This window comes from Pseudomonas sp. MWU12-2319, assembly GCF_023242525.1.
Classification (GTDB): domain Bacteria; phylum Pseudomonadota; class Gammaproteobacteria; order Pseudomonadales; family Pseudomonadaceae; genus Aquipseudomonas; species Aquipseudomonas gingeri_D.
This window is the reverse complement of record NZ_JALJES010000003.1, coordinates 1-113911: the sequence shown is the minus strand read 5'-3', so window position 1 is coordinate 113911 and position 113911 is coordinate 1. Positions and strand designations below refer to the sequence as shown.

104 protein-coding genes, 2 tRNA genes, 1 other RNA gene and 2 pseudogenes (1 of these 109 cut by a window edge) are annotated in these 113911 nt (G+C 60.9%); 60 read left to right on the top strand and 49 right to left on the bottom strand.

The window, feature by feature from the left end; translation table 11 throughout:
* From M5C01_RS06090 to ggt, 3 genes are all read right to left on the bottom strand, one after another.
* Window positions 1-535, bottom strand: partial view of a methyl-accepting chemotaxis protein gene (locus M5C01_RS06090; protein WP_103496145.1) — the 5' end (the start) only. The gene continues 1388 nt to the left of window position 1, outside the view; only the first 535 of its 1923 coding nucleotides appear in the window; the start codon lies at window positions 533-535; the stop codon falls past the left edge of the window.
* A 262-nt stretch (window positions 536-797) separates the two neighbouring features.
* Window positions 798-2264 (bottom strand): phospholipid carrier-dependent glycosyltransferase, encoded by a 1467-nt coding sequence (locus M5C01_RS06085; RefSeq protein ID WP_152737657.1) that lies wholly within the window; start codon window positions 2262-2264, stop codon window positions 798-800.
* Between the two features lie 117 nt (window positions 2265-2381).
* Window positions 2382-4214, bottom strand: coding sequence for a gamma-glutamyltransferase (gene ggt / locus M5C01_RS06080; RefSeq protein ID WP_178129782.1), 1833 nt, complete (start codon window positions 4212-4214; stop codon window positions 2382-2384).
* A gap of 74 nt (window positions 4215-4288) precedes the next feature.
* Between ggt and M5C01_RS06075 the strand changes: the two are divergent.
* A pseudogene (locus M5C01_RS06075) lies at window positions 4289-4978 on the top strand (PDDEXK nuclease domain-containing protein); the annotation flags it as partial.
* 8 nt (window positions 4979-4986) lie between these two features.
* On the opposite strand, the gene M5C01_RS06070 reads toward M5C01_RS06075, so the two are convergent.
* The 8 genes from M5C01_RS06070 to M5C01_RS06035 all read right to left on the bottom strand — a co-directional run bounded on the left by M5C01_RS06070 (window position 4987) and on the right by M5C01_RS06035 (window position 13407).
* A complete protein-coding gene (locus tag M5C01_RS06070; protein WP_152737656.1) occupies window positions 4987-7143 on the bottom strand; it encodes a hypothetical protein in 2157 nt (718 codons plus the stop codon).
* Window positions 7144-7154: 11 nt separating this feature from the next.
* Complete coding sequence (locus tag M5C01_RS06065) at window positions 7155-7892, bottom strand: hypothetical protein (protein WP_152737655.1); 738 nt, start codon at window positions 7890-7892, stop codon at window positions 7155-7157.
* Window positions 7889-8305: a hypothetical protein gene (locus M5C01_RS06060; protein ID WP_152737654.1), complete on the bottom strand. Its 417-nt coding sequence runs from the start codon at window positions 8303-8305 to the stop codon at window positions 7889-7891. The genes M5C01_RS06065 and M5C01_RS06060 overlap by 4 nt, the downstream gene beginning before the upstream one ends.
* Window positions 8289-8753 (bottom strand): prepilin-type N-terminal cleavage/methylation domain-containing protein, encoded by a 465-nt coding sequence (locus M5C01_RS06055; RefSeq protein ID WP_152737653.1) that lies wholly within the window; start codon window positions 8751-8753, stop codon window positions 8289-8291. Before M5C01_RS06055 ends, M5C01_RS06060 begins: the two co-directional genes overlap by 17 nt.
* Window positions 8753-9205 (bottom strand): type IV pilin protein, encoded by a 453-nt coding sequence (locus M5C01_RS06050; RefSeq protein ID WP_152737652.1) that lies wholly within the window; start codon window positions 9203-9205, stop codon window positions 8753-8755. The genes M5C01_RS06055 and M5C01_RS06050 overlap by 1 nt, the downstream gene beginning before the upstream one ends.
* Window positions 9206-9466: 261 nt before the next feature.
* On the bottom strand, window positions 9467-11107 hold the full coding sequence (locus M5C01_RS06045) for an Nramp family divalent metal transporter (RefSeq protein WP_152737651.1): 1641 nt from the start codon (window positions 11105-11107) through the stop codon (window positions 9467-9469).
* A 445-nt stretch (window positions 11108-11552) separates the two neighbouring features.
* Window positions 11553-12908: a Bd3614 family nucleic acid deaminase gene (locus M5C01_RS06040; RefSeq protein WP_152737650.1), complete on the bottom strand. Its 1356-nt coding sequence runs from the start codon at window positions 12906-12908 to the stop codon at window positions 11553-11555.
* An 88-nt stretch (window positions 12909-12996) separates the two neighbouring features.
* Complete coding sequence (locus M5C01_RS06035; protein ID WP_152737649.1) at window positions 12997-13407, bottom strand: VOC family protein; 411 nt, start codon at window positions 13405-13407, stop codon at window positions 12997-12999.
* A 284-nt stretch (window positions 13408-13691) separates the two neighbouring features.
* Here M5C01_RS06035 and M5C01_RS06030 point away from each other — a divergent pair, with 284 nt between their 5' ends.
* A complete protein-coding gene (locus tag M5C01_RS06030) occupies window positions 13692-13982 on the top strand; it encodes a LysR substrate-binding domain-containing protein (protein WP_248764287.1) in 291 nt (96 codons plus the stop codon).
* Window positions 13983-14064: 82 nt separating this feature from the next.
* Here the strand turns inward: M5C01_RS06030 and M5C01_RS06025 are convergent, their stop codons facing one another.
* From M5C01_RS06025 to M5C01_RS06015, 3 genes are all read right to left on the bottom strand, one after another.
* Window positions 14065-14472, bottom strand: a complete 408-nt coding sequence (locus tag M5C01_RS06025; RefSeq protein WP_152737648.1) for a hypothetical protein — start codon at window positions 14470-14472, stop codon at window positions 14065-14067.
* Window positions 14469-15056 carry a DUF433 domain-containing protein gene (locus M5C01_RS06020; RefSeq protein ID WP_178129797.1) on the bottom strand — a complete coding sequence of 196 codons (588 nt, stop codon included), beginning with the start codon at window positions 15054-15056 and terminating at the stop codon, window positions 14469-14471. Before M5C01_RS06020 ends, M5C01_RS06025 begins: the two co-directional genes overlap by 4 nt.
* Before the next feature lie 298 nt (window positions 15057-15354).
* Window positions 15355-15594: a hypothetical protein gene (locus M5C01_RS06015; RefSeq protein ID WP_152737646.1), complete on the bottom strand. Its 240-nt coding sequence runs from the start codon at window positions 15592-15594 to the stop codon at window positions 15355-15357.
* A 436-nt stretch (window positions 15595-16030) separates the two neighbouring features.
* Between M5C01_RS06015 and M5C01_RS06010 the strand changes: the two genes are divergently transcribed.
* The 3 genes from M5C01_RS06010 to M5C01_RS06000 all read left to right on the top strand — a co-directional run bounded on the left by M5C01_RS06010 (window position 16031) and on the right by M5C01_RS06000 (window position 18209).
* Complete coding sequence (locus M5C01_RS06010; protein WP_152737645.1) at window positions 16031-16777, top strand: SDR family oxidoreductase; 747 nt, start codon at window positions 16031-16033, stop codon at window positions 16775-16777.
* 13 nt (window positions 16778-16790) lie between these two features.
* Window positions 16791-17645, top strand: coding sequence for a DJ-1/PfpI family protein (locus M5C01_RS06005; protein ID WP_178129780.1), 855 nt, complete (start codon window positions 16791-16793; stop codon window positions 17643-17645).
* Between the two features lie 81 nt (window positions 17646-17726).
* Window positions 17727-18209 (top strand): nuclear transport factor 2 family protein, encoded by a 483-nt coding sequence (locus tag M5C01_RS06000; protein WP_103496161.1) that lies wholly within the window; start codon window positions 17727-17729, stop codon window positions 18207-18209.
* A 69-nt stretch (window positions 18210-18278) separates the two neighbouring features.
* Here the strand turns inward: M5C01_RS06000 and M5C01_RS05995 are convergent, their stop codons facing one another.
* Entirely contained in the window at window positions 18279-19289 is a 1011-nt protein-coding gene (locus M5C01_RS05995; RefSeq protein WP_248764286.1) for a helix-turn-helix domain-containing protein, read from the bottom strand.
* 174 nt (window positions 19290-19463) lie between these two features.
* On the opposite strand from M5C01_RS05995, the gene cydP reads away from it, so the two are divergent.
* The 6 genes from cydP to M5C01_RS05970 all read left to right on the top strand — a co-directional run bounded on the left by cydP (window position 19464) and on the right by M5C01_RS05970 (window position 24364).
* On the top strand, window positions 19464-19661 hold the full coding sequence (gene cydP, locus M5C01_RS32950) for a cytochrome oxidase putative small subunit CydP (protein ID WP_152737643.1): 198 nt from the start codon (window positions 19464-19466) through the stop codon (window positions 19659-19661).
* Window positions 19658-21244: a cytochrome ubiquinol oxidase subunit I gene (locus M5C01_RS05990; protein ID WP_103496162.1), complete on the top strand. Its 1587-nt coding sequence runs from the start codon at window positions 19658-19660 to the stop codon at window positions 21242-21244. Before cydP ends, M5C01_RS05990 begins: the two co-directional genes overlap by 4 nt.
* An 11-nt stretch (window positions 21245-21255) precedes the next feature.
* Window positions 21256-22398, top strand: a complete 1143-nt coding sequence (cydB, locus tag M5C01_RS05985; RefSeq protein ID WP_100939627.1) for a cytochrome d ubiquinol oxidase subunit II — start codon at window positions 21256-21258, stop codon at window positions 22396-22398.
* Window positions 22399-22410: 12 nt separating this feature from the next.
* Window positions 22411-22527 (top strand): cytochrome bd-I oxidase subunit CydX, encoded by a 117-nt coding sequence (cydX, locus tag M5C01_RS05980; protein ID WP_100939626.1) that lies wholly within the window; start codon window positions 22411-22413, stop codon window positions 22525-22527.
* Window positions 22517-22804: a cyd operon YbgE family protein gene (locus tag M5C01_RS05975; RefSeq protein WP_218274274.1), complete on the top strand. Its 288-nt coding sequence runs from the start codon at window positions 22517-22519 to the stop codon at window positions 22802-22804. Before cydX ends, M5C01_RS05975 begins: the two co-directional genes overlap by 11 nt.
* Window positions 22805-23095: 291 nt before the next feature.
* The gene (locus M5C01_RS05970; RefSeq protein WP_152737642.1) at window positions 23096-24364 is read left to right on the top strand and encodes a hypothetical protein; all 1269 of its coding nucleotides are present in this window, start codon (window positions 23096-23098) and stop codon (window positions 24362-24364) included.
* 532 nt (window positions 24365-24896) lie between these two features.
* Here M5C01_RS05970 and M5C01_RS05965 read toward each other — a convergent pair.
* Complete coding sequence (locus M5C01_RS05965) at window positions 24897-25193, bottom strand: helix-turn-helix transcriptional regulator (protein ID WP_178129779.1); 297 nt, start codon at window positions 25191-25193, stop codon at window positions 24897-24899.
* 520 nt (window positions 25194-25713) lie between these two features.
* Between M5C01_RS05965 and M5C01_RS05960 the strand changes: the two genes are divergently transcribed.
* Both M5C01_RS05960 and M5C01_RS05955 read left to right on the top strand, forming a co-directional pair.
* A complete protein-coding gene (locus M5C01_RS05960) occupies window positions 25714-28068 on the top strand; it encodes a sensor histidine kinase (protein WP_218586073.1) in 2355 nt (784 codons plus the stop codon).
* The gene (locus tag M5C01_RS05955) at window positions 28065-28988 is read left to right on the top strand and encodes a hypothetical protein (protein ID WP_152737639.1); all 924 of its coding nucleotides are present in this window, start codon (window positions 28065-28067) and stop codon (window positions 28986-28988) included. Before M5C01_RS05960 ends, M5C01_RS05955 begins: the two co-directional genes overlap by 4 nt.
* Here the strand turns inward: M5C01_RS05955 and M5C01_RS05950 are convergent.
* The 7 genes from M5C01_RS05950 to M5C01_RS05920 all read right to left on the bottom strand — a co-directional run bounded on the left by M5C01_RS05950 (window position 28938) and on the right by M5C01_RS05920 (window position 38059).
* Window positions 28938-30242, bottom strand: coding sequence for a DNA cytosine methyltransferase (locus M5C01_RS05950; RefSeq protein WP_152737638.1), 1305 nt, complete (start codon window positions 30240-30242; stop codon window positions 28938-28940). The genes M5C01_RS05955 and M5C01_RS05950 overlap by 51 nt on opposite strands.
* Before the next feature lie 264 nt (window positions 30243-30506).
* On the bottom strand, window positions 30507-30854 hold the full coding sequence (locus tag M5C01_RS05945; protein ID WP_152737637.1) for a hypothetical protein: 348 nt from the start codon (window positions 30852-30854) through the stop codon (window positions 30507-30509).
* Between the two features lie 521 nt (window positions 30855-31375).
* Window positions 31376-31767, bottom strand: a transfer-messenger RNA (tmRNA) gene (ssrA, locus tag M5C01_RS05940).
* A 79-nt stretch (window positions 31768-31846) separates the two neighbouring features.
* Window positions 31847-32125, bottom strand: coding sequence for a hypothetical protein (locus tag M5C01_RS05935; protein WP_152737636.1), 279 nt, complete (start codon window positions 32123-32125; stop codon window positions 31847-31849).
* 126 nt (window positions 32126-32251) lie between these two features.
* Window positions 32252-35068, bottom strand: a complete 2817-nt coding sequence (locus tag M5C01_RS05930; protein ID WP_152737635.1) for an FAD-binding and (Fe-S)-binding domain-containing protein — start codon at window positions 35066-35068, stop codon at window positions 32252-32254.
* An 80-nt stretch (window positions 35069-35148) separates the two neighbouring features.
* Complete coding sequence (gene lldD / locus M5C01_RS05925) at window positions 35149-36294, bottom strand: FMN-dependent L-lactate dehydrogenase LldD (protein ID WP_103494950.1); 1146 nt, start codon at window positions 36292-36294, stop codon at window positions 35149-35151.
* Between the two features lie 70 nt (window positions 36295-36364).
* Window positions 36365-38059, bottom strand: a complete 1695-nt coding sequence (locus M5C01_RS05920) for a lactate permease LctP family transporter (protein WP_152737634.1) — start codon at window positions 38057-38059, stop codon at window positions 36365-36367.
* Window positions 38060-38320: 261 nt separating this feature from the next.
* Here M5C01_RS05920 and M5C01_RS05915 point away from each other — a divergent pair, with 261 nt between their 5' ends.
* A complete protein-coding gene (locus tag M5C01_RS05915; protein ID WP_152737633.1) occupies window positions 38321-39088 on the top strand; it encodes a GntR family transcriptional regulator in 768 nt (255 codons plus the stop codon).
* A 138-nt stretch (window positions 39089-39226) separates the two neighbouring features.
* Here M5C01_RS05915 and smpB read toward each other — a convergent pair whose 3' ends face one another.
* Window positions 39227-39709 (bottom strand): SsrA-binding protein SmpB, encoded by a 483-nt coding sequence (smpB, locus tag M5C01_RS05910; RefSeq protein WP_100939616.1) that lies wholly within the window; start codon window positions 39707-39709, stop codon window positions 39227-39229.
* A 127-nt stretch (window positions 39710-39836) separates the two neighbouring features.
* On the opposite strand from smpB, the gene M5C01_RS05905 reads away from it, so the two are divergent.
* Together M5C01_RS05905 and M5C01_RS05900 are read left to right on the top strand one after the other, a co-directional pair.
* Window positions 39837-40271, top strand: a complete 435-nt coding sequence (locus M5C01_RS05905; protein ID WP_103494947.1) for a type II toxin-antitoxin system RatA family toxin — start codon at window positions 39837-39839, stop codon at window positions 40269-40271.
* Window positions 40264-40578, top strand: coding sequence for an RnfH family protein (locus M5C01_RS05900; RefSeq protein ID WP_152737632.1), 315 nt, complete (start codon window positions 40264-40266; stop codon window positions 40576-40578). The genes M5C01_RS05905 and M5C01_RS05900 overlap by 8 nt, the downstream gene beginning before the upstream one ends.
* Before the next feature lie 44 nt (window positions 40579-40622).
* On the opposite strand, the gene M5C01_RS05895 is transcribed toward M5C01_RS05900, so the two are convergent.
* Window positions 40623-41147, bottom strand: coding sequence for an outer membrane protein assembly factor BamE (locus M5C01_RS05895; protein WP_103494945.1), 525 nt, complete (start codon window positions 41145-41147; stop codon window positions 40623-40625).
* Window positions 41148-41244: 97 nt separating this feature from the next.
* On the opposite strand from M5C01_RS05895, the gene fur reads away from it, so the two are divergent.
* Complete coding sequence (gene fur / locus M5C01_RS05890; RefSeq protein ID WP_103494944.1) at window positions 41245-41652, top strand: ferric iron uptake transcriptional regulator; 408 nt, start codon at window positions 41245-41247, stop codon at window positions 41650-41652.
* 99 nt (window positions 41653-41751) lie between these two features.
* On the opposite strand, the gene recN is transcribed toward fur, so the two are convergent.
* Window positions 41752-43425, bottom strand: a complete 1674-nt coding sequence (gene recN / locus M5C01_RS05885) for a DNA repair protein RecN (protein ID WP_103494943.1) — start codon at window positions 43423-43425, stop codon at window positions 41752-41754.
* Between the two features lie 242 nt (window positions 43426-43667).
* Here recN and grpE point away from each other — a divergent pair, with 242 nt between their 5' ends.
* The 8 genes from grpE (at window position 43668) to M5C01_RS05845 (ending at window position 54020) form a co-directional block, all read left to right on the top strand.
* Window positions 43668-44234, top strand: a complete 567-nt coding sequence (gene grpE, locus M5C01_RS05880; RefSeq protein ID WP_103494942.1) for a nucleotide exchange factor GrpE — start codon at window positions 43668-43670, stop codon at window positions 44232-44234.
* Between the two features lie 102 nt (window positions 44235-44336).
* A complete protein-coding gene (gene dnaK, locus M5C01_RS05875; protein ID WP_103494941.1) occupies window positions 44337-46256 on the top strand; it encodes a molecular chaperone DnaK in 1920 nt (639 codons plus the stop codon).
* A gap of 193 nt (window positions 46257-46449) precedes the next feature.
* Window positions 46450-47574 (top strand): molecular chaperone DnaJ, encoded by a 1125-nt coding sequence (gene dnaJ / locus M5C01_RS05870; protein WP_103494940.1) that lies wholly within the window; start codon window positions 46450-46452, stop codon window positions 47572-47574.
* Window positions 47575-47584: 10 nt separating this feature from the next.
* Window positions 47585-48391 carry a 4-hydroxy-tetrahydrodipicolinate reductase gene (dapB, locus tag M5C01_RS05865; protein ID WP_152737631.1) on the top strand — a complete coding sequence of 269 codons (807 nt, stop codon included), beginning with the start codon at window positions 47585-47587 and terminating at the stop codon, window positions 48389-48391.
* A 259-nt stretch (window positions 48392-48650) separates the two neighbouring features.
* Window positions 48651-49787 carry a glutamine-hydrolyzing carbamoyl-phosphate synthase small subunit gene (gene carA, locus M5C01_RS05860; protein ID WP_152737630.1) on the top strand — a complete coding sequence of 379 codons (1137 nt, stop codon included), beginning with the start codon at window positions 48651-48653 and terminating at the stop codon, window positions 49785-49787.
* Between the two features lie 105 nt (window positions 49788-49892).
* Complete coding sequence (carB, locus tag M5C01_RS05855; RefSeq protein ID WP_152737629.1) at window positions 49893-53114, top strand: carbamoyl-phosphate synthase large subunit; 3222 nt, start codon at window positions 49893-49895, stop codon at window positions 53112-53114.
* Window positions 53111-53587, top strand: a complete 477-nt coding sequence (gene greA / locus M5C01_RS05850) for a transcription elongation factor GreA (protein WP_103494936.1) — start codon at window positions 53111-53113, stop codon at window positions 53585-53587. Before carB ends, greA begins: the two co-directional genes overlap by 4 nt.
* A 28-nt stretch (window positions 53588-53615) precedes the next feature.
* Complete coding sequence (locus tag M5C01_RS05845; RefSeq protein WP_152737628.1) at window positions 53616-54020, top strand: MFS transporter; 405 nt, start codon at window positions 53616-53618, stop codon at window positions 54018-54020.
* Between the two features lie 10 nt (window positions 54021-54030).
* On the opposite strand, the gene yhbY is transcribed toward M5C01_RS05845, so the two are convergent.
* Window positions 54031-54339 carry a ribosome assembly RNA-binding protein YhbY gene (gene yhbY / locus M5C01_RS05840; RefSeq protein WP_100939603.1) on the bottom strand — a complete coding sequence of 103 codons (309 nt, stop codon included), beginning with the start codon at window positions 54337-54339 and terminating at the stop codon, window positions 54031-54033.
* A 106-nt stretch (window positions 54340-54445) separates the two neighbouring features.
* Here yhbY and rlmE point away from each other — a divergent pair, with 106 nt between their 5' ends.
* The 16 genes from rlmE to M5C01_RS05760 all read left to right on the top strand — a co-directional run bounded on the left by rlmE (window position 54446) and on the right by M5C01_RS05760 (window position 70453).
* The gene (gene rlmE / locus M5C01_RS05835) at window positions 54446-55075 is read left to right on the top strand and encodes a 23S rRNA (uridine(2552)-2'-O)-methyltransferase RlmE (RefSeq protein WP_100939602.1); all 630 of its coding nucleotides are present in this window, start codon (window positions 54446-54448) and stop codon (window positions 55073-55075) included.
* Between the two features lie 203 nt (window positions 55076-55278).
* Window positions 55279-57189, top strand: a complete 1911-nt coding sequence (gene ftsH, locus M5C01_RS05830) for an ATP-dependent zinc metalloprotease FtsH (protein ID WP_152737626.1) — start codon at window positions 55279-55281, stop codon at window positions 57187-57189.
* Window positions 57190-57197: 8 nt separating this feature from the next.
* Complete coding sequence (folP, locus tag M5C01_RS05825; protein ID WP_152737625.1) at window positions 57198-58049, top strand: dihydropteroate synthase; 852 nt, start codon at window positions 57198-57200, stop codon at window positions 58047-58049.
* A gap of 16 nt (window positions 58050-58065) precedes the next feature.
* Complete coding sequence (glmM, locus tag M5C01_RS05820) at window positions 58066-59403, top strand: phosphoglucosamine mutase (protein WP_152737624.1); 1338 nt, start codon at window positions 58066-58068, stop codon at window positions 59401-59403.
* A gap of 66 nt (window positions 59404-59469) precedes the next feature.
* Window positions 59470-60225 (top strand): triose-phosphate isomerase, encoded by a 756-nt coding sequence (gene tpiA, locus M5C01_RS05815; RefSeq protein WP_152737623.1) that lies wholly within the window; start codon window positions 59470-59472, stop codon window positions 60223-60225.
* Window positions 60226-60229: 4 nt separating this feature from the next.
* Window positions 60230-60610: a preprotein translocase subunit SecG gene (secG, locus tag M5C01_RS05810; protein WP_100939598.1), complete on the top strand. Its 381-nt coding sequence runs from the start codon at window positions 60230-60232 to the stop codon at window positions 60608-60610.
* 29 nt (window positions 60611-60639) lie between these two features.
* Window positions 60640-60725: transfer RNA gene (locus tag M5C01_RS05805), tRNA-Leu, on the top strand.
* Window positions 60726-60821: 96 nt separating this feature from the next.
* Window positions 60822-60898: transfer RNA gene (locus M5C01_RS05800), tRNA-Met, on the top strand.
* A 143-nt stretch (window positions 60899-61041) separates the two neighbouring features.
* Window positions 61042-61500: a ribosome maturation factor RimP gene (rimP, locus tag M5C01_RS05795; RefSeq protein WP_177102043.1), complete on the top strand. Its 459-nt coding sequence runs from the start codon at window positions 61042-61044 to the stop codon at window positions 61498-61500.
* Between the two features lie 47 nt (window positions 61501-61547).
* The gene (gene nusA / locus M5C01_RS05790) at window positions 61548-63029 is read left to right on the top strand and encodes a transcription termination factor NusA (RefSeq protein ID WP_100939596.1); all 1482 of its coding nucleotides are present in this window, start codon (window positions 61548-61550) and stop codon (window positions 63027-63029) included.
* Between the two features lie 27 nt (window positions 63030-63056).
* Window positions 63057-65582, top strand: coding sequence for a translation initiation factor IF-2 (gene infB / locus M5C01_RS05785; protein ID WP_103495486.1), 2526 nt, complete (start codon window positions 63057-63059; stop codon window positions 65580-65582).
* Window positions 65583-65740: 158 nt separating this feature from the next.
* Entirely contained in the window at window positions 65741-66157 is a 417-nt protein-coding gene (rbfA, locus tag M5C01_RS05780; RefSeq protein ID WP_100939594.1) for a 30S ribosome-binding factor RbfA, read from the top strand.
* A gap of 3 nt (window positions 66158-66160) precedes the next feature.
* A complete protein-coding gene (gene truB, locus M5C01_RS05775) occupies window positions 66161-67078 on the top strand; it encodes a tRNA pseudouridine(55) synthase TruB (RefSeq protein ID WP_103495484.1) in 918 nt (305 codons plus the stop codon).
* A 143-nt stretch (window positions 67079-67221) separates the two neighbouring features.
* Window positions 67222-67491, top strand: coding sequence for a 30S ribosomal protein S15 (rpsO, locus tag M5C01_RS05770; RefSeq protein ID WP_002555121.1), 270 nt, complete (start codon window positions 67222-67224; stop codon window positions 67489-67491).
* 211 nt (window positions 67492-67702) lie between these two features.
* Window positions 67703-69808, top strand: coding sequence for a polyribonucleotide nucleotidyltransferase (gene pnp / locus M5C01_RS05765; RefSeq protein WP_103495483.1), 2106 nt, complete (start codon window positions 67703-67705; stop codon window positions 69806-69808).
* 291 nt (window positions 69809-70099) lie between these two features.
* Window positions 70100-70453 (top strand): BON domain-containing protein, encoded by a 354-nt coding sequence (locus M5C01_RS05760; protein ID WP_152737622.1) that lies wholly within the window; start codon window positions 70100-70102, stop codon window positions 70451-70453.
* Between the two features lie 151 nt (window positions 70454-70604).
* Here the strand turns inward: M5C01_RS05760 and M5C01_RS05755 are convergent, their stop codons facing one another.
* The 16 genes from M5C01_RS05755 to dksA all read right to left on the bottom strand — a co-directional run bounded on the left by M5C01_RS05755 (window position 70605) and on the right by dksA (window position 91147).
* The gene (locus M5C01_RS05755) at window positions 70605-70898 is read right to left on the bottom strand and encodes a DUF2845 domain-containing protein (RefSeq protein WP_152737621.1); all 294 of its coding nucleotides are present in this window, start codon (window positions 70896-70898) and stop codon (window positions 70605-70607) included.
* A gap of 2 nt (window positions 70899-70900) precedes the next feature.
* Window positions 70901-73828, bottom strand: coding sequence for a DUF748 domain-containing protein (locus M5C01_RS05750; protein ID WP_152737620.1), 2928 nt, complete (start codon window positions 73826-73828; stop codon window positions 70901-70903).
* Window positions 73829-73936: 108 nt separating this feature from the next.
* The gene (locus M5C01_RS05745; protein WP_152737619.1) at window positions 73937-74953 is read right to left on the bottom strand and encodes a class I SAM-dependent methyltransferase; all 1017 of its coding nucleotides are present in this window, start codon (window positions 74951-74953) and stop codon (window positions 73937-73939) included.
* Window positions 74954-74998: 45 nt separating this feature from the next.
* Window positions 74999-75871 (bottom strand): oxygenase MpaB family protein, encoded by an 873-nt coding sequence (locus M5C01_RS05740; RefSeq protein ID WP_152737618.1) that lies wholly within the window; start codon window positions 75869-75871, stop codon window positions 74999-75001.
* Window positions 75872-75917: 46 nt separating this feature from the next.
* Window positions 75918-77855, bottom strand: a complete 1938-nt coding sequence (acs, locus tag M5C01_RS05735; RefSeq protein ID WP_152737617.1) for an acetate--CoA ligase — start codon at window positions 77853-77855, stop codon at window positions 75918-75920.
* Window positions 77856-78116: 261 nt separating this feature from the next.
* Window positions 78117-79781 carry a glucose-6-phosphate isomerase gene (pgi, locus tag M5C01_RS05730; protein WP_103495476.1) on the bottom strand — a complete coding sequence of 555 codons (1665 nt, stop codon included), beginning with the start codon at window positions 79779-79781 and terminating at the stop codon, window positions 78117-78119.
* Window positions 79782-80029: 248 nt separating this feature from the next.
* Window positions 80030-80410: an aspartate 1-decarboxylase gene (gene panD, locus M5C01_RS05725; protein ID WP_040064140.1), complete on the bottom strand. Its 381-nt coding sequence runs from the start codon at window positions 80408-80410 to the stop codon at window positions 80030-80032.
* Window positions 80411-80515: 105 nt separating this feature from the next.
* Entirely contained in the window at window positions 80516-81376 is an 861-nt protein-coding gene (gene panC / locus M5C01_RS05720) for a pantoate--beta-alanine ligase (protein ID WP_152737615.1), read from the bottom strand.
* Window positions 81373-82173: a 3-methyl-2-oxobutanoate hydroxymethyltransferase gene (gene panB / locus M5C01_RS05715; protein WP_103495474.1), complete on the bottom strand. Its 801-nt coding sequence runs from the start codon at window positions 82171-82173 to the stop codon at window positions 81373-81375. Before panB ends, panC begins: the two co-directional genes overlap by 4 nt.
* Before the next feature lie 228 nt (window positions 82174-82401).
* The gene (folK, locus tag M5C01_RS05710; RefSeq protein WP_152737614.1) at window positions 82402-82893 is read right to left on the bottom strand and encodes a 2-amino-4-hydroxy-6-hydroxymethyldihydropteridine diphosphokinase; all 492 of its coding nucleotides are present in this window, start codon (window positions 82891-82893) and stop codon (window positions 82402-82404) included.
* A gap of 4 nt (window positions 82894-82897) precedes the next feature.
* The gene (locus M5C01_RS05705; protein ID WP_103495472.1) at window positions 82898-84286 is read right to left on the bottom strand and encodes a polynucleotide adenylyltransferase PcnB; all 1389 of its coding nucleotides are present in this window, start codon (window positions 84284-84286) and stop codon (window positions 82898-82900) included.
* 770 nt (window positions 84287-85056) lie between these two features.
* Window positions 85057-86493, bottom strand: a complete 1437-nt coding sequence (locus tag M5C01_RS05700; protein WP_103495471.1) for a sigma-54 dependent transcriptional regulator — start codon at window positions 86491-86493, stop codon at window positions 85057-85059.
* Window positions 86494-86515: 22 nt separating this feature from the next.
* Window positions 86516-89470, bottom strand: coding sequence for a sensor histidine kinase (locus tag M5C01_RS05695; RefSeq protein WP_178129778.1), 2955 nt, complete (start codon window positions 89468-89470; stop codon window positions 86516-86518).
* Window positions 89454-89630 (bottom strand): hypothetical protein, encoded by a 177-nt coding sequence (locus M5C01_RS05690; RefSeq protein ID WP_003176118.1) that lies wholly within the window; start codon window positions 89628-89630, stop codon window positions 89454-89456. The genes M5C01_RS05695 and M5C01_RS05690 overlap by 17 nt, the downstream gene beginning before the upstream one ends.
* Before the next feature lie 77 nt (window positions 89631-89707).
* Window positions 89708-90598: a tRNA glutamyl-Q(34) synthetase GluQRS gene (gene gluQRS, locus M5C01_RS05685; RefSeq protein WP_152737613.1), complete on the bottom strand. Its 891-nt coding sequence runs from the start codon at window positions 90596-90598 to the stop codon at window positions 89708-89710.
* Window positions 90599-90700: 102 nt separating this feature from the next.
* Window positions 90701-91147, bottom strand: a complete 447-nt coding sequence (gene dksA / locus M5C01_RS05680) for an RNA polymerase-binding protein DksA (protein WP_100939578.1) — start codon at window positions 91145-91147, stop codon at window positions 90701-90703.
* A 348-nt stretch (window positions 91148-91495) separates the two neighbouring features.
* Between dksA and M5C01_RS05675 the strand changes: the two genes are divergently transcribed.
* Together M5C01_RS05675 and sfsA are read left to right on the top strand one after the other, a co-directional pair.
* The gene (locus M5C01_RS05675) at window positions 91496-92668 is read left to right on the top strand and encodes a pyridoxal phosphate-dependent aminotransferase (protein ID WP_152737612.1); all 1173 of its coding nucleotides are present in this window, start codon (window positions 91496-91498) and stop codon (window positions 92666-92668) included.
* A complete protein-coding gene (gene sfsA / locus M5C01_RS05670) occupies window positions 92668-93375 on the top strand; it encodes a DNA/RNA nuclease SfsA (RefSeq protein ID WP_152737611.1) in 708 nt (235 codons plus the stop codon). Before M5C01_RS05675 ends, sfsA begins: the two co-directional genes overlap by 1 nt.
* Window positions 93376-93379: 4 nt before the next feature.
* Here the strand turns inward: sfsA and M5C01_RS05665 are convergent, their stop codons facing one another.
* Window positions 93380-93697 carry a Rieske (2Fe-2S) protein gene (locus M5C01_RS05665; protein WP_152737610.1) on the bottom strand — a complete coding sequence of 106 codons (318 nt, stop codon included), beginning with the start codon at window positions 93695-93697 and terminating at the stop codon, window positions 93380-93382.
* A 25-nt stretch (window positions 93698-93722) separates the two neighbouring features.
* Here M5C01_RS05665 and M5C01_RS05660 point away from each other — a divergent pair.
* Together M5C01_RS05660 and deoC are read left to right on the top strand one after the other, a co-directional pair.
* Window positions 93723-93917 (top strand): annotated as a pseudogene (locus M5C01_RS05660) (hemin ABC transporter substrate-binding protein); the annotation flags it as partial.
* 189 nt (window positions 93918-94106) lie between these two features.
* Window positions 94107-94889: a deoxyribose-phosphate aldolase gene (gene deoC / locus M5C01_RS05655; protein WP_152737609.1), complete on the top strand. Its 783-nt coding sequence runs from the start codon at window positions 94107-94109 to the stop codon at window positions 94887-94889.
* Window positions 94890-95146: 257 nt separating this feature from the next.
* Here the strand turns inward: deoC and M5C01_RS05650 are convergent, their stop codons facing one another.
* The 4 genes from M5C01_RS05650 to M5C01_RS05635 all read right to left on the bottom strand — a co-directional run bounded on the left by M5C01_RS05650 (window position 95147) and on the right by M5C01_RS05635 (window position 98480).
* A complete protein-coding gene (locus M5C01_RS05650) occupies window positions 95147-95947 on the bottom strand; it encodes a cyclic nucleotide-binding domain-containing protein (RefSeq protein WP_152737608.1) in 801 nt (266 codons plus the stop codon).
* Between the two features lie 15 nt (window positions 95948-95962).
* Window positions 95963-96235: a TfoX/Sxy family protein gene (locus tag M5C01_RS05645; RefSeq protein WP_100939569.1), complete on the bottom strand. Its 273-nt coding sequence runs from the start codon at window positions 96233-96235 to the stop codon at window positions 95963-95965.
* 260 nt (window positions 96236-96495) lie between these two features.
* A complete protein-coding gene (locus M5C01_RS05640; protein ID WP_103495463.1) occupies window positions 96496-96837 on the bottom strand; it encodes a pentapeptide repeat-containing protein in 342 nt (113 codons plus the stop codon).
* An 89-nt stretch (window positions 96838-96926) separates the two neighbouring features.
* Window positions 96927-98480, bottom strand: coding sequence for a bifunctional aminoglycoside phosphotransferase/ATP-binding protein (locus M5C01_RS05635; protein ID WP_178129777.1), 1554 nt, complete (start codon window positions 98478-98480; stop codon window positions 96927-96929).
* Between the two features lie 117 nt (window positions 98481-98597).
* On the opposite strand from M5C01_RS05635, the gene mrcB reads away from it, so the two are divergent.
* From mrcB to M5C01_RS05620, 3 genes are read left to right on the top strand one after another with little or no spacing between them, the layout of a single operon-like run.
* Complete coding sequence (mrcB, locus tag M5C01_RS05630; RefSeq protein ID WP_152737607.1) at window positions 98598-100928, top strand: penicillin-binding protein 1B; 2331 nt, start codon at window positions 98598-98600, stop codon at window positions 100926-100928.
* A 16-nt stretch (window positions 100929-100944) separates the two neighbouring features.
* Window positions 100945-101727: a tetratricopeptide repeat protein gene (locus M5C01_RS05625; protein ID WP_178129776.1), complete on the top strand. Its 783-nt coding sequence runs from the start codon at window positions 100945-100947 to the stop codon at window positions 101725-101727.
* Window positions 101727-102059, top strand: coding sequence for a YqcC family protein (locus M5C01_RS05620; RefSeq protein WP_152737606.1), 333 nt, complete (start codon window positions 101727-101729; stop codon window positions 102057-102059). Before M5C01_RS05625 ends, M5C01_RS05620 begins: the two co-directional genes overlap by 1 nt.
* A gap of 159 nt (window positions 102060-102218) precedes the next feature.
* Here the strand turns inward: M5C01_RS05620 and M5C01_RS05615 are convergent, their stop codons facing one another.
* Entirely contained in the window at window positions 102219-102650 is a 432-nt protein-coding gene (locus tag M5C01_RS05615) for a DUF4124 domain-containing protein (protein WP_152737605.1), read from the bottom strand.
* Window positions 102651-103054: 404 nt separating this feature from the next.
* Between M5C01_RS05615 and M5C01_RS05610 the strand changes: the two genes are divergently transcribed.
* The 12 genes from M5C01_RS05610 (at window position 103055) to msrQ (ending at window position 113720) form a co-directional block, all read left to right on the top strand.
* Complete coding sequence (locus M5C01_RS05610; protein ID WP_103495488.1) at window positions 103055-104779, top strand: acetolactate synthase 3 large subunit; 1725 nt, start codon at window positions 103055-103057, stop codon at window positions 104777-104779.
* A 1-nt stretch (window position 104780) separates the two neighbouring features.
* A complete protein-coding gene (gene ilvN, locus M5C01_RS05605; RefSeq protein WP_003176102.1) occupies window positions 104781-105272 on the top strand; it encodes an acetolactate synthase small subunit in 492 nt (163 codons plus the stop codon).
* 47 nt (window positions 105273-105319) lie between these two features.
* Entirely contained in the window at window positions 105320-106336 is a 1017-nt protein-coding gene (gene ilvC / locus M5C01_RS05600; protein ID WP_003212125.1) for a ketol-acid reductoisomerase, read from the top strand.
* A gap of 175 nt (window positions 106337-106511) precedes the next feature.
* Window positions 106512-107183, top strand: a complete 672-nt coding sequence (locus M5C01_RS05595) for a YjfI family protein (protein ID WP_152737603.1) — start codon at window positions 106512-106514, stop codon at window positions 107181-107183.
* Between the two features lie 22 nt (window positions 107184-107205).
* Window positions 107206-107910, top strand: coding sequence for a PspA/IM30 family protein (locus tag M5C01_RS05590; RefSeq protein WP_103495456.1), 705 nt, complete (start codon window positions 107206-107208; stop codon window positions 107908-107910).
* Window positions 107911-108003: 93 nt separating this feature from the next.
* A complete protein-coding gene (locus tag M5C01_RS05585; protein WP_152737602.1) occupies window positions 108004-108663 on the top strand; it encodes a DUF2491 family protein in 660 nt (219 codons plus the stop codon).
* A gap of 13 nt (window positions 108664-108676) precedes the next feature.
* Entirely contained in the window at window positions 108677-109102 is a 426-nt protein-coding gene (locus M5C01_RS05580) for a DUF350 domain-containing protein (RefSeq protein WP_103495454.1), read from the top strand.
* Window positions 109103-109129: 27 nt separating this feature from the next.
* Window positions 109130-109861, top strand: a complete 732-nt coding sequence (locus M5C01_RS05575) for a DUF1190 domain-containing protein (RefSeq protein WP_152737601.1) — start codon at window positions 109130-109132, stop codon at window positions 109859-109861.
* Window positions 109862-109875: 14 nt separating this feature from the next.
* Complete coding sequence (locus M5C01_RS05570; protein ID WP_178129775.1) at window positions 109876-111033, top strand: glutathionylspermidine synthase family protein; 1158 nt, start codon at window positions 109876-109878, stop codon at window positions 111031-111033.
* A 126-nt stretch (window positions 111034-111159) separates the two neighbouring features.
* Entirely contained in the window at window positions 111160-112017 is an 858-nt protein-coding gene (gene pssA, locus M5C01_RS05565) for a CDP-diacylglycerol--serine O-phosphatidyltransferase (protein WP_100939556.1), read from the top strand.
* A gap of 63 nt (window positions 112018-112080) precedes the next feature.
* Window positions 112081-113094: a protein-methionine-sulfoxide reductase catalytic subunit MsrP gene (gene msrP, locus M5C01_RS05560; protein WP_152737599.1), complete on the top strand. Its 1014-nt coding sequence runs from the start codon at window positions 112081-112083 to the stop codon at window positions 113092-113094.
* Window positions 113094-113720: a protein-methionine-sulfoxide reductase heme-binding subunit MsrQ gene (msrQ, locus tag M5C01_RS05555; protein ID WP_152737598.1), complete on the top strand. Its 627-nt coding sequence runs from the start codon at window positions 113094-113096 to the stop codon at window positions 113718-113720. Before msrP ends, msrQ begins: the two co-directional genes overlap by 1 nt.
* Window positions 113721-113911 lie beyond the last annotated feature (191 nt).

The following is a 113911-nucleotide window of genomic DNA, read 5'->3' as shown; positions in this document are numbered from 1 at the left end:
ACTGTTCCTTGGCCCGGGTGATGGCCTGGAAGCGTTCGAAGCGGCCTTCCTCGCCAGGTTGCATGCGCAGCACCTGATCGTTGATGGCGGTGATCAGCTTGCTGACGGTATCGGCGTTGTCGCCCATGGTCTGGCGGGCGCCGTTACCGGTGCGATAGGCATCGCGCATCTTGTTCAGCGATTGCTGGTATTGCGTGATGAGGTCCGCCTGCTCCTTGAGCAGCTTGAGGTTTTCCGGGCTCTTGAAACTGCCGATCAGCTTCTGCTGTTGATCGATGAACGCTTGCAGGTTGACCTGGACGTTCTGGGCGGCGGTTTCGTCGCCGTTGGTCAGCATGTATTGCAGGCGCGCCACGCGCAGTTTGGTCAGCGAGGCGTTGAGCTGGGTGATGTCGCTCATCCAGTTGCTGCGGTCGATCAGCCCACCCAGGCTGTTCCAGCCGGTCAGGGCCAGGATGGTGGTCAGAAGCAGCACCAAGCCGAAACCCAGGCCAAGTTTCAGGTTGACGCTGATATTGCCAAACCAGCTATTCATCGAATTCCTCCAGGAACGTTGTGTTGCGTGCTATCGGGTGGCTGGAAGGTGTTGTTTTTGGAGCCAGCTGAATTTGTTGGTAGAGCTTTTATCGGCGGTAACACAAATAGCTGAACGATATTTTGTCATACAGCATGTTTCTGCGTTGTGAGGACGAGGATAGCGTTGTTTGTCGTTTGCCTGTTCGTGAAGTCGATTTCAGGCAAAAAAAACCGGCGCTCCGAAGGCGCCGGTTCTTTACTGCTCGATCATGCGAGGCAATTTATTGGCCGTAGAAATTATACAGACGCTTGCCGCCGATGGTGATGGTGCTCAGGACCTTGATCGGCGCTGGCGGCGTCGGCACGTTCAGCCCCTGGTCGACGATGACCACGTTGTTCGGCGAGGCTGTGAGAAAGGCTGTCAACTCGGCTTCGGTCATCAGCACTTGCTGCTGGCGCTGGGTATAGAACACGGTGGAGGCCAGTCGCTCCTCCGGTTGGAACAGGGCGACCTGCTTGCCGTGAGCCTGCAGTTCGATGACCTGGTCGGTCAGCGGTTTGAAGGAGTTCTTGAGGTCGGAGCGCGACTCCAGCGACGCCACTACCAGGTAGCCGACGACCACCAGTGCCATCAGCCCCATCGCCAGCGGACGATGATGTTTCACCAGCTTGGCGCTGAACGGCGAGGTGGCCGAGCGCCGACGCAGCCATTCGAGAATCACCAGCGAGTATTCGGCGGCGATGATGGCGGCGGCTGGGGCCATGGACATCAGGTAGACCATGCGCTTGCTGGAAGCCAGGGTCAGCAGGGTGAACTGGGCCAGGATCCAGACGGTCGCGAACAACAGGTGACGATTGGCTACCAGGCGCTTGCGCAGGTTCCACAGGCCCAGGTACACCAGCAGGTTCCAGGGCAGGAAGGATTCCGGCAGCTTGGCCAGGTAGTAGTAGAACGGCTCGTAGTGCCCGGCGGCGGTGAAGGATCCGCTGAAGCGGCCCACGCTGTTGGCCCACAGCACTTCACCGACGGCTTGCATGCCGCCGCGCTGGTAGAGCAGCACCAGCCAGATCAGCAGGGGAATCAGCCCTAGCGCGGTGAACAGCGCCGGGCGCAGCCAGTCGCCGAAGCTGAAGCGTCTGTCGATCAGGCTTTGGCTCACCAGGTAGACGAAAATCACGATACCCGGCAGGGCTAGGCCCAGTACGCCCTTGCTCAGGGTCGAGATCACGATGCCCAGGGCGAAGACACACCACGCCGCCAGGGTTGGCTTGCCTTGTGTGCGTTGCTCGGTGGCGCGGAAGAAGGCCAGCAGGGCCAGGGTCACCCCGAGGCTGAGCAGTGCGTCTTCGCCGACCTGGCGTGCGTTGCCCAGGTAGCTGGCCATGGTGGCGAGCATGGCGGCGGCGGTCCAGGCCAGCACGCTCGGACGCCCGATCTTGCGCAGGAATGCAAACAGCGCGAGCACCGTGAACAGGCCGGCGAAGGCCGAGGCCAGGCGCACGGCCAGAGGCGTGCCGCCAAACAACTGGATGGCGCCGGCATCGAGCCAGAGGCTCAACGGTGGTTTTTCCAGGAAGGGCTCGCCCAGCAGGTGCGGGGTGACCCAATCCCGGGTCAGGTGCATTTCCATCGCGATCCCGGCTACCCGGGATTCGGTGGAGCCTTGCAGCTCATGGTTACCCAGTCCGAAAAAGAACAGTAGGCCGCTCATCAAGAGCAGGATCAGGAAGGGGCGTGTCATTCGCATAGTGATACCGAATAGAGAGGAAGCGGGCCGCAAGGCAATCTGTTGATTGAAAAAGTATACGGGGCGATTTCTCAACATATTGTGAAGAGCGGTCGCCTCAGGGTATGTCTGAATGTTTCAGTCACCCAAGGCTTCACCTTCGCGGCGAGGGTCGGCGCCACCGGCCCATGACGACAGACCCTTGGCATCACGCACGCGCATGATCGCCTGGGTGCCGCTGGTCATGTCCATCTCGCTGACGACGTGGCCCTTGTCCTGCAGTGCCTTCACCAATTGCGGCGAGAACAGGCCCTGCTCCAGTTCGGTGGGGCCGTTGCGGCTGCCGAAGTTGGGCAGGTTGATGGCCGACTGTGGGTCGAGTTTCCAGTCCAGCAGGCCGGCCAGGGTCTTGGAAACGTACTCGATGATCTGTGAGCCGCCGGGCGAGCCGACGGTGCCGAGGAACTCGCCGCTCTTGCGGTCGAACACCAGGGTCGGCGCCATCGACGAGCGTGGACGCTTGCCCGCTTCGACACGGTTGGCCACCGGCTTGCCGTCTTCGCTGGGCACGAAGGAAAAGTCGGTCAACTGGTTGTTGAGGATAAAACCCTCGACCATCAGGTGCGAGCCGAACGAGCTTTCCACCGTGGTGGTCATCGACACGGCGCTGCCCTGGTCGTCCACGGCGACGATCTGCGAGGTGGAAATGCGCATCGGCGAGCGGTCCGGCGCCAGGGCCACCTGGATGCCGGCCGGTACCCCGGGCTCGGCCTTGCCCAGGCTGCGTTCGCCGATCAGGCGCGCGCGGCTGGCGAGGTAGCCGGGGTCGATCAAGCCGGCAACCGGGACCGGGATGAAATCGCTGTCGGCGACATACAGGCCACGGTCGGCGTAGGCCAGGCGATCGGCTTCGGCGATCAGGTGCACGGCCTGCGGGCTCGGTTCGAGACCGGCGGGACTTGAGCTTTTCAGCGGGCCGAGTGCGGCCAGGGCCTGGCGTTTGTCCTGCGCTTCCAGGGCCTGCAAGGTGCCGAAGATCTGCGCGATGGCGATGCCGCCGGAGGACGGTGGCGGCATGCCGCAGAGCTGCCATTGTTTGTAGTCGGAGCACACCGGCGTGCGCTCCTTGGCTTGATAGCCTTGCAGGTCGGCCAGCGAGAGCGTTCCGGGGTTGGTGCTGCCATTGACCGCCGCGACGATCTCCTCGGCGATGACACCCTTGTAGAGTGCGTCGGTGCCTTCGTTGGCGATGCGTTTGAGCACGGCGGCCAGCTTCGGATTCTTCAGCGTCGTGCCGACGGCTTTCGGGCTGCCGTCGGCGTTGAGGAAGTAGGCGGCCATGGCGGGCGAGTGGGGCAGGAACGGACTGGCGACGATCTGCTTGTGCAGGCGTGGCGAAATCGGGAAGCCCTGTTCGGCCAGGCGGATGGCCGGCGCGAAGAGCTTCGCCCAGGGCAGGCGGCCCTGGGTGCGATGGGCCAGTTCGAGGGCGCGCATCACCCCGGGTGTACCGACCGAACGTCCGCCGATCTGTGCCTGGGTGAAGGCCATCGGTGTGCCGTCAGGGTTGAGGAAGAGTTTCTCGGTGGCGCCTGCCGGTGCGGTTTCACGTCCGTCGTAGGCATGCACCTTTTTGCCGTCCCAGACCATGATGAAGGCACCGCCGCCGATGCCGGTGGCTTGCGGTTCCACCAGGGTCAGTACGGCTTGCATGGCTATCGCCGCATCCACGGCGGAGCCGCCCTGGCGCAGGATCTCGCGCCCGGCTTCGGCCGCCAGGGGGTTGGCTGCCGCGGCCATGTGCCGGGTCGCGTGTTGCGTGAGCATGCCGTTGCGATAGCCCGTGCCGATTTCCGGCGCGTCGGGCAGGGTGGTGTCGGCGGAGGCAAACGGTGCGTTGCAGACGGTGAGCGCGAGGCTGATGGTCAGGGCGCAAAGGGAGAAACGACGTGATGGAAAACGTGAGTGCACTGTGTAGGCTCCTGCCTTGGACTTGCTCGGCACTATAGTCCGGGCGTGGCGGCGGGAACAATCGTTGAGCTGGCGGGGCCAGGCAGCAAGCCGTGCAAGCGGTGAATACCCAGCTGATCGAGTTGTATTGGCAGGTGGGTGCTTATATCAGCCATAAGCTGGAACAGGCCGAGTGGGGCGATGCAGTGGTCAGCCAGTTGGCCGAGCATCTGGCTCGGACGCAACCTGGGTTACGTGGATTTACTCGATCGAATTTGTTCCGCATGCGCCAGTTCTATGAGATTTATCGTGTAGAAGAAAAAGTCGCGCCGCTGGCGCGACAATTATCCTGGTCACATAATCTGATCATCTTCAGCCAGAGCAAATACCCGGAAGAACGAGAGTTTTATCTGCGTATGGCGGTTCAGGAGAAGTGGTCGAAACGTGAGTTGGAGCGCCAATTCAAGGCGGCGTTGTTCGAGCGTAACGTGACCCAACCGGCAAAAGCTTCGGCAGTGCTGAGACAATCTCACCCCGATGCGCTGGAGGTATTTCGTGATGCCTATATGGTTGAGTTTCTCGGCCTCTCCGGCAGCCATGCCGAGGTCGATCTGCATCAGGGATTGCTGGCGCGCCTTAAAGATTTCCTCATCGAGTTGGGCCGCGACTTCTGCTTTATCGGCTCCGAATACCCGCAGCCTGTCGCCAGCCTTGATTGCCTGCCGGACAAACAGTTGCTACAGGCCAAGCTGCATGAGTTCTATGCACTGAACACAGCGTCATGAAGGAATAATCAAAACGCCCGGATCCAGCGCACTTTCGTCGAGGCCTGGACCGCCCCGCCTCCGCTTCCCGTGGTGGGTTGGGTGGTGACGGTCTGGTCGGCGGTGACGCTCGACACGTCGATGGCGATGCCGCCCTGGGAAATAGTGGTTGGGCTGGTGCCATTGTTACCGGTGGACAGCGCGCCTTTGATATTGGTGGTGGCGCCCGAGGTGCTGACCAGGCCGCCGAGGATGACGTTACCGTACAGGGTCCAGCCGCTGGTGCTCAGCCCGCTGTTGGCTTCAATGGCAATGTTGCCGATGGGCAGGCCGCTGTGGCTGACGTTGGAGGCGTCGGTCCAGGTGGCCAGGGTCCCCGCTGTCTTGTTGCACAGGTTGGTCGGGTAGAACGACCCGCCGCACAGGTTCGTATAGCCGGAGAAGTTCGGCGAGTACAAGGGCACCATGCCGCTGCTGGTCAGGGTGACACTGGCGTTGGTGAGCACGGTATTGGTGAGTCGGGTCAGGCTCTGCACGCCATCGAGGGTGATATTGCCATTGAACCAGAGCACGCCCGGCGGCATGGCCTTGATACCGGTGAAGGTCCATCCGCTGCTGGGCGTCGCGCTGCTGCCGCAACTGGTGTTGCCATAGTTGCAGATCAGGAAGTTGGCCCCCAGCAGGGTACGCATATCGGTGGTCGCCAGGTTGTAGGGGCCCGCCGGCACCGCCGTACCGGCGGCGGTCTTGACGTTCTGGATGGTCAGCATCGGCGTGTTGCCGACAAAGTCGAACACATAGTTGGCCTGGCTTTTCAGGGGAGTGACATCCACCGCGACGGTGGTGATGTTGCAGTACGGCACGCCGGGCAGGCCGGGTGAGGCGGTGGCGACGTTCTGCGTCAGGTTCGCCAGGGCGGCGCCGGTGTAGGCCGTGCCGTTCTGGTTGAGCAGCTTGCCGGCGATCTGGCTGGCGGCAGTGAACGACGGCGTGTTGTATTGCGTCACGCTCAAATTGCCGCCGCCCTGGAACTGGCCCACCGTCGCGGTAAGGATAGACACGTCACTGTTGGCCTTGAGCGCGGTGTAGGTGGCGCTGTAGCCGGTCAACGCCATGGTGTTGCCCCAGAAGGTGCCGACGGTGCCGGTGAGGAAGTTGATATCGCCGCCGTACACCGAGTTGTAGGTCAGCGAAATATTCGCGGGCAGGCTGCTGGTCCCGGAGATCAGCACGGCGCCGGCCGTGGTGTTGATGACCCCGCTGGCTTGGGTGACCTTGCTCAGGTCCAGGGTATAGACCGTGCCGTCGGTGAGGGTGATCAGAGCCGTGCCGCTGCCGGCTGCGGTGATCGAGTTGTCGGTGTTTTTCGTGCCGCCGACCAGGGCGGTGCCGATCGTCGAGCCGCCCGATACCACGTTGGCCTTGAACGCTCCTGCCTGGATCGCCACGTAACTGCCACCGGACTGGGAAATCGCAATGGACTTGGCGCCCACGGTCAGGTTGACCGGCTGGCTGCTGGAACTCATGGCAAAGGTCCCTTCGGTATAGAGGGTCGCGTTGTTCGCGATGCCGCCACCACTGAGGTTGATGCCACCCTTGGCGCAGCCGGAAACATAGGCCGTCGAACCGTTGGAAATGGTCAGCACGCCGGTCACGGCGATGTTTGCCAGGGTGCTGCCGTTGGTGATCGACAGGCTGCCGCCGGTGTAGTTGAAGTTGCCGTTGAACTGCAAGGCTGGGGGCAGGTTGCCGCTGGCGACCGTGCTCGCGGCACTGGCCGGCGTCAGCAAATAAACCACTTGCACAGTGTGGGTCGCCAGGTTGTTGGTGGCGGTGATGGTGGCGGTGACCAGCGTGCTGCTACCGCTGGCGACCTTGGAAATGATCTGCGCACTGAGCCCGCTGGCGCTGATGGTCACGGGGCCTGGGGTCACATTGGCCAGGGTGCTGTCCTGCTGCAATTGCGCCTGCAAGTACAGGCGCACCCATTCCACGCCACTCCAGACCCGCGATTCCGCCGGCGAAGTGGCGTGTGCCGCCAGTTGCTGCTGCTGGGCGCCGCGTATGCCGTACATCATCCCCAGGGCGGTCACGGTCAGGGCCATGCCGACGAACAGGATCATCAGCGTTGCGGCCATGCCGCGTTGAGCGGCGCGCGGCGATTGGGAAAACGATCGGGCTGGCATCGGGGGCTCGGTCAGGAAGAGGGTTTTTCGAAATTGATCAGGCACGCCGTCGCCTTGCTTTGGACGTAGGCGGGCTGTGGGTTGGTGCTATTGGGGTCCAGTGTGCTGTTGTTGGCGCTCAGGGTGATTTGCAGGCGATAGGCGGTATTGGTGGTGTCGGTGTTACGGCCGTAAGGCCAGCAGGTGGCGAAGCCGACCGAGAACGGCGTGGTGCCCTGGCCGGCGGCGATCAGTGTGGTGCTGGTCCAGGTCGCGCTGCCCCATTGCGCCGAGGCCTGGGTACAAGTGGCCCCGCTATTGATGCTGATCAGGGCGCCGTTGCTGACCAGCAGCCCGGCACAACTGGCTACGGCCGCTGAGCTGGTCTGATAGGACCAGACAATCGCGTTGCCGGTGGTGCCGTTCGGCGCGGCGCTGGTCAGGGTCGGGAAGTTGGCCTGGGCGGTGGCGGTACCGGTCAGGGTGCCATTGGTCAGGGTGGCGCCGGACAGCAGCACGAAATTGTTGTCGATATCGGAGGTGGCGCGCGCGGTGGGGCTGCCACTCCAGAACCCGCCATTCATCAGTTCACGCTGGGCCGTCAGCAGGCCCGAGGCGACCTGGCCATCCTGGCTGGCGCTCTGGAGCGATGTCACCGTGCTATAGACCAGGTTTTTATACAGCGAGAGCATGGCCAGGATACTGAGCAGGGAAATGATCGTGCCGACCATCAGGCTGATCATCGTGAAGCCACGTTGCGCGCGGCTCATGGCTCGTCTCCGACGCGGATGATGCCGCCAAAAATACTGGTGTCCTGGGTGCGGGTGGTCAGCACCACCGAACTCTGCGGTGCGCCGCCGGTGAGGACGCTGGTGCCGACGGTGACGGCAGCGGGGCTGGTGCAGGTCGCGACGATCGGCTGGGTCGTGGTCTGGGTGGGGAGGGACACGACGAGCAGGGCGGCGTTGGTCGTGCACAACAGCGCGCCATTCTGCTCCAGCAGGCTGCGCATCTGGCTGACCACGATATTTTCCAGTTTCATGTCGCGCTGGCTCACCGCCGCCCTCGACGCGATATAGGTGATCCCCAGGCCGATGATTGCCATCAGCAGGATGCCGACCAGCGCCTCGATCAGAATATCGCCGCGTTGCGGCTTCGCGACCGACCTAGATGAGCGGGACATTGACTGCAATCTCGCTGCCTGCCGTGACTTGAATGGTAGCAGTGGTGCATGAGCCGCTGCTGACCGCGAAACCGCGGTTGTTGAAGGCGACACAGGCCAGGTTGACGCTGGCGACCTGAATAACGGCGGCGGCCGGGAGCGGGGCGCTCCAGAGGAGTGATGTGGTCGCGGTACAATCGATGGTCTGCCCGGGAGTGAGGCTCAATAACTTGAGGCTCTGGCCGGAGACGCACAGCACGGCGGCGGGTGCGGTGTCCTGCACCTTGCCCGGGTTGCGCAAGGCGATCGACTTGGCGCGGCTGATCCCTTGTCTCAAGAGACCGGCGGCATCGCGCTGATAGGCGCTGTTGGTCCACGACTGGGTCAAGGGCACCCCCACTACCAGCAAAAGCGCGAACACGGTAATCGTGATCATCAACTCGATCAGGGTGAAGCCACGGCTGTGCATTACAGCCAACTGCTATACGGACTGCAGGAGGAGAGGTTGCGATTGTTACCCTGGTCCAGGGTCAGGACGCAGCCGCTGACAGTGGCGCCGGTACCCGTGGCCGTCACGGTATAGGTCGTGGCGGTGGAGCTGAGGGAATAGCTGAAATTGCTGGACTGGCTGGGTTGCCAGCCTGACGTCGGGCTGGTGCAGGTCAATGGGCCGCCGAGCAGCACGCATTGGATTTGGGTGACACCGCTGGCGCTCGAAGCCGGGTACACCAATTGTTTCTGGTAATAGTTTTCCAGGTTGAGGCTCAATGCGACCAGATCCGCCTCGGCCGACTTGAGGTTGCTCTTGGTGATGTAGCTGTTGTAAGCCGGAAGGGCGATGGCGGCGAGGATCGCGACAATGGCGACCGTGATCATCATTTCGATCAGGGTAAAACCTGATTGTGTTCTGGCGTTGTTCATAGGCACTTCATCGGCAATTTTATTGGCGTTTACCCGGTGACCGACTGGTCGCGCGTCATTATGACATCATTGAATGACAGTTCGGGAATCGAGCCGACAGGAACGACCCGGCCTGAAGAATCTTTCATTATCGGTCTTATTCCAGGACCTTCTGCTGATCTCCATCACTCCGCAGGCCGATCGATCAACCGAGCGGAGCCTTGCTCAGGGCAGGGCTCCGTTCGGTCAGGTGCATCGGTCCATATTCCCGGTGCAAAGCCTTTACGCCATCGCCAACTGCACCACCTTGAAAATCACCATGCCCATGGCGACGACCAGATAGCCGCGCAGTACGCCCATCCAGATCCGATTGCGTTGTGACAGGATCATGGGCTTGAGCTGGCCCAGTGGCGGCATGCGCCAGGAGTTCATCATTTCCTGGGTGAAGGTGGTCGTTTTGTCGGTCAGACTGGCTTCGTCCACGGCTTTACGGGCATGCAGCACGTTGACAGCGATGGCGATGACCAGGCCCACGACACCACCACCAATCAGGATATCGGTGATGGTTTCACCGGACATGTCCGGGAAGGCCACGGCCGAGGTCAGGACCACGGACAACAGCACGAGTATCGCGACGATGACCGCGGTCACCAGATTGGTGAAGCGCTTGTTTACCCAGGGGCCGAGTACTTCCTTGTCATTACACAGCAGCAACAGGAACACCGTGGCGCTGGGCAGCAGGACGCCGGCCAGGGTCTGTACCGCGTTGGTCAGCAGGCCCAGCGGGACGCCGGGGATCAGCACCAGGGCGGCGGCGACGGCGATCAGGCCGCAGTACATCAGGTAGAAGCCCTTGGCATCGCCGGGTTTGCGGTGCAGCGAGTGCTTCAGGCTCAGGACATCACCCAGGGCGTAAGCGGTCGACAGCGACACGGCCATGGCACCGATGATACTGGCGTCGATCAGGGCGACCGCGAACAGCACGCCCGGCAGGCGCCCGTGGTACTTGGCGATACCGGCGGCGATGGCACCGGCATCGGTGAAGTTGCCGAACTCCGGGTTACCGACGAAGACCTGCGCGGTGAAGGCAATCATCGCCACCGCGCCGATCACCACCAGGGCGATGCCCAGCCACAGGTCGGCGCGTTCGTACTTGATGAAGCGTGGGGTGATGCGCTTGTCGATCACATAGCTTTGCTGGAAGAACAACTGCCAGGGCGCCACGGTGGTGCCGACGATTCCGATGATCAGCAGCAACACTTCCGACAGCTTGCCGTCAGCCGGCAGTTGCGGGGTGAAGAAGTCATGGGCCACCTGAGTCATGGGCGGGTGGATCATCAGGAAGATCGGCACCAGCAGCAGGCTGCCGAAGACCAGGACCAGGGCGAACCGTTCGAAGCGCCGGAAGTTGCCCGTGCACGCCGCCAGCATGATGAACACCGCTGCCAGGCACACGCCGGCCACCTTGGGCACCCCGAGGAAATCCATCCCCAGGCTGATGCCGATGAACTCGGTGACGATGGTCAGGGCGTTGAGGATAAACAGGTCGATGGCACTGAACGCGCCCCAGAACTTGCCGAAGCGGTCGAGGATCAGGCGGGCATGGCCGACACCGGTCACCACACCGAGGCGCAGGACCATCTCCTGGTTGACGTAGAGCACCGGGATCAGCAGGGCCAGGGTCCACAGCAGCAGCGTGCCGTAGTTCTGGCCGGCTTGGCCGTAGGTGCTGAAGGCGCCGGCGTCGTTGTCGCCGACCATGACGATCAGGCCTGGGCCGAGGATGGCCATCAGGGTCTTGAGGCGATGCATCCAGCCGTTGCGTGGGGCGACATCGTCATGGCGGATGGTGCCGAAGGCTCCGCGGATATCGCCGATATGGGCGCTGTCGAGGACAGCGGATTGGGCATTCAAGTTGGACATGGTGAGTTCCTCCAAAGCGTGGCATTGGCAGCCGCTTTCGATTCCCATCGGACAGGCGAGCACGGGTCTTCCTTCTCCTGGCCACAATCCGTGGGCTTTGTTGGAGACGAAATGACAGGCATTCCTGGCGTTACGGGAAGCGCAATAAATTGGGTTGTTCAACCGCTGACCGAGGTCGGTCCGGGTTGCTTGGAGGTCACACGGAAGGGAACTGCGTAAAGCGCGGGGCGTTCGAGCGGGGGGAGATCAACCAGGGTCAGTCCTACCTGCCAGGCGGCACCATTCCAGTCAGTGTGACCGGCCTACTAGAGCTGGGGTCCATAGGAGTTCTCCGTGGTTATTTCGGCGAATGTAACCAAATGTGAGAGAAAATGGCGAGTAAAAATTTATGAAATTTTTATCGGCGGGAGGCTGATAGGGAGATCCCTTGAGAGGGGCTGGCGCCTCAGAGAATCAAGCCTTTTTCCCGGATTTTTTCGATCAGGGCAATGCCGCGCTCCAGGATCTTGTTTTCGCCCGGATCGCCGACCAGCGAGGCCAGCAACTCCTTGAGACTGGTGAGGCTGTATTGGAATAGCAACGTGGGGCCGGGCGCCTGGCGCAAGAAAGTGGTCACGCCTACTTTCTTTCCTGAACGGGCATGTTGTGCGTCCAGCCAGTCGCCTGTGGTGGGGACCTTTCCGGTTTTGGCAACGATGCTTGCGACCCACATCGAGTGAGCGATTACTTCGGGCCGTTCCTGGGCCTCTTGGAACGTAGCAACAGGTTTGCGCACGATGGGCATCATGGTGGTCAGGCGTTGTATCGAGCCATTCTTTTTCAGGTCCAGGGCGCTATTTTTAATCCTGGGGTCAATGTGACCGACCACCACCGGCACATTGTTGCCCAACGTGGTGATCAGGCCGGCGCACATATGACAAGGCGCCAGCGTGGAGTAGATTCGCACTCCGTCAGGCAATGCGCTGGTATTGTTCTTGATCAGGTAGGCCAGCACCATGCTGGTTTCGGCATGGAAGCAGCCATTGAGGCCATTGATATTGACGCCCCAGCCGAGAATCACGTCTGTGTTGCTCACCATGACGGCGGCGACATTATGACCGCTGCTGAGCGTGCCGGCCCCCCTGTTGTGCGGCAGGGCGGCACCTGCCAGCGCATAGGCGATTTTCATCCAGAGCCGGTCCTTGTTGTTTTGCTCGGTGATGCAAGCATCTTCTTGTAGCGGCAAGCTGGAGGCGACGCGGGTGAGCATATCGAGTTCGGGTTGTTTATTGACCCGGGAGTCATAGACCGCATTGCAGCCATGCATCTGGGTATATATGGTATTGGCTGTGGGGGTGAGTTCCAGGGCATCGGAGTTGAACAATTCGATCCACTCGTTCAACAGCGGCGTGGAAGTGGGAAATGTATTGAGTTTCAGCTTCTTGGCTTGCCAGCCGGCGCCGGTTATCCGCTTTGGAATATCCAGTTCACCCTCGGCGTTCAGCGACAGTTCGTCACGGATAGCGCTATCGGTCGGTAAGACGATCTTTGCTGCAAAGTTCTTCGGATAGACAATGGCGCTCACGCGCGCTTGCCAGCACAGGCCGAGGCACATCTCTGTCGGAATGCAGCTTGAGTAAACGTCGAGTTTGCTGGTGTTCGGGTGATTGTGCAGCAGGTTGACCACCGCCGTTTCATGGGCTTTGTCGCTGGCCTCGCCAATGGCGATGACTTGGGTACCTGAAACCAGAAACGCCACATCCTTGCCCGTGAGGCTTTTTTTCCGCAGCACCAGGGTCAAGAGGTAGTGATGGCTATTCATACAAACGCTCCTTGTTCAAATCAGTCTTATTGCGATCAGGTCACAGCTCGCGTCGATGATCAGAAGGGCTTGGCGCATGCTGATGGTGTCACTCGGCTAAGTTCAAATCACCACGATGGGCGATATGGACCTTGTTGCCATCCGGGTCACGAAGGTAGGCGCCGTAGTAGCCGTCGCCATAGTGAGGCCGAGGCCCAGGCGCTCCTTCGTCAGCGCCTCCTACATGAAGGCCCGCTGCATAGGCTGCGTCCACGGCTTCTTGAGAGGGGGCAGAGAACGCCAGCATGCTGCCGTTGCCAGGGTTTGCCGGCATGCGGTCATAGGGCGAATAGACGTAGAACCGAGGCAAGGTGCGATCAGGCATGACCCAGCAAGCGGCAGGTGGGCCACCGTCAGGCGTGACCGTGCGCCGGCACAGGCCCAACGGAATCAGAACCGCATCGTAGAAAGCGGCGGCCTGGTCGAGATTGTTTGTTCCAACAGTCACGTGGCTGAACATTCCGGATCCGTCGAAAGTGTGGGTTTCAAGAGTATCGCAGCCCCAATCCATGACTGTATAGGGCGTCTCGATACCAAGAGGGACCTATATCCTCAGCGCGACTTGTCGTCGGTATTTCCTCCTGGCGTCAGTTCGATCAGATTCCTGCCTCAACGGCGCAGCACTCTTTGTGTTCACCCACGGAGTGCCGCGCCCCTCGGTAAGCGGAGCAAGGTTACCAATGGTATGGAGAAGCGCCTTGTGTTCTTCTTTGTAAGCAGCACCGACCATTTTTCGTTCAGGCTTTGCGGCAAACCTGGCTTCACCAGATTCGCCAGCATCGCCCCGTGGTGTTTTCAGCCAGCGATCTGATGTCCCAGCAAATGGCCGCCAGGTTTGGCGTAGGGGCTGTCGTGCTGCCGACCACGGTGGGCGACAATGGTCCTGCGCTTCAGCGGCTATCGGTAGACAGCGAGGCGCCGACTCGAGATCTCTGGTTGACGGTCTATCCCGATCTGCGTCGCTCGCCGTCGATCAAGGCGGTGATGGATTTTTTAGTTGAGTGTGTCCAGCAGGAGCCTCGGCTGTGTTGTTAGGCAAGAGCGCACAGTCGGTCCTGAAGACGTAGCAGGTGTGAGTGGTGAGTGACAGGAACGAAAAGCCCGGCGCTGTGCCGGGCTAAATCTTTAGCTGTTCAAATTTTCCTGGAGCGGTAAATCTCCATGAAACCCTGAAGGCTGCTCCACCACTGATTAGCTCTGATTGCTGAACTATTGCCGGCCACCATTTGACGAGATTTTGAGCCTTGCTCCAATAGGACTCCTGCCCCCATTGCTTTGCCAAGCAGAAAATAGGTAGGCCGCATTCGCGAAATACTTTTCTCTCCGCGTCGCCCTTGGTGAACTTGTCTTGAGATACAACTGTCCACCGGCCCTCAGCTTTTAGCTCAGAAATCCAATGGATATCGCTGGCACCTTGGTCGAATTTTTCTCGGAGCGGGAGCACCTGGTGCCCGTCGGCCTTGCACAACTCATGAAGTGCCCTGGCCATCGCGGGTGGAAGATTATTATCGATCAGAAAGTTCAAGCAGCAATCCTATGCTCAAAGGCTACTGCTGCATCCACTGCGGCAGTGGAAATTTCGAAAATGGTCGCAACCCGCTTAATGTCCTGCCCTTCGGCTTGATAGGACTGGTAGATCGCTGACGTATCAATCCCGACTTCAGAAAGGATTGGTTTTCCAAAGTTTCGAGCGGGGTCAAGAACGATAGTCTTGCTTCGCTTTAATGGATACCACCGCTGTGCAGCCCCTTCACCGGCGTAATCAATACCTTCATAGAGAGAGGGTTTGATGACTTGTTTGAACGCCCATTGCCTTTTAATCAAATCAAGCAACGCCTCATCGCCCGTTTCATCAAGGACTGTGGCGAAGATGCTCCGTCCGTCGGTCTGGAAGCGTTTGCAGGTGAACGGGTATGGCTGATCGAACATTTCCCGGGCTTGTCTTGAAGCGCTTCGGATCGCCTGAAGACTGACGCCATGCTGCCGAAAGGCATGGACAAATCGGATCTCTAAAAGGTCGTGGAAACCAAGGAGGTTCTCATCGAGGAAGGACAACTCGGACGTCCACAGTCCAGTGTGATCGACCCCATGAGCACTGTAGCCGAACATCCAGCGACGGATATCCTTTGCTGAAATACCTGTGTAGAGAGCTGCCTCCCCGGGAGTGTAGAGCCCAACCCCGATGAGGCGGCTCGGTAATTCGGTGTTTTTCATGTGCCCCCCTTGTCCTTGGGTCAAACCTAAAATCCAAGTTTGGGTGTCGACGACGATTCGATCAACACATCTCAGACAGACTGCTAACCAAACAGTAACAAAACACATCTGCAGACCCCCGGTGCACGATGCTGGCCGAACGGTAGCAGCGGGTTGGGTATGGGCGGAAACTGACTGCGACGTGGATTGAAACTCACGACAACTGCTTTAATTTCGCCTCCACCGCATCGTCAAAGATGATGTAAAGCGCTTCGATATCGGCTGGCCGCAAGCGCTTGGTGCTTTCCAAACCGCCGATAAACGTAATCTGAATGGCCCTTTCAGCCTCCAGGTCTGCGACGGTGCTGGCGGCATTGAGCGCTCGAACCAGGTCGCTGACAGGGTCTCGGATGGGTTTTGGAAGTCGTAACAGGTCGAGCCTTTCTTGTGGCATGTCTTCCTTAACCGATTGAATTTAATGGCTAATATTGATTTTTTATGTGGAATGAAAATTGGAATATCTTTCGAAATTACACTCCACTGTAACACCCATTTGAACTCGATCTGATAACCGATCGCCTGTCCGCACAAGGCGCTCGCCTCTGGGATGCAACTCCCCCTCACTCGGCCTCGACACTACAGCGTCTAAGCGTTGCAACAATACTTCACCGCCTTGGCTGAATAGGGGCTCAAAGGCTCCCGCAGCAAAGCGATTTCACACTCATTGCATGCCTCCGATGTGGCGTTTTTTGAGGGTTATACGACCTTTACGCCATCAAGGTGCTGTTTCCATAATTTGCCCGGGAAATCGAGCGCAGACATGCGCATAACCGTGATGACGCCATGACCTTTCGGCTTGGCCAATCACGAGGCAGAGAAGGGGACAGAAGATGAGGCTCAAGAACAAATCGGTTTTGATCACCGGCGGTACCAGTGGCATCGGTCTCGCCACCGCCAGGCTCTTCATTGCGGAAGGCGCGCGGGTCGCGGTGACCGGTCGCGATGTTGCCGTATTTGAGCGTGTGCAGGCCGAGCTGGGCGAGAACGCGCTGGTGCTCCAGGGCGACGTACGTTCGCTCAAGGATATGCGGGCGATTGCCGCCGAGGTGAAAGAGCGGTTCGGCGGCCTGGATGTCCTGTTTGCCAACGCCGGTCGAGCGTTCCCGTCGGCACTCAACGACATCGACGACGATCTCTATGAGGAGATCATGGACATCAACGTCAAGGGCGTGGTGGTCACGCTTCAGGCGGTGTTGCCTGACTTGCGGGAGGGCGCTTCGGTCATTCTCAACACCTCGTTCGTCGCGCAGACCGGCAAGCATGGCATCTCCCTGACCGCCGCGGCGAAGGCGGCCGTGCGATCACTGGCGCGCAGTTGGTCCTACGAGTTTCTCGACCGGAAAATCCGCTTCAACGCGATTGCGCCCGGTGCGATGGACACGCCCCTGATCAGCAAGTGGGGCATGTCCGATGAGTGGGTTCGCGAGCGTAAGGCCGAGTTCGCCCAGGCGGTTCCGGTGGGCCACATGGGCAAGGCCGAGGACATTGCGTACGCGGCGCTCTATCTCGCCAGCGACGAATCTTCCTATGTGGTCGGCACCGAACTGGTGGTCGATGGCGGTGCCTCGCAACTTTAAAGGAGAAGTTATCGTGACCGACCATAGCGAAAACAACGCCACCGGTGAGCGCCCGCTCAGCACGGGGAGTTCCCGCCGCGATGTGCTCAAGTTCAGCGGCATCGTCACCCTCGGCTCCCTCCTGGGCGGCGGAGCCCTGCTTGGCCGTGCCGCTCCCGCTCTTGCGCAGGCCGGCAGCGGGGGAGAGCTGGCCCCGAACGAACCCCTGAATATTCTGATCGTGAATTACGATGGCGGCACGCTGCTCGATTTCGCCGGCCCCAGCGAGATTTTTCACCGGCTACCGAATACCAAGGTTCGTTATGCAAGCCTCAATGGCGGCAATGTGACCCTCGAATTTGGGGTCGTGTATGGCAACACTGAACGACTGGCCGACATTGAGAGGACCGACCTGCTCCTGGTCCCAGGCGGCTCTGATTTGTCGGCACCGATGCGGCCGGAATACCAGGCACAGATCCTGCGCCTGGCGGAAAGCGCCAAGCATATTACGTCGGTCTGCAATGGATCACTTGTGCTCGCCGCGACGGGCATTCTCAAGGGCAAGCGCAGCGCCTGCCATTGGGCCTTCGTCAACAAGCTGACTGAATACGGAGCCATCGCTGTTCCTGATCGCTTCGTCGAGGACGACAACGGTCGATTCATGAGCGGTGGCGGCGTGACGGCGGGCATCGACTTCGCACTTCGCGTGGCCGCTAAGCTGCGCGGTCAACAGGCCGCCGAATTCACGCAGCTTGCGATCGAATATGACCCCGATCCGCCCTTCCATTCCGGTCATCCGAGAGAGGCTCGACCAGAAGTCATTGCGATGGTCGACAAGGTACTGCCCGGCGCATCCAAGGGGCTCGCGCGAATACCCGGCGTTCGCTGAAACGCTGGCAAGCAATATTGGCTGCATCTGCCCAATCGGGTGCAGCCCTCTTCCATTCAAGCCAATATCGGAAATCATCAGATGCGACAGATCCGTCCTTGTGCGGCTGCCCTTGCAGTCGGCTTCTCCTTTTTCGCCTTTATCCTGCCGGCCACCGCCGGTGAACCACAGCGTCCGCCCGAAGCGGCCATCAAGGCCGAGAACGCCCGATGGGCGCAGGCCTTCGCGCGAGGTGACTATGAGGCGATAGGTCGCCTCTATACGGAAGATGGCGCCCTCTTGCCGCCCGGGGGCGACCGAGTTATCGGCGCCCGCGCGATCACCGAATACTTCGCCAAGGGCTATGCCGGATCCCAGCCTGGCAGCGTATCTTTCAGCAATTACGAGTTCTACGGTGACGATCAGGCGGTTACCGAAGTTTCGGAGGCCGATGTCCGTGATCACAGTGGCGCGCTCAAGTTTCGCGGTAAACAGATCCTGGTCTTCCTGAAGCAGGGTGGCGTCTGGAAGCTGCACCGTGACATGTGGAGTGATTACGGCCCCCTGAAACCCGACGCGCGTTGAGCGCCCGGTTCTGACAACAGTGGCCCTGGTGGCCACTGACTAGGCTACGCGCGCGGATAGGGCGTCGATCTATCCGCGCTCACCGCTCAATCGGCTCTCGCGACGGACCGATTGCGGCGGATGTCCATGCAGTTTGACGAAGGCCCTGCGCATCCGTTCCGGATCGCTGAAGCCCACCGCCAGGGCAATCTGTTCGATCGGTTCGCTGCCATCGCGCAGGCGCAGGCACGCCGCTTCAACGCGCAAGCGCTCGACCGCCTTGGCCGGCGTTTCACCGGTTTCCCGGCGAAAGGCCCGTCCGAATTGTCGCAGGCTCAATCTGGCCGCATCGGCGAGCCGCTCGACAGGTAGCGCTTCAGCCAGATGTTCCCTGGCGAAATTCAGCGCAATGCGGATGCGATCCGACTCCGGCTCCATTTGTGACATGGCGGAGAATTGCGACTGGCCTCCCGGTCGACGATAGGGCACGACCAGCAGCCTGGCGGTGGCACGCGCCACTTCCGCGCCCATATCCCGTTCGATCATGGCAAGCGCCAGGTCGATGCCGGCGGCGATGCCCGCGGATGTCCAGATATGTCCGTCCGCTATATAGATACTGTTCCCCCCGACCTTGATGCCAGGGAAGCGCGACTGCAATTGAGCGGCGTACAGCCAGTGCGTCGTGGCCCGGCGTCCGTCCAGCAGGCCGGTTTCCGCCAGTAGAAACGCTCCCGTACACACGCTTCCCACCCGCGAGGCCTTGGCCCCCAGTTTCTTGGCGGCGGCGATGTTTTCCGCTGTCCGCATCGGCTCGATATCGCCACCAATGAACAGGATGGTGTCAAACCTGCGCCTGCCTGCCGGCTGGGTCTCGATCGGAAGGCCAGTATTGCCAGGCACTGACCCTCCTGCCTGCGAGATGACCTGGAGATCATAGGGGGTATGGCCGGCGGCGGTGACCACCTGATTGAACGCCGAAAGGGGGCCGGCAAGATCAAGAGCATCATGGCCATGGCAAACGAAGAATCCGACTCGATGCATGATGAGGTCACTCAAGATCCGGGAGGGCGTATTTTGCTGGAAACCCTCGGATAGCGCCATGGCAGATCATTGCCTTCCACTGATGCAGAAGTCCTCGCGCCTGGCATGAGTGGGCACTGCCGCTGTCCGAGTGTGACGTTTCGTCGCTCCCATCGAGGCCGAGAATATTGATCTGAGTCAAGGTTGGCCGTCTTCGCCGTCGGGACAATTCCGCCATCCCTGCGAGTGCCCATCATGCCAGGCCCCTTCGATTTTCTAAAAAAACCATTAATGAAGGAAATTGGCCTGATATTGCTTATCAAGCTCATCTTGTTGTTGGGGATCCGAAGCATCTGGTTCAGCGCTCCGGTCGAGGTCATGGATGACGGCGTCACAGTAGGCCAGCACGTGCTTGGCCCCCCTCCTACACCTCCGGAGAAGCCCCCCCAATGATCTCGGAATCAGTCGTCGACTTATCTCGACTGCAATTCGCTATGACGGCGCTGTATCACTTTCTGTTCGTCCCTCTGACCTTGGGTTTGACCTTCCTCCTGGCCATCATGGAGTCGGTCTATGTGATGACCGGCAAGCAGGTCTACAAGGACATGACCCGGTTCTGGGGCAAGCTGTTCGGCATCAACTTCGCCTTGGGTGTCACCACCGGCCTGACCATGGAGTTTCAGTTCGGCACCAATTGGGCGTACTACAGCCATTACGTCGGCGACATTTTCGGTGCTCCGTTGGCGATTGAAGGCTTGATGGCGTTCTTCCTGGAATCGACCTTTATCGGCCTGTTCTTTTTTGGCTGGGATCGCCTGAGCAAAGTCCAGCATCTGGGGGTCACCTGGCTGGTCGCGATCGGCTCGAACATGTCGGCATTGTGGATCTTGATCGCCAACGGCTGGATGCAAAATCCAATCGGGGCAGAGTTCAACTTTACCACTATGCGGATGGAGCTGACCAGTTTCAGCGCCTTGTTGTTCAACCCCGTGGCACAGGTCAAGTTCGTCCACACCGTTGCGTCCGGCTACGTGACCGGCGCGATTTTTGTCCTGGCCATTTCTAGCTGGTACCTGCTCAAGGGCCGCGATATCGGATTCGCGCGGCGCTCTTTTGCCATCGCGTCGGCCTTCGGCATGGCATCGATTCTTTCGGTCATCATTCTGGGCGACGAGTCTGGGTATGAAATCGGCGATGTTCAAAAAACCAAGCTCGCGGCGATCGAGGCCGAGTGGGATACCGAGGCCGCACCTGCAGCCTTTACGCTGTTCGGGCTGCCGAATCAGGCCGAACAACGTACCGATTACGCGGTGAAGATTCCTTATGTCATGGGGATTATTGCCACGCGATCGCTAGACACACAGGTGACAGGCATCAAGGATCTGGTTGCCCAGCATCAGGTACGGATCCGCAATGGCATGGTTGCCTATGACCTGCTTCGGCAACTGCGCGCAGGGGATAAAAGCGAACAGACAGTCTCTGCCTTCAACGCCGTGAAAAAAGATCTGGGCTACGGTTTACTGCTCAAGAAATACACGGACAAAGTGGTCGATGCCAGCGACCAACAAGTCAAACAGGCTGCGCTGGACTCCATCCCCGGCGTATCTTCGATTTTCTGGACCTTTCGCCTGATGGTACTCAGCGGCTTCCTGATGCTGGCCTTGTTCGTCTGTGCGTTCTGGGCGTCTACCCGCAAGAACGAAATGAGCAAACCCTGGTTGCTCAAGTGGGCGCTGTTCAGCCTGCCGCTGCCGTGGGTCGCCACGCAAACCGGCTGGTTTGTCGCGGAGCATGGTCGTCAGCCCTGGTCTGTCGGCGAAATACTCCCGACCCATCTGTCCGCTTCAAGCATTTCGACCGGTGATGTCTGGGGTTCTCTGCTGGCGCTGGTCGCGTTTTACAGCGTGCTGTTGGTGATCGAGATGTACCTGATGATCAAGTTCGCCCGACTGGGTCCGAGCAGCCTGCATACCGGTCGTTATCACCTGGAACGCGAGGCATCACTCGCCCACGCCACACAGCCGGCCCTGGTCTGAGGAGCACAATGATGTTCGACTATGAAAGCCTCAAACTGATCTGGTGGGTACTGGTTGGCGTCTTGCTGATCGGCTTCGCCCTGACCGATGGTTTCGACCTCGGCGCCGCCGCGCTGATGCCCTTCGTCGGCCGCAACGATAACGAACGACGGGTGGTGATCAACACTATCGCGCCGCATTGGGATGGCAATCAGGTTTGGCTGATTACCGCCGGCGGTGCCTTGTTCGCCGCTTGGCCATTGGTCTATGCCGCTGCGTTTTCGGGCTTCTACTGGGCCCTGCTGCTGGTGCTGTTTGCCTTGTTTGTTCGCCCGGTAGGCTTCGATTATCGGAGCAAACTGAGCAACACCCGCTGGCGGCAAAGCTGGGACTGGGGCCTGTTTGTTGGCGGTGTGGTGCCTTCGCTGGTATTCGGCGTGGCGTTCGGTAACCTGCTCCTGGGCGTGCCCTTCCAGTTTGATGACACGCTGCGCTCCAGCTACCACGGTAGTTTCTGGCAACTGCTCAGCCCATTCGGACTGCTCGCCGGCGTCGTCAGCTTGAGCATGCTCTGCCTGCACGGCGGCACGTGGTTGATGATGCGTACGGAGGGAGATATTGCCCGGCGTTCACGCCGCGCTGCTCAGCTGTTCGCGGCGGTTTATCTGCTGGCCTTCATCGGTGCCGGTCTCTGGCTCTTGCTGGGCAGCATCGAAGGGCAAACCATCACCTCCGCCTTTGAGCCCGGCATGGCCCTGAATCCGTTGAGCAAGACCGTCGCCGCGAGCAACCTGGGCTGGATGGCGAACTACGGGAAATACCCGCTGACCGTCATCGCACCGGTAGTGGGAATAGTCGGGGCGTTGTTGGCCCTGCTTTCGGCCAGCGGCGGTCACAGTCGCTGCGCGTTCCTGGGCAGCAGCCTGGCCATCGTTGGCACCCTCTGCACCGCTGGTTTTTCCCTGTTCCCCTTTGTCATGCCGTCGAGTATCGACCCGGCCTCCAGCCTGACTGTATGGGATGCGGTTTCCAGCCGTATGACACTCAATATTATGCTGGTTGCCGCAACGATTTTCGTGCCGCTGATCCTCTGCTACACCCTTTGGTGCTACGCCAAAATGTGGGGCAAAGTGACCACCAAGCACATCGACGCCAACCCCCACGGCCTTTACTGAGGAGCGCACACTATGTGGTATTTTGCCTGGATCCTCGGCGTCTTATTGGCCTGTAGCTTCGGCATCATCAACGTCATGTGGCTCGAAGCCACCGACACGCTGGATAAGGAGTCCGCGGGTGACCGCTGAAGCCACACCGCGGTTGCGACGAGCCAGCAGCAGGGTCTTGTCCCTGCTGCTGGCCGTTCCATTGAGCCTGATTCTACTGATCCACCCCATCACCATCCTCAACGCCCAAGGTCACTACAACCACAACCTGCTGATGCTGGTCATGTGGGGCGTGGCCGCAGGGTATGTGCACGGCGTGGGTTTCGACCCGCGTGCGCGAGTGTGGCAAGTGCTGTTTCATCCGCTCGTGGCCTGGGGGCTGATGACCTTGGGCTATGCGGTGATGTGGGTGCATTAGGGAAACTTGGATGGGCGCCGCCTTTTCCAGCCACCTTTTCCGCAGAACGAGGACCTGCTGGCCGTCCTCGCGGGCTGATCCGCCGCGACACGGCGGGTGACCATCGTCAACCTGGCCATGGCCGCTGCTGATGCCCGGGGACCGTCGGTGGCCCCGGGCGTCGACTGCCAGAACGGCCCGAAGATCCGGCGGTGTGTGGTAATGGGGTGGCCCCTCGCGGTTGCCGGTTTGCTCCATCGTTCTGCAACGCCGCCAAGGGCGGTGGCCAGCAAACGCGGAGAACACACCTACATGCCTACATCCACTGACAGTGAAGTTTCCCTTGAACCTCCCGAGGAGACGGGGGCGTACTTCGAATGGTTGATCGACACGCTGCTCATTGAGTTTGATGACGCCGACATCGAACCGATTTGCGTGGCCAGTGGTATCGACGACCCCGTGTTGCACCAGGTCTATCCCCAGGCACGGCAGCCCCCGGCCTTTTTGCTCGATACCGTGGAGCGCTTCCGGCTGGACAGGGAGATCAGGCGCTTCATCGAGCATCCCGAAGACGAGACGCCGGCAAAAGACGCCGATGTACAACGCTATCTGCAACAAGTGGGACTGCAACTGATCTGGCCCACTTCACGGGTATTGCAGTTGTTCGAAGCGGGAGCCGCCAACCGGGTCGAGTACCCGCAAGACAGCGCCGAGGACTTGCCGCGAATCTCGGTGAGCGAGGCTCAATTGATGGCCGGCGATCTGTGGATCAGTGTGCTGAATCATCTGGACGACGAGCAGATCAGGGAGTGGCTGGGGGGCGACTACGCCTCGGCCGCAGACCGCCTGTTGGCGTTGAGGCGCAAAGCCGGCGAAGCCCTTGCCCGGCGCAGGAACGAAGTGTTCGACATCTGTTATCAGTTTCGGCAGCAGTCGGGCGATCCCCGGGTGCGGCAGGTCAGAAGGTTCTTTGCCGATCTGCCGACCTCCATGGTACGAGAGCTGATCGCCCGGGCTGACGAGGACGAGCTTCGTCAGTTGTCCACGGCGCAGTCGGCACCCCCGCGGATGCTCCGGGATGCGCTGTGGTATCGCCAGCAGTTGCGCTTGAACCGCGCGTACGAGGGGCTCTACCTGGCGTCGGCGGCCGGAGAGGACAGCGATGTGCTGGTGCTGCACACCCTGGAAACCTTGCCTTGCTGGCCCGGCTGCATGCGCATCGAGGTGCGCCAGGACAGCCCCGCGGGGGCCTTGCTGGACAGCATCGGGCTTGAGCAGGCCGAGTTGCAGCGGGTGCTGGTACGGGCGGATGGGCGCTATCGGGTCTACAACGGCCTGGGCCGATCATTGGGTGAGGCAGTGGATATGGTCACGGCCTTGCGGGTGGCCCTGCCCAAGTCGGTGCGCAGGACACTGGACATGCCGCTTGAAGCCGATGCCAGTGTATTGAGGGCCCTGCTGGTCGATCACACGCCGTTGCCACGCGTGCAATTGCTCGCGGCGTTGGGAATGACTGCCGTATCGCCGCCGGTGGCGGCCATGGCAGGGTTGTCGCTGAGGGGCTTGCCGTCGAGCAGGTAGCCGTTGTGAAGGGCCTTCGGGCGGTTGGCGGTGGTGTTCCGGGCCCAGCGGTTGAACGGTACGAGCGCGCGGAAGGCTCGTTGATCGCCGTACAGCAGGTAGTCTAGGCCGACTCGCCAGGGATGTTGCATTACGTCGGTAGTTATAAATATCTACCGACAAAACACAACGGCAACGGTTTCCTCTGCTATCCGATATGCAGCAATCCAACTGCTTGATTCGTCCGCGCCTAACCCTTTGATCTGTATGTGGTTGCGTTGAGGCCTCGCCTCTGCGGACTTGGGGCCAGTTTCAGGGAGCGAGGCCGGAGCGAGGAATGGCCATGAGGGATTGAGGTTGTTGCGGATGGCCTCATCGCCAGCAAGCTGGCTCCTACAGGTGGAGTGAGTGGCGGCAGGGTTGGCCCGAAAAGTCAGGGGCCAGATGCAACAAAGCCCGCATAAGGCGGGCTTTGTTTTGCTTCGTTTGGTAGGCCGGGGTAATTTGAAGCGTAAATATCGGATTTTATTTTTGGTTGGAATACCAATTGGAACTAGTCCGCATCAAATTGAGTGGTGCGGTAAACCTTCGATACTAGAGACTGAGACACTCCCAAGCGCGTACCTACTTCCGCTTGAGTTAGCCCCTTGGCCAGAAGGGTCATAATATTAGTATCACGGTCATGGGTGCTTGCTTGTCTCGGATCATAGCGAGTGATTTCTTCCAAACCTGGCCCTAAAAAAGTTTGTGTTGTAGTGCGTCCATCTGAACTCCGAGCGTTAAAACGTACGAGTCCTGTTTGTTTATCGACTTTCACGTCAAAATTCACGATATTTGGATCAGCTTGCATGCTGGCCACGGTGTTGACAATTTGTGGAGCAGCTTGCGTAGGGGGCGCTGGCGGTCTAGATCGTGGTGGCATAGGTTATCCTCCGTAAAGCTGACTTGTGATGGCGTGGTATTCGTAATATTGCAATATTACGAATACCACGTCAAGCGATAATACGCATCGATGTCTGATTTACCTTCGAGGCGAACGCTAGATTTTTTGGGGGGCTGATGACCTGTGAAAGCAGCGAAAATACCCCGTAGACTCGGCGATCTGCTCGGGAAAAACGATACAAGAGCGACGGACTTTATAAGGCCTATCTCCGTACCTTTGCTGTAGAAGGCTGGATGGCGGCCGAATTTCCAGAGCCCAAGCTACTGCGCACTCATGGCAAGACTAGATGTCGTCACTTAGTCTGAGCTTTTGTGGCAAAATGCTATTGCGCGTTCGCGCGAGATATCCAGGGACGCACACCATCGAAACCCGACCGTGTTACTCGGAAACCTTGCCTGCTAGTCACGATTGAAAGAGGAAGATGAGCTTGGCTGAAAAGGACGATCTGCACTTTGATGTGAGTACTGGCCTCAAACGCGTTTTAGGCCGAGAACTCATCACGGATGACGAGGTTGCAGTCTTCGAGCTCGTCAAAAATTCTTTCGACGCAGGTGCTGACAGCGTACAACTGTACTTTGGCAACGACGTGATCATCGTGGCGGATAACGGCTCCGGTATGTCCTATGAGGATCTTACAGGCAAGTGGTTATTTGTTGCTTACTCCTCCAAACGTAGCGATCGTTCTGCTGACGACTTTCGCAACATCGCCGCCGAGCGCAGGCACTATGCCGGAAGCAAGGGTATAGGTCGCTTCTCATCTGATAGGTTGGGTGAGACGGTTATAATACAAAGCCGCCCCCTGGGGAGTGCCAAAGCTGTCCATCGCCTGACCGTTGATTGGGAGCTGTTCGAGAAGGATGCCAAAGAGCATTTCGAGAAAATCCCTGTTCGATATGCCGAGCAGGGTGCATTTGAGCTGCCACGCGAACTGCAGGCGTTCGGATCGAGCCTTAAGCATGGCACTGCCGTAACTATCGAACGGCTGAGGCGACCTTGGACGCGACAGCGTATCCTGGAGATGAAGGCGTCGCTGTCGAAGCTGATCAACCCCTTCGGCGAAGAGACTGACAGCTTTAGCATTCATATCAGCGCACCGGCCGAGCTAGTAGAGGATGAACGGCTTTCTGCATTTCATACCACGGGAGGGGATGAGCCTCTACCCAAGGATTTGGTGAACGGCCAGATAGGCAATTTCATCTTCACCACGTTGCAAGACAAGACAACATTTATTCGAGTAACCATCGATGGCGACGAGTTACATACGGCGCTTACAGACCGTGGTGAGGTCATCTACCGAATTGCTGAGCCAAACCCCTATCCGCATCTTTCGGCGGCGGAATTCAAATGCGAAATATATTACCTCAACCAGTCAGCAAAAATGACATTCGCTCGGCGTGTTGGGTTGCCGTCAGTCCAGTTCGGATCAGTTTTCCTTTTTAGGAATAACTTTCGAGTTTACCCCATCGGTGAAGATGGAAACGACTGGTTTGGGTTCGAGCGTCGCAAGCAACAAGGCTATGCGCGATTTCTGGGTACTCGCGAAATCCTTGGACGTGTTGATGTGTCGGGGTCCGATGAAGATTTTCAGGAGGCTTCAAGTCGTAACCAGGGGCTAATTGAAACTCCTGCTGTCCAACAGTTGCAAAAAGCAGTCATGGATCACTGTCTTAAACGTCTGGAGAAGTACGTAGTGCCTGTCTCCTGGAAGGATCCTGCAGACGGGAAAACTGACGATCTTTCTCGTTTGATGACGGATCCGGGTCGCGCACGTGTTTCGGCGGCGGTCGCCAACCTAGTCGACAACGATAAGATACAACTGATCGAGTATAGCAAGCGGCTTGTGGATTTGATCAATGAGCGGTCCAGCGACTTCGAGACATCGCTGATCAGCCTGCGCGCGATTGCCGAAAAAACGGAAGATGCACAGATGCTTGTGCGGCTAGATGCCGCCGAACGTCGCTTCGACGATTTGAGGAAGTCTGAGTCCGATGCACGCCGCGTCGCCGATAAGGCGCTGGCTTCGGCCGAGGCCGCAAACCGCCGTGCTGATACGGCAGAGGCAGAGGTGGAGACGGAGCGGCGTCGCGCGCATTTTCTGGAATCCTTCGTCAACGTGGACTCCGCTACGATACTAAACCTGCATCATCAGGTGACGATCTATGCTGTGGATATCGCGCAACAGATAGAGAATTTTTTGACCGAGACCGCCGGTGAATCGTCGATCCCCCGCGAAACTGTGCTTAAGACGCTTGAACAGATGGCCTTCCTCAACAGAAAGGTTATGTCGGTGACGAAGTTCGCGGCGAAGGCAAACTTCAAGCTCGACTCAGAGAAAATTGAGACTGACCTCGCCGCTTTCATCTACGACTATATCGAACAAATCGCCCGAACTACGGGCAGCGCTCGGTTGCAGATCGCTGCCGAGAATACTCACCCGGGCATAAAACTTCGCTTTAATCCGATCGATGCGTCGATCATTGTCGATAACTTGATCAGTAACGCTCGAAAGGCTAGGGCATCTCGTATCAAGTTCCTCCTGACTCAAGAGGACAAGACGGGTCTAACTATTCGAGTCAGCGACAACGGACGTGGTTTGGCCCCGGGCACGAACCGTTCTCGTATCTTTGAGATGGGGTACACGACCACGCAGGGCTCCGGTCTGGGTCTCTATCATGTCCGGCAAGCTCTGGGCGAAATGGGGGGCAGCATTGAGCTCGACGATCAACTAGAAAAGGGATTGGGCCTTGTCATCAAGGTTGCCGCGAAGGTGAGAAAGCAATGAGACTAGACTTCAACGTGTTGTGGGTGGATGACCAGCCTAACGGTGTGGCAGCACAAATCATGAGCATTAAGTCGAAGATGGCCGCCGAGGGGTTTGAGTTCAAGCCCCGTCAGTGCACCACGATTGCTCAGGTAGAGTCGGCCATCTCCGAAGACGTGTTTACAGACGAGGTTGACCTGATACTCGTGGATTGGGATCTCGGTAACGACACGCACGGAGAGGACGCGATTGAGCGAATTCGCCAGATTGTTCAATACAAGGACGTGGTCTTCTATTCAGGGCAAGCTTCGGTCGTCGAACTGCGACAAAAGGTCTACGAGAAGGAGTTGGAGGGAGTCTACTGTGCCGGGCGCGCGGATCTAGTCGACGAAGTGGTCGGTGTTTTCGAGTCGTTGATCAAGAAGGTCCTCGACCTTGATCACACGCGCGGCATTGTGATGGGCGCCACGAGCGATATCGACCACATGGTTAACTCATGTTTGACCTTGGCACACGGCAAGCTCGATGACGCAGGGAAGGCAAAATTCATAGAGGAGGCTATGAGGCGTGTGGCGAAGCAGGTGCAGAACATCATCTCGCAAGGCGAGAAGCTAAGCGGCTCGCCTAGCGTTGAGACTTTGTTCAAGTCTCATATGCTTTTCACGTCGGATCATCGTCTTCGCCTGCTGGCAAGTATTTTGGGGATGGACGAATTTGCTGCACATACAGCGGGCGTGGCGACAGTCAAGTTGTATCGCGAAAGAGTTGTTCAGAACCGCAACACTCTCGGGCATGCAGTTTTGGTTCCCCAGGGAAGGCCGAGTGCCGTCATCGACGATTCTGGCAAGACCGTCGATATCTTGGAGATGAGAGAGCTTCGCAAATTGATTCTAGCTCTCCGCACAGACTTCCGCGCCCTGCTGGACGCTATGCAAGCGTGAGCTAACTTTAGGGGGCTCGCCCATTGTGGCGGGTTTTGCTCTGAGTAGGTCCGCCAATGTCTCTCCAATCGCGCGCGCGGCAAGGGGTGGAACTGCGTTTGCCACCTGTGTGAAACGAGGGACTTCTTGTTTGCGGCGGTGGCCGCCTGATGTGTACTTGCCTTGGAATGAATACCAGTCAGGGAAACTTTGCAGGCGCGCGTTCTCGCGAACAGTTAGCGTGCGCGGCTCCGAATAGTGCAGTAGGTCATCAGGCATACTCGTGATCGTAGGCGATGGGCGATCTGGATCAAGCACCCTCAGAGCCATCTTTTTGATGCCAAAGCGGGCGCGCATCTCCGCACCAATACTTACGTTAAGGCGACCCACGGCATGGCTTAGCTCGATTATCTCTTTGAAGCGACTCACTATGCTTTCGGTATGGCGCGCCAAGCGTAGGTCGGTAGGAATCTCGCATCCCTTATTCATCAGCTTTTGGTAGTGGGTGAGCGGACCGGCGTAACGGGTCTCTTCGAAGCCCTTGCTTTCTGTCGAAGGCTGCCTGCCTGCCCGACCAACCTCTAGATCAGAAATCGCCGATCCGGAGGAGACTGGTGTTCTCAGGCGTAGCGAGCGTAGAAATGAAGGAAGGCGATCTTGTAGATGTGTGAACGGGTCTGACACATTCAATTCAGATCGGAATGCTAGGACGAAGTAGCGTGTACGCGCCTGCGGTACGCCGAAAATTGAGAGGTCAAGCAGCTGCTCGTGAACCGTATAGGCGCCGGATAAGCGCGCTCTGAGAGCTTGCGAGAAATTCTTTATTTCGTCGCCAGCGCTGAAATCGAGTGTGAACCCCCGGACGTTCTCAATCAAGACGGCTCTGGGTTTGATAATGTCGACCAAATTCAAATAAGAATCAAATAGCTGATTGCGCGGATCATCATGCTGTCGCCGGCCGGCGCTAGAGAAGCCTTGGCACGGAGGTCCGCCGACCAATACGTCGATACTGCCTGAGAGTTCTTCAAGCTGGTCTCGATGGTTGTTAAGAAGTTCAACGATACCAATAGGCTCCTTGGCGAGCCAGCGTGGCCAATCGTATTTATACCGCCCCCGTTTCGCTAGGAGATTTGCCTTAAGTGTGGCGAAGGCGAATTTGTCGTGCTCAATCGCAAAGCGGCCGGTCAAACCTGCCTGCATCAAACCGAGGGATAGACCACCGCAACCTGCGAAAGCGTCGATGAAGGTCAGTGACTTGGCAGGTGATCTTGGCATCGTTACTCAGTTCTTTAAGTGCTTAAATGTGTCTTACGAGATTATGCCCTGTCTGGGGTAGGAGAGCCAGGTCGCATTGCCTTACCCGTCCGCTTCCAGATCAGTATGGCGGAGCCATATAGCCAAAATTGCTCCTATCACACCGGCTGACCAATGCCATGCTCATCACCGTCTTTGCTGTGTTGCGCAGAAATGGGGATCTATTTGTTGTCGTCACAATGAAGGGGACGCTTAGCCTCCCCCCCCCTGATGCAGAGGCCCTCGTTAACTTGTTGCTCCCTCTGGAGCTTCCTCTATCACCGAGTCCACCAGGCCAAGTGCCAGTTCAATCAGATGAACCACACCCATACCCACCTTGCGGTTGGCGCCGGTGAGGTTATCGGCGTTTTCATAAGCAGTGGCCGCAGCGGATTCCAGAATTGAGCTGGCGTTCACCAGCGCTTCTTCACGACTTTGAACTGCTGGCACTTGGCGTCGTGTTGTCGTGAAGCCTGAGCGTTTCGATGCACTGCCTTCCGGCAAATTGTAGTGAGCCAGCGCCCGGTCAGCGGCTTGCGGGTCGATGATGCCTGGGTCGATTGAGACCGGCGGATTGGGTGTGATCTTGAACATCGCGGTAACTCCTAACGTAAGTGAGAGCCGCCAATATCACTGCTAAATGATGGGTGGTGGCCGTACGCAGGTTAGCAGACCGGTACGTTAGGAAACCGGCGCACCCGAAGATGCCCTGCGCACAGCCACCATAAAACTCCGGGCATGAAAAAGCGCCGGCTAGAGAGGTGGCGCTGTGCGCCTAACGGTTTCCGGGCTGCTAAACCCGATCACTGATTTGCAGTGATGGGCGAAGACTAGTCAGCGGAATTGGCAGGCGCAAGCGAACGGGAGTTTCTAGGAAATTTCAGGCAAGGGAAAGGGAGTCGTCTTGCAGGGTGTGAAAAATGGCTCTGGAATAGCGCGGGTTTTTGGTGAGGGGAGGCGGTTGGTGCGAGGGGTTGTAGCAGGAAGATTGAGGTTGTTGCGGATGGCCTCATCGCCAGCAAGCCGGCTCCTACGGGTGGGTCGGGTGTGGCTCGAAAAGTCAGGGGGCCAGATGCAACAAAGCCCGCACAAGGCGGGCTTTGTTTTGCTTCGTTTGGTGGAGCCGGGGGGATTTGAACCCCCGTCCGCCAGTACTCCGCTGTCGGTACTACATGCGTAGCCGTGTCTATTAAGTTAACCCGCAGCGACCCGACGGGCAGGGTGCTTTGGGCGAGTTGTGTAAGTTTTAGCCGCTTCGTCCACAACGTACTGCACGGCGATTCTGTTCTATATGACAATCATTTTGGGTTTACAGACATCCCCTGATGATTGCTGGCACCGAAGTAGCCAGGAGGAAGGCTAGCGCCGCTTACGCAGCGAGAGCTTGTTCCCCGTAATGGTCGTCATTGGCAACTATAAGTAGTTGCAACAGTGGATTTACGAGTTCTGTTACCAACTCGGCATGCACCTAGAGTTTCGCGACCGGCGTCGAATCCTAAACGGCCCCGTGCCTGCTGTACGTAACCAGCAGGCATGCACAGTGTACGCCAATCTGGCTCGCAAGGCCATCCCGATGCGGGCCAGGTTTACGGGGCGCTTTTCGGGCTGCTCTGGATTTCCTGGAGCGTGCGGTCGGCGATGGCGATGCACTCCCTGGCGCCGTCAAGGGTGTTTTTATCCCCGGCGGCCCTGGCTTGCTGGATATTGGTGTCGAAGTTGGCCTGCTGATTGGGGGCCAACTGGGTCCTGGCGGTGTCGAGCGCCTGCAGTTTGATCGCGCAAAGATCCTTCTCCGCCGAGGCAAACGCAGGCGCGGCCAGGACGCAAGCGCTGACGAACAGACCCAGCAGCACAGAACGATTCATGCATGACTCCTTGAACTGAGTAGCCCGACGTCATCGGCCATCAGCACAGACTGTCGAGTAGGGGAGGAAGTCCCGCTTTCGCGAGACTTGCTCTATAGACTGCCGCCGGCAGCCAAGGTTCTGTTTCTATCCGTGCGCCGACCTGGCCCGGGTCACCCGATCCACCAGGTACACCAGCCCGTGGTAGTCGATCCCGCCATGCTGGCTCAGGCCGATCTCGCAGGTGCGGCTGGTGGAGATGCCCTCTTCGCAATACTGCACGGCGTCCTTCAAGGTCCGCAGCGAGTGGGCATTCAGTTCCGGGGTGGTGAAACCCTTGTCGCCGGCAAAACCACAGCAGTGAATGCCTTCCGGAATCACTACGTTATGGCTGCAACGCCGCGCCAGGTCGATCAGCGCCTGGCTCTCGCCCAGGTGCTGGGTGCTGCAGGTTACGTGCACCGCAATCGGCGCGTCCTGCGGTGTGAATTCCAGCCGCTCTACTAAATGTGTGCGGATGAAGCGCACCGGGTCGTAGAGGTCGAGGCGGGTGTCGCCCAGGTCTTGCACCAGACGCAAGGTGCACGGGCTGGTGTCGCAATAGATCGGATCGAGGCCGCCACGGCTGGCGTGCAGCAGCGCGCCAATCAACTCCTGGCGCTTGTGCTCGGCCTGTTCGACGTAGCCCTTGGAAGCAAACGGCTGGCCGCAGCAGAGCTGGTCGGTGTTGTCCGGGAACACCACCTGGTAACCGGCTTTTTCCAGCAGGCCGCGAGTCTTGTCCAGCAGTGACATCTGCTCTTTGTCACCCGCCGCCGGGCCCATTACCCGCGAGACGCAGGCCGCCAGATAAACCACCCGTGGTCGCTCGTCGCTGAGCGCCGGACTGAAGCGCACCGCGCGCTCCGGCTGCGGCATGGCGCTGGTCCATTGCGGTACACGTCCCTTGGACAGGCGCGTCAGGCCCGACGACAGCTTCGCCAGGCGCGGTGCCCCGAGCAGCATGCGTGCGCCGTTGGCGACATGCAGGGTAAAGCGCGCCCCTTGCAAGACCGTGGCGAAATGGGTGCCGAGCCAGTCGGCGGCTTTTCCGTGTGTGGCGTGCTCGCCCCGCAGCTTCTTCACCAGTTCACCGGTGTTGATGCCCACCGGGCAACGTTGCGCACAGAGCCCGGTGGCGGCGCAGGTGTCGATGCCCTGGTACTGATAGGCGGCCTCCAGTTCCGTGGTGTCCACCCCGGCGCGTTTTTTTGCCTGGATATCCCGCCAGATCACGATCCGCTGGCGCGGGCTCAAGGTCAGCCCTTTCGACGGACAGACCGGTTCGCAGAAACCGCACTCGATGCACTTGTCGACGATCTCATCGGCGGCAGGCAACGGCTTGAGGTGCTTGAGGTGAATCTGCGGGTCGTCGCTGAGCACCACGTCCGGGTTGAGAATGCCCTGGGGATCGAGCAGGCGTTTGATGGCCCACATCAACTGGTAGGCGTCGCGGCCCCATTCCAGTTCGACAAAGGGCGCCATATTGCGTCCGGTGCCGTGCTCGGCCTTGAGCGACCCGCCGAATTCGACGGCAACAAGGTGCGCGACGTCGTCCATAAATGCCTGGTAGCGGGACACCTCGGCGGCGCTGTTGAAGCCCTGGGTAAAGACGAAGTGCAGGTTGCCTTCCAGGGCATGGCCGAACAGGATCGCTTCGTCGTAGTGGTGTTTGTCGAACAGGGCGATCAGGCGGTTGACGCCGATGGCCAGTTGTTCGACCGGGAAGGTCACGTCCTCGATGATCACCGTGGTGCCGGTCTTGCGCACGGCACCGACGGCAGGAAAGGTGTCCTTGCGGATCGCCCAGAGCCGGGCGTTTTCGGTCGGGTCTTCGGTGAAGTCGACCTGTTTTTCCACCGGGAACGACGCCAGCGACGTCATGATCTGCCGCAGTTGTTCCTGCAACAGCGACGAGGACGCGGCTCGGGATTCGATCAGCAGGGCGCAGGCGCCGTCGGACAGTTCGCGCACGAACGCCGGCATGCCCGGTTTGTCCTGTACCGAGCGCATGCTGCGGCGATCGAGCAGTTCCACGGCGGACACCGGTTGGCTTTTCAGCACGGTGACGGCGGTGCAGCAGGTCTCTACATCGGGGAAGACGATGAGTGCGGAGGCCTTGTTCGGGTGGTCGATCACCGTGTCGTAGGTCACCGCGCTGATAAAACCGAGGGTGCCTTCGGAGCCCACCAGCAGATGGCTGAGAATCTCCAGCGGCTCATCGAAGTCCACCAGGGCGTTGAGGGACAGGCCGGTGGTGTTTTTCAGGCGGTACTTGTGCCGGATCTTGGCGGCCAGTTCGCTGTTGGCGCGGGTTTCCCGGGCCAGTACCGAAAGCTGATGGAGCAGCGGGCCATGGCTCTGGCGAAAGGCCGTGACGCTGGCCGCGTCCTCGGTGTCCAGGCGACTGCCATCAGCCAGGATCAGGCGCATCCCGGCCAGGGTGTGATAGGTGTTCTGCGCGGTGCCGCAGCACATGCCGCTGGCATTGTTGGCGACGATGCCGCCGATCTTGCAGGCGTTGATCGAGGCCGGGTCCGGGCCGATCTTGCGCCCGAACGGCGCCAGCCAGGCATTGGCCTGGGCGCCGATAACGCCGGGTTGCAGGCGGATCTGTGTACCTTGATCGCGAATCTCCCGACCGTTCCAGTGGTCGCCCAGTACGATCAGCACCGAGTCGCTGATGGCCTGGCCCGACAGGCTGGTACCGGCCGCGCGGAAGGTCACCGGAACCTGGTCGCGGCTCGCCAGTTTGAGCAGGGCCACCACTTCATCTTCGGACTCGACGCGGATCACCAGCTTGGGGATCAGTCGATAGAAGCTGGCATCGGTGCCGAAGGCCAGGGTCGAGAGCGGGTCGTCGAAACGGCGCTCGCGGGGGATCAGGCGTTCGACCGCGTGGAGGAACGGTTGGGGCAGGCTCATGCAAACTCCTCACGGGGTCGCGGCGTCTGGTGCGCAACGTGCCCCGTTCAATCAGGCGGTGATTCGTTTGGGCGCGATATTCAGGCGCCCAGTTCACGAACCAGCGAATCACGGTTGATCTCGCTGATGGACTTGGCGCCGGTGAGCACCATGGCCACGCGCATTTCCTTCTCGAACAGGTCCAGCAGATTCTTCACGCCGGCTTCACCGGCGACGGCGAGTGCGTAGAGGAACGCGCGGCCGATCAGTACGGTGTCGGCGCCCAGGGCGATCATGCGCACCACGTCCAGGCCGCTGCGGATGCCGGAGTCGGCGAGGATCTTCAGGTCGCCTTTCACCGCATCGGCGATGGCCGGCAGGGCGCGGGCGCTGGACAACACGCCGTCGAGCTGGCGACCGCCATGGTTGGAGACCACGATGCCGTCGGCACCGAACTTCACCGCGTCCCTGGCATCCTGCGGATCGAGAATACCCTTGATGACCATCGGCCCTTCCCAGAACTCGCGGATCCACTCCAGGTCCTTCCAGGAAATCGACGGGTCGAAGTTGTTGCCCAGCCAGCCGATGTAGTCGCCCAGGCCGGTCGGGTTGCCGCGATACTTCGAGATATTGCCCAGGTCGTGGGGTTTGCCCATCAGGCCCACGTCCCAGGCCCACTGCGGGTGAGTCATGGCTTGCCAGACCCGCCGCAGCGGCGCGTTCGGGCCGCTCATCCCGGAATGCGCATCCCGGTAGCGGGCGCCGGGCACCGGCATGTCCACGGTAAAGACCAGGGTGGTGACACCCGCTGCCTTGGCGCGCTCCAGGGCATTGCGCATAAAACCGCGGTCCTTGAGTACGTACAGCTGGAACCACATGGGGCGACTGATGGCCGGGGCCACTTCCTCGATCGGACAGACCGACACGGTCGACATCGTAAAGGGAATGCCCTTGGCCGCCGCCGCGCGGGCCGCCTGAACCTCGCCGCGACGGGCATACATGCCGGTCAGGCCGACGGGCGCCAGGGCCACCGGCATGCTCAAGGTTTCATTGAACAGCCGGGTTTCCAGGCTCAGCTCGGACATGTTCTTCAGCACGCGCTGACGCAGGGCGATGTTCGCCAGGTCCTCGACGTTATGACGCAGGGTGTGTTCGGCGTAGGCGCCGCCGTCTGCATAGTGGAACAGGAACGGCGGCAGCTTGCGTTGGGCCGCTGCGCGGTAATCGGTAGAGGCGGAAATAATCATGGGGGCTCGCAGCCTTGGTTGAAAGGGAACGGTTGCCGGGGGCTTCGACAGGCCCCCGGCCCTTGTCACTTTAGTGCACCAGCATGCCGGTGAAGATATAGGCCTGGGCCAGGGTGATCAGCCCGACAATGGTGGCGAAGAACAGGCTGTGCTTGAGGGTGAAGCGGAACAGATCCGACTCCTTGCCCACCAGGCCGGTGGCGGCGCAGGCCACGGCGATCGATTGCGGGGAGATCATCTTGCCGGTTACGCCGCCGCTGGTATTGGCCGCCACCAGCAGGGTGTCGCTGACGCCGATCTGGTGTCCGGTGGTGGCCTGCAGGGAGCTGAACAGGGCGTTGGACGAGGTATCGGAGCCGGTGAGGAATACACCCAGCCAGCCGAGGAACGGCGAGAAGAACGGGAACGCGGCGCCGGTCGCGGCCAGGACCAGGGCCATGGTCGAGGACATGCCCGAGTAGTTGGTGACGAAGGCGAAGGCCAGCACCATGCCGATGGACAGGATCGGCCAGCGCAGCTCGTACAGGGTTTCTTTAAAAGTGGTCAGACCAGTTTTGATATTGATTTTCAGGATCAGCATCGACACCAGGGCGGAGAAGAAAATCGCCGTGCCGGTGGCCGCGATCGGGTCGAGCTTGAAGATCGCTGCAATCGGGGTGGGCGCCGCGACAATCGGCGCGGTCTTGATCACCAGTTGGTCGAGGTGCGGGATGGCAAAGCTGAACACCGTGCCGTACATCGCGCCGCCAGTGGCGAACAGCGCCTTGAACGACTTCAGGGTCCAGATCGTCACCAGTACGGTGAGGATCAGGAACGGCGACCAGGCCTTGAAGATCTGGCCCAGGCTGTAGGGCGAGGCGAGGCTGCTGCGCGGCTGGCCGAAACCGCCGGCGCTGGCGGTGCTCAACACGCCCGCAGCGGCACCGGCGATCTGCGCGCCGGCGCTGCGCTTGGGTTGCCAGATTTTCAGGAACAAGGTCAGGGAAACCAGGCTGACCAGCGCCGAGGTGATGTCCGGCAGTTCCGGGCCGATGAAGTTCGAGGTGAAGAACTGGGTCACGGCAAAGCTCAGGCCGGCCACCAGGGCCGCCGGCCAGGTTTCCCGCACGCCGCGCAGGCCGTCCATCATGAACACCAGCCAGAACGGCACGAACAACGACAGCAGCGGCAGTTGGCGACCGGCCATGGCGCCGATCTTGAACGCGTCGATGCCAGTGACCTGGCCCGCAACGATGATCGGGATACCGAGGGCGCCGAAGGCCACCGGTGCGGTGTTGGCGATCAGGCACAGGCCGGCGGCATAGAGCGGGTTGAAACCCAGGCCGACCAGCAGGGCGGCGGTGATCGCCACCGGGGCGCCGAAACCGGCGGCACCTTCCAGGAAGGCGCCGAAGCAGAAGCCGATCAGCAGCACTTGCAGGCGCTGGTCATCGGTAATCGACAGCACCGAACTGCGGATGATTTCGAACTGGCCGCTCTTGACCGTCAGTTTGTAGAGGAACACCGCCGCCACGATGATCCAGGCAATGGGCCACAGGCCATAGGCAAATCCGTAGCCGGCGGCGGCGAGCGCCATGTCGACCGGCATCTTGAAGGCGAAGATCGCCACCAGGATCGCCAACGCGAGGGTGATGCTGCCCGCGACATGACCCTTGAGGCGAAACACCGCCAGGGCCAGGAAGAAGAACACGATGGGAATCACGGCCGCGAGAGCGGACAGGCCGAGGCTGCCGAGAGGGCTGTAGAGCTGTTGCCAGGTTTGCATAGTGGGGTGGCCCCTAATTGTTGTTGGTCAGGCACTGATGGGGATTTGGATAATTGGTAATACCAATTTACAATCGCCGGACGCTAGGTTAAAAGCCTTGTTAGGGATGTGTCAATTTGCCGCCCTGAAACTTTCGTCTGATAGGTGGTCAGCGAGAGGGCTGAGCAGGTGATTTATGTCGTGTCTGGCAGGTGCTGGTCGTGCCTCGATAGGCCAGAATAGGCAGTCCCGGCAAGGGTTCGGGATCGTGAGGAGTGAGTGATGGGGTTTGATCAGGTTCGTCAGCGCCGTTTGTCTGACGATATTGTCCAGCGGCTGGAGGAGATGATCCTCGAGGGCACGCTCAAGGCCGGTGAGCGGCTGCCGGCCGAGCGTGCGCTGGCCGAGCAGTTCGGTGTCTCACGGCCGTCGCTGCGCGAGGCGATCCAGAAACTGGTGGCCAAGGGGCTGCTGGTCAGCCGCCAGGGCGGTGGCAATTACGTGGTGGAGTCGCTGGGTTCGACCTTCAGCGATCCGTTGCTGCATCTGCTGGAAAGCAATCCGGAGGCCCAGCGTGACCTGCTGGAGTTTCGTCATACCCTGGAGGCGTCTTGTGCGTATTACGCGGCATTGCGGGCGACCGAGGCGGATCGGGAGCGCCTGCGGGTGGCCTTTGAGCATCTGCAGAGTTGCTATGGGCGTGCGGATGAGGTGAGCCGGGCGGAGGAGGGCGCGGCGGACGCGAGTTTTCACCTGGCGATTGCCGAGGCGAGTCATAACGCGGTGTTGCTGCATACCATCCGCGGCTTGTTCGATCTGCTCAAGCGCAATGTGGTGACCAACATTGGCGGCATGTACAAGCAGCGCAGCGAAACCCGGGACATGCTGATCAACCAGCACCGCGAGCTGTACCTGGCTATTATCGAAGGGCGTGCCGAAGATGCGCGCGAAGTGTCCAGCCGGCATATTCTGTATGTGCAGGAGGTACTGGAGGAAGTGCGCCAGGAAGTGCAGCGGGTGGCGCGGGCGGAGCGGCGCAAGGGGTTGTAGCTGATTACCCGAATGCACTCGGTCTTGAAAAAGACGCAAAATCTGTAGGAGCAGGGCTTGCCCGCGAAGCTTTTGCCGGCCATGAGGGCCTCTTCGCGAGCAAGCTCTGCTCCTACAGGTTCGGTGGCGTTCCCGGGTTCAGTCTTCCTTGCCCTTGTTGCGCACGGCGCGTTGCAAGTCCCGGTTGGCGTCACGCTCGCGCTCGGTATCGCGCTTGTCGTATTCCTTCTTGCCCTTGCCCAGGGCGATCTCGCACTTGACCAGGTGCTTGCTCCAATACAGCGACAGGCAGACACAGGCATGGCCCTTCTGCTGCACGGCCGCATGGATCTTTTCCAGCTCGCGCTGGTTGAGCAGCAGCTTGCGCGTGCGCGTCGGGTCGGCAATGACGTGGGTGCTGGCGGTCGTCAACGGCGTGAAGTGGCTGCCAAACAGCCAGGCCTCACCGTTCTTGAGCAGCACATAACTGTCGACCAGTTGTGCCTTGCCTGCACGCAGACTCTTTACTTCCCAGCCGGCCAGGACCAGACCAGCCTCGAACCGTTGTTCGACGAAGTAATCGTGGCGCGCCTTTTTATTTTGCGCGATGGTCCCTGTGGGGTGCTTCTTCTGTTTAGCCATAGGGGCGGCATTATAGGGAGTTGCGCGTCACTCGGCTACGGTGAAGCTGCGTGCTTGAGCGCGTAGGATGAATCCCGGACAATGCGCGCACTTTTGTTTGCCGCCCAGCTGTGGAATCAACGCTGACATGACGACCCATATTCAACGTTCGGCCTTGCTGCCTTACCCGGCACAGGCGCTTTATGACCTGGTGAACGACGTGGCGCGTTACCCGGAGTTCCTGCCGTGGTGCTCGACGGCCCAGGTGCTGGAAAGCTCGGAGGTGCACATGCGTGCCACGCTGGGGGTAGCCAAGGCGGGCTTGAGCCAGCATTTCGTCACCCGCAATACGCTGCTGCCGGGGCACTCGATTGAAATGAACCTGGAAGAGGGGCCGTTCACTCAGTTGCACGGTGTCTGGGTGTTCAAGCCCCTGGGGGAGAAAGCCTGCAAGATCAGCCTGGACATGACCTTCGATTATGCCGGGCCCCTCGTGCGGGCAACCCTGGGACCGCTGTTCAATCAGGCGGCCAATACCCTGGTGGATGCCTTCTGTCAGCGGGCCAAGCAACTCCATGGTTGAGCCCATGATCGCGATAGAGGTGGTTTACGCCGATATCGGGCGTCAGTGCCTGCAGGCGGTTTCAGTGCCGGCGGGAACGACGTTGCGGGCGGCGGTGCGCCTGTCGGGGATCGCCGAGCAGTTTCCCGGGCTGGATGTAGCAAGCTGTCCGCTGGGGATTTTCGGCAAGGCGATCGCCGATGCCGATAGCCGCACGGTGGAGGAGGGCGATCGCATCGAAATCTATCGTCCCTTGCTGGCCGATCCCAAGGAAGTCCGGCGCCTGCGTGCGGAAAAAGCGGCCAAGGCCAAGGCGCAAAACCTGTAGCCAAAAAAAAGCCCGGACATCCGGGCTTTTTTTGTACCGCCGTTTTACTGCGGCGTGGTGTCCAGCGGTTGCGGCGTCGGAACCGGTACGGCTTTTACGCCGTCGACATCCTTCTGGATCTGGTCCAGCAGCGAACCCGGCTTGACCGGCTTCTCAGGTTGCGGCTTCTCGGCATTCTGCGCCGGAGCGTTCACTTGTGTGCCGTCCTTGCCCAGGATCGCTTCGTCACGGCTTACGCCGGGCTTGAAGTCGCCGGACAGGCTGGCGAGTTGATCATTGGCATTGAAGATCAGGCTGACACGCTCCTGTTGGCGTTCACCGCCACCGGGCTGCAGGCTATACAGGTAATCCCAGCGATTGGGGTGGAATGTGTCGACCAACAGAGGGTTGCCCATGATAAACCTTACTTGCTTGCGGGTCATTCCCGGGCGCAACTGGTCTATCATGTCCTGCGTGACGACATTGCCCTGTTGGATGTCGATTTTGTAAACCCCGGGGAATGAACAACCGGCGAGTGCGAGCAGTCCCACTAAGGTAAAACTGGTTAGCAACAGCTTGGTGTTTTGCATCGGTGGGCGACTTCCACTATCTTGGCTGGGACAACGTAAACCCCGATCATACCCGTATTAAGAGAAGCTGCGAAGCAGCATCGCGAGAAAGCTGACCATGGTTGAAAATAGCGAACTACGTAAAGCCGGCTTAAAAGTGACTCTGCCACGGGTCAAGATTCTGCAAATGCTTGATTCCGCCGAGCAGCGTCACATGAGCGCCGAGGATGTCTACAAGGCGCTGATGGAAGCGGGCGAGGATGTTGGCCTGGCAACGGTCTACCGTGTACTGACCCAGTTCGAAGCGGCCGGGTTGGTGGTTCGCCACAATTTCGATGGCGGCCATGCGGTCTTCGAGCTGGCGGACGGCGGGCACCACGATCATATGGTCAACGTGGATACCAGCGAGGTGATCGAATTCACCAGCCCGGAAATCGAGAAGCTGCAGAAGGCTATCGCCGAAGAGCACGATTTCGAGCTGGTGGACCACAATCTGGTGCTGTACGTACGTAAAAAGAAAAAATAAGTCTGTCGCGGATACCGGTTCGCGAAGCGAACAAAGGCGACCCTAGGGTCGCCTTTGTGTTTTTTGTTGCCGGATTTTTCCGGGTGTCGATATCTGGACTCAGGCTTTGGCCGTGATCACCATTTTTTTCGCGTGGGCCAGGGACTCCTTGGTCAGGTCGATGCCCCCGAGCATGCGCGCGACTTCTTCGATCCGTTCAGCCTTGCTCAGTTTCGAGACTGCCGTACGGGTGGCATCGCTGCCACGCATCTTGTGCACAAATAGATGGTGGTGCCCTTGCGCCGCTACTTGCGGCAGGTGCGTGACGGTCAGTACCTGCCCGCGCTCGCCGAGGCGGCGCAGCAGTTGGCCGACGATCTCGGCGGTCGGGCCGCCGATACCCACGTCCACTTCGTCGAACACCAGGGTCGGGATGCGCGAGGTCTGTGCGGTGATGACCTGGATCGCCAGGCTGATCCGTGACAGCTCGCCCCCCGAGGCCACCTTGGCCAGGGCCTTGAGCGGCTGACCGGGGTTGGCGCTGACCAGCAATTCGACCAGTTCAAGGCCATAAGGCAGCGGCTCGTTGCTGGTGTTGGCGTGCAGTTCGATGCTGAAGCGTCCGCCTGGCATGCCCAGGCGCTGGATTTCCTGTTCCACGGCATTGGCGAGGCCGGTCGCCGCTTGATGACGTAGATCACTAAGTTCCCGTGCCCGTTCCTGATAGTGTCGGGCATAAGCCGCGAGTTCTTCGGTGAGGCGCTCGATGGCTTCGTCATTGGCATTGAGGGTTTCGATTTCATCCAGCAGCTTTTGCTGGAGGGTCGCTACCTCCGTTGGCTGGATGCGGTGCTTGCGCGCCAGGGTGTAGATCGCGTCCAGGCGCTCCTCCAGCTGTTGCAACCGGGCCGGGTCGGCGTCGAAGTGGTCGAGGAAGCGGTTCAGTTCGCCGACGGCTTCCTCGACCTGGATCTGCGCGCTGGCCAGCAGGTTGGTGGCTTCGCCCAGTGAGCCGGAGCCGTTGCTGACGCTGGACAGGCGATTGAGGCTCGCGGTCAGGGCATTGAGCACATTGCCCGAGTCGCTTTCACTGCACTGTTCCACCACTTGGCGGCAGATGCCGAGCAGGGTTTCGGCGTTGGTCAGGTTCTTGTGTTCCTGCTCCAGGTCCCCCAGCTCGTTTTCCCCCAGGCCGAGGTTCTCGAGTTCTTCGAGCTGGTAGCTGAGCAGTTGGTGGCGGGCGCGCTGTTCGTCGCCGGAATTGGAGAGGCGCTCCAGTTCCTGGCGGGTCTGGCGCCAGCGCTGGGCGGCAAGCTGTACCTGGCGGGCGAGGTCGGTGGCGCCGGCGTATTCGTCGAGCAGTCGGCGATGGGTGTCGGTTTTCAGCAGGGACTGGTGTTCGTGCTGGCTGTGAATGTCGATCAGCAGTTCGCCGAGGGCCTTGAGGTCGCCCTGGGGGCACGGCGAGCCGTTGATATAGCCGCGCGAGCGACCTTCGGCGGTAATGACCCGGCGCAGGATGCACGGACCGTCGTTGTCGAGGTCGCGTTCGGCGAGCCAGGCCCGGGCCTCGGGAATGTCTTCGAGGTCGAAGGTGGCGAGGATATCGGCCTTGTCCGCGCCGGGCCGGACCACGCCGCTGTCGGCGCGATCGCCCAGGGTCAGCCCGAGGGCGTCGAGCATGATCGACTTGCCGGCGCCGGTTTCGCCAGTGATTACGCTCATCCCGCGATCCAGTTCCAGATCGAGATGTTCGACGATTGCGTAGTTATGTACGGACAGGTGCACCAGCATGAAGGCCGCTCCCAGGCTTTAGGTCTGGTTATTTATACAGTGTTTTGATTTGCGCTGACAATGCTTGCCCTTAGTTCGATTGGCTTGAATGTCGGGGTTTCTTAGCGCGATCTGTAACCGCGCGCGGATGGACCGGGGTGCGATTGCCGTACTGGCGGCCCTTGAACCTGGAAATTGCGACCCCATATATCGGGGCAGAAGCGCGAGTCGAGCTCGCAGACGATATTGAAAGGAGGTTTTTTATGGCTGACGAACAGACTCTGGATTCGCAAAATCAGGAAGCCGGCTCGGCCGCACAGGCTCAGGGCGACGATCTGGCTACCCGCGTCCAGGTGCTCGAAGAGCAACTGGCAGCGGCGCAGGATCAAGGGTTGCGTGTCGCGGCCGACCTGCAGAACATCCGCCGGCGTGCCGAGCAGGATGTGGAAAAGGCGCACAAATTCGCCCTGGAGAAGTTCGCCGGCGACCTGCTGCCGATCATCGACAGCCTGGAGCGCGGTCTGGACCTGTCCAACCCGGACGATGAAAACATCCGGCCGATGCGCGAAGGCATCGAGCTGACCCTGAAGATGTTCCAGGACACCCTCAAGCGTTATCAGCTGGAAGCCATCGACCCCCACGGCGAGCCCTTCAACGCCTCCCTGCACCAGGCCATGGCCATGCAGGAAAGCGCCGAGGTTGAGCCCAACAGCGTGCTGAAGGTGTTCCAGAAAGGCTATCAGCTGCACGGTCGCCTGCTGCGCCCGGCGATGGTTGTGGTCAGCAAGGCGGTGGCGCCGGTTTCGCCGACGATCGACGAGCAGGCTTGAAATCGGCTGCAAGGCCCCCCATCTACAAGTCAAGCGTTTAAGTGCTACCACAGTTGGCCATAACCGCTGCGGTAAAAAAAATCAAAGTTTCGGGAGAGTGAAATGGGCAAAATTATCGGTATCGACCTGGGGACTACCAACTCCTGCGTCTCCATTCTTGAAAACGGCAAGGCCAAAGTGATCGAAAACGCCGAGGGTGCACGCACCACGCCGTCGATCATTGCCTACGCCAACGATGGCGAAATCCTGGTTGGCCAGTCGGCCAAGCGCCAGGCAGTGACCAATCCGCATAACACCCTGTACGCGGTGAAGCGTCTGATCGGTCGCAAGTTCGACGAAGAAGTCGTTCAGAAAGACATCAAGATGGTCCCTTACAAAATCGCCAAGGCTGACAACGGCGACGCTTGGGTTGAAGTGAACGGCCAGAAAATGGCGCCGCCACAGATCTCGGCTGAAATCCTGAAGAAGATGAAGAAAACCGCCGAAGACTACCTCGGCGAGACTGTGACCGAAGCGGTCATCACCGTTCCGGCCTACTTCAACGACAGCCAGCGCCAGGCCACCAAGGACGCCGGTCGTATCGCCGGTCTGGACGTCAAGCGCATCATCAACGAACCGACCGCGGCCGCTCTGGCCTACGGTATGGACAAGGCCAAGGGCGACCACACCGTCATCGTTTATGACCTGGGTGGCGGTACCTTCGACGTGTCCGTGATCGAAATCGCCGAAGTCGATGGCGAGCATCAGTTCGAAGTGTTGGCCACCAACGGTGACACCTTCCTCGGTGGTGAAGACTTTGACATTCGTCTGATCGACTACCTCGTCGACGAATTCAAGAAAGAAAGCGGCATGAACCTCAAAGGTGACCCGCTGGCCATGCAGCGCCTGAAAGAAGCTGCTGAAAAAGCCAAGATCGAGCTGTCCTCGGCTCAGTCGACCGACGTCAACCTGCCGTACATCACCGCAGATGCCACCGGTCCCAAGCACTTGAACGTGAAAATCTCCCGCGCCAAGCTGGAAGCGCTGGTGGAAGACCTGGTTCAGCGCACCATCGAACCTTGCCGCATTGCGCTGAAAGACGCCGGTATCGACGTCGCCAAGATCAACGACGTGATCCTGGTCGGTGGTCAGACCCGTATGCCGCTGGTGCAGAAGCTGGTAACCGACTTCTTCGGTAAAGAAGCCCGTAAAGACGTCAACCCGGACGAAGCCGTTGCCATGGGTGCAGCTATCCAGGGTGCCGTTCTGGCCGGTGACGTGAAGGACGTTCTGCTGCTCGACGTCAGCCCGCTGACCCTGGGTATCGAAACCATGGGTGGCGTGATGACCGCGCTGATCGAGAAAAACACCACGATTCCTACCAAGAAATCGCAAGTGTTCTCGACTGCCGACGACAACCAGGGCGCCGTGACCATCCATGTCCTGCAGGGTGAGCGTAAGCAAGCCACGCAGAACAAGTCCCTGGGCAAGTTCGACCTGGCCGAGATTCCACCAGCGCCACGTGGCGTGCCACAGATCGAAGTGACTTTCGACATCGACGCCAACGGCATCCTGCACGTCGGCGCGAAGGACAAGGCCACCGGCAAAGAGCAGAAGATCACCATCAAGGCCAACTCCGGCCTGTCGGATGAAGAAATCCAGCAGATGATTCGTGATGCCGAGCTCAATGCCGAAGAAGATCGCAAGTTCGAAGAGCTGGCCAGTGCCCGCAACCAGGGTGATGCCCTGGTGCATTCGACGCGCAAGATGGTTGCTGACGCCGGTGACAAGGTGACCGCCGAAGAGAAAACCGCGATCGAAGCGGCTGTGGTTGCCCTGGAAGCCGCTGTCAAAGGCGACGACAAGGCCGCTATCGAAGCCAAGGTCGAGGAACTGTCCAAGGTCTCCGCGCCTGTGGCCCAGAAGATGTACGCCGAACAGGGCGCCAAGCCTGAAGCCGGTGCACAACCTGCCCAGGAAGAAGCGCACCACAAGGATGACGTCGTCGACGCTGAGTTCGAAGAAGTCAAAGAACACAAGTAACCACTTGTAGGTCAACCGGTTGACTGCCCTTGAGCGGTGACTGGTAGGATGTCGCCGCGCGGGAGCTTGCTCCCGCGTTGGCGTGTCTGGAATAGACGAATTTTTACAGCATGCGACAGTGTTCGGGTGCTGGTGGTAGGGGCGGGACTGTTCCGGTCGGTTGTCCCGAACATCCTCAAGAGTGCAAAGAATCATGGCAAAGCGTGACTATTACGAGGTTTTGGGGGTCGAGCGTGGCTCCAGCGAGGCGGACCTGAAAAAAGCGTACCGCCGCCTCGCGATGAAACATCACCCGGACCGTAATCCGGATGACAAGGCGTCGGAAGAGCTGTTCAAGGAGGCCAACGAGGCCTACGAAGTACTGTCCGATTCCAGCAAGCGTGCAGCCTACGACCAGTACGGCCATGCGGGCGTCGACCCGAGCATGGGTGGCGGCGGTGCCGGTTTCGGCGGGCAGAATTTCTCCGATATCTTCGGCGATGTATTCAGCGATTTCTTTGGTGGCGGTCGCGGCGGTTCCCGTGGTGGTGCACAGCGCGGCAGTGATCTGCGCTACACCCTGGAACTGAATCTGGAAGAAGCGGTACGCGGTACCACCGTCAATATCCGCGTTCCGACGCTGGTCAACTGCAAGCCGTGCGACGGTTCCGGGGCCAAGAAAGGTTCCGCGCCGATCACTTGCCCGACCTGTGGCGGTATCGGCCAGGTGCGCATGCAGCAAGGCTTCTTCTCGGTGCAGCAGACCTGCCCGCGTTGCCATGGCCAGGGCAAGATCATTTCCGATCCGTGCGATTCCTGCCATGGTCAGGGCCGCGTGGAAGAGTATAAGACCCTGTCGGTGAAAGTGCCGTCGGGCGTCGATACCGGTGACCGTATTCGCCTGTCCGGCGAAGGCGAGGCGGGTACCCAGGGTGGTCCGACCGGCGATCTGTATGTCGTGATCAATGTCCGCGAACACGATATTTTCCAGCGCGACGGCAAGCATCTGTTCTGCGAGGTGCCGATCAGCTTCGTCGACGCGGCCCTGGGTGGCGAGCTGGAAGTGCCGACCCTGGACGGTCGCGTCAAGTTGAAGATTCCGGAAGGGACCCAGACCGGCAAGCAGTTCCGTCTGCGCGGCAAGGGTGTTGCGCCCGTGCGTGGCGGCGGTGCGGGTGACCTGATGTGCCGTGTGGCCGTCGAGACCCCGGTGAACCTGAGCCGTCGCCAGCGTGAGTTGCTCGAAGAGTTCCGCTCCTCCCTGGACGGTGACAGCTCTCATTCGCCCAAGGCCAGCGGTTGGTTCGAAGGCATGAAGCGTTTCTTCGGCGACCTGTAAGGAGCGAGGCATGCGACGTATAGCTGTGATGGGCGCCGCCGGGCGCATGGGCAAGATCCTGATCGAAGCGGTGCAGCAACGCGCTCCGCTCACCGCTCTGACGGCGGCGATCGTCCGTCCCGGCAGTTCGCTGGTCGGTGCGGATGCCGGCGAGTTGGCTTCGTTGGGGCGTATCGGCGTGCCGTTGTCCGAGGGGTTGGATGCGCTGGCGGATGGGTTTGATGTGCTGATCGACTTCACGCTGCCGGAAGTGATGCTGAAAAACCTGGCGTTCTGTCGCCAGGCGGGCAAGGCCATGGTGATCGGTACTACCGGCCTGAGCGCCGAGCAGAAGCAGTTGCTGGTGGAGGCGGGCAAGGATATTCCCATCGTCTTCGCCGCCAATTTCAGTGTCGGGGTCAATCTGTCGCTGAAGTTGCTCGCGCTGACCGCTCGGGTGATGGGCGATGAAGCGGATATCGAGATTATCGAGACGCATCATCGGCACAAGGTCGATTCGCCTTCGGGAACGGCCATGCGCATGGGCGAGGTGATTGCCGATACCCTGGGCCGTGATCTGCAGAAGGTCGCGGTCTATGGTCGCGAAGGTCATGTCGGTGCGCGGGCACATGACACCATCGGTTTTGCCACGGTGCGCGGCGGTGACGTGGTCGGTGATCACACCGTGCTGTTCGCCACCGAAGGTGAGCGCCTGGAGATCACCCACAAGGCTTCGAGTCGCATGACCTTCGCCAAGGGCGCGGTGCGTGCGGCATTGTGGCTGGATGGCAAGGCGCCAGGCCTGTACGATATGCAGGATGTGCTCGAACTGCACTGATTGATGTCCCGGGAGCAGGGTTGGCAAGGTCTGCCCGCCCTGTTTCGCACCGCAAAGCGACGCCCTGTCGCATTCCCTGGCCTTTTCGGCTCATTAGCGGTGGATTAAAAAAGCCCTTTTCTGTAAGCTACAGCTTTAGTGTGTCCACTAAAAGCGCGCAGAATAATTCAGTGAACGAGCGGGGTGACGTGTCCATACGTCATTCCGCTTTTTTACAACCTGCGATCGCCCTTTCAGGCTTTATTTACGGGAGGTCTTCTTGACTAAGCCAGCCATACTCGCCCTTGCTGATGGCAGCATTTTTCGCGGCGAAGCCATTGGAGCCGACGGTCAGACCGTTGGTGAGGTGGTGTTCAACACCGCCATGACCGGCTATCAGGAAATCCTTACCGATCCTTCCTATGCCCAGCAAATCGTTACCCTGACCTACCCGCACATCGGCAACACCGGCACCACGCCGGAAGATGTCGAGTCCGATCGTGTCTGGTCCGCCGGCCTGGTCATTCGCGACCTGCCGCTGGTAGCGAGCAACTGGCGTAACACCATGTCGCTGTCCGATTACCTGAAGGCCAACAACGTGGTGGCCATCGCTGGTATCGACACCCGTCGCCTGACCCGCATCCTGCGGGAAAAAGGCTCGCAGAACGGCTGCATCATGGCCGGCGACAATATTTCCGAAGCCGCGGCGATCGCCGCCGCGCAAGGCTTCCCAGGCCTGAAGGGCATGGACCTGGCGAAAGTCGTCAGCACCACCGAGCAGTACGAGTGGCGCTCGACGGTCTGGGACTTGAAGACCGACAGCCACGCGACCATCGAAGCCTCCGAGCTGCCTTACCATGTCGTGGCTTACGACTACGGGATCAAGCACAACATCCTGCGCATGCTGGTCGAGCGCGGCTGCCGCGTGACGGTCGTGCCGGCGCAAACCCCGGCCAGCGATGTTCTGGCCCTGCAGCCGGACGGCGTGTTCCTGTCCAACGGCCCGGGCGATCCCGAGCCATGCGACTACGCTATCCAGGCGATCAAGGACGTGCTGGAAACCGAGATCCCGGTGTTCGGTATCTGCCTGGGTCACCAGCTGCTGGCCCTGGCCTCCGGCGCCAAGACCCTGAAAATGGGTCACGGCCATCACGGTGCCAACCACCCGGTCCAGGACCTGGACACCGGCGTTGTCATGATCACCAGCCAGAACCACGGTTTTGCCGTGGATGAAGCGACCCTGCCGGGCAATGTCCGGGCGATTCACAAGTCGCTGTTCGACGGCTCCCTGCAAGGCATCGAGCGCACCGACAAGAGCGCGTTCAGCTTCCAGGGCCACCCTGAAGCCAGCCCGGGCCCGAACGACGTTGCACCGCTGTTCGATCGCTTCATCAATGAGATGGCCAAGCGCCGTTGATCGCCTGAATGCCCAGGGCGGCCCCGCGGCGCGGCGGCCCCCTCGGTTTCTTCAAGGATTGTTCAACGGCTTGCCGACTGACCTGCGGATTTGAGTGACAAACCCATGCCAAAACGTACAGACATAAAAAGCATCCTGATTCTCGGTGCCGGCCCGATCGTGATCGGCCAGGCCTGCGAATTCGACTACTCCGGCGCCCAGGCCTGCAAGGCCCTGCGCGAAGAGGGTTACCGCGTCATCCTGGTGAACTCCAACCCGGCCACCATCATGACCGACCCGGCCATGGCCGACGCCACCTACATCGAACCGATCAAGTGGCAGACCGTGGCCAAGATCATCGAGAAGGAGCGTCCGGACGCCCTGCTGCCGACCATGGGTGGCCAGACCGCCCTGAACTGCGCCCTGGACCTGGAGCGCGAAGGCGTGCTCGAGAAGTTCGGCGTGGAAATGATCGGTGCCAACGCCGACACCATCGACAAGGCCGAAGACCGTTCGCGTTTCGACAAGGCGATGAAATCCATCGGCCTGGACTGCCCGCGTTCCGGTATCGCCCACAGCATGGAAGAGGCCAATGCGGTCCTCGAGAAGCTCGGCTTCCCGTGCATCATCCGTCCGTCCTTCACCATGGGCGGCACCGGTGGCGGTATCGCCTACAACCGTGAAGAGTTCGAAGAAATCTGCGCCCGTGGCCTGGACCTGTCGCCGACCAAGGAACTGCTGATCGACGAGTCGCTGATCGGCTGGAAAGAGTACGAGATGGAGGTGGTCCGCGATAAAAAGGACAACTGCATCATCGTCTGCTCCATCGAGAACTTCGACCCGATGGGCGTGCACACCGGCGACTCGATCACCGTTGCTCCAGCGCAGACCCTGACCGACAAGGAATACCAGATCCTGCGTAACGCCTCCCTGGCGGTACTGCGCGAGATCGGCGTGGAAACCGGTGGTTCCAACGTTCAGTTCGGCATCTGCCCGGACACCGGCCGCATGGTCGTGATCGAGATGAACCCGCGGGTATCGCGTTCCTCGGCCCTGGCTTCGAAAGCCACCGGCTTCCCGATCGCCAAGGTCGCGGCCAAGCTGGCCGTGGGTTACACCCTGGACGAGCTGTCGAACGACATCACCGGCGGCAAGACCCCGGCGTCCTTCGAACCGTCCATCGACTACGTCGTGACCAAGCTGCCGCGCTTCGCCTTCGAGAAGTTCTCGAAAGCCGACGCGCGCCTGACCACCCAGATGAAGTCGGTCGGTGAAGTCATGGCCATCGGCCGGACCTTTCAGGAATCCCTGCAGAAAGCCCTGCGCGGCCTGGAAGTGGGGGTTTGCGGCCTGGACGAGAAGCTCGACCTGAGCAACCCGGAAAGCATGAACGTGCTCAAGCGCGAGCTGACCGTGCCGGGCGCCGAGCGTATCTGGTACGTGGCCGACGCCTTCCGCGCCGGTATGACCGTCGAAGAAATCTTCGGCATGAACATGATCGATCCATGGTTCCTGGTGCAGATCGAAGATCTGATCAAGGACGAAGAGAAGGTCAAGACCCTGGGTCTGTCGGCCATCGACCGCGACCTGATGTTCCGCCTCAAGCGCAAGGGCTTCTCCGACATGCGTCTGGCCAAGCTGCTGGGCGTCACCGAGAAAAACCTGCGGACCCACCGCCACAAGCTGGAAGTGTTCCCGGTCTACAAGCGCGTCGACACCTGCGCGGCCGAGTTCGCCACCGACACCGCCTACCTCTACTCGACGTACGAAGAAGAGTGCGAGGCCGCGCCATCGGGTCGCGACAAGATCATGATCCTCGGCGGCGGTCCGAACCGTATCGGCCAGGGCATCGAGTTCGACTACTGCTGTGTACACGCGGCCCTGGCGCTGCGCGAAGACGGGTACGAGACCATCATGGTCAACTGCAACCCGGAAACCGTGTCCACCGACTACGACACCTCCGATCGCCTGTACTTCGAGCCGGTGACCCTGGAAGACGTGCTGGAAATCGTCCGTGTCGAGAAACCGAAAGGCGTGATCGTCCAGTACGGCGGCCAGACCCCGTTGAAACTGGCTCGTGCCCTGGAAGCGGCCGGCGTGCCGATCATCGGCACCAGCCCCGACGCCATCGACCGTGCCGAAGACCGTGAGCGCTTCCAGCAGATGGTCGAGCGCCTGAACCTGCGTCAGCCGCCAAACGCCACCGTGCGCAGCGAAGACGAAGCGATTCGTGCCGCGAGCAAGATCGGTTACCCGCTGGTGGTGCGTCCGTCCTACGTACTGGGCGGTCGGGCGATGGAAATCGTCTACGAAGAAGAAGAGCTCAAGCGTTACCTGCGTGATGCGGTGAAAGTCTCCAACGACAGCCCGGTGCTGCTGGACCACTTCCTCAACTGCGCCATCGAAATGGACGTGGATGCGGTCTGCGACGGCACCGACGTGGTGATCGGCGCGATCATGCAGCACATCGAGCAGGCCGGCGTTCACTCCGGTGACTCCGCGTGCTCGCTGCCGCCGTACTCGCTGCCGGCGCATATCCAGGACGAGATGCGCGACCAGGTCAAGAAAATGGCCCTGGAATTGGGCGTTGTCGGCCTGATGAACGTGCAGTTGGCCTTGCAAGGCGAAGATATCTACGTCATCGAAGTCAACCCGCGCGCCTCGCGGACCGTGCCGTTCGTCTCCAAGTGCATCGGTGTCTCCCTGGCCATGATCGCCGCCCGCGTGATGGCCGGTAAGACCCTGAAGGAACTGAACTTCACCAAGGAAATCATTCCGAACTTCTACAGCGTGAAAGAGGCGGTGTTCCCCTTCGCCAAATTCCCTGGCGTGGACCCGATCCTGGGCCCCGAGATGAAGTCCACCGGTGAAGTGATGGGCGTCGGCGACACCTTCGGCGAAGCCTTCGCCAAGGCCCAGATGGGTGCCAGCGAAGTGCTGCCGACCGGCGGTACCGCCTTTATCAGCGTGCGTGATGACGACAAGCCACTGGTTGCAGGCGTGGCCCGTGATCTGATCAACTTGGGCTTCGAAGTGGTGGCAACTGCCGGCACGGCCAAGCTGATCGAAGCGGCCGGGCTGAAAGTGCGCCGGGTCAACAAGGTGACGGAAGGTCGTCCGCACGTCGTCGACATGATCAAGAATGACGAAGTCACCCTGATCATCAACACGACCGAAGGCCGTCAGTCGATCGCTGACTCGTACTCCATTCGTCGTAACGCGCTGCAGCACAAGATCTACTGCACCACTACCATTGCTGCTGGCGAAGCCATCTGCGAAGCGCTCAAGTTCGGTCCGGAGAAGACCGTGCGTCGCTTGCAGGATCTACACGCAGGATTGAAGGCATGATCAAATACCCCATGACCGTCCAGGGCGCGAAAGCCCTGGAAGAAGAGCATGCTCACCTGACCAAGGTCGTCCGTCCGAAGCTGAGCCAGGACATCGGTACGGCCCGCGAGCTGGGTGACTTGAAGGAAAACGCCGAATACCACGCTGCTCGCGAGCAGCAGGGTATGGTCGAGGCGCGGATCCGTGACATCGAAGGTCGCATGCAGAACGCGGTGATCATCGACGTCACGACCATCCCGCACACCGGCAAGGTGATTTTTGGCACCACCGTGGAAATCGCCAACGTCGAAACCGACGAAAGCGTGGTTTACCACATCGTGGGTGAAGACGAAGCCGACTTCAAACTCGGCAAGATCTCCGTCGGCTCACCGCTGGCCCGCGCCTTGATTGCCAAGGAAGAGGGTGACGTGGTAGCTGTCAAAACGCCGAGTGGCGTTATCGAGTACGAGATTGTTGAAGTCCGCCACATCTGAACGCCGGCGCCCGCTACGTGCGGGCGCCATGCTCTGGCAGCTGACCCAGATGCTCTGGGTCGGCGGCCTGTGGCTGCTGCACATCGGCTTGTTGCCGGTGTTGACGAAAATCGGCCTGGCACCGCTGCTGATCGACGAGATCAATAGCCTGCTGGGCTCTTTATTGATAGGGTTTGCCACGGTGTGTGTGATCGTGCAGACCTTGGTGTTGCTCCAGGCCGAAGGCCGGGCAAGCCTCTGGCGCGATACGCGCGGGCAATTGCTGCTGATGTCGCTGTATGCGTGCGGGATGTATTTCGCGGTGCGTACCTGGCTGCCGGATGCATTGCGCTGGCAGTTGTTCAGTTACCTGGTGCTCGGCCTTTGCGGCCTGGTGCTGGTGCTGCAACCGGTGCCGGGCGAGAGTGGCAGGGTACGCACGGCGTACCCTTGACCCGTCTACGTCACTTGAAGCGATGGACGTTGGACAACTGCTTGTTGACGCTGAAGTTCTTGCGATACAGCAGCGCCATCTTGCCGATGACTTGCACCAGATCCGCCTTGCCGGCCTTGCACAGTTGCGCAATGGCCTCCAGGCGCGATTCGCGGTCGAGGATATTGAGCTTGATCTTGATCAGCTCATGATCGCCCAATGCGCGTTCAAGCTCGGCTAACACACCTTCGGTCAAACCGTTGTCAGCCACAGTCAATACTGGTTTCAGATGGTGGCCGATGGATTTGTACTGTTTCTTCTGCTCTTGAGTGAGCGGCATAATCTGACCCCTGCGTCTGATCTTGTAAAAAGCGGCGGCCAGTTTACCCGAGCGCGTCCGGGACCGCCCAGTTAATCGCGATTCGACTATTTTTTTGAGGTGGCCCGTGGCCCGTTCCAAGACTAGCCTTAACTGGCTGAAAGAACATTTCAACGATCCATACGTCAAAATGGCGCAAAAAGACGGCTACCGCTCCCGGGCCAGCTACAAATTGCTGGAGATCCAGGAGAAGGACCGGATTATCCGCCCGGGCATGACCGTGATCGACCTCGGCGCGGCGCCGGGTGGCTGGTCCCAGGTGACCAGTCGTCTGATTGGCGGCAAGGGCCGTCTGATCGCGTCCGACATCCTGGACATGGACAGCATCCCCGATGTGACCTTCATCAAGGGCGACTTCACCGAGGACTCCGTCCTGGCTGAAATCCTCGCGGCAGTGGGAAATTCCGAGGTGGACCTTGTGATTTCCGATATGGCCCCCAATATGAGTGGTACACCCGAAGTGGATATGCCGCGTTCGATGTTCCTTTGTGAACTGGCTCTCGATCTCGCCGGACGCGTCCTACGCCCCGGTGGTGATTTTTTGATCAAGGTTTTCCAGGGCGAAGGCTTCGACGAGTACCACAAGAACTTCCGCAAACTGTTTGACAAGGTCCAGACGCGCAAGCCGTCGTCTTCCCGTGATCGGTCCCGCGAGCAGTATCTGCTGGGTCGTGGCTTCCGCGGACGGATCGAGTAAGACGAGGTTCTTGGCCGGGGCGATAGGTTTTTCGTATTTCGCCCCGTGAGAATAAGCGCATATTGTGTAGTGATTGTTTCACAAAGGGTTACAGACGGCGCCTGCAGGATCTGTAGGTAATGTAGTAAGTTATGCCGGTGAATATCATGCGAAGCGCGCGCCAGTAGCGGATCCCGCTTCATGAGGGTAGTTAATTGAACGATATGGCAAAGAATCTGATCCTGTGGTTGATCATCGCGGCTGTCCTGGTGACGGTGATGAACAACTTCTCCAGTCCTAACGAGCCGCAGACCCTCAACTACTCCGACTTCATCCAGCAGGTCAAGGATGGCAAAGTCGAGCGCGTTGCCGTGGACGGCTACGTGATCACCGGCAAGCGCAACGATGGCGACAGCTTCAAGACCATCCGTCCGGCCATCCAGGACAACGGCCTGATCGGCGACCTGGTGGACAACCACGTCGTGGTCGAAGGCAAGCAGCCTGAGCAGCAGAGCATCTGGACCCAATTGCTGGTCGCCAGCTTCCCGATCCTGGTGATCATCGCGGTGTTCATGTTCTTCATGCGCCAGATGCAGGGCGGTGCGGGCGGCAAGGGCGGGCCGATGAGTTTCGGCAAGAGCAAGGCGCGCCTGCTTTCCGAAGACCAGGTGAAAACCACCCTGGCCGACGTCGCCGGTTGCGACGAAGCCAAGGAAGAAGTTGGCGAGCTGGTGGAGTTCCTCCGCGATCCGGGCAAGTTCCAGCGCCTAGGCGGCCGGATTCCTCGCGGCGTGCTGATGGTCGGTCCCCCGGGTACCGGTAAAACCTTGCTGGCCAAGGCGATTGCCGGCGAAGCCAAGGTGCCGTTCTTCACTATTTCCGGTTCCGATTTCGTCGAGATGTTCGTCGGCGTCGGTGCCAGCCGTGTCCGTGACATGTTCGAGCAGGCGAAGAAACACGCGCCGTGCATCATCTTCATCGATGAAATCGATGCGGTCGGTCGTCACCGTGGTGCCGGCATGGGCGGTGGTCATGACGAGCGCGAACAGACCCTCAACCAGTTGCTGGTGGAGATGGACGGTTTCGAGATGAACGACGGCATCATCGTGATTGCCGCCACCAACCGTCCTGACGTACTCGACCCGGCGCTGCTGCGTCCTGGTCGCTTCGACCGCCAGGTCGTGGTCGGCTTGCCGGATATCCGCGGTCGCGAACAGATTCTCAAAGTGCATATGCGCAAAGTGCCAATGGGCGACGACGTCGCGCCGGCTGTGATTGCGCGGGGTACGCCGGGCTTCTCCGGTGCCGACCTGGCCAACCTGGTGAACGAGGCTTCCCTGTTCGCCGCGCGTGCCGGCAAGCGCATCGTCGAGATGAAAGAGTTCGAACTGGCGAAAGACAAGATCATGATGGGCGCCGAGCGCAAATCCATGGTCATGTCCGAGAAGGAAAAACAGAACACCGCGTATCACGAGGCCGGTCACGCCATTGTCGGTCGTGTGGTGCCCGAGCATGATCCGGTCTACAAGGTCTCGATCATCCCGCGCGGTCGTGCGCTGGGTGTGACCATGTTCCTGCCGGAAGAAGATCGCTACAGCCTGTCCAAGCGTGCGCTGATCAGCCAGATCTGCTCGCTGTATGGCGGCCGTATCGCTGAAGAGATGACCCTGGGTTTCGACGGTGTCACCACCGGCGCCTCCAACGACATCATGCGTGCCAGCCAGATTGCCCGGAACATGGTCACCAAGTGGGGCCTGTCCGAGAAACTGGGTCCGCTGATGTACGCCGAGGAAGATCAGGAAGTATTCCTGGGTCGTGGCGGCGGCGGTCAGAACGCCAGCTTCTCCGGCGAAACGGCCAAGCTGATCGATTCGGAAGTGCGCAGCATCATTGACCAGTGCTACGGCACGGCCAAGCAGATCCTGACGGATAACCGCGACAAGCTCGACGCCATGGCGGACGCGCTGATGAAGTACGAAACCATCGATGCCGAGCAGATCGACGACATCATGGCTGGTCGCCCGCCGCGTGAACCACGCGATTGGGAAGGCGGTTCGGGCACCTCGGGTACTCCGCCGGTGGTCCAGAACGAACGACCAGAAACGCCGATCGGCGGCCCCGCGGCTGATCATTAAGGTTTGAAATGACTTCTGTTCAGTCCTCGACCCGGTTGCCTTGCGGCAACCGGGTTCTTGATTTGGCCCGGACGCATGTCATGGGCATCCTCAACGTCACCCCTGATTCCTTTTCCGATGGTGGTCGTTTCAATCACCTCGATGCCGCCTTGCGCCATGCGCAGGCCATGGTCGAGGCGGGGGCGACGCTGATCGATATCGGTGGCGAGTCGACCCGTCCCGGTGCGCCCGTGGTTTCTCCTCTGGAGGAACTGGAGCGTGTCGCGCCGGTGGTCGAGCGTATCCATCGGGAACTGGATGTGATCATCTCGGTCGATACGTCCACGCCGCAGGTCATGCTGGAGAGCGCTCGCTTGGGCGCGGGCCTGATCAATGACGTGCGCTCGTTGCGGCGTGACGGTGCCCTGCAGGCTGCTGCGTCTACCGGCTTGCCGGTCTGTCTGATGCATATGCTCGGCGAGCCGGGCAATATGCAGGACAACCCCCATTACGATGATGTCACGGGCGAGGTGGTGGCTTTTCTCGCCGAGCGCATGGAGCAGTGTGCGGCAGCCGGTATCGCCGCCGAGCGCATTGTGCTCGACCCGGGGTTTGGCTTTGCCAAGACCCTGGCGCATAACCTGAGTCTGTTCAAGCATATGGAAGCCTTGCATGCCCTGAGGCGGCCGCTATTGGTCGGCGTCTCGCGCAAGAGCATGATAGGGCAGGCCCTCGGTCGCCCGGTCGGTGAACGCCTGTACGGCGGCCTGGCCCTGGCGGCATTGGCGATAAGCAAGGGCGCACGGATTCTTCGCGTGCACGATGTCGCCGAAACGGTCGACGTGGTGCGCATGATCGCTGCCGTTGACGCTGCACAATAAGAACGATGGAGTTCTGATGAAGAAAAAATACTTCGGCACCGACGGTATTCGTGGGCGCGTAGGGCAGTACCCGATCACCCCGGACTTCATGCTCAAGCTCGGTTGGGCCGCCGGCATGGCGTTCCGCAAGCTGGGTGCCTGCAAGGTGCTGGTTGGCAAGGACACGCGGATCTCCGGCTATATGTTCGAGTCCGCCCTGGAAGCCGGTCTTTCTGCTGCCGGCGCCGATGTGATGCTGTTGGGGCCGATGCCGACGCCGGCCATCGCCTACCTGACCCGGACCTTTCATGCCGAGGCGGGGATCGTGATCAGCGCGTCGCACAACCCCCATGACGACAACGGCATCAAGTTTTTCTCTGGCGCGGGCACCAAGCTGCCGGATGATGTCGAACTGATGATCGAGGAATTGCTCGATGCGCCGATGACCGTGGTCGAGTCGGAAAAGCTCGGCAAGGTCTCGCGGATCAATGACGCGGCCGGTCGCTATATCGAATTCTGCAAGAGCAGCGTGCCGTCGGGGACCAATCTCGCGGGCCTGAAGATTGTTATCGACTGTGCCCACGGCGCCACCTACAAGGTCGCGCCGAGTGTGTTTCGCGAACTGGGCGCGCAGGTCGTCGCCCTGTCGGCGGCGCCCAACGGTCTGAACATCAACGACAACTGCGGTTCGACCCATATGAAGTCGCTGCAGGCGGCGGTGTTGGCCGAGCAGGCGGACCTGGGCATCGCCTTCGACGGCGACGGCGATCGGGTGCTGATGGTCGATCACACCGGTGCCGTGGTGGATGGTGACGAACTGGTGTTCATCATTGCCCGGGATATGGCCGAGCGCGGCAAGCTGAACGGCGGTGTGGTTGGTACCTTGATGAGCAACCTGGGGCTCGAGCTGGCCTTCAAGGAGCTGGATATCCCGTTCGTGCGCGCCAATGTCGGCGACCGTTATGTGATTGCCGAGTTGCTGGAGCGCAACTGGTTGGTGGGGGGGGAAAACTCCGGGCATATTCTCTGCCTGAATCACACCACTACCGGTGATGCGATCATCGCGGCATTGCAAACCCTGATGGCCCTGCGCCGCCGTGGCGAAGGTCTGGCCCAGGCGCGCCAGGCGCTGCGCAAGTGCCCGCAGGTGCTGGTCAATGTGCGTTTTGCCGGCGGCGTCGACCCGGTCAAGCACCCGAAGGTGATGCAGGCCTGCGAGCAGGTCACCCAGGCCATGAACGGTCGTGGCCGGGTGCTGTTGCGCAAGTCCGGTACCGAGCCGCTGGTGCGGGTAATGGTCGAAGGCGAGGACGAAGCGATGGTCCGTGGTCACGCCGATGCACTGGCAAAACTGGTGACTGAAGTTTGCGCCTGATTTCGGCTTGCCAGTGAGGATGTGGTTGGGTAACATCTGCGCCCACTTTGACCTGCGAGGTACAGCATGCGTCGCCCAATGGTAGCTGGTAACTGGAAGATGCACGGTACCCGCGCCAGCGTCGTCGAGCTGATCAACGGCCTGCGTGACCTGGCCTTGCCGAGCGGTGTCGATGTGGCGGTATTCCCGTCTTGCCTGCATATCAGCCAAGTGGTTGAAGGCTTGGAAGGCAAATCGATTCTGGTGGGTGCGCAGAACTCGGCGGTGGAGCCCCAGCAGGGCGCCTTGACCGGTGAAGTTGCACCGAGTCAGTTGCTCGATGCAGGGTGTTCCCTGGTGCTGGTAGGGCATTCCGAACGTCGCCTGATCATGGGTGAGTCGGATGCGGTCCTCATTCGCAAGTTTGCGGCAGCGCAGGCCTGTGGTTTGATTCCGGTGCTCTGTGTAGGGGAAACCCTGGAGCAGCGTGAGGCCGGCAAGACGCTGGAAGTGGTTTCGCGTCAGCTGGACAGTATTATCGAGGAGCTGGGTGTCGGCGCTTTTGCCAAGGCTGTCATCGCTTACGAACCGGTCTGGGCCATTGGCACCGGGCTGACAGCTTCGCCGCAACAGGCGCAGGATGTGCACGCCGCCATTCGCGCGCAGTTGGCGGCAAAGAATTCTGAGGTCGCACAAGGTGTGCGGCTTCTATACGGCGGCAGCGTGAAGGCGGCCAATGCGGTCGAACTGTTCGGCATGCCGGATATCGATGGGGGGCTCATTGGTGGGGCTTCCCTGAATGCAGATGAGTTCGGTGCGATCTGTCGCGCCGCGGGAAACTGAAAAAATGCTGGAAACAGTCGTAGTCGTTCTTCATCTGTTGGGTGCCCTGGGCGTTGTCGCTCTGGTATTGCTGCAACAGGGTAAAGGTGCGGACGCTGGTGCGTCTTTCGGGGCAGGTGCTTCAAATACTGTGTTCGGAAGCCAAGGTTCCTCTACCTTTCTTAGTAAGTTTACTGCTATACTTGCCGCAGGTTTCTTCATAACCAGCTTGGGGTTAGGTTACTTTGCTAAAGAGAAAGCTCATGAGCTGACTCAAGTAGGTTTGCCAAACCCAGCGGTGTTGGAAGTGCCAAAGCAGAAACCGGCATCTGATGATGTACCGGTGCTCCAGGAACCCAAGTCGGCCTCACCGACTGATGTACCCAAGGCTCCAGAGCAGAAGTAAAATGGGTTTCATGCTGTAAACGTTGTATTGCCGAGGTGGTGGAATTGGTAGACACGCAACCTTGAGGTGGTTGTGCCCATAGGGTGTAGGGGTTCGAGTCCCCTTCTCGGTACCAATTATCAGGAGAGCCCGCTGTTGCGGGCTTTCTTGTAGGTGGAAGGTTACATTGACCCTGCAAGGGATCGGTCGTATACTTCCGCCCCAGCTTTGTCGCGGGGTGGAGCAGTCTGGTAGCTCGTCGGGCTCATAACCCGAAGGTCGTCGGTTCAAATCCGGCCCCCGCAACCAGTTTTAGCGGAGCCCCTTTTCAGGGGCTTTTTGTTGGCTGGGTACTTCATGACGCCGCTGTTCGACGGCGTTTCAGGGATGGGCGATTCGCCCATTTTTTGTTTATTTCTATTGCATGCACAGAGATGCACGAGGGGGTTCAGGTGTCGAGCAAGCTAGAACAGTTGCAGGCCTTGTTGGCCCCGGTGGTCGTGGCCCTTGGCTATGAATGCTGGGGTATTGAGTATTCGGCTCAAGGTCGCCATTCCGTGTTGCGCGTTTATATCGATAAAGAAGGCGGTGTGCTGGTGGACGACTGTGCCATCGTCAGCCGCCAGATCAGTGGTGTCCTGGACGTCGAAGACCCCATCACCAATGAATACACCCTTGAGGTTTCCTCTCCTGGCATGGAACGCCCGCTGTTCACCCTTGAACAGTTTGCCTCGCATGCCGGCGAACAAGTGAAGATAAAGTTGCGCTCGCCGTTCGAAGGTCGACGTAATTTTCAGGGCCTTCTGCGTGGAGTGGAAGAGCAGGACATCGTGGTGCAGGTGGAAGACCATGAGTTCCTGTTGCCGATCGATTTGATCGACAAGGCCAACATTATTCCCAGTTTTGACTGAGACGCGGATCCCGCGGATCCAATGGCTTGCGAAAGGCGAGGCGTACGATGAGCAAAGAAGTATTGCTGGTTGTTGAGTCGGTATCCAACGAAAAGGGTGTACCGGCAAGCGTGATTTTTGAGGCGCTGGAGATTGCTCTGGCGACCGCTACCAAGAAGCGCTTTGAAGACGAAGTTGACCTGCGTGTGGAAATCAACCGCCACACCGGTGCCTATGAGACTTTCCGTCGCTGGACAGTCGTCGAGGAAGCCGATCTTGATGATCCGGCGATCGAGACCTGGCCGAGCAAAGTCGCAGAAACCCACCCAGGCGCCAAGGTTGGCGACGTCGTCGAAGACAAGATCGAGTCCATCGAATTCGGTCGCATCGCCGCTCAGACCGCCAAGCAAGTCATTGTGCAGAAGGTTCGCGAAGCCGAGCGTGCACAGGTCGTCGACGCCTATCGCGAGCGCCTGGGGGAAATCATCTCCGGCACCGTGAAGAAAGTTACCCGTGACAACGTTATCGTTGACCTGGGCAACAACGCCGAAGCGCTGCTGGCCCGCGAAGACATCATTTCCCGCGAGACTTTCCGCGTCGGCGTGCGCGTGCGTGCCCTGCTCAAGGAAATCCGCACCGAGAACCGCGGCCCGCAGTTGATCCTGTCGCGTACCGCGCCGGAAATGCTGATCGAGCTGTTCCGTATCGAAGTGCCGGAAATCGCCGAAGGCCTGATCGAAGTGATGGCCGCGTCCCGTGACCCGGGTTCGCGCGCCAAGATCGCGGTCCGCTCCAAGGACAAACGCATCGACCCGCAAGGCGCGTGCATTGGTATGCGCGGCTCGCGCGTCCAGGCCGTCTCCGGCGAGTTGGGCGGCGAGCGCGTGGACATTGTCCTGTGGGACGACAACCCGGCGCAGTTCGTGATCAACGCCATGTCGCCGGCGGAAGTCGCGGCAATTATCGTTGACGAGGATGCCCACGCGATGGACATCGCCGTCGGCGCAGACAATCTCGCTCAGGCCATCGGTCGCGGTGGTCAGAACGTGCGTCTGGCCAGCCAGTTGACCGGCTGGACCCTGAATGTGATGACCGAATCGGACATCCAGGCTAAGCAGCAAGCAGAGACCGGTGACATTCTGCGCAACTTCATCGACGAGCTGGAAGTCGACGAAGATCTGGCGCAGGTACTGGTTGATGAAGGCTTTACCAGCCTGGAAGAGATTGCCTACGTACCGTTGGAAGAAATGCTCAACATCGATGGCTTTGACGAAGACACCGTCAACGAGCTTCGCGCTCGGGCCAAGGATCGTTTGTTGACTAAAGCCATCGCTACTGAGGAAAAGCTGGCAGACGCCCATCCGGCCGAAGACCTGCTCTCGCTTGAGGGTATGGACAAGGATTTGGCGATGGAACTGGCGGTGCGCGGCGTAATTACCCGCGAAGACCTGGCCGAGCAGTCTATTGACGACCTGCTCGACATCGACGGCATTGACGATGATCGTGCCGGCAAGTTGATCATGGCCGCCCGAGCCCATTGGTTCGAGTAATTAGGCGCGGCCTGAGGAGAGAAGTGCATGACGCAAGTCACGGTGAAACAACTGGCCGATGAGGTCAAAACACCGGTAGAGCGCCTGTTGCAGCAGATGCGTGAGGCAGGTCTGCCACACACCGCCGCCGAGGAACATGTGACCGACAGTGAGAAGCAATCGCTGCTGACTCACCTGAAAAGCAGCCACAAGGCTAAAGTGGAAGAGCCGCGCAAGATTACCTTGCAGCGCAAGACCACCAGCACCCTGCGTGTTGCCGGTAGCAAAAGCATCAGCGTTGAAGTACGCAAGAAGAAAGTCTTCGTACAACGCAGCCCGGAAGAAATCGAAGCCGAGCGCAAGCGCGAGCTGGAAGAACGTCGTGCCGTAGAGAATGCGGCTCGTCAAAAGGCTGAAGAAGAAGCCAAGCGTCGCGCCGAAGAAGAAGCGCGCCGCCAGCCTGCTGCTGCTCCGGGTAACGCTGCGGTGGTCGAAGCCGTTGCCCAGGCACCTGTTGTCGCTGCCGAGCCTGTCCGTGAAGTCGCGGCGGCCGCTCCTGCACCAGCCGTCGAGCGCAAGCGCGAAGAACCGCGTCGCCCGGACAAGCCACGTGCCGACGATAGCAATCGTCGTAGCGGCAGTGGCGATGGCGAACGCAAGAACGCCCCGCACCGTGCTTCGGTCAAGGAAAAGGCGCCGGCGCCACGTGTGGCTCCGCGCACTACCGACGAAGAAAGCGACGGTTTCCGTCGTGGCGGTCGCGGCAAGGCCAAGCTGAAGAAACGCAACGCCCACGGTTTCCAGAGCCCAACCGGCCCTATCGTGCGTGAAGTGAAGATCGGCGAGACCATCACTGTGGGCGATCTCGCCCAGCAGATGTCGGTCAAGGCTGCTGAAATCATCAAGTTCATGTTCAAGCTGGGTACCCCGGCCACCATCAACCAGGTACTGGACCAGGAAACTGCCCAGCTGGTTGCTGAAGAACTGGGCCACAAAGTGACCCTGGTCAGCGACACCGCCCTGGAAGATTCCCTGGCCGAGTCCCTGAAGTTCGAAGGTGAAGCGTTCTCCCGTGCACCGGTCGTGACCGTCATGGGCCACGTTGACCACGGTAAGACCTCGCTGCTCGACTACATCCGTCGTGCCAAGGTAGCGGCCGGCGAAGCCGGTGGTATCACCCAGCACATCGGTGCGTACCACGTTGAAACCGATCGCGGCATGGTCACGTTCCTCGACACCCCGGGCCACGCCGCGTTTACCGCGATGCGTGCCCGTGGTGCCAAGGCCACTGACATCGTGATCCTGGTGGTTGCAGCGGACGACGGCGTAATGCCGCAGACCATTGAAGCTGTCCAGCACGCCAAGGCCGCCGGTGTTCCACTGGTGGTTGCCGTGAACAAGATCGACAAGCCGGGCGCCGATCTCGATCGCATCCGTAGCGAACTGTCGGTTCATGGCGTGACCTCGGAAGAGTGGGGCGGCGACACCCCGTTCGTATCGGTTTCGGCGAAAGTCGGTACCGGCGTGGACGAGTTGCTCGAAGCGGTCCTGCTGCAAGCCGAAGTGCTTGAACTGAAAGCGACTCCGTCGGCTCCTGGCCGTGGCGTCGTGGTTGAATCGCGTCTCGACAAAGGTCGTGGCCCGGTGGCTACCGTTCTGGTTCAAGACGGTACCCTGCGCCAAGGCGACATGGTCCTGGTCGGTTCGAACTATGGCCGTGTACGGGCCATGCTCGACGAGAACGGCAAGCCGATCAAGGAAGCCGGTCCTTCCATCCCGGTCGAGATCCTCGGCCTGGACGGTACCCCGGACGCTGGCGACGAGATGAGCGTGGTTGCCGACGAGAAGAAAGCCCGTGAAGTGGCTCTGTTCCGTCAAGGCAAGTTCCGCGAAGTCAAACTGGCCCGTGCACACGCCGGCAAGCTTGAGAACATCTTCGAGAACATGGGCCAGGAAGAGAAGAAGACGCTTAACATCGTCCTCAAATCCGACGTCCGTGGTTCGCTGGAAGCGTTGAACGGCGCCTTGAACGGCCTGGGTAACGACGAAGTGCAAGTGCGTGTTGTCGGTGGCGGTGTCGGTGGTATCACCGAGTCCGACGCCAACCTGGCACTGGCCTCCAACGCTGTACTGTTCGGCTTCAACGTGCGTGCCGATGCTGGCGCACGGAAGATCGTCGAGCAGGAAGGTCTGGATATGCGTTACTACAACGTGATCTACGACATCATCGAAGACGTCAAGAAAGCCCTCACCGGTATGCTGGGCAGCGATGTTCGCGAGAACATCCTGGGTACCGCTGAAGTGCGTGACGTGTTCCGCTCGCCGAAGTTTGGCGCGATCGCCGGTTGTATGGTGATCGAGGGTGTTGTTCACCGTAACCGTCCAATCCGTGTACTGCGTGAAGACATCGTTATCTTCGAAGGCGAGCTGGAATCCCTGCGCCGCTTCAAGGATGACGCTTCCGAAGTGCGTGCCGGCATGGAATGCGGTATCGGCGTGAAGAGCTACAACGACGTCAAGGTCGGTGACAAGATCGAAGTCTACGAGAAGGTCCAGGTTGCTCGCAGCCTCTGACTCGCGCACTTCAAGGGCCACGCCGAGCCGTCGCATTGAAATGCGCGGCACGGTGGCAGGACTCTAAACGCAACGCCCGGTCCGGCTTCTGCCAGGCCGGGCGTTTGCCGCTTTCAGACCCGCGGGTTTCACCGCAGGGCAGCTACAGGTAACAAGACATGGCAAAAGAATACAGCCGTACCCAACGTATCGGCGACCAGATGCAGCGTGAGCTCGCGCAACTGATCCGTCGTGAAGTCAAAGACCCGCGCGTCGGCCTGGTCACCATTACCGCCGTCGACGTCAGCCGTGACGTCGGCCACGCGAAGATCTTCATCACCGTGATGGGCCAGGACAACCCGGAAGACATCGCCCAGAGCATCAAGGTGCTCAACGCGGCGGCGGGTTTCCTGCGCATGCAACTGGCTCGCGAGATGAAGCTGCGCAGCGTGCCGCAGTTGCACTTCCACTACGACGAAAGCGTCGTGCGTGGTGCCCACCTGTCGGCGCTGATCGAGCGCGCCGTGGCCGAAGACAATCAACATGTCGACGGCGCGGCTCCAGAAGACACCCTTCCAGAAGACGGTCGGGAGTAATCGGTGGCTCAGGTCAAGCGTATCCGTCGTAATGTCAGCGGCATCATTCTGCTGGACAAGCCGTTGGGGTTCACTTCCAACGCTGCCTTGCAGAAGGTCCGCTGGTTGCTCAACGCCGAGAAGGCCGGCCATACCGGCAGCCTCGATCCGTTGGCCACCGGCGTGCTGCCGTTGTGCTTCGGCGAAGCCACCAAGTTCTCGCAGTACCTGCTCGATTCCGACAAGGGTTACGAAACCCTCGCGCAACTGGGCAAGACCACCACCACCGCGGACGCCGAAGGCGAGGTTTTGCAGACGCGCCCGGTGACCGTTGGTCGTGCCGATATCGAAGCGGTGTTGCCGGAATTTCGCGGTCAAATCAGTCAGATACCGCCGATGTACTCGGCGCTCAAGCGGGACGGGCAGCCGTTGTACAAGCTCGCCCGTGCCGGTGAAGTAGTGGAGCGCGAACCGCGTTCTGTTACTATTGCGCGCTTGGAATTGCTCGCCTGCGAAGGCGATACTGCGCGGCTGGCGGTGGACTGCAGCAAGGGCACCTATATTCGTACCCTGGTGGAGGATATCGGTGAGAAGCTCGGTTGTGGCGCGTACGTGGCTGAATTGCGACGGACCCAGGCCGGCCCTTTCACCCTGGCCCAGACCGTCACGCTGGAAGAGCTCGAGGCGGTGCATGCCGAAGGTGGCAACGAAGCGGTTGATCGCTTCCTCATGCCTTCGGACAGCGGTCTGCTAGACTGGCCGCTGCTGCACTTTTCCGAGCACAGTGCGTTCTATTGGCTCAACGGCCAACCGGTACGTGCCCCGGACGCGCCGAAGTTCGGCATGGTGCGGGTACAGGATCATAACGGTCGCTTTATCGGTATCGGTGAAGTGAGCGAAGACGGGCGCATCGCGCCGCGTCGGCTGATTCGGTCAGAATGACCGGAAACCAGCCTGTGTCAAAGCAGGCTGGAGAGGGTGGCTGTCAACAGGCACGGTCACTACTCATTTATAGATACAGGGATTTGTCCCTGGCCTGTTGAAACTGTTTTTTTGAAACAGTTTCTTGATAAAAGGATTGCCTCATGGCTCTCAGCGTTGAAGAAAAAGCTCAAATCGTTACCGACTACCAGCAAGCCGTTGGTGATACTGGTTCGCCAGAAGTGCAAGTTGCACTGCTGACCGCCAACATCAACAAACTGCAAGGTCACTTCAAGGCCAACGGTAAAGACCACCACTCCCGTCGTGGTCTGATCCGCATGGTTAACCAGCGTCGTAAGCTGCTGGACTACCTGAAAGGCAAGGACGTGAGCCGTTACAGCGCTCTGATCGGTCGCCTGGGTCTGCGTCGCTAATCAGCGATTGCGCTATGAGGTTGGTTGTTTGCTGTGCGTCAGCGGGTTTCCCGCCGGCGCATGGCAAGCTTCCAGCCTCAAGTTTTATCTGAGCACCTGCTTTACCCGAAGACAGCATCCGGACAATGACAGTCGGGCCGATTCCCGGCGTTGCCCAAGAATTTCGCAAGAAGACAAGTTCCCCAAGAGCCACAAAAGAAGGTAGGACACCGTGAACCCGGTCATCAAAAAATTCCAGTTCGGTCAGTCGACCGTCACCCTCGAGACAGGCCGTATCGCCCGTCAGGCTTCCGGCGCAGTATTGGTCACCGTTGACGACGACGTCAGCGTATTGGTGACCGTTGTCGGTGCCAAGCAAGCGGATCCAAGCAAAGGCTTCTTCCCGCTGTCCGTGCACTACCAGGAAAAAACCTACGCCGCCGGCAAGATCCCTGGTGGCTTCTTCAAGCGTGAAGGCCGTCCTTCCGAAAAAGAAACCCTGACTTCGCGCCTGATCGACCGTCCGATCCGCCCGCTGTTCCCTGAAGGTTTCATGAACGAAGTGCAGGTTGTCTGCACCGTCGTTTCCACCAGCAAGAAGACCGATCCGGACATCGCTGCGATGATCGGTACCTCGGCGGCCCTGGCCATCTCCGGTATTCCTTTCGATGGCCCGATCGGCGCCGCGCGCGTGGCTTTCCACGAAAGCACCGGCTACCTGCTGAACCCGACTTACGAACAACAGAAAGCCTCGAGCCTGGACATGGTCGTTGCCGGTACCTCGGAAGCGGTACTGATGGTTGAATCGGAAGCCAAGGAGCTGACCGAAGACCAGATGCTGGGCGCCGTGCTGTTCGCCCACGACGAATTCCAAGTGGTTATCCAGGCTGTCAAGGAACTGGCCGCCGAAGCTGCCAAGCCAACCTGGACCTGGGCTGCCGCTCCAGAAGCCACTGCCCTGCTGGGCGCGATCCGTGCCGAGTTCGGCGACGCGATCTCCCAGGCCTACACCATCACCGTCAAGGCCGACCGTTACGCGCGTCTGGGCGAGCTGAAAGACCAAGTGGTTGCCAAACTGTCCGGTGAAGAAGGCCAGCCTTCCTCCAGCGAAGTGAAAGCCGCTTTCGGCGAAATCGAATACCGCACCGTTCGCGAAAACATCGTCAACGGCAAGCCACGTATCGACGGCCGCGACACCAAGACCGTACGTCCGCTGAACATCGAAGTCGGTGTTCTGCCCAAGACCCACGGTTCGGCCCTGTTCACCCGTGGTGAAACCCAGGCGCTGGTTGTTGCAACATTGGGTACTGCCCGTGATGCACAGCTGCTGGATACCCTGGAAGGCGAGAAAAAAGACCCCTTCATGCTGCACTACAACTTCCCGCCGTTCTCGGTCGGTGAGTGTGGTCGCATGGGCGGCGCGGGTCGTCGTGAAATCGGTCACGGTCGTCTGGCCCGTCGTTCGGTCCAGGCCATGCTGCCGGATGCTGCTGAATTCCCGTACACCATCCGCGTGGTTTCGGAAATCACCGAGTCCAACGGTTCGAGCTCCATGGCTTCGGTCTGTGGCGCTTCCCTGGCCCTGATGGATGCCGGTGTGCCGATGAAGGCGCCGGTTGCCGGTATCGCCATGGGTCTGGTCAAAGAAGGCGAGAAATTCGCCATCCTGACCGACATCCTGGGTGACGAAGACCACCTCGGCGACATGGACTTCAAGGTAGCCGGTACCGCCAAAGGCGTCACCGCGCTGCAGATGGACATCAAGATCAAGGGCATCACCGAAGAGATCATGGAGATCGCCCTGGGCCAAGCCCTGGAAGCGCGCCTGAACATCCTCGGCCAGATGAACCAGATCATTGGTCAGTCCCGCACCGAGCTGTCGGAAAATGCTCCGACCATGATCGCGATGAAAATCGACACCGACAAAATCCGTGATGTCATCGGTAAAGGCGGCGCGACCATTCGTGCGATCTGTGAAGAGACCAAGGCTTCGATCGACATCGAAGACGACGGCTCGATCAAGATCTTCGGCGAAACCAAGGAAGCGGCTGAAGCGGCTCGTCAGCGCGTCCTGGGCATCACCGCGGAAGCTGAAATCGGCAAGATCTACGTCGGTAAGGTTGAGCGCATCGTCGACTTCGGCGCATTCGTCAACATCCTGCCAGGCAAGGACGGTCTGGTTCACATCTCGATGCTGAGCGACGCTCGCGTAGAGAAAGTGACCGATATCCTGAAAGAAGGCCAGGAAGTGGAAGTGCTGGTACTGGACGTGGACAACCGCGGCCGTATCAAGCTGTCCATCAAGGACGTTGCAGCAGCCAAGGCGTCGGGCGTTTAATCGCGCTTTGGCTTCTCGCTGAAAAAGGCACCCTTCGGGGTGCTTTTTTATGGGCGCTGGAAAAGCTCGATTTTTCAGCGGGTTGTCCGTGGCCAAAAGCCGCAACTTGCATGCAGTCTGGCGGCCGGTCATGCAATCTGCACGATTCTGATTTTTGTGGTTTTTATTAACTTATTGATTTATATCAGTTTATTTTGTTTTCGTGGATTGGCACAGCACCTGCAACCTTACAGATAACCCTGCCGCCAGGATCCAGGCGCAGACTTTTCCAGAAGAACAGGAGTTATTTGTATGAAGAAGTTCGCTATCGCTGCCGCCACTGCCACCGCTCTGACCCTGACCTTGGCCAATGCCGCATTTGCCGCTCAACCGACTTCTCAGGCTCCAATGGTTGTCGCGGCTGGTGAAGTCACCAAGGCCAAGGAAGAGACTTCCGACACCTGGATCACCACCAAGGTCAAAGCTGACCTGGTCACCGAAAAAGGCATCCCGGGTACCGACATCAAGGTTGAAACCAACAAAGGTGTGGTTTCCCTGTCGTCCATGACCCCGGTGACTTCCGCACAGAAAGATACCGCGGTGAGCATCACCAAGAAAATCAAAGGGGTCAAAGACGTTTCGGCCGCTGGCTTGAAAACCGAGTAACGCACAAGGATCTCGCTTGAACCCGCTTTAGGGTGAAGCAAGTAGTGTTGCAGTACGCTTGCCGAGCCTCGAGGTTCAGGCGATGGGTCACAGGGAGTGACCAACTACAGGCCCCGACGCAGTGTGTCGGGGCCTGTTTTATTATGGGTTGTCAGTTACCGCGCTTGCTGTCGATACGCTCCAGGCGTCCACCGACAAAGCGCAGGTACTGGACCATGCCACCGCTCTGCGGATAGACCCACTCTTCGATCTGCACCTCGGTGCGCCGGTCGAAGCTGCGCTGATAGCCCACCAGGTCCTGGGAGCGCGGCTCGCCGCATTTGCCGAGAACTTCCGACTTGCGATCCCCCACGCTGATCAACTGGCTGCCGCAACGCAGGGTGTCGGCCTGGGCCTGGCCGGCGAGCAACGCCAGCGCCAGGCCGAACATCAGCGGCTTGAGCATGCTTACTCGCTATCCAGATGCAACGGGGTCACGACACTGCCATCTTTCTGCGCATCGCCGAGGTTGGCGTCGATAAGGTACACGCGGTCATCGGCCAGTTGGCCCTTGTCCACCAGGAAGTCCTTGATGCTGCTGGCGCGGTCCTGGCCGAGCTTGCGCAGCAGCGGCTCATTGCCGCTCCAGGCTGTGATCACCCCGGCCTTCAGTTTGGCGCTACGTTCGTCGTTACCCAGCTTGGCCCACTCGGCAGGCGGTTGCTGCTTGAGCAGGGTGCGGTAGATGCCCTCGAGCATCGGCGCTTTCTCTCCTTCCGGCACCTGGAGCATCGAGGCCTGGGCCGGCACCTTGTCGCCGCGACGCTGGAGCATCTTGTAGTAGGTGGCCTGGTATTCGCGATCCAGGCGCTGCTGGGCGATCAACGCGCCGTCACTGCTCTGGGCCGCGGTGCCTTCGATTTCCAGGCGCAGGTTGGGACGCTCCTTCAGGGCCGCCGCCAGCTTGGTCAGGGACGACTGGGCATCGCTGCTCAGCTCGCTGGAGCCGGGAGCAAAGGACACGTTGCTGAGGTCCTGGGCGTCGCCCCCGGAGATCAGCCCGCCAATGAACTTGAAGGGCGCGGTGGCGGCCCGCACGATCAGGTTGCGCAGGGTCTGCCAGATGATCGGCATCACGCTGAACTGCGGGTTGTTGAGGTCGCCGCTCACCGGCAGTTCGATGGAGATGTTGCCGTCGGAGTCCTTGAGCAGGGCAATCGCCAGCTTGATCGGCAGGTCCACGGCATCCGGGCTGTCGACCTTCTCACCCAGTTGCAGTTGTTCGACCACCAGTTTGTTTTCGGCTTTCAGCTGGCCCTTGGTGATCAGGTAGTGCACGTCGAGATTGAGCCGGCCCTTGCGGATGCGGTAGCCGGCGAACTTGCCGGAGTAGGGGGTCAGCGTGGTCAGCTCGACGCGCTTGAAGCTGGTGGCGATATCCAGGCTGGCCATCGGGTCGAACGGGTTCACCGCGCCCTTGATGGTGACCGGCGCATAACGATCGACCTTGCCGTTGATATCGACGCCGGCCGGTTTCGGCTGGCGGCTGTCGATGGTGCCGATCTGGCCGTTGAGCTGCTGGACCGCCGTGGCGAAGTGCGGGGTCAGGCTGAAGTCGGCAAAGTTGGCCGAGCCGTCATTGATGGCAATACCGCCAACGTGGATACCCAGCGGCTTGCTGCTGGATGCCGTGGGTTGCGCCTTGGCTTTTTCCGCCGACTTGCTCGCCGGCGGTTGCGGGATCAGCAGGTCATCGATGTTGGTGGTGCGATCATCGTTGATCATGAAGCGGGCATAGGGTTGCAGCAGGTTGACCTTGTCGATCGACAAGCTGTCACCGTGCTGATAGCTCAGGCCATCGATCGTCAGCTTCTGCCACTTCACGAAGTCGCGGCTCTTGAGGGTGTCGAGGGTGTGCAACTGGTCGACCTGGGCCTTGCCGGTCACGCTGAAGGCCAGCGGGTCGACGCTTTTCAGGTTGACCGCGAGGTCGCTGCCGAGCATGCCGCTGCGCACTTCCAGACGAATGAACGGCTCGACATAGGCCTGGGCCACCCGCAGGTCGATGTCCTGGGTGTTGACCTTGAGCTTGGCGCTGATCGGGTTCAGGTTGACTTCGCCGCTGGCGAGGATCTTGCCCTGCTTGCCCAGCCCGGTGTCGAGCTTGAGGGTGAAGGGTGACTGGTTGAGGCTGTCGAAGTTTTCCAGGTCCAGGTTCAGCGGACCGAGCTCCAGGGCCACCTGGGTTTTCGGCGCGCGGTCGGCCAGGTGCACGCGGTAGTCGCGCAGTTGCACATCCTTGAGCAGGACCTGCCAGGGCTTGCTCGGCGCTGGCGGTTCGGTCTTGGCCGTGTCGGAAGTCGCCGGTGCTTCCTTGGGCGCCGGTTTGGCCGGTTGTGAGGCGAAGAGTTTCTGCCAATCGAGTTGCCCGTCCTTCTCGCGGGCGGCCCAGGTTTCGAGCTTGTTGCTGCGGATCTTGCCGACCACGACCTGCTGCTTGGCCAGGTCAACGCTGGTTTCGCTGACGTCCAGGCGCTCCAGGCGTACCAGCGGGCGCCCATCCGGCGCCTTCATGGCGAAGGGCGCGACGCTGACGGCGGTGTTGCTCAGCAGCAGCTCGGTGTCTTTGGCGAGGCTGAACTTGTAGTCGGTGCTGAGGTTGATGACACCGTCCTCGAGTACCAGTGGCAGGGCATCGCGCACATAGGGCCACCAGCCTTTCATATGGCTGTCGCTGATCTTCAGCGAGCCCTCGGAAGCCACTGGCACCAGGCTGAAGTTGCCTTTCCAGTCGATCCGTCCGCTGTCGCCACCGATGGCCACCAGGGTCATGGCGGCGTTGTCTTCAGGCAGGGTGCTGAGGTTCTTCAGCGCCAGGTCCATCGGGGTGTAGGTGAACTCGATCGGCTCGCTGGGGCGCAGGTCCTGGAAATGCAGGCGCCCGCCGGCCAGTTCGATCTGGTCGATGCGCACCGGGAACGGCTTGCTATTGGGGTCGGCCGGGGTCGGTTCGCTGGGCGGCAGCTTGAACAGCTGGGCGAGGTTCAGGGTGCCGTCCTTGCTGAATGTCACCTCGGTGTTGGGCTTGTCCAGCTGGATGTCGACCAGGTGCAGGGCGTGGGTCCAGAGACTGTCGATCTGCAGGTTGACGTAGAGACGCTCGAACGCGACCTGTTCCTTGCCCGGTTCACCGATATTCAGTCCCCACAGGGTCAGCTCGAGACTGAAAGGATTGAACTCCAGGCGCTGCAGGCTGGCGGGTACCGTGGCGTAGTGCGCCAGTTGCTGGTTGGCGATACGCAGGCCAACACCGGGGATGATCAGGAACCCGAGCACGGTGTACAGCGCGAGGCCGGTCAACAAGGCGCCGAGGGCGCGTTTCAATCCTTTGGGCATGTGAGGCGTCGTCTCTCTTGGTGGAGGTGCCTTGGAGTATGGCATGCGTTTGCGGTTCCGAAGCAAGCCCCTTGTTGCTGCGTAAAAGCGGGTATTTGCGAGTGGTTCCTACAGGTGCAAAACCAGGGTCTTCAATGGCGGTTGCAGGTCGCGGGAAGGGAAGTCGGCGGCAGGGGCCAGCACTTGCCATTCACGCACCGGACGCCCGGCTTTTTCCGCGCAACGCAGGACCTGTTCGCGCCAGTCTTCCAGGCTGACTTTCGCCAGGTTGTTGCAGCAGATCAGCACGCCGTTGTCGGCGGTCGCCAGCAGGGCCGGCTTGAGCAGGCTCTGGTAGTCGCGCAGCAGGTCGACGGTGCCGAAGGCGCTCTTGGCCCAGGCGGGCGGGTCGAGCAGCACCAGGTCGTACTGGCGCTGTTCCAGGCGCTGGTAGCTGGGCAGTTTCTGCCCGCGCCGCTGGCTGATGGGCAGGCCGGCGAGCTGGCGGATGGCGGGGAAGTAGTCGGACTGGATGAAGTCCATCGACGGCAGGTGCGGGTTGAGCAGGCCGTTCTCCCGGCCGACCGCCAGGTTGCCCTCGGCGAAGTCCAGGTTGCAGACCTCCCGGGCACCGCCGGCCGCGGCGCTGAGGCCGACGCCACAGGTGTAGGCGAAGAGGTTCAGCACGCTCTTGCCGGCGCTGTGCTGGCGGACCCAGGCGCGGGCGTTGCGCAGGTCGAGGAACAGCAGCGGGTCCTGGCCGGCGTGACGGCCACGGACGCGGTAGTTCAGGCCGCCCTCATGACCGACCAGGTCGGCGAGGGCGGCTTCGTCGGCGCGATAGACCGGGTCTTCACGATCGATCCGCGAGTTGCCCCGGGAGCGGTCGTTGTAGACCAGCAGGGTGTCCAGTTCCAGATGCTGGTTGATGGCCCCGTGCAGGGCGAGCAGGTCTTCGCGTTCCAGGGTCTGGTGGAAGGTCTGCACCATCAACTGCGGGCCGTAGCGGTCGATGGTCAGGCCGCCGGCACCTTCCTGGCTGCCGTGGAACAGGCGATAGCAATCGGTGCCTTGGCCGTGCAGCTCGGCGAGCAGTGCCTGGCGATGATCGAGGGCGGCGCGCAGCGCCTGGTTCAAGGAAGACATGCTCGGCGCCTTGGGGTCGGATTTGGCGCGGGAGTTTACCAGCCTTCAGGGGATCAGGCCCATGCGGCGTTTGGCGCGCTGGGCGGAACCGTTGCGCATGGCCCAGCGCAACAACGGCGCGCTGCGCTTGACGCCGGCCCGGATGACCTGGCGTTGCAGCGGGTTTTGCGACTGGCCGAGCATCTCGCCGGCCCAGTCCGGCAGCAGGTCGATACCGGCCTGCATCATCAGGCTGCCGAACGGTTGGGCCAGGCGACTCGGGGCGGGGGCGGCCAGCAGCAGGCGCAACACTTCGCGGCTGCGGGCATCACAGAGCAGTTGCGGGCGCATGCGTTGCAGGTAGTCGGCGATGGCCTGGCGTGAGCGGGGTACATCCTGTGCGCCCAGGCGTTCGGCGATCACGGCGATTTCATCGTAGTAGCGGTCCTGGTCCGCCGGCGACAGCTGCGGGTTGCGGTAGCGCAGATGGGCCTTGAGAAAGCTGCTGACCTCGGCCACATGCACCCAGGTCAACAGCTCCGGGTCGCTGGCGGCGTAAGGCCGGCCATCCGGCGCGGTGCCGACCACCTGCAGGTGGATGGTGCGGACCTTGTCGATCAACCACTCGGCGTCCTTGCGCGAGCCGAAGGTGGTCCCGGCAATGAACTGGCTGGTGCGCCGCAAGCGCCCGAGCATGTCCTGGCGAAAGTTCGAATGGTCCCAGACCCCGGCCAGGGCCAGCGGGTGCAGGGCTTGCAGCATCAGCGCGCTGATGCCGCCGATCAGCATGCTGCTGAAGTCGCCATGCACCTGCCAGCTCACCGAGTCCGGGCCGAAGAGGCCGGGGTCGCCCTTGGGGTTTTCCAGGTCGAGCATGCCCAGGGACAGGCCGGTCAGGCTCATAAGCTGGGTTTCGATGCGGCGGCGAAGGAATTCCATGCTGGCTCGGTCAATAGGGCGGCTAACAACGTCCACCGCCCGGGGTTCAGGGATTGAGGCGCTGCTCGATCAGGCCGTCGACCACGCTCGGGTCGGCCAGGGTCGAGGTGTCGCCGAGGCTGTCCAGCTCGTTGCTGGCGATCTTGCGCAGGATACGCCGCATGATCTTGCCCGAGCGGGTTTTCGGCAAGGCCGGGGCCCACTGGATCAGGTCCGGCTTGGCAAAGCTGCCGATTTCCTTGCCGACCAGGGCCAACAGCGCTTTTTTCAGCGTGTCGTCTGCCTCGACGCCTTTCATCGGGGTGACGAAGGCATACAGGCCCTGGCCCTTGAGGTCGTGGGGATAACCGACCACGGCGGCTTCGGCGACGCTGTCATGCAGCACCAGGGCGCTTTCCACTTCGGCGGTGCCGATACGGTGGCCGGAGACGTTGATCACATCATCGATACGACCGGTGATCCAGTAGTCGCCGTCCTCGTCGCGGCGGGCGCCGTCGCCCGTGAAGTAGTAACCGGGGTAGGGCTTGAAATAGGTTTCAAGCATACGCTGCGGGTCGCCATAGACGCTGCGGATCTGCCCCGGCCAACTGCTTTTCAGGGCGAACACGCCGCTGCCGGCGCCACTGATTTCCTGACCTTGCTCATCCAACAGGACCGGCAGTACGCCGAACATCGGCTGGGTCGCGCAGCCGGGTTTGATCCGGCTGTTGGCGATCAGCGGGGTGAGCATGATGCCGCCGGTCTCGGTCTGCCACCAGGTGTCGACGATGGGGCAGCGTTGCTCGCCGACGGCATTGAAATACCACTCCCAGGCTTCCGGGTTGATCGGCTCGCCGACACTGCCGAGCAGGCGCAGGCTGGCCCGCGAGGTGTTTTCCAGCGGTGCCGGGCCTTCGCGCATCAGGGCGCGCAGGGCGGTGGGCGCGGTGTAGAAGATATTCACCTGGTGCTTGTCGATGACCTGCCAGAAACGCGAGGAGTCCGGATAGTTCGGCACGCCTTCGTAGATCAGGCTGGTCGCGCCGTTGGCCAGCGGGCCGTAGACGATATAACTGTGGCCGGTGACCCAGCCGACATCGGCGGTGCACCAGAAGACTTCGCCGGGGCGATAGTCGAACACGTACTGGAAGGTCATGGCGACCTGCAGCAGGTAGCCGCCGGTGCTGTGCAATACCCCTTTGGGTTTGCCGGTGCTGCCGGAGGTGTAGAGGATGAACAGCGGGTCTTCGGCGTCCATCGGTTCGCAGGGGCAGTCGGCGCTGATACCGTGCAGGGCTTCGTGGTACCAGAGGTCGCGGTCCGCGACCCAGTTCACCTCGGCCTGGGTGCGCTCCACCACCAGCACGGTGCTGACATTCGGGCAACTGAGCAGCGCCTGGTCGACATTCTGTTTGAGGGGTATGTATTTGCCGCCGCGCACGCCTTCATCGGCGGTGATCACCGTGCGGCAGTCGGCATCGAGGATGCGGTCGCGCAGGGCGTCGGGGGAAAAACCGCCGAAGACCACCGAGTGGATGGCGCCGAGGCGCGCGCAGGCGAGCATGGCGTAGGTGGCTTCGGGAATCATCGGCATGTAGATGCACACCCGGTCGCCTTTGTTCACGCCACGGGCCTTGAGCACATTGGCCAGGCGGCAGACGTTGTGGTGCAGTTTGCGGTAGGTGATCTGCGCCGATTCGCTGGGGTTGTCGCCTTCCCAGACCAGGGCGATCTGGTCGCCACGGCTGTCGAGATGGCGGTCGATGCAGTTGTAGCTGACATTCAATTGCGCGCCGGCGAACCAGCTGGCCTGGCCGGTATGCAGGTCCCAGTGCTGGACGCTGTCCCAGGGTCTGGACCAGTCGAGAAAACGTTTGGCCTGTTCGGCCCAGAAGGTATCGGGTTGGTCGATGGACTGGCGGTAGAGGCGCCGGTAGTCGTCCTGACTCAATTGCGCGGCCTGACGCACGGCGTCGGCCTTGGGGAAGGTGCGAAGATCGAACATGGCGTTTCCTTGTTCTTGTCTACGACAAGTCTCAAGGGTGCGCTCTGTTGTGGCGGGGTTCAAGCGGATAAAGAGTCGAACCTGCACCGACTGGCATCCCGGGCCAAGACGCCCGGGATGCCACTGTCTTAACACGGTCCTTGTAGGAGCAGGGCTTGCCCGCGAAGGGGCCTTCGAAGCCGCCAAAAGCTTCGCGGGCAAGCCCTGCTCCTACAGGTTCGGTGGTGTCCCGGGTAGATGGGCCTGCCCGGGAGGCTGCTATCAACCGCGATGACGACCGCGGAAGTAGTTGATCAGGCCCTGGGTCGAAGCATCTTCGGCCGAGGACTCTTCGCTGCCGGTCAGGCGGTTGTAGACGCCCTTGCCCAGTTCCTTGCCCAGCTCCACGCCCCACTGATCGAAGGCGTTGATGCCCCAAATCACGCTCTGCACGAAGACCTTGTGTTCGTACATCGCCACCAGGGCGCCGAGACGACGCGGGCTGATACGCTCGACCACCAGGGTGTTGCTCGGACGGTTGCCCGGGATCACCTTGTGCGGTGCCAGTTTCTGCACCTCGGCTTCGCTCAGGCCCTTGTCACGCAGCTCGCGTTCCGCTTCGTCGCGGGTCTTGCCGAGCATCAGCGCCTGGCTCTGGGACAGGCAGTTGGCGTACAGCCACTGATGGTGGTCGGCAACCGGGTTGAAGCTGACGATCGGCACGATAAAGTCGGCCGGGATCAACTGGGTGCCCTGGTGCAGCAACTGGTGGTATGCATGCTGGCCGTTGCAGCCGACGCCGCCCCAGATCACCGGACCGGTATCGGTGGACACCGGCGTGCCGTCCTGGCGCACGCTCTTGCCGTTGGATTCCATGTCCAGCTGCTGCAGGTGCTTGGTGATGTTGCGCAGGTAGTGGTCGTACGGCAGGATCGCATGGCTCTGCGCACCCCAGAAGTTGCCGTACCAGACACCCAGCAGGGCCAGCAGCACCGGCATGTTCTGTTCGAACGGCGCGGTCTGGAAATGCTGGTCCATGGTGTAGGCACCGGACAGCAGCTCCTTGAAGTTCGACATGCCGATGGCCAGGGCGATCGGCAAGCCGATGGCCGACCACAGCGAGTAACGCCCGCCGACCCAGTCCCACATCGGGAAGATGTTCTCTTCACGGATGCCGAAGGCCACGGCCGCGGCGTTGTTGCTCGAGACCGCGATGAAGTGCTTGTACAGCTCCGCTTCGGAGCCGCCCTGGGCCAGGTACCAATCACGGGCGGCACGGGCATTCTTCAGGGTTTCAAGGGTGGTGAAGGTTTTCGACGAGACGATGAACAGGGTGGTCTCGGCGCGGATCTTGGCGGACAGCTCATGGAATTCACTGCCATCGATATTCGCCAGGTAATGGCAGCGCACACCTTTATGGGCGTAGGACAGCAACGCCTCGGACACCAGCTCCGGCCCCAGGAACGAACCACCGATACCGATGTTCACCACGTCGGTGATCGGTTTTTCGCTGTAGCCGCGCCACAGGCCGTCGTGGATTTTTCCGACCAGCTCGGTCATCTGGTTCAGCACTTTGTGCACGTCGGGCATCACGTTGACGCCGTTGACCGAGAGCTTGTCGCCCACCGGGCGGCGCAGGGCGGTGTGCAGGGCCGGGCGACCTTCGGAGGCGTTGACCAGTTCACCGGCAAACAGCGACTTGATCGCGCCTTGCAGGTCGACTTCATTGGCCAGGCCCACCAGCAGGTTGCGGGTTTCCTGGGTGATCAGGTTCTTGGAGTAGTCGAGGAACAACCCGCAGCTGCTGAGGGTGAACTGATTGAAGCGCTGCGGATCGGCATTGAAAGCTTCGCGCATGCTGAAATCGTGCATGTTGTCGCGGTGTTGGTTCAGCGCCTGCCAGGCGGGCAGGGTGGTCACGTCGTGAGGAGTGCGGTAGTACGCCATCGCTGCGGGTTTCCTTTTACGAGAGCTGCCTTTTGGACATTTGGCTTTTTGGACACCAGAAACGCCGGAACGTCCTGCTTTTGTCTCTGGCAGTGTCCGGCAACCTGCATCAGCACGGTTGAATGAGGCAGGGGCGATTACAGTACCGCTCGCGCCTGCATCTGTCTTGGCTTTGTCTGACCTTTACTCGGTACTTTTTCGCACTCTCGGGGACGAAAGGCGTTTTCGCGTATACGTTTGGATGGTGATCAGGCGACCTGCACCGGAATCGAGTGGCTGGTGTGGCTCAGTTCGTTGCCCGGGGCCATGTACAGCATGCGCGGTTTGAAATCCACCAGTTCGGCTTCGCTGTAATGGGCGTAGGCGCAGATGATCACCCGGTCGCCGACGCCGGCCTTGTGGGCGGCGGCACCGTTGACCGAGATGATCCGCGAGCCTTCCTCGCCGCGAATGGCGTAGGTGGTGAAACGCTCGCCGTTGTCGACGTTGTAGATCTGGATCTGTTCGTATTCACGGATCCCGGCCAGGTCCAGCCACTCGCCGTCGATGGCGCAGGAACCTTCGTAATCGAGCACCGCGTGGGTGACTTCGGCGCGATGCAGTTTGGCTTTGAGCATGATGGCGTGCATGGGGTGTTTCCTCGGTCGGATCCTCGTGCGGCGCCACGCATGTGTGCTGCGTGGCGCCGGGCGGCGGCAGTTTGCCCGAAGCCGTGGGGCCGGGCAATCGGGCGGTCAGGCCGGGCTGTCGAGGTTCAGGTGCAGGTTGTCGATCAGGCGCGTGGTGCCGAGGAAGGCGGCGACCAGGATCACCAGGTCACGGTCCTCGGGCGTCGCCGGGCGCAGGTTCAGGGCGTGGCGGATTTCCAGGTAGTCGGGCCGGAAGCCGGCGCTTTCGATCTGTCGGGTCTGTTCGGCCAGTAGCTTGGGGTAGTCGCGTTCGCCCTGTTCGATGGCCTCGGCGATCTGCTTCAGGCTGCGATACAGCGCGGGTGCCTTGGCCCGCTGTTGTTCGTCGAGAAAGCCGTTGCGCGAGGACAGCGCCAGGCCGTCGGCGGCGCGCACGGTGGGTTCGCCGATGATCTGGATCGGCATGTTCAGGTCATGCACCAACTGCCGGATCACCGCCAGTTGCTGGAAGTCTTTCTGACCGAACACCGCCAGGTCCGGCTGGACCATGTTGAACAGCTTGCTGACCACGGTCGCCACGCCTTCGAAATGCCCGGGACGGCTGGCGCCGCACAGGCCTTCGGAGAGCTGCGGGACGCTGACGCGGGTCTGGCCGCCCATGCCGCCGGGGTACATTTCCTCGACGCTGGGGGCGAACAGCAGATGGCAGCCGGCCTGGAGCAGTTTTTCCTGGTCGGCGGCGAGGGTCCGTGGGTACTTGTCTAGGTCTTCGTTGGCGCCGAATTGCAGCGGGTTGACGAAAATGCTCGCCACCACGAAGTCCGCCCGTTGCGCAGCCTTGGTCACCAGGGCCGCGTGGCCGCTGTGCAGGTTGCCCATGGTCGGTACGAAACCGATGCGCTTGCCTTCGCCGCGGGCGCGCGCCACGGCGGCGCGCAGTTCGAGAACGGTCTTGACTGTGTTCATGCACTGAATCCGTGTTCGATCCCAGGGAAAGTGACGGCCTTGACCTCACTGACGTAGGCACTCAGGGCGCCATGCAGGCTGTCCTGGCCGGCCATGAAGTTCTTCACGAACTTGGGCACGCGACCGCTGATGGACAGGCCGAGCATGTCGTGCAGGACCAGGACCTGGCCGTCGGTGGCGCTGCCGGCACCGATGCCGATCACCGGGACCTTAACCGCCTGGGTGATTTCCGCGGCCAGTTCGCTCGGCACGCATTCAAGCAGGATCATGGCCGCGCCGGCCTGTTCCAGGGCGATGGCGTCGGCGCGCATCTGCCGGGCCTGGGCTTCGCCGCGGCCCTGGACCTTGTAGCCGCCGAAGATGTTCACCGACTGTGGGGTCAGGCCCATGTGCACGCACACCGGGACGCCGCGTTCGGCCAACTGGCGGATGGATTCGGCGAGCCAGGCGGCGCCTTCGACCTTGACCATATGCGCACCGGCCTGCATCAACAGGCCGCTGTTGTGAAAGGTCTGCTCGAGGGTGGCGTAGGCCATGAACGGCAGGTCGGCAATGATGAAGGCCCCCTGGTTGCCGCGTTTGACACTGGCCGTGTGATAGCAGATATCGGCGACGGTAACGGGCAGCGTGCTGTCATGCCCTTGGGTAACCATGCCCAGCGAATCGCCGATCAGCAGCACTTCGACACCGGCCGCGCAGCTGGCGTGGGCGAAGGTGGCGTCGTAGCAGGTCAGCATGGTGATTTTTTCACCCTTTTGCTTGAGGCCTTGCAGGGTGGTCAGGGTAATGTCTGGCATGAAAAAGTCCTCATTAGGCGCCGTGCAAATGACTGCGAGTAACGCGCGTGATTCGTCGTGTATACAGGCGCACGTTCTGATGTCGTGCTTGCAAAGCCTGGATTGCGCCCTTCAAACGCCGCAGAGGCGGCAACGGGACGCCTATAGTCGTGAGGAGAACTGGGGAAGTCAATCGTGTGTGTTACCGCAATGTTACGCCGGGAGTGTTACCGGCGTAACTGATGCGATTCAGCAGTGGGAGGGCTGCAGGCGTTCCAGGCCGACGAACGGGCAATCCGCCAGCAGCGCCTTGAGGCTGCGGCCATCGGCCAGCTGCAAATCTGCCGGAGCCAGTTCCGCCAGGGGGTAGAGCACGAACGCCCGGGCGTGCATATGGTAATGCGGGACCTTCAGGCGCGGCTCGTCGATCAGCCGCTCACCGAATAACAGGATATCCAGGTCAAGGGTACGCGGCCCCCAGCGCTCATGCCGTTCGCGGCCCTGGTCGATTTCGATGGCTTGCAGCGCATCCAGCAGCGCCAGGGGTGCCAGGTCGCTGTCGAGGGCGACGACGGCATTGGTGTAGCGCGGTTGGCCGGGCAGCAGCGAATCGCTCTGGTAGAACGCGGAAACGCCCGCCAGCACGGTGTCGGGCAGTTGCCCCAGGGCCTGGACGGCGTTGCGCAATTGCTCCGCCGGGTCCGCCAGGTTGCTGCCCAGCCCGATATACACGTGTTCCATCGACTTACTCGTCCGTACCGGCGGCACGCTTGCGCTTGCCGGCGGTGCTGCGTCGACGTTTGCGCGGACCGCTGCCGGTACCGTCGTCCTTGCTGCCCAGGTCACGGATCATGTCGCGTCGACCGGCGTCATTGGCATCCTGGTAGTCCGTCCACCATTCGCCCAGGCCATCGGTCTCTTCGCCGGCGGTTTCGCGCAGCAGCAGGAAGTCGTAGCCGGCGCGGAAACGCGGGTTGTCCAGCAGCAGGTCGGCACGTTTGCCGCTACGCCGTGGCAGGCGTTCCTGCATGTCCCAGATCTCGCGGATCGGCAGGGTGAAGCGCTTCGGAATCGCAATACGCTGGCACTGTTCGCTGATCAACTCGTGGGCGGCTTCCTGCATCGCCGGAATCGGCGGCATGCCCTTCGCCTGCAGTCGCAGCACACGGCCCGGCAAGGCCGGCCAGAGCAGCGCGGCAAACAGGAACGCCGGGGTCACCGGCTTGTTCTGCTGGATGCGCAGGTCGGTGTTGACCAAGGCTTCGCTGATCAGGGTGTGGGTGTAGGTCGGATTGTGTTCCAGGGCCTCGAAGCTGGCCGGGAACAGCGGCTCGAACAGCTTGAGGTCGACCAGCATTTCGAAGGTGTCGGCGGCATATCCCGAGAGGAACAGCTTGAGCACTTCTTCGAACAGGCGCGCCGACGGGATCTCGCGGAGCATCGGTGCCAGCTTGCGAATCGGCGCGACGGTGTGCTTCTCGATACCGAAGTCCAGCTTGGCGGCGAAACGCACGGCCCGCAGCATCCGTACCGGGTCTTCCTGGTAGCGCTGGGTCGGGTCGCCGATCAGGCGGATCAGGCGATTGCGGATATCGTGCACGCCGTTGGCGTAGTCGAGGATGCGTTCGCTGACCGGATCGTAATACAGGGCGTTGATGGTGAAGTCGCGGCGCTGGGCGTCGTCTTCGAGGGTGCCGTAGACATTGTCGCGCAGAATCCGCCCGCTTTCGTTACGCGAGGACTGATTGCTGTCCTCGTCTTCGTCCTGCGGGTGGTTGGCGCGAAAGGTCGCGACCTCGATGATTTCCCGACCGAAGTGGATATGCACCAGCTTGAAGCGACGACCGATGATCCGGGCGTTGCGGAATTCGGCGCGGATCTGCTCCGGCGTGGCGCTGGTGGCGACGTCGAAATCCTTGGGCGTGATATTGAGCAGCATGTCGCGCACGCAACCGCCGACCAGATAGGCCTGGTAGCCGGCATTCTGCAGGCGTTCGACGATATTGACCGCATACCGGCTGAACTGGGCCTTTTGCAGCGAGTGCTGGCCACTGTTGAGCACTTCAGGGGTGCTGCGTTTATGTTGCGTTCGACGCGAGGGAGAACGTAATGACTGGAACAGCTTCTTCAGCATGGGAGGCACTGTTTGAAGGAATATTCGGCCACCTCAAAGAATGACCGCACGATGGGCGAGGATTCTAGCATTTAGTCGAGGGATGGTGTAGGAAGCCGCCACAGTATCGGCCAGGGACCGTGATAGAGGGCCTGCCGTGGGCGTTGTGAAGGCTGCCAATCAATCGGGGGCGGTGGGGCTGAGCAGGGCGGGTCTGTATCGCGGAAACTACAAGGGGAGCCGAAGCTCCCCCAGAAGTAGTTGCGTGCTCTATTTTTATTATGGTTTCGGGCTTCTTGTTTTTGTTGATCGCCCTGTGCCACTAGGCTTCAAGCCAGTGGGCTCTCCCAATCGGGAGCCAAGAGCAAACGGATTGCTTTGATCGCTGCAGTGTAATGATCCAGAGGATCCAACCAGTTCAGGCGCTGCTTTGAGGGCAGTTTTTGTTGTTCTCGGCCTGGTCGCGGGGCAAGCCCCAATTACAGTACTTCTCCAAAAGAATCAGTTAGCTACGCCTCTCGCCGTGTTGTTTTTATTGTGCGTGAGTCGATACGTCTTGTTTTTATTGTCTGGTGCAGTGCTTGTTATTGTTCTTGTACCAAAGCTATAGCAGGTGCCGTGCCAACTTTTTCGAAACCCCGTAAACATTGGGTTTTCCCGAGAAAATGGTTTTTTTCAGGCGAAAAAAAACCGGATCTTCGTTACCGATAGACCCGGCTTTTGTTACGTGAAAATCCCGGGGTAACAGTTTTTTCACAAGGTGCGGTGTTACCTGTGGAGGCGCCCCCGGCTCAGCTCTCGCTGGCCACCCCGGTCTTGCGCCGTGGAATGCCCAGGCGCTGGCGCCGTTCCCACAGGCACTTGCGGCTGACCCCGAGTTTGCGTGCCAGCTCGGTCTCGGTCATATGGTCCTGGTGCTCGAGGACGAAGTGCTGGAAGTAGTCTTCCAGTGACAGGTCCTCGGTCGGCTCATGGCTGGCGTTACTGGCGCTGGCCTGTTGCGGCACCAGGCCGATGAATTCTTCCTCTTCCAGATCCCCGAGCTCGATGTCGATGCCCAGCAGGTCGGCGGAAATTTCCGGGCTTTCGCACAGGATCACCGCGCGCTCGACCGCATTCTCCAGTTCGCGGACGTTACCCGGCCAGGAGTAATGGCGAATGGCTTGCTCGGCGTCGGGAGCGAAGCGCAGGTCGGTACGACCCACCCGTGCGCTCTGGCGGGCGAGGAAAGCATTGGCGATCTCGTTGACGTCGGCGCCGCGCTCGCGCAAGGCCGGCAGCTTCAGGGCGATCACGTGCAGGCGGTAGTAAAGGTCTTCGCGGAACTGGCCGATCTTGGCCAGGCTCTTGAGGTCGCGGTGGGTCGCGGCGATCAGGCGCACATCGACTTTCTGCGACTGCACCGAGCCGACCCGGCGGATCTCGCCTTCCTGCAATACCCGCAGCAGGCGTGCCTGGGCTTCGAGGGGCAGCTCGCCGATTTCGTCGAGGAACAGCGTGCCGCCGTCCGCCGCTTCCACCAGGCCGGCGCGACCGGCGCTGGCCCCGGTGAAGGCGCCTTTTTCGTGGCCGAACAGTTCGGATTCGATCAGGCTTTCGGGAATCGCCGCGCAGTTGACCGAGATCATCGGTGCCTTGGCGCGCTTGGACAGGTTGTGCAGGGCGCGGGCCACCAGCTCCTTGCCGGTACCCGACTCGCCCTGGACCAGGACGTTGGAGTCGGTGGGCGCGACTTTGCGGATCTTGCTGTAGAGGTCCTGCATCGGCGGACAGGAGCCGATGATGCCGATTTCGCCATTGGTGTTGTTGGCACCGGCTTTTTCCGCCGCGCCATTGCCCTTGCCGGCGACTTTCTCGGCCGGCGCGCCTTGGTTGCCCTGGCGATCACGGAGGATGCGGGCCACGGCCTGGAGCATCTCGTCGTGGTCGAACGGCTTGGCGATGTAGTCCACCGCGCCCATCTTCATCGAGTCCACGGCCGAGCGCAGGCTGGCGTAGCTGGTCATGATCAGCACGGGGGTGCCCTGGCCGAGCTTGATCAGCTCGGTGCCGGGAGCGCCGGGCAGGCGCAGGTCGCTGACGATCAGGTCGAACGAGGGGATACTGAAACGTTCCTGGGCTTCCTGCACCGAACCGGCTTCGCTGACCTGGTACTGATTACGTTCCAGCAGGCGACGCAGGGCGGAGCGGATAATGGTTTCGTCTTCGACGATCAGAATGTGCGGCATTGATTCGGTTCTCTCGACGGTCTCAGTTCACAGCGGACGTCGCTTCGACATGACGCGGCAGGGTGACCCGGATACGGGTGCCACGTTGGCTTTGGATGTCAGCCGGGCTGTCGATGGTGATTTGTCCATAATGCTCTTCAACGATGGAATAGACCAGAGCAAGGCCCAGACCGGTGCCCTCGCCTGGATCCTTGGTGGTGAAGAAGGGTTCGAACAATCGGTCCATGATGTTCTTCGGGATACCCGTGCCTTCGTCCTCGACGATCAGGTCGACGGTGTGTTCGAAAGCTTCGCTCTTGACCCGCACCGCCGCGCCGGCAGGCGAGGCGTCACGGGCGTTGGAGAGCAGGTTGATGAGCACCTGGGCCAGGCGTTGGGAATCGCCGTCGACCCAGTGCTCGGGATCGCACAGGTTGAAGAACTGTACTTCGAAGTTGCGCCGGTTCAAGGCCAGCAGACCAATGGCATCCTGGGCGACCTCGGCCAGACAGACGGCTTCGTCGTTGTGCTGGTGACTGCCGGCGTGGGCGAAGCTCATCAGCGACTGGACGATGCGCGAGACGCGCTTGGTCTGTTCGAGGATCTGCCCGCTGATTTCGGTCAGTTCGCTGTCGTCCTCGCGCTCTTCGCGCAGGTTCTGCGCCAGGCAGGCGATGCCGGTGATCGGGTTGCCGATCTCGTGGGCCACGCCAGCCGCCAGCCGGCCGATGCTCGCCAGGCGCTCGGAGTGCACCAGCTTGTCTTCGAGCATCTGGGTTTCGGTGAGGTCCTCGACCAGCAGCACCAGGCCACTGTTGCCCGGCGCCAGCGGCTCGTCGATCGCCGCCTTGTGCAGGTTCAGCCAGCGGGTCTGGCCATCGAGGGCCAGGTGCTGTTTGTGCAGGTGTTCGTCGGGGAGGTTGATAAAGCCTTGCAGCAAGTCCTTCCACGGCTCGCCGAGGGTGCCCAGGCGCGAGCCGACCACGCGCTGCGCGGCCACGCCGGTGAGCTCTTCCATGGCCTTGTTCCACATCAGGATCTCCTGGTCCTTGGCCAGCGAGCAGACGCCCATCGGCAGTTCCTGCAGGGTCTGGCGGTGGTAGCGGCGCAGGGCGTCGAGTTCGGCGGCAAGGCCGGTGAGACGCGAGTGGTAGTCTTCCAGGCGGCTTTCGATGAAGTGGATGTCTTCGGTGACATAGCTTTCGCCACCGGCCTTGTAGGGCAGGAAGGTTTCCACCATGTCCTGGGCCACGCTCGGGCCCATCAGCCCGGACAGGTTGGCCTCGATACGGTCGCGCAGGCGGCGCAGGGCGTAGGGGCGGCGCTCGTCGAAAGGCAGGTAGAGATCGCGCAGGGCCTGTTCGACCTCTTTCTGCGCGGCCTTGGCCCCCAGCGGCTTGGCCAGTTGGGTGGCGAATTCCTGTGGCGAGGCGGCGTGCAGTTCACGGCGTTGCGGCCGGCGCACATTGTCCACCGCACAGGCTTCGGCGGCGCTGGCCTCTTCGGGGCTGGCGCTGGTGAACAGCGAGATCAGGGTGAACATCAGCACGTTGGCCGCCAGGGAGGCGATGGCCGCCATATGCCAACTGGTGTCGTCGAGCACATAGATCATGTTCAGCAGCGGCACATAGAAGCCCTGCAGGTTGCCGACCAACGGCAGCAGCATGGTCACCAGCCAGACCAGGATCCCCGCCAGCAGGCCGGCAATGAAACCGCGCCGGTTGGCGGTCGGCCAGTACAGCACCGAGAGCACGCCAGGGAGGAATTGCAGGGTCGCGACGAAGGCGACGATGCCGAGGTTGGCGAGATCCTGCTCGGCGCCCAGCAGCAGGTAGAAACCATAGCCGGCCATGATGATGGCAACGATCAGGGCACGGCGCGTCCACTTCAGCCAGCGATAGATATTGCCTTCGGCCGGCGGCTGGTAGAGCGGCAGCACCAGGTGGTTCAGGGCCATGCCCGACAGTGCCAGGGTGGTGACGATAATCAGCCCGCTGGCGGCCGAGAGTCCGCCGACGTAGGCCAGCAGGGCCAGGGCCTCGTTGTTGGCGGCAATGCCGATGCCGAGGGTGAAGTATTCCGGGTTGGTGGTGGCGCCGAGCTTGAGTCCGGCCCAGAGAATCAGCGGCACCGCCAGGCTCATCAGCAGCAGGAACAGCGGCAGGCCCCAGCTGGCGCTCACCAGGGAGCGCGGGTTAAGGTTCTCGGTGAAGGTCATGTGATACATGTGCGGCATCACAATGGCCGAGGCGAAGAACACCAGCAGCAGGGTGCGCCACGGACCTTCCTGCAACGGCGTGTGCAACGCGGCCAGGGCGGTCTGGTTCTGCAGCAGCCAGAGCTCGAGCTGCTGCGGGCCGTCGAACACTCCGTACAAGGCGTAGAGGCCAACCCCGCCGATGGCGATCAGCTTGATCACCGACTCGAAGGCAATGGCGAACACCAGGCCTTCGTGTTTTTCCCGGGTGGCGATATGCCGCGAGCCGAAGAAGATGGTGAACAGGCTGATCAGCGCGCAGAAGCTCAGGGCTACCCGGTGCTGCACCGGTTCGCGGGTGAGGATGCCGATGGAGTCGGCCACCGCCTGGATCTGCAACGCCAGCAGCGGCAGCACGCCGATCAGCATGAATACCGTGGTCAGGGCGCCGGCCCAGGTGCTGCGGAAGCGGAAGGCGAACAGGTCGGCCAGGGACGAGAGCTGGTAGGTGCGGGTGATCTTCAGGATCGGGTAGAGCAGCACCGGCGCCAGCAGGAAGGCGCCGGAAACCCCGAGGTAACTGGAGAGAAAGCCATAGCCGTACTGGTAGGCCAGGCCCACCGTGCCATAAAACGCCCAGGCACTGGCGTAGACGCCCAGGGACAGGGTGTAGGTCAGCGGGTGGCGGATGATCGAGCGTGGGATCACCCCGCGTTCACTGATCCAGGCCACGCCGAACAACGCCAGCAGGTACGCGGCGCTGATCAGCAGCATCTGGGTCAGGCTAAAGCTCATCGGCATCTTTTTGGCTCTGCAGGATGAAGGTCACGACGATCAGGATCAGCCAGAGCAGATAAGGGCGATACCAGGCGCCGGTGGCGTCGATCCACCAGTCCATGATGGCCGGCGAGAACAGGTAGATCCCGACCACCAGCAGCAGGACCAAGCGATAGATGTACATCCCGGCCTCTCTTTATTGTGTGCGTGCCCGAAAACGTGCGGCGATGGTAACGGATGGGCGCCAACCTGCAAGGGGCGTCAGTGCAATTGCGCTTCGGCCAGGGTGGCTGTCCTGGGAATCAGTGTGGCATCCCAATGGCCGATACCCCAGTCCAGCACCTCCCGCGGCGTGCCCTGTTCCAGTACGGCGGGCGGGTGTTGCCCCAGTGTACGCAGGGCGCGCATCAGCAAGGGGGTTGCCTGGTCGGCCGCCAGCGGCGGCGAGCGGTAGGACTTGCCGAGTTTGTGGCCATCCGGCTGGATGATCAGCGGCACGTGCAGGTAACGCGGCTGCGGCAGTCCGAGCAGCTCCTGCAGGTAGAGCTGGCGTGGCGTGGAGTCCAGCAGGTCGGCGCCGCGGACGATATCGGTCACCCCTTGCCAGGCGTCGTCCAGCACCACCGCCAGTTGGTAGGCGTAGAGCCCGTCGCGGCGGCGGATTACAAAATCGCCGGCCTCACGGCCCAGATGCTGCTGGAACGAACCTTGTACCCGGTCTTCAAAGCGATAGCTCAGCTCCGGCACACGCAGGCGAATGGCGGCATTCTCGATGCCGTGGCCGAGATTGCGGCACAAGCCGGGGTAGATCCCGTGGTAGGGCTCCAGCTCCTTGCGTGAACAGGTGCAGGCGTAGGCCAGGCCCTGGCTGAACAGGCGCTCGAGGACCTGGGCATAGGCGTCGTGACGTTCGCTCTGGCGGACCAGCTCGCCGTCCCATTCGAAGCCGTAGCGTTGCAGGGTATCGAGGATCGAGGCCTGGGCGCCGGGTTCTTCGCGCGGCGGGTCGAGGTCTTCCATGCGCAGCAGCCAGCGTCCGCCGACCGAGCGGGCGTCGAGGTACGAGGCCAGGGCGGCGACCAGTGAACCGAAATGCAGGTGGCCGCTGGGCGTGGGGGCGAAGCGTCCGATATAGGCGGGGGTGGCAGTCATGGTTCGGATATTACTGGAGAATCCGTAGGCGATAAGCCGCGTCGGCGACACAAATGAAAACGGAGCGTTCGCACGCTCCGTTTGCTCAGGTTTCGGCAGGGACTACTTGCCGACCTGTTTTTCCTTGATTTCCGCCAGGGTCTTGCAGTCGACGCACATGTCGGCGGTCGGTCGGGCTTCCAGCCGGCGGATGCCGATCTCGACGCCACAGGACTCGCACCAGCCATACTCTTCGTCTTCGATGAGCTGCAGGGTCTTGTCGATTTTCTTGATCAGTTTGCGCTCGCGGTCGCGGGCGCGCAGTTCGAGGCTGAACTCTTCTTCCTGGCTGGCACGGTCAGCCGGGTCAGGGAAGTTCGCCGCTTCGTCCTTCATATGATCAACGGTACGGTCGACTTCATGCATCAATTCCTGCTTCCATTTCTGCAGGATCTTGGTGAAGTGCTTGCGCATGGGCTCGCCCATGTACTCCTCGCCCTTGCTTTCAACATAGGGTTCGAAGCCGCCGATCTTTGGCTCAGTGCTTTGCTGCTTTGCTTGGGTGGGCATGAATGGACCGCCTCTACTCTTCTAATCCATTGCGCAGGATTTCAACATCACCGACACCTGCCGGCCCTGCGGCTGCAAGCGGGCGAACTTACCAGATCGAATCGGGGTGCGCTACTCCCGGTTGTCGAGGCTGGACTTGTCGAGTCGAACGTCGTGACTGAACGTCCCCCTCCTACAAGAAGCGGGCCAATATATGCCGGATGGAAGACGTCAGCTTCATGAAGCAATGGTTAATTGTTTATTTTAGTCAATCTTCCGGGGAACGTAGGATGCTTTAAACATTCCAGGGTGATCGAGGTTGGGTAGAATCGGTCTATCGCCCATTCCCCGTCAAATCAAGGAAGGCCCATGACTCAGCACTACAGCGCGCGCAGCCGCGCAATCGAACCCTTTCATGTGATGGCGCTGCTGGCGCGCGCCAATGAGTTGCAGGCCGCCGGGCATGATGTGATCCACCTCGAGATCGGTGAGCCGGACTTCACCACCGCCGCGCCGATCATCCGCGCCGGCCAGGCCGCGCTGGAGACGGGTAAGACCCGTTATACGGCGGCACGTGGGCTGCCGCAATTGCGTGAGGCGATAGCAGGCTTTTATCAGCAGCGTTACGGGCTGGATATCGATCCGCAGCGTATTTTGATCACTCCGGGTGGTTCCGGTGCGCTGCTGTTGGCCACCAGTTTGCTGGTGGACCCCGGTAAACACTGGCTGCTGGCCGATCCGGGCTACCCGTGCAACCGGCATTTCCTGCGCCTGGTCGAGGGCGCGGCACAACTGGTGCCGGTCGGGCCTGAGGTGCGTTATCAGCTCACCACCGACCTGGTGGCGCGGCATTGGGACCAGGACAGTGTCGGCGCCCTGGTGGCATCGCCGGCCAACCCCACCGGGACCCTGCTGACGCGGGACGAACTGGGGGCGCTGTCGGCGGCGGTCAAGGAGCGTCATGGCCATCTGGTGGTGGACGAGATCTATCACGGCCTGACCTACGGCTGCGATGCGGCCAGCGTGCTGGAAGTCGATGACAGCGCCTTTGTGCTCAACAGCTTTTCCAAATATTTCGGCATGACCGGCTGGCGGCTGGGTTGGCTGGTGGCGCCGCCGGATGCGGTGGCGGACCTGGAAAAACTCGCGCAGAACCTCTACATCAGTGCGCCGAGCATGGCCCAGCATGCGGCGCTGGCCTGTTTCGAACCGGCGACCCTGAGCATTCTCGAAGAGCGGCGGGCCGAGTTCGGGCGCCGTCGCGACTTCCTCTTGCCGGCGTTGCGCGAGCTGGGTTTCGGGATCGCCGTGGAGCCCCAGGGCGCTTTCTACTTGTACGCCGATATCAGCGCGTTCGGCGGTGATGCCTTCGCGTTCTGCCGACACTTCCTCGAAACCGAACATGTGGCCTTTACCCCGGGGCTGGACTTCGGTCGTCACCTGGCCAGCCACCATGTGCGGTTTGCCTACACCCAGAGCCTGCCGCGCCTTGAGCAGGCGGTGGAGCGGATTGCCCGGGGTCTGCGGAGCTGGCAAGGCTGATGCGTTTTTCTCCTGCCCTCGAAGAAGGTCGTCTGATCCAGCGCTACAAACGTTTCCTGGCGGACATCGAAACCGCCTCCGGCGAGTTGCTGACCATTCACTGTCCCAATACCGGCTCGATGCTCAATTGCATGGTCCCGGGCGGGCAGGTCTGGTTCAGTCGCTCCAATGACCCCAAGCGCAAGTTGCCCGGCACCTGGGAGATCGGTGAAACCCCCCAAGGGCGGTTGGCCTGCGTGAATACCGCGCGGGCCAACCCTTTGGTCGAGGAGGCCCTGCGTGCCGGGGTCATCAGCGAACTGAGCGGTTTTACCGCTTTGAAACGTGAAGTGGCCTACGGTCAGGAGAACAGCCGGATCGACTTTCGTCTCGACTATCCGACGGGGCCGGCGTTTGTCGAAGTCAAAAGCGTCACCCTCGGCTTCGACGGTACGGCGGTGGCGGCCTTTCCGGATGCGGTGACCCAGCGCGGCGCCAAGCATCTGCGCGAGCTGGCCACCCTGGCACGCGCAGGTGTGCGGGCGGTGCAGCTGTATTGCGTGAACCTGACCGGCATTGAGGCGGTGCGGCCGGCCGAGGAGATTGATCCGGGTTATGCCGCGGCCCTGCGTGAAGCCGTGGCGGCCGGGGTCGAGGTGCTGGCCTATGGGGTGAGCCTGACGTCGGAGGAGATCCGCGTCGATCGCCGGTTGCCGGTGCGGCTCTAGCGGCTCACGGCGTCAGCCAGATGCCCTGCGCGTCTTCCGTGCAAGGGATCGCCAGCAGTGACTGCCCGGCGCAAGGTCCGGCCACGCACTCACCGCTTTCAATCAGGAACAGCGCGCCGTGGGTTGCGCACTGGATCAGGCTGGCGCTGGGGTCGAGAAACTGGTCGGGACGCCATTCCAGGGGGATGCCGCGGTGCGGGCAGCGATTCTGATAGACATAGACCCGGCCCTCGCGGCGCACGGCCAACAGCGGCCGCCCGTCCACATCAAAACCACGACTGCTGTTGTCGGCGAGGGTGTTCGAGTCGCAGAGAAATTTCATGTTGATCCTTTAGGGAGCCTCGCACCTGTTTGTCCTCGTCGCCGGGCTGGCGCTCAGCCATGCCGTCCTGGCGACCGAACTGCCGCTACGCTGGGTCAGCGCCGGCGGGGCGTTGTCGGAATGGGTCAGTGTCCTGGGGGCGGAGTCTAAATTGGTCGGGGTCGATACCACCAGCCAGCATCCTGAATCCCTGAAAGCCTTGCCGAGTATCGGCTACCAGTAGTGGGTAGGACGCATCTTGTTCTGATGTGGGTCGAGTCCCGGTCTTTGGTTGACACATGCCTTGGCGCGGACGAGTCCTTTATCCTGCTGCCCATAGCGTATTTCGCCTCATCCGGCAGCCAGGACCGCCGAGGAGGCGCCTCGGACGCTTGTCAGGTTTATGCAACGATCCGGATTGGGAGTGAAGATGAAGCAGATGAATGAGGCCGATCAACAACTGGCACGCCAGGCCATTGGCCTGCTCGACTTGACCTCGCTGAGTGGCGATGACGATGACGAGCGCATCCTTTCGCTTTGCCAGCGGGCGCAGACGCCATTCGGTTCGGTGGCGGCGGTGTGCGTGTTTCCACGTTTTGTCGCCCTGGCGCGACGGGCTCTCGATGCGCAGGGCGGGCAGGCGATCCGGGTCGCCACGGTGGTCAACTTCCCCCATGGCGGACCGAATGTCGCCTCGGTGGTCGCTGAAACCCTGGAGGCGATCGCCGCCGGCGCCAATGAGGTGGACCTGGTCTATCCCTATCGCTCGTTGTTGATGGGCGATGCGCAGACCGGCCTGAGCATGGTCGCCGCCTGTCGTGATGCCTGCCAGGGGCGGGCCAAACTCAAGGTGATCCTGGAGACCGGTGAGTTGCGCGACCCGCAGATGATCCGCCAGGCCAGCCAGGGCGCGATTGCCGCCGGCGCCGACTTTCTCAAGACCAGTACCGGCAAGGTCCTGGTCAATGCGACCGAACAGGCCGTGCGCATCATGCTTGAAGCCATTGCCGAGCGGGGCGGGCTGGTGGGGCTGAAGGCTTCCGGCGGCATCCGCACCTTCGATGATGCGCGGACCTATATCGAACTGGCGCGCGCGCGTTTCGGCGCCGCCTGGGTCAACGCCGATCACGTGCGGCTCGGGGCTTCCGGCTTGCTGGATGAGTTGCTGGCGCGACTGGAATCTCCGGTCGCGCCGGAGCCCGGGGAGGCCTGACGCACCAGGAGGGCGGGAATTTTTGTCGGCTGGCTTTCGGACAGGCAAAAAAAGACCCGGCAAAAAGCCGGGTCAATAACCGTGATTAGCCTGATGAGGAGATAATCTGAGAGTCCGAACCAGGGCCTTCCAGAAAATCCAACCGATCTCGCGATCAGTTGTGATAATCATAACGATTCTCATTTCTAAGTCAATGTCTTTTTCTCGACCGTTCGTCCAGGGTGCGACGGCGGATGAGTGATCGAGGTCGCGATGGTTCAGCGCGCTGTGCCGATGGCGCTCAGACGCGTGACTTCCTTGTTCAGCAAATCGATGCGTCGGGCCATGCTTTCGATCAGGCTGTGGGCGATGCGCGGGTTGCTCTGGGTCAGGCTGAGGAATTGCTCCTTGGGGATCAGCATGACCGTGCACGGCTGGCTGGCGATCACGCTGGCGCTGCGTTTCTCGCCGGTGAACACCGCCATGGCGCCGAAAATCTCGTCCTTGGGCACATCGCCGACCTTGTGCCCGTCGACAAAGGCCTCGGCGTGTCCGTCGGTAATGATGAAGACATGGTCGGCATCGTCACCTTGGCGGATCATCACTTCACCACTGGCCACCTGCTGGAAGCCGTTGCTGCTGCGAAATTCCGGCTGTTTCAGGCGGGTGACGGCGTCGGAGAGCAGGGCGGTCTGGCCGATCAGGTAACGCAGCAGCGCTTCGGCGCGGCTTTCGTCGGCGTAGATATGGGTGAAGAGGTCGGCGCGCCGGTAGGGAATCAGACGCAGCGGGTTGTCGCTGCTCAGCACGCAGCGCGGCCAGTCGATGCCCTGGCGCAATCCGACCAGGTCGCCTTCATGCAAATAGAACAATGCACGCTCGTCGACCCGGGCATGCAGCAGGCCGCTGTCGATCAGGAACACCTGATCGGCGGGCAGCAAGGCACCGAGGTCAGCGATTTGCTCAAGCTCCAGGGGGGCCGCGCAGGGGGGCAAACCTTTGAGCAGCTGTGCCGGAATCGTCTGCAGACGATTGATCAGTTCTTCGGCGTAGGCCGGTTGCTCCCCGAGTAGATACATGCCAAACCTGCGAAATCAGTTTTTATGACGCGACGATATCGCGTCCAACTGTTTATTCAAGGCTTCTTTGCGTTCTTGAGGGATATCGTTCCAATGAATGTCCATCAAGGCGCCTTCGATCGCATACAACAGCACTTTCGATGCCCGGAATCCGCGGGTTCGTACCGCGCGGTAGGCATCCACCGCTCCCAGTCGACGCAAATCCGATGCGCTATGGATACCCACCGCGTGCAGCCATTGCGCCGACGTCTTGCCAAGGTTCTTCAGGTGTTGCAGTTCATCGTTCATCAAGCCTCCTTGCGACGGCCGAACGCTGCGTGGACGAGAGTAGGCAAGCCTGAAAAGGAGTGTAGGCGGTCAGTAGGAAAAACGTGGTTCTTTGCTCGGCGTTGGTGCAAATGCTTCTAAGCCGCGGCTTTCTCCAGCGCTGGCCGGCAGCACAGGGATGGCGCGCAAAGGGAAAAATCGTACAGCAGGAGCCTTGTCGAGGCCGTGAGCAGGCACCAGACGGCAAGCGCTGCCGCCATCCTCGAGCCCCTCCGCGAGGGCTAGGCGCTGTAGCGCAGACGCGTACCGAACTGCATCGACATGAGAATCTCGGCCGGGGTCAGTTCCACGGGGAAGTAAGCGCCGGAAATCTGCGCATGGGCCACGCTGGCACCGACCAGGATGGATTTCTGCAGATCTACGCCACGCAGATCGGCGGAGCGGAAGTAGGCATCGGTGAAGTCGATCCCCTCGGCATTCAGTTCGCGCAGGTCCAGGCCACGGAAGTCACCGCCGCGCATGTCGATCGGACCGTCCTTGGGGCGGGCCTTGTTGAAGCCGGCAATGTCATCCTTGTGCAGCAGGGCAAACAAAGGTGAGTCGAGCAGCTTGGGATGGCTCATGAGACGTCTCCTGTTGGAATTATGACGCCAGTATAATGCCACTATGTTTCAGCCGTGAAGCACTTGCGGCCCCACGGCTGAAATAGTTTTTACAGACCCGGCAGACGCTGGCGAATCTGCTCGACCAGGGCGTCGAGGCTCCCGCTTTCATGGGTTTCGACACGCTTGGTGCGCAGTACTTCATCGGCGCTCAGGGCCTCGCGGCTGGCTTGCTGGGCGGCGATCACTTCCAGTGTAGCGTCGGATGGGTCGACGGCATCGGCCTGGCGCCGGGCCAGCCAGCTTTCGATCACGGCCTGTGGGGCGTTGCAATCGAGGATCAGGCACGGTACGCCAGTGGCTTCGGCAACCTGGGCGGCGGCGTTGCGTTGCTCGCGCTTGAGGTAGGTGGCGTCGATCACCACCGGGAAGCCGGCGCGCAGGACGGTGTCGGCGATTTCATGCAGGCGCTGGTAGGTGCTCACGCTGGCGTCGCGGCTATAGATGCCGTCGCCGACGTTGTTTTCGACTTGCTGGTCGCCGAACAGGCGTTTGCGTTCGACATCCGAGCGCAGGCGTACAGCGCCCAGGGCTTCCACCAGGCGCAGGGCGACGTGGCTCTTGCCGACGGCGGAGACGCCGCTGGTTATGGCCAGGAAGCGCGACGGAATGGTGCTGTAGCTTTCCGCCAGATTGGCGTAGTTGCGGTACTGGCGCATGCTGCTGGCGCGTTGCACCGGATCTTCGGCCGGCATGCTGAACAGCGCGACCTTGGCGCGCACCAGGGCACGATAGGCCTTGTAGAAGTTCAGCAGGGCCAGGCCCTGGTAGTCGCCGGTCAGCTCCAGGTACTGGCTGATAAAGCGTCGGGCCAGGCTCTTGAGGCCACGGTCTTCGAGGTCCATCGCGAGGAAGCCGGTGTCGGCGTAGACGTCGGTGAAGCGGAAGGGTTCGTTGAACTCGATGCAGTCGAAGATCACCACCTTGCCGTCGATGACGGTGGCGTTGCCCAGGTGGATGTCGCCGTGGCATTCACGAATGAAACCTTCTGCCTTGCGCTGGGCCAGCAGCGGCTTGAGGCGCTCGAAACTGGTTTCGGCCCAGGCTTGCAGGGCGTCGAGTTGCAGCAGGTCGGCCTTTTCGCTGAGGAAGGGGCGGATCTGTTCGAAGTTCTGCCGGACCGGGTCCATGACCGCCTCTGGAGTGCCCTGGTAGTGATCTTTCGGCACTTCGGGGGCGCTCTGGTGGAACGCGGCGATCTGTCGGGCCATTTCGTCGATGTGCACGGTGGTCAGTTCACCGTTGGCCTGCAGTGTGCTCAGCAACTGGCTCTGCGGGAACTGGCGCATTTTCAGCACATATTCGATGGCCGGACCGCTGCCGCCCAGAACGGGGGCCTCGACGCTGCCGGTGATCGGCAGGACTTCCAGGTACAGGTCGTGGGTCAGGCGCTGGTTCAGGCGCAGTTCTTCCGCGCAGAAATGTGCGCGAGCGCTCAGTTCGGTGAAGTCGAGGAAGCCGAAGTTGACCGGTTTCTTGATCTTGTAGGCATAGGGCCCGGTGAGCAGGACCCAGGAAATGTGGGTTTCGATAACCTGGAAGCTTTCCACCGGATGCGGGTAGAGGGCCGGGTTTTGCAGGGCGGTAATCAGGGACTGGCTCACTGGCGATCCTTCAAGGGGACGGTAAATTCAAAGCGGTCATTATGGCTGCTGCGGGCTCAGGTGCAAACCGCCGGACGTACATGTTGATCATCAATAAAGTGCGTATAATCCGCCGCCATGACTCGTACCCGATCCCCCCGTTCCCGCGCCAAATCCAAACCTCCCGCCGGCCGCCTGCGCCCCTGGCTTGGCTGGGCGATCAAGCTCAGCCTGGTGGGCCTCGTCGTGCTGGCCGGTTTTGCCGTCTACCTCGATGCCATCGTGCAGGAGAAATTCTCCGGCAAGCGCTGGACCATCCCGGCCAAGGTCTATGCCCGGCCGCTGGAGCTGTTCGCCGGCCAGAAATTGAGCAAGGAAGACTTCCTTACCGAACTCGATGCCCTCGGTTATCGTCGCGAACCCGTGGCCAATGGCCCGGGGGCGGCGGCGGTCAACGGCAATACCGTGGACCTGAACACCCGTGGCTTCCAGTTCTATGAAGGCATGGAGTCGGCCCAGCCGGTGCGGGTGCGCTTCTCCGGCGACTATGTGGCCGAGCTGTCCTCGCTCAACGGCGCGAAGCTCTCGGTGGTGCGCCTTGAGCCGCTGCTGATCGGCGGCCTGTACCCGAAGAACCTCGAAGACCGCATCCTGATCAAGATCGACCAGGTGCCGCCGTACCTGCTCGACACCCTGGTCACGGTCGAGGACCGGGATTTCTATCATCACTTCGGTGTCTCGCCCAAGTCGATTGCCCGGGCTATCTGGGTCAATACCTCGGCCGGGCAGATGCGCCAGGGCGGCAGTACCCTGACCCAGCAGTTGGTCAAGAACTTCTTCCTGACCAACGAACGCAGCCTGAGCCGCAAGCTCACCGAGGCCATGATGGCCATGCTGCTGGAGCTGCATTACGACAAGAAAGAGATTCTCGAGGCCTACCTCAACGAGGTCTTTATCGGCCAGGACGGCCAGCGCGCGGTGCACGGCTTCGGCCTGGCCAGCCAGTTCTTCTTCAGCCAGCCCCTGGCGGAGCTGAAGTTGCATCAGGTGGCGTTGCTGGTGGGCATGGTCAAGGGGCCGTCTTATTACAACCCGCGACGCTACCCTGATCGCGCGCTGGAACGGCGTAACCTGGTGCTCGACCTGCTGGAGCAGCAGGGCGTGGCCAGCGCCGAGCAAGTCGCGGCGGCGAAGAAAATGCCGCTGGGGGTGACTGCCCGTGGCAGCCTGGCGGACAGTTCGTTCCCCGGCTTCCTCGACCTGGTCAAGCGGCAACTGCGCGAAGACTACCGCGACGAAGACTTGACCGAGGAAGGCTTGCGCATCTTCACCAGCTTCGACCCGATCCTGCAGATGAAGGCCGAGGCTTCGGTCAACGACACCTTCAAACGCCTGGCCGGGCGTAAGGGCAGTGACGATATCGAGGCGGCCATGGTGGTGACCAACCCGGAAACCGGTGAGGTCCAGGCCATGATCGGCAGTCGCCAGGCCAGTTTTGCCGGGTTCAACCGGGCGCTGGATGCGGTGCGGCCGGTGGGTTCTCTGATCAAGCCGGCGGTGTATCTGACGGCGCTGGAGAAACCCAGCCAGTACACGCTGACCAGTTGGCTGTCGGACGAAGCCTTCTCGGTGAAAGGCGCCGACGGTCAGATCTGGAAGCCGCAGAACTTTGACCGCCGTTCCCACGGCACGATTTTCCTCTATCAGGGCCTGGCGCATTCCTACAACCTGTCGACCGCTCGACTGGGCCTGGAGGTTGGCGTGCCGAATGTCCTCAAGACCCTCGGACGCCTTGGTGTTACCCGTGAGTTCCCGGCCTTTCCGTCGATGTTGCTGGGTGCCGCGAGCATGACGCCGATGGATATCGCGACCATGTACCAGACCCTGGCCAACGGCGGCTTCAATACGCCGATGCGGGGGATTCGCAGTGTCCTGACGGCCGAGGGCCAGCCGCTCAAGCGTTATCCGTTCCAGATCCAGCAGCGTTTCGATGCGGGCTCGATCTATCTGATCCAGGCGGCGATGCAGCGGGTGATGCGCGAGGGTACCGGGAGCGGGGTCTACAACGTCCTGCCCAAGACCCTGACCCTGGCCGGCAAGACCGGTACCAGTAACGATTCGCGGGACAGCTGGTTCGCCGGTTTCGGCCAGGACCTGCTGGCGGTGGTCTGGCTCGGTCGCGATGACAACGGCAAGACACCGTTCACCGGTGCCAGTGGCGCCTTGCAGGTCTGGACCAGTTTCATGCGCAAGGCCGATCCGCTGCCATTGGATATGCCGCAGCCGGATAACGTGGTCCAGGCCTGGGTCGATCCGCATACCGGGCAAGGCTCCGATGCCAATTGCCCGGGCGCGGTGCAGATGCCGTATATTCGCGGCAGTGAACCGGTACCCGGTGCGTCGTGTGGTGGCGTGGCCCCTGCGCCGGCCACTGAAGTGATGGATTGGGTCAAGGGCTGGTTGAATTGAGCGAAGAGGGTTTGACGTGAACAAGTGGTGGATTCCAGCTTTTGCCGCACTGACCGTGCTGGGTGGTTGTTCCAGCGTGCCACGGGGTTCGATCCCGGTGGTCGATTCGGGGACCGCGGTCTCCAACAACGAGCGGATCTCGTCCACTGGCGGTTTCCGCAAGACTATCACCAAGGGGCCGGTGCCAAGCCAGACCCAGGCGGTGCCGCAGGATTCCGGCGTGGTGGTGATGATTCCGGGTGGTGGGGCGACAACCTCGGCACCGATCAGTACCGAGCCGTTCACCCCTGGGCCGATTACCCCAGGCCCTTCGAACAACGCGCCGATCCAGGCCGTGCCGGGTGACTCGGGTGCCTATAACCAGGGCGCGTACAGCCCGCCGGTCAATCAGGGTGCTTACAACATGCCGAGCCCGGTGGCGCCGAGCGGTATTCCGTCGAACAACAACAGCGGTGGTTTGTCCGCTGACGAGCAACTGGACGGTCCGGTACTGGCGTTGTTGACCACCGCCCAGCAGCAGCAATCCAGTGGCGACCTCAATGGTGCCTCGTCCAGCCTTGAGCGCGCCCAGCGCGTGGCACCGCGTGAACCGCAAGTACTTTATCGCCTGGCCCAGGTGCGCATGGCCCAGGGTGATGCGCCGCAAGCCGAGCAACTGGCCCGTCGCGGCCTGAGCTTCGCCAACGGCCGTCCGGATCTGCAAGCCAACCTCTGGGGCATCATTGCCCAGGCGCGGAGCAAGCAGGGTGATGCCGCGGGTGCCGCCCAGGCACAGCAGAAGGCCAAGGCTGGTTACTGATGGATGCACGTTTTCCGTTGATTGCCGAGCAACTCCTGCTGATCGAGCGGGAGTTGCGGGCCCAGGGCTGCTGGGATGAGGAGCCGCCCAGCGTCGAGGCCCTGGCCAGTGTCGAACCCTTCAGTGTCGATACCCTGGAGTTCGAGCAGTGGCTGCAATGGATTTTCCTGCCGAGGATGAAGCTGATCCTCGAGGCGGATCTGCCGCTGCCCAATGCGTCCGGGATTCTGGCCATGGCCGAAATGGTCTATGCCCAGCGGCCGGGGCAGGGGCGCGGTTTGCAGCGGTTGCTGGCGCAGTTCGACCAGCTGATTGCCCAGACTCGCGATTAGAACCGTCGCTACCCTTGACTCATCGTTCCGGCCTGCGCGGTCCTTGTGGGAGCCGGCTTGCCGGCGATGGCGGCCGGAAGATCGATGCAGGGCTTGCGGGTCTCATCGCTGGCAAGCCAGCTCCTGCATAGGGGATGAGGTGTTTGTGGGAAGGGTGTTTTACGAGCAGTTTTCCTCGATGGTCTTGCGCGTCTCCAGCAGGCGTGTCTGGCGTTCTTCATCGGTCAGGCGGCGCACTTCGCCATTGACCTCTTCACGCACTCGCGCATTGTTTTCCAGCTGGGCCAGGTTGGTCCGCGCTTTCTCGCAATAGGCTTTGCGCACCACTTCCTGATCGGCAATCTGCTTCTTGACCCTGGCGTCCACGGCCTGCTGGTCGCCCACCGCCGTGCTCGCGGGCACGGCGGGACGTGGTGGCGGCGCCGGGACGTTGCCGATCGCCGGGGTCACCACGGTGGCCGTTTGCCCGGCCGGCGGCTGCGCATCGAAGTGCGTCTGGCCCTGGGCATCGACCCATTTGTAGATCGGCCCGGCCTGGCATAGCGGGCTCAAGGCGAGTAGCAGGCCCGCCATCAGAATGCTTCTACGCATCAGGTTTCCTTGTCAGACAATGCGATAAGCAACGTAGCACATTCCCTCGTGAAAGGTTTTCTTCTGCGTTGTCATGTGCTTAGTTCGAAGAAAGCTCACAAGATAACTTGACTTGGACCGGACGAATCAGAACAATCCAAAGTCCGCTGTAGAGGGACTGCCAGAAGCAGGCCCACTCGGCAGATCATGAGGCGCACATCCGCGCCGACCTGTTACACCCGCAACGCGTTACCTCGCGCTGGGTGGGAAACCCCCGCAACATTTGGGGCACTCCCAATACTTGCTCAGTCAGTGCTGACGTAGTCGGCGACCACCGTCGCTCATGCTCTGCTGAGAAGTAAACCTATTAAGACCCGTCCTCCAGTGTGCGTGGACGGTATTCTGGCGTTTTAGAGGTGAACAACGTGGAGCTTTTATCTGGCGGTGAGATGCTCGTCCGCTTTTTGCGTGACGAAGGCGTCAAGTACATCTACGGGTACCCGGGTGGTGCTCTCCTTCATGTCTACGATGCCCTGTTCAAGGAGCCGGATGTCACCCACATCCTGGTTCGTCATGAGCAGGCCGCGACCCATATGGCCGACGGCTACGCCCGTGCCACCGGTAAAGCCGGCGTGGTCCTGGTGACATCCGGTCCTGGCGCAACCAATGCCATCACCGGTATCGCCACGGCGTACATGGACTCCATTCCGATGGTGATCATCTCCGGTCAGGTGCCAAGCACCCTGGTCGGCACCGATGCGTTCCAGGAAACCGACATGATCGGTATCTCCCGGCCGATCGTGAAGCACAGCTTCATGATCAAGCACGCTTCGGAAATCCCGGAAGTCATGAAGAAGGCGTTCTACCTGGCGCAATCCGGTCGTCCTGGTCCTGTCGTTGTCGATATCCCGAAAGACATGACCAACCCGGCCGAGAAATTCGAATACGTCTTCCCGAAAAAAGCCAAGCTGCGTTCCTACAGCCCGGCGGTACGTGGCCACTCCGGCCAGATCCGCAAGGCGGCGGAAATGCTCCTGGCGGCCAAGCGTCCGGTGCTCTATGCGGGCGGCGGCGTGATCCTCGGGGGTGGCTCCGCGCCGCTGACCGAGCTGGCGAAAATGCTCAACCTGCCCGTCACCAATACCCTGATGGGCCTGGGTGCCTACCCTGGCACCGACCGGCAGTTCGTCGGCATGCTCGGCATGCACGGCAGCTACACCGCCAACCTGACCATGCACCACGCCGATGTGATCCTGGCCGTGGGCGCGCGCTTCGACGACCGGGTGATCAACGGCCCGTCGAAGTTCTGCCCGAACGCCAAGATCATCCATATCGACATCGACCCGGCATCGATCTCCAAGACCATCAAGGCAGACGTGCCTATCGTTGGGCCGGTGGAGAGCGTGCTGACCGAGATGGTCGCGACCCTCAAGGAAATCGGCGAGACTCCGAACAAGGAGTCGGTGGCCAGCTGGTGGAAGCAGATCGACGAATGGCGCGGCGACCGCGGCCTGTTCCCTTATGACAAGGGCGACGGCAGCATCATCAAGCCACAGACCGTGATCGAGACCCTGTGCGAAGTGACCAAGGGCGATGCCTTTGTGACCTCCGACGTGGGCCAGCACCAGATGTTCGCGGCGCAGTACTACAAGTTCAACAAGCCCAACCGCTGGATCAACTCCGGCGGCCTGGGCACCATGGGCTTCGGTTTCCCTGCGGCCATGGGTGTGAAGCTGAGTTTCCCTGACTCCGACGTCGCGTGCGTCACGGGTGAGGGCAGCATCCAGATGAACATCCAGGAGCTGTCGACCTGCCTGCAATACGGCCTGCCGGTGAAGATCGTCAGCCTGAACAACGGTGTGCTCGGCATGGTCCGCCAGTGGCAGGACATGAGCTACGGCAGCCGTCACTCGCACTCGTACATGGAATCGCTGCCTGACTTCGTCAAGCTGGTCGAAGCCTACGGTCATGTCGGTATCCGTATCACGGATCTGAAAGACTTGAAGCCGAAGATGGAAGAAGCGTTCGCCATGAAGGATCGCCTGGTATTCCTCGATATCCAGGTCGACACCAGCGAGCACGTCTACCCGATGCAGATCAAAGACGGCTCCATGCGCGATATGTGGCTGAGCAAGACGGAGCGTACCTAATATGCGGCACATCATTTCCCTGCTTCTGGAAAACGAACCTGGCGCTCTGTCCCGTGTGGTTGGCCTGTTTTCGCAACGCAACTACAACATCGAAAGCCTGACCGTGGCCCCGACCGAAGACCCGACCCTGTCGCGTCTGACGTTGACCACTGTCGGGCATGACGAAGTCATCGAACAGATCACCAAGAACCTGAACAAGCTGATCGAAGTGGTCAAGCTGGTGGACCTCTCGGAAAGTGCTCATATCGAGCGCGAACTGATGCTGGTCAAGGTCAAGGCCACTGGCGCCCAGCGCGCCGAGATCAAGCGCACCACCGATATTTACCGGGGTCAGATCGTTGATGTCAGCGCCAGCGTCTATACCGTTCAACTGACCGGTACCAGCGACAAGCTCGACAGCTTCATTCAGTCCATCGGCACCGCCTCGATTCTGGAGACCGTCCGTAGTGGCGTCACCGGTATTGCGCGCGGCGACAAAGTACTCAGCATCTAAACCAACTTGCAAACGGCCTGAACGGCCTGGATATAAAGGGGAATTTCATGAAGGTTTACTACGATAAAGATTGCGACCTGTCGATCATCCAGGGCAAGAAAGTCGCCATCATCGGCTACGGCTCCCAGGGTCACGCACAAGCTTGCAACCTGAAAGACTCCGGCGTTGACGTAACTGTCGGCCTGCGCAAAGGCTCGGCCACTGTTGCCAAGGCTGAAGCCCATGGCCTGAAAGTGACCGACGTTGCCAGCGCTGTTGCCGCTGCCGACCTGGTCATGATCCTGACCCCGGACGAGTTCCAGTCCGCGCTGTACAAGAACGAAATCGAGCCGAACATCAAGAAAGGCGCCACCCTGGCCTTCTCCCACGGCTTCGCGATCCACTACAACCAGGTCGTGCCACGCGCCGACCTCGACGTGATCATGATCGCGCCGAAGGCTCCAGGCCACACCGTGCGTTCCGAGTTCGTCAAAGGCGGCGGTATCCCTGACCTGATCGCGATCTACCAGGACGCCTCGGGCAACGCCAAGAACGTTGCGCTGTCCTACGCCGCCGGCGTTGGCGGTGGTCGTACCGGTATCATCGAAACCACCTTCAAGGACGAGACCGAAACCGACCTGTTCGGCGAACAAGCCGTTCTGTGCGGCGGTACCGTCGAGCTGGTCAAAGCCGGTTTCGAAACCCTGGTTGAAGCGGGCTACGCGCCGGAAATGGCCTACTTCGAATGCCTGCACGAACTGAAGCTGATCGTTGACCTCATGTACGAAGGCGGTATCGCCAACATGAACTACTCGATCTCCAACAACGCCGAATACGGCGAGTACGTGACTGGCCCTGAAGTCATCAACGCCGAATCCCGCCAGGCCATGCGCAACGCTCTGAAGCGCATCCAGGACGGCGAATACGCGAAGATGTTCATCAGCGAAGGTGCTACCGGCTACCCATCGATGACCGCCAAGCGTCGTAACAACGCTGCTCACGGCATCGAGATCATCGGCGAGCAACTGCGCTCGATGATGCCGTGGATCGGCGCGAACAAGATCGTCGACAAAGCCAAGAACTGAGTCGACGCTCAACCGGCTGCCTGGCCCCTCGGGGCTGAGCGCCGGTACAGGCTGCACCCAAACGCCCCGACTTGTCGGGGCGTTTTGTTTTGTCACATAAAGCTTTCATGTCAGATGTTGAACATTCCAGGCAAAGGACGTAATTTACTTACATGTAAGATTTTTCGGAGGACGGATGCCCCGTAAAAAAACAGCGGATGACAAGCCCCTCACGGGTGAGAAAGCGTCATCACCGGTCAAGACCAAGACTACCGCCGACTACGTTCGCGATATGCGCACGCGGCTGCGCGACGCCGGGCTGGTGAAGCGGGAATTCTGGATTCTTCCCGAGAATGCGACGGCCCTGCGGGGTATCGAAAAGGCGCTACGCCAGCCCTTCCTGGGTGAACGGATCAAACTGGAGGCTTTCATGACTGAGAACATCAACTGGACGATCAACTCGCTGCACAAGGCGCTGTCGGAGCTGGAGGTCGTCTCCAGTGGCGAGATTGTGCTGACCCTCGCCGAAAACGCCGAGCAGAGCATCAAGCTGAGCATGACCGAATTCGGCGACCTGCCGCTCTACCTGGCGGTGTCCGGTGACCAGATCCTGGTGGACGCGACCCTGGTCGAAGTGAGCCGGGTCAAGGATCCAGCGGTCTTCAACGGCCTGGTGCTGCGCAGTCGCGACCTGTTCCCACTGTCCTCCGTGGGCATCGAGCGGGTCGGCGACGGTACCGAGGTCTACTGCATGTTCGGCGCGCTGAGCGCGGCTTCCACCATCACCGTGATCGTCCAGGAAATCTTCACCCTGGCCGAGAACGTGATCCGTGCGGTGGAAGCGTTCGAAGACCACATCCACGTTTAATGAAGTCCCCAAGGAGTTTTCGATGAGTATCTGGAAGAAAGTCATAACGGCCATTCGTGGTGGTGTTTCCGAGGTGGGTGAGACCATTGTCGACGCCAACGCCATTCGTATCCTCGAGCAGGAACAGCGCGACGCCGAAAATGCCGTGGCCAAGGCCAAGAACGGCCTGGTGGACATCAAGGCCCGCTACAAGCTGTCGCAACAGCGCCTCGACGGCCTGAACAACGACATCGCCAACTGGGAAGGCAAGGCCATGGCCGCGCTGGACAAGGGCGTGGAAAGCCTGGCCGGCGAGTGCGCCAACAAGGTGGCCGAGATCGAGGCCCTGCGCGACCAGGAGAAAATCCTGGCCGATCAGTTCGGCGCCCAGGTCGAGATGCTGCATGCCCAGGTGATCAAGGCGGAAAACCAGATCAAGGGGTTGAAGCAGCAGGTCGAAATGGCCAAGGCCCGCGAGACGGTCCAGCAGGCCCGTGTTGCTACCGCCGCGGCCACCGGCGGGGCGAATGGCAAGCTGGAAACGGCGGTCGGTTCGCTGGCGCGTATCAAGCAACGCCAGGATGAGCGCGACGCCAAGCTGGATGCGGCGCAGGAATTGGCCGACGAGTCCAACGGCGGTGATCTGGAGCGTCGTCTGCAGGACGCCGGTATCGGCGCCAAGTCGGGCAGCGGCAGTGATGTGCTGGCGCGTCTGAAGGCCAGGCAGAATCCCGGCTCGGGTCAGTAAGCTCGGGGCTTGGGGCAAGCGCGTCAGCGTTTTGCCCTTTTTGCCGTCTGGAAAACGGGCCGGTGCGTTGTTGCGACAGAAAGGAGAGACACGATGAGTTGGATCAAGCGCGCCATGGGCTTCGAGGCGCCGAAGCCTGCCGCGGGGGCTACCTCGGTAGCGCCGGGCAACCCCCTGGGGCTGGCCTCGGGGCGGATGCTCTGCCTGGATCGCTCCTTGAAGCTGATGCTTGAAGGGCAGTCCCATGTGGTGGTGCCCGATGACGAGAAAGTCTGGGCGGTGGGCGATATCGACCTCGGGCAGTCGATGCGCTTGCAGCGGTTTTACCTCGATAACGAGGATTATTTCCTGCAAGTGGTCATGGACGGCCCCGCGGCCGAGGATATTCAGGACCTTATCCTGTTCGGCTACCACGACGTCACCACGATCAACAGCAAGGAGCAGTTGCTGCAACTGACCGGCCCGAATGCGAAGATCGGCATGCCGCTCTACGAACTCGAAGGCGAGGAGTATGGGCGGCAATGGGGCGGTGAGGACGGGCAGACCGAACTCACACCCATGCAGGAGTTCGTCAAGAGCCCGGACGGTGCCTACTCGATCAAGCACCTGAGCATGCTCTATTCCCGCGAGATCGGCCTGCTCAACCGTCGGGAGTTCCTGCTCTTTTCGGTCGAGGAAGACGAGGAGGGGGTGATCACCCTGTCCACCGCCGTTGGCGTGACGCTGCAAATCACCGATATCGAAGTTCTCTGACAAGGAAATCATCATGCTCGAAGCGCTGCGCCTGTCGCTCAACGCCACCGCGGTATTCGGCTTCATCATCTATATGGCGGTGGCGGCTGTTCTGTTCGTGTTGTTCCAGTTCATCTACACCCTGATCACTCCCCACAAGGAGTTCGCCCTGATCCGTGAGGGCAATACCGCCGCGGCGGTGGCCCTGGGTGGTTCGTTGGTGGGTTTTGCCCTGCCGGCCAGCAATATCATCGCCAACAGCATCAGTGTCGTCGACGTCGTTGTCTGGGTGTTGATCGCGGCCGTGGTGCAGTTGCTGGCGTTTGTCGTGACCAGCCTGGTGCTCAAGGGGCTGTCCGGGCGTATCGTGCGCGGCGAGATGGCGGCGGCGATCTATTCGGCGTCGGTGGCCATCAGTGTTGGCTTGCTTAACTCGGCCTGCATGACGCCGTCGACCTGAGCCCAGGGCAAGGATAAGGATGATTCGATGAGAACCCGTAGCTCCGTAAAACTGGTGCTGGCCGGCACCTTTCCGCTGGCGCTTTCCGCCTGCGGTGCATCCCAGGACACCGTTGCCTTCAACGCCAAGAGCAACTTCAAGTCGGTCGAGGAGTGTGTGGCGGCGAAAGTGCCGGTGGAGGTCTGTTCCGACGCCTTCATGCAGGCGCTGGCCGATCACCGGCGTATCGCGCCGACCTATGACGACCAGGCCTCCTGCGACAGCGACTTCGTTCCCGGCTATTGCCAGATCACCCCGGACGGCAAGTACATGCCGAAGATGGGCGGCTTTGAACTGGCGATGTCCGGTGATGTGCCGCGCAAGGACCTTGAACAGGCCCAGCAACAAGCGGCCGTGCAGTCGGGCGGCGGTGGCAATGGCGGCCTGCTGACCGGCTTGTTGCTTGGCAATCTGCTCAGCAACAGCGGTGGCGGCGGGCGCTACTATTCCCAGCCGATCTACGACAGTCGCGACAATCGCGGTAGCTATGGCAGTTCGACGCTGTCGCAGCAGATCGAGCAGGGCAAGTCGTTCAGCCGTTCGACCCAGGCCCGCAGCAGTTCCACCAACACCTACACGCCGGCCACCCTCGGCAAGAGCCTGGGCAGCGGTTCCGGCTCGGTGTCCTCGACGGTCTCGCGTGGCGGCTTCGGCAGCCAGGCGACCGCACGCAGTGGTTGGGGCGGCAAGAGCAGCAGCATTTTCAGTTCCGGCGGTTGAGGGGAGCGGCCAGGGTGAAAAAGATCGGTATCGAAGAGCGCCCTCACTGGCGCGAAAGTGTCGAGCGCGAAGGGTTCGGTTTCCACACCATCGGTGGCGAGCGCTACTGGGATGAGCGCGGTTATTACCTGTTCACCGAAGAGCAGGTCACGCGGGACCTGGAAGCGCCGACCAAGGCACTGCATGACCTGTGCCTGGATGTGGTCGAGCGCGTCGTCGACAGCGAAGAGCTGCTGACGGGCCTGGCCATACCGCCGGCGTTTTTCGATCTGGTCCGAGATTCCTGGAAGCAGGGGCATCCGCATCTGTACGGCCGCTTCGACCTGGCGTATGACGGCAGCGGTCCGGCCAAGTGCCTGGAAGCCAATTACGACACCCCCACCAGTCTGCTCGAAGCCGGTTCCGTGCAGTTGCTCTGGCTCGAGGAGCAGATCGCCCGGGGTGTGCTGCCGACGCAGGCGAGTCAGTTCAACACCATCGCCGAAGATCTGGTCAGGGCCTTTGCGGCCTTTCCGGCCGGTGGGGCTTTCTACTTCTCGGCGATGTCGGGCTCGGAGGAGGATCGCGGGACTACGGATTTTCTGCGCAAGATGGCCGCGCATGCGGGGATCGAGGCACGGCATATCGATATCGAGGACATCGGCCTCACCGCCCAGGGTCGCTTTGTCGATCTGGACGGCCGTTGGATCGAGCGACTGTTCAAGCTACATGCCTGGGAACATATCTTCCACGAGGTGTTCGGTCAGGCAGTGCCCGGTTGTGACACGCAATTTATCGAACCCGCCTGGAAAGCCATTGTCAGTAACAAAGGCATTTTGCCGCTGCTGTGGAAGTTTCATGAAGGGCATCCCAACCTGTTGCCCGCTTATGTCGACCAGAACCCGCAGCGGCCCGTGCCCAAGGGCTGGGTGCGCAAACCGTTCTTTTCCCGTGAGGGGGCGAACATCGAGATTCGTACCGGCGATGACCAGGTGGTGGCCGAGGATGGGCCTTACACGGATGCGCCCTATATCCTGCAGGCGTTTTCCCCTTTGCCGAAGTTCGGCGACAGCTATACCGTGATCGGTTCATGGGTGGTGGGGGATGTGGCCGCCGGGATCGGCATTCGTGAGGACGACAGCCTGATTACCAAGGACAGCAGTCGATTCCTGCCTCACGTTGTCCTGGGCTGATCGACCTGTCTGGCCCGGGTTTTCCCGCAGGCCAGGGCGCTTCTGGTATAAAGCGGGATCTTTTTGCGCTCCCATCGTAGTCGCCGAGTGCTGTTGAAACCTTTCATTTAGCTGCAAGGTAATATCATGACTGAACGTCCCGAAGAGCCTGGTCAGGGCTCCGAAGCCGAAAGCCTGCTCCCCATCGACGAACATGTCGAAGAGGGGCATGACGCCGACGGCCAGAAAGTCCGCCATCGCGGTATCTATCTGTTGCCGAACCTGTTCACCACCGCGAACCTGTTCGCCGGTTTCTACGCCATCATCAGCGCGATGAGTGCGCAGAGCGCCGCGAGTGCCGGGGACCCGGCGGGGGCGAGCAAGTATTTCGCGTTTTCCGCCATCGCGATCTTTGTCGCCATGGTCCTCGACGGCCTGGATGGTCGCGTGGCGCGCATGACCAATACCCAGAGCGCCTTCGGCGCCGAGTATGACTCGTTGTCCGATATGGTCGCCTTCGGCGTTGCCCCGGCACTCCTGGCATTCGGCTGGGCGCTGGGGGATATGGGCAAGGTCGGCTGGATGGTTGCCTTTATCTATGTAGCTGGCGCGGCATTGCGTCTGGCGCGCTTCAATACCCAGGTCGGCACCGCCGACAAGCGCTACTTTATCGGCCTGGCCAGTCCGGCGGCGGCCGGCGTGGTGGCGGGGACGGTGTGGGCGTTCAGCGACTACGGGATCCAGGGTTCGAAGATGTCGTTCCTGGTGGCCTTGCTGGTGGCGGCGGCCGGGATGCTGATGGTCAGCAACATCAAGTACAACAGTTTCAAGGAGCTGGACCTCAAGGGGCGCGTGCCGTTTGTCGCGATTCTCGCCGTGGTGCTGGTGTTCGCCGTGGTGTTCAGCGATCCGCCGCGCATCCTGCTGCTGATCTTCCTCGCCTATGCGGCCTCGGGTCCTATCCAGTACCTGTTGCATCTTCGTCGGCACAAAGCCGGCGAGTGATGTAATTTCCCGCAGACTCCGTAGTCTATTGGTGCATCAGTCCTCCAATGCTACGGAGTTGCCATGTTTATCAAGCTTCCCAAGCGATCCGATTGCAAAGAATCGGACGTCACGCCTGAATCCCTCTATCTTTCCCGTCGTACCTTGCTGGGCGCTTCCGTCGCCGCACTGGCGATCGGCAGTCTGCCGCGTTGGGCCAGTGCCGCCGAAGCGGCGCGTTATGCCGATGTGGACGCGGGGAATGCGCCGTCCTGGTTTGCCGGGAAACTGCCGGAGACTAAATGGGGCGCGGTGACGGTCAAGGGGGAGGCGATTACCCCCTACAAGGATGCGACCCACTACAACAACTTCTATGAGTTCGGCACCGACAAGGGCGATCCGGCGCAGAACGCCGGCTCCCTGAAGACCGAACCCTGGTCGGTGGTGGTGGACGGTGAGGTCGGCAAGCCGGGGCGTTATGCCCTGGAGGACTTTATGAAGCCTTACCAGTTGGAGGAGCGCATCTATCGCCTGCGTTGTGTCGAGGCCTGGTCCATGGTGATTCCCTGGATCGGCTTTCCGATTTCGGCGCTGCTCAAGCAGGTCGAGCCGACCTCCAAGGCCAAGTACATTCGCTTCGAAACCCTGCAGGATCCCAAGAGCATGCCGGGCCAGCGTTCCGGTTTCGCCCTGATCGACTGGCCTTATGTAGAGGGTTTGCGGCTGGACGAGGCGATGAACCCTTTGGCCATTCTGGCAGTGGGTATGTATGGGCGGGAACTGCCGAATCAGAACGGTGCGCCGTTGCGTCTGGTGGTGCCGTGGAAGTACGGGTTCAAGAGCGTGAAATCCATTGTGCGCATCAGCCTGGTGGAAGAGCAGCCCAAGACCACCTGGCAAAGCATTGCCTCGGACGAGTATGGCTTTTATGCCAATGTGAACCCTACCGTAGACCACCCGCGTTGGACCCAGGCCCGGGAGCGGCGTTTGCCCAGCGGACTGTTCAGTCCCAATGTGCGTGAGACGCAGATGTTCAATGGCTACTCGGATGAAGTCGCCTCCCTATATACCGGCCTGGATCTGCGGAAGAACTACTGATGCGATATCCGTTCTGGCGTGTGGGCGTCTTTATTGCGGCGGCGATCTGGCCGTTGCTCTGGTTGTATCAGGCCTGGAGCCTGGCCTTGGGTCCGGATCCGGGAAAGGTCATGGTGGATCGGTTGGGCTTGGGCACCTTGATTCTGTTGTTGGTGACCTTGAGCATGACGCCGTTGCAGAAACTCAGTGGCTGGCCGGGTTGGATCGCGGTGCGCCGGCAATTGGGTTTGTGGTGCTTTGCCTATGTGGTGCTGCATCTGGCGGCTTACCTGGTGTTTGTGCTCGGGTTGGACTGGTCGCAACTGGCGGTCGAGTTGCGCAAGCGGCCCTACATCATTGTCGGTGCGCTGGGTTTCCTCTGTTTACTGGCGCTTGCCGTGACGTCGAACCGTTACAGTCAGCGTCGCCTGGGGAAGGGCTGGAAGAAGTTGCACCGCCTGGTCTATGTGATTCTCGGGTTGGGGTTGCTGCATATGTTGTGGATCGTGCGGGCTGACCTGAAGGAGTGGACGGTATATGCCTCTATAGGGGCGCTGCTATTGGTATTGCGCATCCCGGTAGTGATGCGTCGAATTCCCCGTCTTGTGGCAAGAAAGCCGCTCTCCACAACAACTCGGTCCTTGTAGGGACCGGCTTGCTGGCGATGAGGTCTTGTGTCGCCTATGCGGGCCTCTTCGCGGGCAAGCTCCGCTCCCACGGGATCGAGTCACACCGCGAACTATCGGTCAGGCCTGGACACTGTGGGAGCGGAGCTTGCCCGCGAAGGCGTCAGTACAGACACCGCAAAACCCGGGACGCGCACTGTTTTTGACCTTTA

Coding starts and splice junctions, on each gene's coding strand:
- M5C01_RS06085 (WP_152737657.1), bottom strand. CDS start 2,264: ATGCGAATGACACGCCCCTTCCTGATCCTGCTCTTGATGAGCGGCCTA.
- M5C01_RS06070 (WP_152737656.1), bottom strand. CDS start 7,143: ATGCCAGCCCGATCGTTTTCCCAATCGCCGCGCGCCGCTCAACGCGGC.
- M5C01_RS06065 (WP_152737655.1), bottom strand. CDS start 7,892: ATGAGCCGCGCGCAACGTGGCTTCACGATGATCAGCCTGATGGTCGGC.
- M5C01_RS06060 (WP_152737654.1), bottom strand. CDS start 8,305: ATGTCCCGCTCATCTAGGTCGGTCGCGAAGCCGCAACGCGGCGATATT.
- M5C01_RS06055 (WP_152737653.1), bottom strand. CDS start 8,753: ATGCACAGCCGTGGCTTCACCCTGATCGAGTTGATGATCACGATTACC.
- M5C01_RS06050 (WP_152737652.1), bottom strand. CDS start 9,205: ATGAACAACGCCAGAACACAATCAGGTTTTACCCTGATCGAAATGATG.
- M5C01_RS06045 (WP_152737651.1), bottom strand. CDS start 11,107: ATGTCCAACTTGAATGCCCAATCCGCTGTCCTCGACAGCGCCCATATC.
- M5C01_RS06040 (WP_152737650.1), bottom strand. CDS start 12,908: ATGAATAGCCATCACTACCTCTTGACCCTGGTGCTGCGGAAAAAAAGC.
- M5C01_RS06035 (WP_152737649.1), bottom strand. CDS start 13,407: ATGTTCAGCCACGTGACTGTTGGAACAAACAATCTCGACCAGGCCGCC.
- M5C01_RS06020 (WP_178129797.1), bottom strand. CDS start 15,056: ATGTTCGGCTACAGTGCTCATGGGGTCGATCACACTGGACTGTGGACG.
- M5C01_RS06015 (WP_152737646.1), bottom strand. CDS start 15,594: ATGCCACAAGAAAGGCTCGACCTGTTACGACTTCCAAAACCCATCCGA.
- M5C01_RS06010 (WP_152737645.1), top strand. CDS start 16,031: ATGAGGCTCAAGAACAAATCGGTTTTGATCACCGGCGGTACCAGTGGC.
- M5C01_RS06000 (WP_103496161.1), top strand. CDS start 17,727: ATGCGACAGATCCGTCCTTGTGCGGCTGCCCTTGCAGTCGGCTTCTCC.
- M5C01_RS05995 (WP_248764286.1), bottom strand. CDS start 19,289: ATGGCGCTATCCGAGGGTTTCCAGCAAAATACGCCCTCCCGGATCTTG.
- cydP (WP_152737643.1), top strand. CDS start 19,464: ATGCCAGGCCCCTTCGATTTTCTAAAAAAACCATTAATGAAGGAAATT.
- M5C01_RS05990 (WP_103496162.1), top strand. CDS start 19,658: ATGATCTCGGAATCAGTCGTCGACTTATCTCGACTGCAATTCGCTATG.
- cydB (WP_100939627.1), top strand. CDS start 21,256: ATGTTCGACTATGAAAGCCTCAAACTGATCTGGTGGGTACTGGTTGGC.
- cydX (WP_100939626.1), top strand. CDS start 22,411: ATGTGGTATTTTGCCTGGATCCTCGGCGTCTTATTGGCCTGTAGCTTC.
- M5C01_RS05970 (WP_152737642.1), top strand. CDS start 23,096: ATGCCTACATCCACTGACAGTGAAGTTTCCCTTGAACCTCCCGAGGAG.
- M5C01_RS05965 (WP_178129779.1), bottom strand. CDS start 25,193: ATGCAAGCTGATCCAAATATCGTGAATTTTGACGTGAAAGTCGATAAA.
- M5C01_RS05955 (WP_152737639.1), top strand. CDS start 28,065: ATGAGACTAGACTTCAACGTGTTGTGGGTGGATGACCAGCCTAACGGT.
- M5C01_RS05950 (WP_152737638.1), bottom strand. CDS start 30,242: ATGCCAAGATCACCTGCCAAGTCACTGACCTTCATCGACGCTTTCGCA.
- M5C01_RS05945 (WP_152737637.1), bottom strand. CDS start 30,854: ATGTTCAAGATCACACCCAATCCGCCGGTCTCAATCGACCCAGGCATC.
- M5C01_RS05935 (WP_152737636.1), bottom strand. CDS start 32,125: ATGAATCGTTCTGTGCTGCTGGGTCTGTTCGTCAGCGCTTGCGTCCTG.
- M5C01_RS05930 (WP_152737635.1), bottom strand. CDS start 35,068: ATGAGCCTGCCCCAACCGTTCCTCCACGCGGTCGAACGCCTGATCCCC.
- lldD (WP_103494950.1), bottom strand. CDS start 36,294: ATGATTATTTCCGCCTCTACCGATTACCGCGCAGCGGCCCAACGCAAG.
- M5C01_RS05920 (WP_152737634.1), bottom strand. CDS start 38,059: ATGCAAACCTGGCAACAGCTCTACAGCCCTCTCGGCAGCCTCGGCCTG.
- M5C01_RS05915 (WP_152737633.1), top strand. CDS start 38,321: ATGGGGTTTGATCAGGTTCGTCAGCGCCGTTTGTCTGACGATATTGTC.
- smpB (WP_100939616.1), bottom strand. CDS start 39,709: ATGGCTAAACAGAAGAAGCACCCCACAGGGACCATCGCGCAAAATAAA.
- M5C01_RS05905 (WP_103494947.1), top strand. CDS start 39,837: ATGACGACCCATATTCAACGTTCGGCCTTGCTGCCTTACCCGGCACAG.
- M5C01_RS05900 (WP_152737632.1), top strand. CDS start 40,264: ATGGTTGAGCCCATGATCGCGATAGAGGTGGTTTACGCCGATATCGGG.
- M5C01_RS05895 (WP_103494945.1), bottom strand. CDS start 41,147: ATGCAAAACACCAAGCTGTTGCTAACCAGTTTTACCTTAGTGGGACTG.
- fur (WP_103494944.1), top strand. CDS start 41,245: ATGGTTGAAAATAGCGAACTACGTAAAGCCGGCTTAAAAGTGACTCTG.
- recN (WP_103494943.1), bottom strand. CDS start 43,425: ATGCTGGTGCACCTGTCCGTACATAACTACGCAATCGTCGAACATCTC.
- grpE (WP_103494942.1), top strand. CDS start 43,668: ATGGCTGACGAACAGACTCTGGATTCGCAAAATCAGGAAGCCGGCTCG.
- dnaK (WP_103494941.1), top strand. CDS start 44,337: ATGGGCAAAATTATCGGTATCGACCTGGGGACTACCAACTCCTGCGTC.
- dnaJ (WP_103494940.1), top strand. CDS start 46,450: ATGGCAAAGCGTGACTATTACGAGGTTTTGGGGGTCGAGCGTGGCTCC.
- dapB (WP_152737631.1), top strand. CDS start 47,585: ATGCGACGTATAGCTGTGATGGGCGCCGCCGGGCGCATGGGCAAGATC.
- carB (WP_152737629.1), top strand. CDS start 49,893: ATGCCAAAACGTACAGACATAAAAAGCATCCTGATTCTCGGTGCCGGC.
- greA (WP_103494936.1), top strand. CDS start 53,111: ATGATCAAATACCCCATGACCGTCCAGGGCGCGAAAGCCCTGGAAGAA.
- M5C01_RS05845 (WP_152737628.1), top strand. CDS start 53,616: ATGCTCTGGCAGCTGACCCAGATGCTCTGGGTCGGCGGCCTGTGGCTG.
- yhbY (WP_100939603.1), bottom strand. CDS start 54,339: ATGCCGCTCACTCAAGAGCAGAAGAAACAGTACAAATCCATCGGCCAC.
- ftsH (WP_152737626.1), top strand. CDS start 55,279: ATGGCAAAGAATCTGATCCTGTGGTTGATCATCGCGGCTGTCCTGGTG.
- folP (WP_152737625.1), top strand. CDS start 57,198: ATGACTTCTGTTCAGTCCTCGACCCGGTTGCCTTGCGGCAACCGGGTT.
- glmM (WP_152737624.1), top strand. CDS start 58,066: ATGAAGAAAAAATACTTCGGCACCGACGGTATTCGTGGGCGCGTAGGG.
- tpiA (WP_152737623.1), top strand. CDS start 59,470: ATGCGTCGCCCAATGGTAGCTGGTAACTGGAAGATGCACGGTACCCGC.
- secG (WP_100939598.1), top strand. CDS start 60,230: ATGCTGGAAACAGTCGTAGTCGTTCTTCATCTGTTGGGTGCCCTGGGC.
- nusA (WP_100939596.1), top strand. CDS start 61,548: ATGAGCAAAGAAGTATTGCTGGTTGTTGAGTCGGTATCCAACGAAAAG.
- infB (WP_103495486.1), top strand. CDS start 63,057: ATGACGCAAGTCACGGTGAAACAACTGGCCGATGAGGTCAAAACACCG.
- rbfA (WP_100939594.1), top strand. CDS start 65,741: ATGGCAAAAGAATACAGCCGTACCCAACGTATCGGCGACCAGATGCAG.
- rpsO (WP_002555121.1), top strand. CDS start 67,222: ATGGCTCTCAGCGTTGAAGAAAAAGCTCAAATCGTTACCGACTACCAG.
- M5C01_RS05760 (WP_152737622.1), top strand. CDS start 70,100: ATGAAGAAGTTCGCTATCGCTGCCGCCACTGCCACCGCTCTGACCCTG.
- M5C01_RS05755 (WP_152737621.1), bottom strand. CDS start 70,898: ATGCTCAAGCCGCTGATGTTCGGCCTGGCGCTGGCGTTGCTCGCCGGC.
- M5C01_RS05750 (WP_152737620.1), bottom strand. CDS start 73,828: ATGCCCAAAGGATTGAAACGCGCCCTCGGCGCCTTGTTGACCGGCCTC.
- M5C01_RS05745 (WP_152737619.1), bottom strand. CDS start 74,953: ATGTCTTCCTTGAACCAGGCGCTGCGCGCCGCCCTCGATCATCGCCAG.
- M5C01_RS05740 (WP_152737618.1), bottom strand. CDS start 75,871: ATGGAATTCCTTCGCCGCCGCATCGAAACCCAGCTTATGAGCCTGACC.
- acs (WP_152737617.1), bottom strand. CDS start 77,855: ATGTTCGATCTTCGCACCTTCCCCAAGGCCGACGCCGTGCGTCAGGCC.
- pgi (WP_103495476.1), bottom strand. CDS start 79,781: ATGGCGTACTACCGCACTCCTCACGACGTGACCACCCTGCCCGCCTGG.
- panD (WP_040064140.1), bottom strand. CDS start 80,410: ATGCACGCCATCATGCTCAAAGCCAAACTGCATCGCGCCGAAGTCACC.
- panC (WP_152737615.1), bottom strand. CDS start 81,376: ATGAACACAGTCAAGACCGTTCTCGAACTGCGCGCCGCCGTGGCGCGC.
- panB (WP_103495474.1), bottom strand. CDS start 82,173: ATGCCAGACATTACCCTGACCACCCTGCAAGGCCTCAAGCAAAAGGGT.
- folK (WP_152737614.1), bottom strand. CDS start 82,893: ATGGAACACGTGTATATCGGGCTGGGCAGCAACCTGGCGGACCCGGCG.
- M5C01_RS05705 (WP_103495472.1), bottom strand. CDS start 84,286: ATGCTGAAGAAGCTGTTCCAGTCATTACGTTCTCCCTCGCGTCGAACG.
- M5C01_RS05700 (WP_103495471.1), bottom strand. CDS start 86,493: ATGCCGCACATTCTGATCGTCGAAGACGAAACCATTATCCGCTCCGCC.
- M5C01_RS05695 (WP_178129778.1), bottom strand. CDS start 89,470: ATGCCGATGAGCTTTAGCCTGACCCAGATGCTGCTGATCAGCGCCGCG.
- M5C01_RS05690 (WP_003176118.1), bottom strand. CDS start 89,630: ATGTACATCTATCGCTTGGTCCTGCTGCTGGTGGTCGGGATCTACCTG.
- gluQRS (WP_152737613.1), bottom strand. CDS start 90,598: ATGACTGCCACCCCCGCCTATATCGGACGCTTCGCCCCCACGCCCAGC.
- dksA (WP_100939578.1), bottom strand. CDS start 91,147: ATGCCCACCCAAGCAAAGCAGCAAAGCACTGAGCCAAAGATCGGCGGC.
- M5C01_RS05675 (WP_152737612.1), top strand. CDS start 91,496: ATGACTCAGCACTACAGCGCGCGCAGCCGCGCAATCGAACCCTTTCAT.
- sfsA (WP_152737611.1), top strand. CDS start 92,668: ATGCGTTTTTCTCCTGCCCTCGAAGAAGGTCGTCTGATCCAGCGCTAC.
- M5C01_RS05665 (WP_152737610.1), bottom strand. CDS start 93,697: ATGAAATTTCTCTGCGACTCGAACACCCTCGCCGACAACAGCAGTCGT.
- deoC (WP_152737609.1), top strand. CDS start 94,107: ATGAAGCAGATGAATGAGGCCGATCAACAACTGGCACGCCAGGCCATT.
- M5C01_RS05650 (WP_152737608.1), bottom strand. CDS start 95,947: ATGTATCTACTCGGGGAGCAACCGGCCTACGCCGAAGAACTGATCAAT.
- M5C01_RS05645 (WP_100939569.1), bottom strand. CDS start 96,235: ATGAACGATGAACTGCAACACCTGAAGAACCTTGGCAAGACGTCGGCG.
- M5C01_RS05640 (WP_103495463.1), bottom strand. CDS start 96,837: ATGAGCCATCCCAAGCTGCTCGACTCACCTTTGTTTGCCCTGCTGCAC.
- mrcB (WP_152737607.1), top strand. CDS start 98,598: ATGACTCGTACCCGATCCCCCCGTTCCCGCGCCAAATCCAAACCTCCC.
- M5C01_RS05620 (WP_152737606.1), top strand. CDS start 101,727: ATGGATGCACGTTTTCCGTTGATTGCCGAGCAACTCCTGCTGATCGAG.
- M5C01_RS05615 (WP_152737605.1), bottom strand. CDS start 102,650: ATGCGTAGAAGCATTCTGATGGCGGGCCTGCTACTCGCCTTGAGCCCG.
- ilvN (WP_003176102.1), top strand. CDS start 104,781: ATGCGGCACATCATTTCCCTGCTTCTGGAAAACGAACCTGGCGCTCTG.
- ilvC (WP_003212125.1), top strand. CDS start 105,320: ATGAAGGTTTACTACGATAAAGATTGCGACCTGTCGATCATCCAGGGC.
- M5C01_RS05595 (WP_152737603.1), top strand. CDS start 106,512: ATGCCCCGTAAAAAAACAGCGGATGACAAGCCCCTCACGGGTGAGAAA.
- M5C01_RS05590 (WP_103495456.1), top strand. CDS start 107,206: ATGAGTATCTGGAAGAAAGTCATAACGGCCATTCGTGGTGGTGTTTCC.
- M5C01_RS05585 (WP_152737602.1), top strand. CDS start 108,004: ATGAGTTGGATCAAGCGCGCCATGGGCTTCGAGGCGCCGAAGCCTGCC.
- M5C01_RS05580 (WP_103495454.1), top strand. CDS start 108,677: ATGCTCGAAGCGCTGCGCCTGTCGCTCAACGCCACCGCGGTATTCGGC.
- M5C01_RS05575 (WP_152737601.1), top strand. CDS start 109,130: ATGAGAACCCGTAGCTCCGTAAAACTGGTGCTGGCCGGCACCTTTCCG.
- pssA (WP_100939556.1), top strand. CDS start 111,160: ATGACTGAACGTCCCGAAGAGCCTGGTCAGGGCTCCGAAGCCGAAAGC.
- msrP (WP_152737599.1), top strand. CDS start 112,081: ATGTTTATCAAGCTTCCCAAGCGATCCGATTGCAAAGAATCGGACGTC.
- msrQ (WP_152737598.1), top strand. CDS start 113,094: ATGCGATATCCGTTCTGGCGTGTGGGCGTCTTTATTGCGGCGGCGATC.